97 protein-coding genes and 1 tRNA gene (1 of these 98 only partly in view) are annotated in these 114078 nt (G+C 68.4%); 45 read left to right on the top strand and 53 right to left on the bottom strand.

What is annotated here, in order from left to right; all coding sequences use genetic code 11:
* Positions 1-2984, bottom strand: a 2984-nt coding sequence (locus tag FB600_RS03100) for an efflux RND transporter permease subunit (RefSeq protein WP_145756244.1), incomplete at its 3' end; no start/stop codon positions are given.
* A gap of 18 nt (positions 2985-3002) precedes the next feature.
* On the bottom strand, positions 3003-4307 hold the full coding sequence (locus FB600_RS03105; protein WP_013699230.1) for an efflux RND transporter periplasmic adaptor subunit: 1305 nt from the start codon (positions 4305-4307) through the stop codon (positions 3003-3005).
* 440 nt (positions 4308-4747) lie between these two features.
* Between FB600_RS03105 and FB600_RS03110 the strand changes: the two genes are divergently transcribed.
* Positions 4748-5389, top strand: a complete 642-nt coding sequence (locus FB600_RS03110) for a TetR family transcriptional regulator (protein ID WP_013699231.1) — start codon at positions 4748-4750, stop codon at positions 5387-5389.
* A gap of 85 nt (positions 5390-5474) precedes the next feature.
* On the opposite strand, the gene FB600_RS03115 is transcribed toward FB600_RS03110, so the two are convergent.
* The 5 genes from FB600_RS03115 to FB600_RS03135 form a co-directional block, all read right to left on the bottom strand.
* Positions 5475-6182: a CoxG family protein gene (locus tag FB600_RS03115; protein WP_098153640.1), complete on the bottom strand. Its 708-nt coding sequence runs from the start codon at positions 6180-6182 to the stop codon at positions 5475-5477.
* Between the two features lie 171 nt (positions 6183-6353).
* Positions 6354-6773 (bottom strand): carboxypeptidase-like regulatory domain-containing protein, encoded by a 420-nt coding sequence (locus tag FB600_RS03120; protein WP_013699233.1) that lies wholly within the window; start codon positions 6771-6773, stop codon positions 6354-6356.
* Positions 6774-6908: 135 nt separating this feature from the next.
* Entirely contained in the window at positions 6909-8408 is a 1500-nt protein-coding gene (locus FB600_RS03125) for a DegQ family serine endoprotease (protein WP_096750280.1), read from the bottom strand.
* A gap of 110 nt (positions 8409-8518) precedes the next feature.
* Complete coding sequence (locus FB600_RS03130; protein WP_096750279.1) at positions 8519-9832, bottom strand: ATP-binding protein; 1314 nt, start codon at positions 9830-9832, stop codon at positions 8519-8521.
* Between the two features lie 3 nt (positions 9833-9835).
* The gene (locus tag FB600_RS03135; protein ID WP_025096971.1) at positions 9836-10498 is read right to left on the bottom strand and encodes a response regulator; all 663 of its coding nucleotides are present in this window, start codon (positions 10496-10498) and stop codon (positions 9836-9838) included.
* Positions 10499-10644: 146 nt separating this feature from the next.
* On the opposite strand from FB600_RS03135, the gene dacB reads away from it, so the two are divergent.
* The 3 genes from dacB (at position 10645) to FB600_RS03150 (ending at position 14638) form a co-directional block, all read left to right on the top strand.
* On the top strand, positions 10645-12207 hold the full coding sequence (dacB, locus tag FB600_RS03140) for a D-alanyl-D-alanine carboxypeptidase/D-alanyl-D-alanine-endopeptidase (protein WP_096750278.1): 1563 nt from the start codon (positions 10645-10647) through the stop codon (positions 12205-12207).
* 292 nt (positions 12208-12499) lie between these two features.
* Positions 12500-13465: a sterol desaturase family protein gene (locus tag FB600_RS03145; protein ID WP_145756245.1), complete on the top strand. Its 966-nt coding sequence runs from the start codon at positions 12500-12502 to the stop codon at positions 13463-13465.
* Positions 13466-13498: 33 nt separating this feature from the next.
* On the top strand, positions 13499-14638 hold the full coding sequence (locus tag FB600_RS03150) for an SGNH/GDSL hydrolase family protein (protein ID WP_017918737.1): 1140 nt from the start codon (positions 13499-13501) through the stop codon (positions 14636-14638).
* A gap of 106 nt (positions 14639-14744) precedes the next feature.
* Here FB600_RS03150 and FB600_RS03155 read toward each other — a convergent pair whose 3' ends face one another.
* From FB600_RS03155 to FB600_RS03200, 10 genes are all read right to left on the bottom strand, one after another.
* On the bottom strand, positions 14745-15638 hold the full coding sequence (locus FB600_RS03155) for an NAD(P)H-binding protein (protein WP_145756246.1): 894 nt from the start codon (positions 15636-15638) through the stop codon (positions 14745-14747).
* Between the two features lie 313 nt (positions 15639-15951).
* The gene (locus tag FB600_RS03160; protein WP_164467555.1) at positions 15952-17007 is read right to left on the bottom strand and encodes an L-threonylcarbamoyladenylate synthase; all 1056 of its coding nucleotides are present in this window, start codon (positions 17005-17007) and stop codon (positions 15952-15954) included.
* 13 nt (positions 17008-17020) lie between these two features.
* A complete protein-coding gene (locus FB600_RS03165) occupies positions 17021-18220 on the bottom strand; it encodes a 5-(carboxyamino)imidazole ribonucleotide synthase (protein ID WP_145756247.1) in 1200 nt (399 codons plus the stop codon).
* An 83-nt stretch (positions 18221-18303) separates the two neighbouring features.
* Positions 18304-18822: a 5-(carboxyamino)imidazole ribonucleotide mutase gene (gene purE, locus FB600_RS03170; RefSeq protein ID WP_145756248.1), complete on the bottom strand. Its 519-nt coding sequence runs from the start codon at positions 18820-18822 to the stop codon at positions 18304-18306.
* A gap of 46 nt (positions 18823-18868) precedes the next feature.
* Positions 18869-19759 carry a phosphoribosylaminoimidazolesuccinocarboxamide synthase gene (locus tag FB600_RS03175; RefSeq protein ID WP_096750274.1) on the bottom strand — a complete coding sequence of 297 codons (891 nt, stop codon included), beginning with the start codon at positions 19757-19759 and terminating at the stop codon, positions 18869-18871.
* A gap of 122 nt (positions 19760-19881) precedes the next feature.
* Positions 19882-20946: a class II fructose-bisphosphate aldolase gene (fba, locus tag FB600_RS03180; protein ID WP_145756249.1), complete on the bottom strand. Its 1065-nt coding sequence runs from the start codon at positions 20944-20946 to the stop codon at positions 19882-19884.
* A gap of 285 nt (positions 20947-21231) precedes the next feature.
* Positions 21232-22668, bottom strand: a complete 1437-nt coding sequence (pyk, locus tag FB600_RS03185) for a pyruvate kinase (protein WP_036049356.1) — start codon at positions 22666-22668, stop codon at positions 21232-21234.
* Between the two features lie 254 nt (positions 22669-22922).
* On the bottom strand, positions 22923-24119 hold the full coding sequence (locus FB600_RS03190; RefSeq protein ID WP_098153636.1) for a phosphoglycerate kinase: 1197 nt from the start codon (positions 24117-24119) through the stop codon (positions 22923-22925).
* A gap of 230 nt (positions 24120-24349) precedes the next feature.
* Positions 24350-24676 (bottom strand): AzlD domain-containing protein, encoded by a 327-nt coding sequence (locus FB600_RS03195; protein WP_013699248.1) that lies wholly within the window; start codon positions 24674-24676, stop codon positions 24350-24352.
* The gene (locus FB600_RS03200) at positions 24673-25467 is read right to left on the bottom strand and encodes an AzlC family ABC transporter permease (protein ID WP_098153635.1); all 795 of its coding nucleotides are present in this window, start codon (positions 25465-25467) and stop codon (positions 24673-24675) included. The genes FB600_RS03195 and FB600_RS03200 overlap by 4 nt, the downstream gene beginning before the upstream one ends.
* A 71-nt stretch (positions 25468-25538) precedes the next feature.
* Between FB600_RS03200 and FB600_RS03205 the strand changes: the two genes are divergently transcribed.
* From FB600_RS03205 to FB600_RS03230, 6 genes are all read left to right on the top strand, one after another.
* Complete coding sequence (locus FB600_RS03205; protein ID WP_124076505.1) at positions 25539-25754, top strand: hypothetical protein; 216 nt, start codon at positions 25539-25541, stop codon at positions 25752-25754.
* Positions 25751-25945, top strand: a complete 195-nt coding sequence (locus FB600_RS03210) for a zinc-finger domain-containing protein (protein WP_013699250.1) — start codon at positions 25751-25753, stop codon at positions 25943-25945. The genes FB600_RS03205 and FB600_RS03210 overlap by 4 nt, the downstream gene beginning before the upstream one ends.
* A gap of 192 nt (positions 25946-26137) precedes the next feature.
* A complete protein-coding gene (gene waaF, locus FB600_RS03215; protein ID WP_013699251.1) occupies positions 26138-27178 on the top strand; it encodes a lipopolysaccharide heptosyltransferase II in 1041 nt (346 codons plus the stop codon).
* Between the two features lie 118 nt (positions 27179-27296).
* A complete protein-coding gene (locus FB600_RS03220; RefSeq protein ID WP_013699252.1) occupies positions 27297-27743 on the top strand; it encodes a nuclear transport factor 2 family protein in 447 nt (148 codons plus the stop codon).
* Between the two features lie 16 nt (positions 27744-27759).
* Positions 27760-28806: a YheT family hydrolase gene (locus FB600_RS03225; RefSeq protein WP_145756250.1), complete on the top strand. Its 1047-nt coding sequence runs from the start codon at positions 27760-27762 to the stop codon at positions 28804-28806.
* Entirely contained in the window at positions 28799-29377 is a 579-nt protein-coding gene (locus FB600_RS03230; protein WP_098153633.1) for a DUF2946 family protein, read from the top strand. The genes FB600_RS03225 and FB600_RS03230 overlap by 8 nt, the downstream gene beginning before the upstream one ends.
* 28 nt (positions 29378-29405) lie before the next feature.
* On the opposite strand, the gene FB600_RS03235 is transcribed toward FB600_RS03230, so the two are convergent.
* Entirely contained in the window at positions 29406-31148 is a 1743-nt protein-coding gene (locus FB600_RS03235) for a M48 family metalloprotease (RefSeq protein ID WP_096750269.1), read from the bottom strand.
* A gap of 144 nt (positions 31149-31292) precedes the next feature.
* On the opposite strand from FB600_RS03235, the gene moaC reads away from it, so the two are divergent.
* Positions 31293-31772: a cyclic pyranopterin monophosphate synthase MoaC gene (gene moaC, locus FB600_RS03240; protein ID WP_145756251.1), complete on the top strand. Its 480-nt coding sequence runs from the start codon at positions 31293-31295 to the stop codon at positions 31770-31772.
* A gap of 60 nt (positions 31773-31832) precedes the next feature.
* Here the strand turns inward: moaC and FB600_RS03245 are convergent, their stop codons facing one another.
* From FB600_RS03245 to recA, 11 genes are all read right to left on the bottom strand, one after another.
* Positions 31833-32927: a porin gene (locus FB600_RS03245; protein WP_145756252.1), complete on the bottom strand. Its 1095-nt coding sequence runs from the start codon at positions 32925-32927 to the stop codon at positions 31833-31835.
* Positions 32928-33227: 300 nt separating this feature from the next.
* Entirely contained in the window at positions 33228-33590 is a 363-nt protein-coding gene (locus FB600_RS03250; protein WP_145756253.1) for a TonB family protein, read from the bottom strand.
* Between the two features lie 160 nt (positions 33591-33750).
* A complete protein-coding gene (locus FB600_RS03255; protein ID WP_013699259.1) occupies positions 33751-34215 on the bottom strand; it encodes a DUF2501 domain-containing protein in 465 nt (154 codons plus the stop codon).
* A 309-nt stretch (positions 34216-34524) separates the two neighbouring features.
* Positions 34525-36309, bottom strand: coding sequence for a PglL family O-oligosaccharyltransferase (locus tag FB600_RS03260; RefSeq protein ID WP_096750265.1), 1785 nt, complete (start codon positions 36307-36309; stop codon positions 34525-34527).
* A gap of 180 nt (positions 36310-36489) precedes the next feature.
* Positions 36490-37107, bottom strand: coding sequence for a pilin (locus FB600_RS03265; protein ID WP_025096951.1), 618 nt, complete (start codon positions 37105-37107; stop codon positions 36490-36492).
* Positions 37108-37251: 144 nt separating this feature from the next.
* A complete protein-coding gene (locus FB600_RS03270; protein ID WP_096750264.1) occupies positions 37252-37953 on the bottom strand; it encodes a TerC family protein in 702 nt (233 codons plus the stop codon).
* A gap of 210 nt (positions 37954-38163) precedes the next feature.
* On the bottom strand, positions 38164-39045 hold the full coding sequence (gene sucD / locus FB600_RS03275; protein WP_013699263.1) for a succinate--CoA ligase subunit alpha: 882 nt from the start codon (positions 39043-39045) through the stop codon (positions 38164-38166).
* 67 nt (positions 39046-39112) lie between these two features.
* Positions 39113-40294 carry an ADP-forming succinate--CoA ligase subunit beta gene (gene sucC, locus FB600_RS03280; RefSeq protein WP_308015976.1) on the bottom strand — a complete coding sequence of 394 codons (1182 nt, stop codon included), beginning with the start codon at positions 40292-40294 and terminating at the stop codon, positions 39113-39115.
* A 57-nt stretch (positions 40295-40351) separates the two neighbouring features.
* The gene (locus FB600_RS37080) at positions 40352-40984 is read right to left on the bottom strand and encodes a hypothetical protein (protein ID WP_186021359.1); all 633 of its coding nucleotides are present in this window, start codon (positions 40982-40984) and stop codon (positions 40352-40354) included.
* A 40-nt stretch (positions 40985-41024) separates the two neighbouring features.
* Entirely contained in the window at positions 41025-42149 is a 1125-nt protein-coding gene (recX, locus tag FB600_RS03290; protein WP_145756254.1) for a recombination regulator RecX, read from the bottom strand.
* Positions 42149-43228 (bottom strand): recombinase RecA, encoded by a 1080-nt coding sequence (gene recA / locus FB600_RS03295; protein WP_013699267.1) that lies wholly within the window; start codon positions 43226-43228, stop codon positions 42149-42151. Before recA ends, recX begins: the two co-directional genes overlap by 1 nt.
* A 205-nt stretch (positions 43229-43433) precedes the next feature.
* Here recA and FB600_RS03300 point away from each other — a divergent pair, with 205 nt between their 5' ends.
* From FB600_RS03300 to FB600_RS03315, 4 genes are all read left to right on the top strand, one after another.
* Positions 43434-44177 (top strand): response regulator transcription factor, encoded by a 744-nt coding sequence (locus tag FB600_RS03300; RefSeq protein ID WP_096750262.1) that lies wholly within the window; start codon positions 43434-43436, stop codon positions 44175-44177.
* 22 nt (positions 44178-44199) lie between these two features.
* Entirely contained in the window at positions 44200-45831 is a 1632-nt protein-coding gene (locus tag FB600_RS03305; protein ID WP_096750261.1) for a sensor histidine kinase, read from the top strand.
* Between the two features lie 232 nt (positions 45832-46063).
* A complete protein-coding gene (locus FB600_RS03310; protein WP_013699270.1) occupies positions 46064-47722 on the top strand; it encodes an MFS transporter in 1659 nt (552 codons plus the stop codon).
* Positions 47723-47831: 109 nt separating this feature from the next.
* Positions 47832-47908 (top strand) — tRNA-Met (locus FB600_RS03315).
* A 622-nt stretch (positions 47909-48530) separates the two neighbouring features.
* Here FB600_RS03315 and FB600_RS03330 read toward each other — a convergent pair.
* Genes FB600_RS03330 through FB600_RS03340 form a run of 3 tightly spaced genes read right to left on the bottom strand, consistent with a single transcriptional unit; the run spans position 48531 to position 53844 of the window.
* Positions 48531-49607: an Imm72 family immunity protein gene (locus FB600_RS03330; RefSeq protein ID WP_096750254.1), complete on the bottom strand. Its 1077-nt coding sequence runs from the start codon at positions 49605-49607 to the stop codon at positions 48531-48533.
* On the bottom strand, positions 49604-51076 hold the full coding sequence (locus FB600_RS03335) for a hypothetical protein (RefSeq protein ID WP_145756255.1): 1473 nt from the start codon (positions 51074-51076) through the stop codon (positions 49604-49606). The genes FB600_RS03330 and FB600_RS03335 overlap by 4 nt, the downstream gene beginning before the upstream one ends.
* Complete coding sequence (locus tag FB600_RS03340) at positions 51073-53844, bottom strand: type VI secretion system Vgr family protein (protein ID WP_145756256.1); 2772 nt, start codon at positions 53842-53844, stop codon at positions 51073-51075. The genes FB600_RS03335 and FB600_RS03340 overlap by 4 nt, the downstream gene beginning before the upstream one ends.
* Positions 53845-54788: 944 nt before the next feature.
* Between FB600_RS03340 and FB600_RS03345 the strand changes: the two genes are divergently transcribed.
* The 3 genes from FB600_RS03345 to FB600_RS03355 all read left to right on the top strand — a co-directional run bounded on the left by FB600_RS03345 (position 54789) and on the right by FB600_RS03355 (position 57175).
* A complete protein-coding gene (locus FB600_RS03345) occupies positions 54789-55328 on the top strand; it encodes a PAAR domain-containing protein (RefSeq protein ID WP_080959563.1) in 540 nt (179 codons plus the stop codon).
* Positions 55329-55546: 218 nt separating this feature from the next.
* Complete coding sequence (locus tag FB600_RS03350; protein ID WP_315898279.1) at positions 55547-56059, top strand: VRR-NUC domain-containing protein; 513 nt, start codon at positions 55547-55549, stop codon at positions 56057-56059.
* Between the two features lie 21 nt (positions 56060-56080).
* On the top strand, positions 56081-57175 hold the full coding sequence (locus FB600_RS03355; RefSeq protein ID WP_145756258.1) for a type VI immunity family protein: 1095 nt from the start codon (positions 56081-56083) through the stop codon (positions 57173-57175).
* 46 nt (positions 57176-57221) lie between these two features.
* Here FB600_RS03355 and FB600_RS38035 read toward each other — a convergent pair whose 3' ends face one another.
* A complete protein-coding gene (locus FB600_RS38035; protein WP_145756259.1) occupies positions 57222-58271 on the bottom strand; it encodes a methyl-accepting chemotaxis protein in 1050 nt (349 codons plus the stop codon).
* Positions 58272-58622: 351 nt separating this feature from the next.
* Between FB600_RS38035 and FB600_RS03365 the strand changes: the two genes are divergently transcribed.
* Complete coding sequence (locus tag FB600_RS03365; RefSeq protein ID WP_145756260.1) at positions 58623-59585, top strand: quinone oxidoreductase family protein; 963 nt, start codon at positions 58623-58625, stop codon at positions 59583-59585.
* Positions 59586-59619: 34 nt separating this feature from the next.
* Here the strand turns inward: FB600_RS03365 and FB600_RS03370 are convergent, their stop codons facing one another.
* Positions 59620-60774 (bottom strand): methionine aminotransferase, encoded by a 1155-nt coding sequence (locus FB600_RS03370; RefSeq protein ID WP_145756261.1) that lies wholly within the window; start codon positions 60772-60774, stop codon positions 59620-59622.
* 249 nt (positions 60775-61023) lie between these two features.
* Here FB600_RS03370 and FB600_RS03375 point away from each other — a divergent pair, with 249 nt between their 5' ends.
* Positions 61024-61749, top strand: coding sequence for an NAD-dependent epimerase/dehydratase family protein (locus tag FB600_RS03375; protein WP_145756262.1), 726 nt, complete (start codon positions 61024-61026; stop codon positions 61747-61749).
* 18 nt (positions 61750-61767) lie between these two features.
* Here FB600_RS03375 and FB600_RS03380 read toward each other — a convergent pair whose 3' ends face one another.
* The 7 genes from FB600_RS03380 to FB600_RS03410 form a co-directional block, all read right to left on the bottom strand.
* Positions 61768-62565 carry a hypothetical protein gene (locus tag FB600_RS03380; RefSeq protein WP_145756263.1) on the bottom strand — a complete coding sequence of 266 codons (798 nt, stop codon included), beginning with the start codon at positions 62563-62565 and terminating at the stop codon, positions 61768-61770.
* A gap of 99 nt (positions 62566-62664) precedes the next feature.
* Positions 62665-62940: a hypothetical protein gene (locus FB600_RS03385; protein ID WP_044273984.1), complete on the bottom strand. Its 276-nt coding sequence runs from the start codon at positions 62938-62940 to the stop codon at positions 62665-62667.
* Between the two features lie 151 nt (positions 62941-63091).
* Positions 63092-64453 (bottom strand): sensor histidine kinase, encoded by a 1362-nt coding sequence (locus tag FB600_RS03390; protein WP_145756264.1) that lies wholly within the window; start codon positions 64451-64453, stop codon positions 63092-63094.
* Complete coding sequence (locus tag FB600_RS03395) at positions 64446-65123, bottom strand: response regulator (protein ID WP_025096935.1); 678 nt, start codon at positions 65121-65123, stop codon at positions 64446-64448. The genes FB600_RS03390 and FB600_RS03395 overlap by 8 nt, the downstream gene beginning before the upstream one ends.
* A 21-nt stretch (positions 65124-65144) precedes the next feature.
* A complete protein-coding gene (locus FB600_RS03400; protein WP_046577486.1) occupies positions 65145-66440 on the bottom strand; it encodes an MFS transporter in 1296 nt (431 codons plus the stop codon).
* Between the two features lie 149 nt (positions 66441-66589).
* Positions 66590-67579 carry a quinone oxidoreductase family protein gene (locus FB600_RS03405; protein WP_098153628.1) on the bottom strand — a complete coding sequence of 330 codons (990 nt, stop codon included), beginning with the start codon at positions 67577-67579 and terminating at the stop codon, positions 66590-66592.
* A 50-nt stretch (positions 67580-67629) separates the two neighbouring features.
* Positions 67630-68667, bottom strand: a complete 1038-nt coding sequence (locus FB600_RS03410; protein ID WP_145756265.1) for an ABC transporter substrate-binding protein — start codon at positions 68665-68667, stop codon at positions 67630-67632.
* Positions 68668-69237: 570 nt separating this feature from the next.
* Here FB600_RS03410 and FB600_RS03415 point away from each other — a divergent pair.
* From FB600_RS03415 to FB600_RS03435, 5 genes are all read left to right on the top strand, one after another.
* Positions 69238-70092 (top strand): helix-turn-helix domain-containing protein, encoded by an 855-nt coding sequence (locus FB600_RS03415; RefSeq protein WP_145756266.1) that lies wholly within the window; start codon positions 69238-69240, stop codon positions 70090-70092.
* Between the two features lie 60 nt (positions 70093-70152).
* Complete coding sequence (locus tag FB600_RS03420) at positions 70153-70680, top strand: GNAT family N-acetyltransferase (protein ID WP_096750241.1); 528 nt, start codon at positions 70153-70155, stop codon at positions 70678-70680.
* A 357-nt stretch (positions 70681-71037) separates the two neighbouring features.
* On the top strand, positions 71038-72273 hold the full coding sequence (locus FB600_RS03425) for an MFS transporter (protein ID WP_105819336.1): 1236 nt from the start codon (positions 71038-71040) through the stop codon (positions 72271-72273).
* A 58-nt stretch (positions 72274-72331) separates the two neighbouring features.
* Positions 72332-72745: a GlcG/HbpS family heme-binding protein gene (locus FB600_RS03430; RefSeq protein ID WP_186011020.1), complete on the top strand. Its 414-nt coding sequence runs from the start codon at positions 72332-72334 to the stop codon at positions 72743-72745.
* Positions 72746-73064: 319 nt separating this feature from the next.
* Entirely contained in the window at positions 73065-73991 is a 927-nt protein-coding gene (locus FB600_RS03435; RefSeq protein WP_025096922.1) for a LysR family transcriptional regulator, read from the top strand.
* A 231-nt stretch (positions 73992-74222) separates the two neighbouring features.
* Here FB600_RS03435 and FB600_RS03440 read toward each other — a convergent pair whose 3' ends face one another.
* A complete protein-coding gene (locus FB600_RS03440; RefSeq protein WP_098153622.1) occupies positions 74223-75047 on the bottom strand; it encodes a phosphate/phosphite/phosphonate ABC transporter substrate-binding protein in 825 nt (274 codons plus the stop codon).
* 18 nt (positions 75048-75065) lie between these two features.
* Complete coding sequence (locus tag FB600_RS03445; RefSeq protein ID WP_098153621.1) at positions 75066-76166, bottom strand: porin; 1101 nt, start codon at positions 76164-76166, stop codon at positions 75066-75068.
* A gap of 356 nt (positions 76167-76522) precedes the next feature.
* Between FB600_RS03445 and FB600_RS03450 the strand changes: the two genes are divergently transcribed.
* Positions 76523-77455 carry an ABC transporter substrate-binding protein gene (locus FB600_RS03450; protein WP_098153620.1) on the top strand — a complete coding sequence of 311 codons (933 nt, stop codon included), beginning with the start codon at positions 76523-76525 and terminating at the stop codon, positions 77453-77455.
* Positions 77456-77537: 82 nt separating this feature from the next.
* Complete coding sequence (locus FB600_RS03455) at positions 77538-78560, top strand: fatty acid desaturase (RefSeq protein WP_145756267.1); 1023 nt, start codon at positions 77538-77540, stop codon at positions 78558-78560.
* Positions 78561-78590: 30 nt separating this feature from the next.
* Here FB600_RS03455 and FB600_RS03460 read toward each other — a convergent pair whose 3' ends face one another.
* Both FB600_RS03460 and FB600_RS03465 read right to left on the bottom strand, forming a co-directional pair.
* A complete protein-coding gene (locus tag FB600_RS03460; RefSeq protein WP_145756268.1) occupies positions 78591-79220 on the bottom strand; it encodes a hypothetical protein in 630 nt (209 codons plus the stop codon).
* Positions 79221-79447: 227 nt separating this feature from the next.
* A complete protein-coding gene (locus FB600_RS03465) occupies positions 79448-81064 on the bottom strand; it encodes an MFS transporter (RefSeq protein WP_098153618.1) in 1617 nt (538 codons plus the stop codon).
* Between the two features lie 107 nt (positions 81065-81171).
* Here FB600_RS03465 and FB600_RS03470 point away from each other — a divergent pair, with 107 nt between their 5' ends.
* The 3 genes from FB600_RS03470 (at position 81172) to FB600_RS03480 (ending at position 86629) form a co-directional block, all read left to right on the top strand.
* Positions 81172-82047: a LysR family transcriptional regulator gene (locus FB600_RS03470; RefSeq protein ID WP_096750233.1), complete on the top strand. Its 876-nt coding sequence runs from the start codon at positions 81172-81174 to the stop codon at positions 82045-82047.
* Between the two features lie 179 nt (positions 82048-82226).
* Positions 82227-83198: a hypothetical protein gene (locus tag FB600_RS03475; RefSeq protein ID WP_098153617.1), complete on the top strand. Its 972-nt coding sequence runs from the start codon at positions 82227-82229 to the stop codon at positions 83196-83198.
* Between the two features lie 281 nt (positions 83199-83479).
* On the top strand, positions 83480-86629 hold the full coding sequence (locus FB600_RS03480) for a transglycosylase domain-containing protein (protein ID WP_098153616.1): 3150 nt from the start codon (positions 83480-83482) through the stop codon (positions 86627-86629).
* Positions 86630-86715: 86 nt separating this feature from the next.
* Here FB600_RS03480 and FB600_RS03485 read toward each other — a convergent pair whose 3' ends face one another.
* Both FB600_RS03485 and FB600_RS03490 read right to left on the bottom strand, forming a co-directional pair.
* Positions 86716-88413, bottom strand: coding sequence for a purple acid phosphatase family protein (locus tag FB600_RS03485; protein WP_098153615.1), 1698 nt, complete (start codon positions 88411-88413; stop codon positions 86716-86718).
* Between the two features lie 289 nt (positions 88414-88702).
* Positions 88703-89605 (bottom strand): CerR family C-terminal domain-containing protein, encoded by a 903-nt coding sequence (locus tag FB600_RS03490; protein WP_096750229.1) that lies wholly within the window; start codon positions 89603-89605, stop codon positions 88703-88705.
* A 91-nt stretch (positions 89606-89696) separates the two neighbouring features.
* On the opposite strand from FB600_RS03490, the gene FB600_RS03495 reads away from it, so the two are divergent.
* From FB600_RS03495 to FB600_RS03505, 3 genes are read left to right on the top strand one after another with little or no spacing between them, the layout of a single operon-like run.
* A complete protein-coding gene (locus FB600_RS03495) occupies positions 89697-90812 on the top strand; it encodes an HlyD family secretion protein (RefSeq protein ID WP_145756269.1) in 1116 nt (371 codons plus the stop codon).
* Positions 90805-92394, top strand: coding sequence for a DHA2 family efflux MFS transporter permease subunit (locus tag FB600_RS03500; RefSeq protein WP_013699306.1), 1590 nt, complete (start codon positions 90805-90807; stop codon positions 92392-92394). The genes FB600_RS03495 and FB600_RS03500 overlap by 8 nt, the downstream gene beginning before the upstream one ends.
* Positions 92395-92422: 28 nt before the next feature.
* Positions 92423-93970, top strand: a complete 1548-nt coding sequence (locus FB600_RS03505) for an efflux transporter outer membrane subunit (RefSeq protein ID WP_096750721.1) — start codon at positions 92423-92425, stop codon at positions 93968-93970.
* Positions 93971-94076: 106 nt separating this feature from the next.
* Here the strand turns inward: FB600_RS03505 and FB600_RS03510 are convergent, their stop codons facing one another.
* Positions 94077-94757 (bottom strand): FadR/GntR family transcriptional regulator, encoded by a 681-nt coding sequence (locus tag FB600_RS03510; RefSeq protein ID WP_013699308.1) that lies wholly within the window; start codon positions 94755-94757, stop codon positions 94077-94079.
* A 163-nt stretch (positions 94758-94920) separates the two neighbouring features.
* Here FB600_RS03510 and dgoD point away from each other — a divergent pair, with 163 nt between their 5' ends.
* Positions 94921-96069: a galactonate dehydratase gene (gene dgoD / locus FB600_RS03515; RefSeq protein WP_047836962.1), complete on the top strand. Its 1149-nt coding sequence runs from the start codon at positions 94921-94923 to the stop codon at positions 96067-96069.
* 160 nt (positions 96070-96229) lie between these two features.
* Here the strand turns inward: dgoD and FB600_RS03520 are convergent, their stop codons facing one another.
* Positions 96230-97165, bottom strand: coding sequence for a CopD family protein (locus FB600_RS03520; RefSeq protein WP_145756375.1), 936 nt, complete (start codon positions 97163-97165; stop codon positions 96230-96232).
* 428 nt (positions 97166-97593) lie between these two features.
* Here FB600_RS03520 and FB600_RS03525 point away from each other — a divergent pair, with 428 nt between their 5' ends.
* The 3 genes from FB600_RS03525 (at position 97594) to FB600_RS03535 (ending at position 101332) form a co-directional block, all read left to right on the top strand.
* Complete coding sequence (locus tag FB600_RS03525; protein WP_063617726.1) at positions 97594-98355, top strand: c-type cytochrome; 762 nt, start codon at positions 97594-97596, stop codon at positions 98353-98355.
* Positions 98356-98374: 19 nt separating this feature from the next.
* Positions 98375-99691, top strand: coding sequence for a c-type cytochrome (locus FB600_RS03530; RefSeq protein ID WP_145756270.1), 1317 nt, complete (start codon positions 98375-98377; stop codon positions 99689-99691).
* A gap of 141 nt (positions 99692-99832) precedes the next feature.
* Complete coding sequence (locus FB600_RS03535) at positions 99833-101332, top strand: DEAD/DEAH box helicase (protein ID WP_025096905.1); 1500 nt, start codon at positions 99833-99835, stop codon at positions 101330-101332.
* A gap of 150 nt (positions 101333-101482) precedes the next feature.
* Here the strand turns inward: FB600_RS03535 and FB600_RS03540 are convergent, their stop codons facing one another.
* Positions 101483-102031 carry a hypothetical protein gene (locus FB600_RS03540; protein WP_164467593.1) on the bottom strand — a complete coding sequence of 183 codons (549 nt, stop codon included), beginning with the start codon at positions 102029-102031 and terminating at the stop codon, positions 101483-101485.
* A gap of 45 nt (positions 102032-102076) precedes the next feature.
* Positions 102077-102904 carry a ferritin-like domain-containing protein gene (locus FB600_RS03545; RefSeq protein ID WP_036033260.1) on the bottom strand — a complete coding sequence of 276 codons (828 nt, stop codon included), beginning with the start codon at positions 102902-102904 and terminating at the stop codon, positions 102077-102079.
* 551 nt (positions 102905-103455) lie between these two features.
* Here FB600_RS03545 and FB600_RS03550 point away from each other — a divergent pair.
* Both FB600_RS03550 and FB600_RS03560 read left to right on the top strand, forming a co-directional pair.
* Positions 103456-104238, top strand: a complete 783-nt coding sequence (locus FB600_RS03550; protein WP_145756271.1) for a DeoR/GlpR family DNA-binding transcription regulator — start codon at positions 103456-103458, stop codon at positions 104236-104238.
* Between the two features lie 304 nt (positions 104239-104542).
* Complete coding sequence (locus tag FB600_RS03560; RefSeq protein ID WP_013699317.1) at positions 104543-104740, top strand: phage tail assembly chaperone; 198 nt, start codon at positions 104543-104545, stop codon at positions 104738-104740.
* A 167-nt stretch (positions 104741-104907) separates the two neighbouring features.
* Here FB600_RS03560 and FB600_RS03565 read toward each other — a convergent pair whose 3' ends face one another.
* Positions 104908-105279, bottom strand: coding sequence for a hypothetical protein (locus FB600_RS03565; RefSeq protein ID WP_013699318.1), 372 nt, complete (start codon positions 105277-105279; stop codon positions 104908-104910).
* 149 nt (positions 105280-105428) lie between these two features.
* Here FB600_RS03565 and glpD point away from each other — a divergent pair, with 149 nt between their 5' ends.
* From glpD to FB600_RS03585, 4 genes are all read left to right on the top strand, one after another.
* Positions 105429-106985, top strand: a complete 1557-nt coding sequence (glpD, locus tag FB600_RS03570) for a glycerol-3-phosphate dehydrogenase (RefSeq protein ID WP_145756272.1) — start codon at positions 105429-105431, stop codon at positions 106983-106985.
* Positions 106986-107128: 143 nt separating this feature from the next.
* Complete coding sequence (glpK, locus tag FB600_RS03575) at positions 107129-108631, top strand: glycerol kinase GlpK (RefSeq protein WP_013699320.1); 1503 nt, start codon at positions 107129-107131, stop codon at positions 108629-108631.
* 134 nt (positions 108632-108765) lie between these two features.
* Positions 108766-109482, top strand: a complete 717-nt coding sequence (locus tag FB600_RS03580; protein ID WP_013699321.1) for an MIP/aquaporin family protein — start codon at positions 108766-108768, stop codon at positions 109480-109482.
* A gap of 227 nt (positions 109483-109709) precedes the next feature.
* The gene (locus FB600_RS03585) at positions 109710-110396 is read left to right on the top strand and encodes an HAD family hydrolase (protein ID WP_145756273.1); all 687 of its coding nucleotides are present in this window, start codon (positions 109710-109712) and stop codon (positions 110394-110396) included.
* Positions 110397-110547: 151 nt separating this feature from the next.
* Here FB600_RS03585 and FB600_RS03590 read toward each other — a convergent pair whose 3' ends face one another.
* Entirely contained in the window at positions 110548-111225 is a 678-nt protein-coding gene (locus tag FB600_RS03590) for a helix-turn-helix domain-containing protein (RefSeq protein WP_096750222.1), read from the bottom strand.
* Positions 111226-111638: 413 nt separating this feature from the next.
* Between FB600_RS03590 and miaB the strand changes: the two genes are divergently transcribed.
* Both miaB and FB600_RS03600 read left to right on the top strand, forming a co-directional pair.
* On the top strand, positions 111639-113012 hold the full coding sequence (gene miaB, locus FB600_RS03595) for a tRNA (N6-isopentenyl adenosine(37)-C2)-methylthiotransferase MiaB (protein WP_096750221.1): 1374 nt from the start codon (positions 111639-111641) through the stop codon (positions 113010-113012).
* A gap of 34 nt (positions 113013-113046) precedes the next feature.
* Positions 113047-114078, top strand: the 5' portion of a protein-coding gene (locus FB600_RS03600) for a PhoH family protein (RefSeq protein ID WP_145756274.1). It continues 33 nt past the right edge of the window; the window shows 1032 of its 1065 coding nt (coding positions 1-1032); it begins with the start codon at positions 113047-113049; its stop codon lies off the right edge, out of view.

Genomic DNA, 114078 nt, shown 5'->3' on the forward strand with positions numbered 1-114078 from the left:
CCCGCGCCGTTGCTGATCGCCAGCGGCAGCACGCCGAGAATGAAGGCGAGCGAGGTCATCAGGATCGGGCGCAGCCGCAGCCGTGCCGCCTCCAGTGCCGCCTCGACCGGCCCCATCTTCTCCCCGACCTGCAGCTCACGCGCGAATTCCACGATCAGGATCGCGTTCTTCGCCGACAGGCCCACCGTGGTCAGCAGGCCGACCTGGAAGAACACGTCGTTCTCGAGACCGCGCAGCGTCGCCGCCAGCAGTGCGCCGATCACGCCGAGCGGCACCACCATGATCACCGAGAACGGGATCGACCAGCTTTCGTACAGCGCCGCCAGACACAGGAACACCACCAGGATCGAGATCGCGTAGAGGATCGGCGCCTGCGAACCCGACTGGATTTCCTGGTACGACAGGCCCGTCCAGGAGTAGCCGATACCGACCGGCAGCTTCTGCGCGAGCGCCTGCATGGCCGTCATCGCCTGGCCGGTACTCTTGCCCGGTGCCGCCTGGCCCTGGATTTCCACCGCCGAGATACCGTTGTAGCGCTCCAGCTTCGGCGAACCGTAGGTCCAGTGGCCGGTGGCAAAGGCGCTGAACGGCACCATCCCGCCCGCGCCGTTGCGCACGTACCAGATGTTCAGGTCTTCCGGCGTGGCGCGGAACGGCGCATCGGCCATCACGTACACCTTCTTGATACGACCGTCCGTATCGAGGAAGTTGTTGACGTACTGCGAGGCCCAGGCGATCGAGAAGGTCTGGTCGATCGCGGATGCCGTCACGCCGAGCGCGTTGGCCTTCTCGCGGTCGATATCGACCTTGTACTGCGGCGTGTCGTTCAGGCCGTTCGGACGCACGCCCTGCAGCGTGGGATCCTTGGCGGCCAGGCCGAGCAGCTGGTTACGTGCCGCCATCAGCGCGTCGTGGCCGAGGCCCGCGTTGTCGGTCAGCTCGAAGTCGAAGCCCGCGGCGGTACCCAGCTCGGGAATCGACGGCGGGTTGAACGGAATCACGATCGCGTCCTTGTAGCCCGCGTAGCGTCCGAACATCCGCCCGATCAGCGCCTGCACCTTCTGGTTGGCATGCTGACGCGAGGCGTAGTCCTTCAGCTTCACGAACACCAGGCCCGAGTTCTGACCGCGGCCGGCGAAGCTGAAGCCGTTCACGGTGAACGCGGATTCGACGATGTCCTTCTCGTCCTTCAGCACGTAGTCCGAAATGTCCTTCAGCGTGCGCGCGGTGGTCTCCTGGGTGGAGCCCGACGGCGTCTGCACGATCACGAACATCAGGCCCTGGTCCTCATCAGGCAGGAAGGACTTCGGCAGGCGCACGAACAGCAGCCCGACCGCGACGATCACCACCAGATAGATGATCAGCCAGCGGCCCGAGCGCTTGATCACGTGGTGCACGCCCTTGTGATAGTTGTCGCGGCTGCGGTTGAAGTTCCGGTTGAACCAGCCGAAGAAGCCCTTCTTTTCCTCGTGGTGACCTTGCGGGATCGGCTTGAGGATGGTCGCGCAAAGCGCCGGCGTGAGGATCAGCGCCACCAGCACCGACAGCACCATCGCCGAGACGATGGTCAGCGAGAACTGGCGATAGATCGCGCCCACCGAGCCGCCCGAGAAGGCCACCGGCACGAACACCGCCGACAGCACCAGGGCCACGCCCACCAGCGCGCCGGTGATCTGGCCCATCGCCTTCTTGGTCGCTTCCTTCGGCGAGAGCCCCTCCTCCGACATCACCCGCTCGACGTTCTCCACCACCACGATCGCATCGTCCACCAGCAGGCCGATCGCCAGCACCAGGCCGAACATGGACAAGGTGTTGATCGAGAAACCCACCGCCGACATGATCGCGAAGGTGCCCAGCAGCACCACCGGCACCGCGATGGTCGGGATGATGGTCGCCCGCAGGTTCTGCAGGAACAGGTACATCACCAGGAACACCAGCACGATGCCTTCCAGCAGCGTCTTGACCACTTCCTCGATCGACAGGCGCACGAACGGCGTCGTGTCATACGGGTACTTGACGGTCAGGCCGTGCGGGAAGTACTTCGACAGCTCGTCGATCTTGGCGCGCACCGCGTTCGCCGTCTGCAGCGCATTGGCGTTGGTGGCGAGCTGGATGCCGAGGCCGGCCGTCGGCTGGCCGTTGTACTTGGTGTCGAAGTTGTAGTTTTCGCCACCCAGGCTCAGCTTCGCGACGTCCTTCAGCCGCACCTGCGAACCATCCTGGTTGACCTTCAGCAGGATGTTGCCGAACTCCTCGGGCGTCTGCAGCAGGGTCTGCTCGGTGATGGTCGCCTGCAGCACCGTGCCCGGCACCGCCGGGGTGCCGCCGATCTGGCCGCCCGCGATCTGCACGTTCTGCGAGGTGATCGCGCTGGTCACATCGACCGGCGTCAGCGAGTAGTTGGTCAGCTTGTTCGGATCGAGCCAGATCCGCATCGCATACTGCGAGCCGAACAGCGTGACGGTACCGACGCCGTTCAGACGGCTGATCGGATCCTCCACGTGCGAGGCGACGTAGTTCGCGAGGTCGTACTTGTTCATGCTGCCGTCTTCCGACACGAAGGCGAGCACCAGCAGGAAGCTGCTGCTCGACTTGGTGACCTTCAGACCCAGCTGCTGCACGACCTGCGGCAGGATCGGCGTCGCCAGCGACAGCTTGTTCTGCACCTGCACCTGCGCGATGTCCGGATTGGTACCGGCTGCGAACGTCAGCGTGATGGTCGACGTACCCGAGTCGTCACTGGTGGACGACATGTACAGGAAGTTGTCGAGGCCGCTCATCTGCTGCTCGACCACCTGGGTGACCGTGTCCTCGACCGTCTTCGCCGACGCACCCGGATAGGTGGCGGAAATCTGGATCGACGGCGGCGCGATGGTCGGATACTGGGCGATCGGCAGCGTGAAAATCGACGCGATACCGGCCAGCATCAGAATGATGGCGATCACCCACGCGAAGATCGGGCGATCGATAAAAAACTTTGCCATGAAACAGGCCCCCTGTGATTACGCGCCCGAAGCTGCCGTCGCACTCGCCGCCGAACCGGCCGCCGCCCCGCTGGCCGGCGCCGCGGACGACGCGCCCGAGGCACCGGCTGCGCCGGAAGCGCCCGAGTTCATGTCGCTCGCCGCGCTCGGCAGGCTGCTCGGATCCTTGCCCGCGTTCTGGTCAGGCGGCAGTTGCGCCGCCACCGGCTTGACCGTCATGCCCGGCTGGACCTTGCCCACGCCCTGCACGATCACGCGGTCGCCCGGCTGCAGGCCACCCTCGACGATCCAGTTCTGGCCGTAGGTGCCCGAGGTCTGCAGCACGCGCGGCGCGATCTTGTTGTCCTGGCCGACCACCAGCGCGGTCGCCTGGCCCTTCGGATCGTGCTGCACGCCGATCTGCGGCACCAGGAAGGCGTTGTCGTTGCTGCCTTCGTCGATGCGCGCGCGCACGAACATGCCCGGCAGCAGCACGTGGTTCGGGTTCGGGAACAGTGCGCGGATCGTCACCGAGCCGGTGGTCTGGTCGACCGTCACGTCGGTGAACTGCAGCTTGCCCTCGAGCGGGTAGGTCTTGCCGTCCTCCAGCACCAGCTTGACCTTGGCCGCGTTCGGCCCGCTCGTCTTGATGCGCCCGCTCTGGATGTCCTGGCGCAGCTTGAGGCCGTCCAGGCTCGATTGCGTGAGGTCGACGTACATCGGGTCGAGCTGCTGCAGGGTCGCCATCAGCGTCGCCTGGCTGGCCTGCACGTAGGCGCCCGGCGTGACCTGCGAGATGCCGATGCGGCCCGTGATGGGCGAGAGCACGTCGGTGTAGCCGAGGTTGATCTGCGCGGTGTCGACCGCGGCCTTGCCCGAGGCCACGTCGGCCGCGGCCTGGCCGGCCGAGGCCACGGCGTTGTCGTAGTCCTGCTTGCTGACCGCGTTCGCGGCCACCAGCACCTTGAAGCGCGCCGCCTGCGCGTTGGTGGAGGCGAGGTTCGCCTGGGCCCGCGCGAGCGTGGCCTTGGCGCTGTTCAGCGCGGCGATGTAGGGCGCCGGGTCGATCTTGTACAGGCGCTGGCCCGCCTTGACGTCGGTGCCTTCGGTGAATTCGCGACGCAGCACGATGCCGTCCACCCGTGCCCGCACCTGGGCGACCAGGAAGGCACTGGTGCGGCCCGGCAGTTCGGTGACGACCGGCACCGATTGCGGCTGGACCGTCACGACGCCGACTTCCGGCGCCTGCTGTTGCGGTGCCGATTCTTTTTTTCCACAGGCAGCAAGGAAGACTGCTGCCGCGGCGACACTGATTAAGCGGTATGGAACCCGTTCGACGCGCATGGAACGACCTCGTTCGTAACAAAAGAAGTAAGTGCTTGGCCTGGGGCCGCGACACGAATGCGCCTTGCGGCGCCGATCGAACACACCAGAAATGCAGGACTGCGAATACGACAACGGCACGCATGCCGCCGTGCCGGGGGATGTCGCGCGACAACCGCGACGCAATACGGGAGGGAAATCAGCAGAGGTGGATATTAACTGATTGCCGCAGGGGTATTCGATCTACTGCTTGGGCCCTTCGATCGTGGGTGGTATTGTATATACGTTCATGTATGTATGTAAAAGCCGTTCATGAACGATACAAATTCTTACAAATTACCGACGGTTACGCACGTAAGTTCACGCGCGGATCCCTTCTCCGGATCAAGCAATCATCGGTTTTCCAGGCTCATCATCAACGTCGCCGATCTCATCAATACCGGCGCAGCACAGGCACAGCAATGGTCAGACGTACCAAAGAGGAAGCGCTCGCGACCCGCAACGGCATCCTCGACGCCGCCGAGCACGTCTTTTTCGAGAAGGGCGTCTCGCACACCACGCTCGCAGACATCGCCCAGCACGCGGGCGTCACGCGCGGCGCGATCTACTGGCATTTCGCGAACAAGGGCGAGCTGTTCGATGCCATGTTCGACCGCGTGTTCCTGCCGATCGACGAGCTGAAGGCGACCTCCGACAAGCCCCGCGCCGACCCGCTCGGGCGCATCCGCAAGATCCTCGTCTGGTGCCTGCTGGGCGTCGCGCGCGATTCGCAGCTGCGGCGCGTGTTCAGCATCCTGTTCCTGAAATGTGAATATGTCGCGGACCTCGAGCCGCTGCTGCAGCGCAATCGCGCCGGCATGTCCGAGGCGCTGCACAACATCGAGGGCGACATGAAGCAGGCGGTCGCCGACGGCGAACTGCCGGCCGATCTCGACACCTGGCGCGCCACCCTGATGCTGCACACGCTGGTCAGCGGCTTCGTGCGCGACATGCTGATGCTGCCCGACGAGATCGACGCCGAGCAGCATGCCGAGCCGCTGGTCGACGCGGTGTTCGACATGCTGCGGCTGAGCCCCGCGCTGCGACGCAAGCCGGCGGCCTGAAAGATTCGGCAAGGAGAGAAAAGACGGCGGCGCCCGCCGCCGGGTACCGAGCCGGAAAGTCCGGTCGGTCGCGTCTCACATGGCGTCACATGCCGAGCCAGCGCGCCACGCCGAGCCCGACCACCACCAGCGCCACCACCGTCAGCCAGACCCAGGCCGGCACGGCCATGCCCGAGGCGCGGCCATCGGGCATGGCGCCGCCGGCCCGCCCCGCCAGCGCGCCGCCGAACGCGGAGCGCTCGCGCGCGCGGCGCAGCGCGGCCGACAGGCCGTCGGGACGCAGGAACACATGGCGGTGACGCGGCTCGGCCGTGGCGAGATTCGGCGCGAGGCCGAATTTGGCCAGCAGGCTGGCGGCGAACTCGGAGAAGAAATCGTCGGCCAGGCGCCGCAGGCCCTGCTCGACCTGACGCGGCGGCAGTTCGGCGAGCGGCCCCGCGGCGGTGGCGCGGATCGTGTAGTGGATACGTGTGACGAGCCCGTCGGCGACGCGATGGCCGGACAGGCGCACGTCGAGCTGCCCGCGCAACAGGCCGCCGCCCTCGGTGCGCGCGATGAACACGAGGCTGCGGCGCGGCCGCCCGCCCGAGGTCGGCTGGAGATGGACGCGGACTTCGTAGCGCGCGCGCAGCGGCCCGAGCGGCACCGTCAGCACCAGCGTGTAGTCGTCCTGGGACAGCCGGGTCAATGCTTCGCAGTGCTCGACGCTCGCGCGCAGCAGTGCGAGATCGTGCAAGGCCGCCCAGACCTTCGACGGCGCAAGCGCAACCCGCAGCGCGTCGTTCAGCTCCATGCCTCTCCCCGAAATCCGCGGTCGCCGCCGCGCCATCCTGCGATGCCGTCGCGCCGCCAGAAGGCCGACGGTCGAAAAAAACCACGGCCTGAGCCGTGGTTTTCATTATCTAGGAAATGCCGCGATCGCGTGCGGGATCGGGCACCGCCGGCCGGCGAGCCGACAAAAAGCTTACTGCGCGGCCCAGGAAAAGGCGAGCTTCGCGTCGCCCTTGGCCGGCACCGTCACATTGCGCATCTCGGTCTTGCCGTTGTAATTCGCGCTCACCTTGTAGGCGCCCGGCGCGAGCCGCACCAGCATGTAGGGGCCGCGCGTATCGGCCTTCAGCACCTCGCCGTCGTGGCCCATGATCGAGACGTGCACGCCCGAGAGGTATTCGCCGCCCGCGCCGGTGAAGCGGATCGACAGCGGCCACTGGTGCTCGGCGCGCTGGAAGGCATTCGACTCGTCGAGGCCGACGCCGCCCGACACGTAGCTCACGTCGCCCTGCTGCTTGACGTCGGGCAGCCCGGACTGCGCATAGGCACCGCCCGCCAGGCCCAAGGCCAGCGCGGCCGCAAGCAGGAATTTCGAAACGTGTTGTTGTTGCATGGTTCGTCTCCTTACTGGGTCGGAAAACGGAAGGCGGCACTGGGATGCCGCCACGAAACCAGGCTTGCCGCCCGGCCGGGGATCCAAGCTGCAAAGCCAAGCAAGATGCGATCCCGGCCGGCCGGATGGTTCGGATCAGCTCAGATCGACCGGCACGAAGATCTGTGCGTCGTCACGCTGGATCAGCAGCGCCAGGCTGTTGCCGGCGTTCTTGACCGCGTCGCGCAACTGCTCGGGGCTGGTGACCGGGCGGCCGTTCACCGCCAGGATCACGTCGCCCGGCTGGATGCCGGCATTGGCGGCAGGCCCGGTGGCCTGCTGCACCACCAGCCCGTGCGTGAGCGAGCTGCCGGCGCGCTCCTGCGGGCTCAACTGGCGCACCGCGACGCCCAGGCGCCCCTGCTCGGCCGGCTCGTCGTTGCCGGCGACCTGCTGGCTGTCCGCCAACGAGGTGAGGGTCACCGTCACGTCCTTGCGTGCCTTGTCGCGCCAGATCTGCAGGTCGGCCTTGGTGCCCGGCTTGAGGCTGGCGATCTGGCCCGGCAGCATGGTCGAATCCTGCACCGGCGTGCCGTTCACCGACAGGATCACGTCGCCCGGCTGCAGGCCGGCCTTGGCGGCCGGGCCCTTCGGATCGACCGAACTGACCAGCGCGCCGTCGGGCTTCTGCAGTCCGAACGAACTCGCCAGCGTCTGGTCGAGGCCCTGCACCGCCACGCCGAGCCGGCCGCGGCTCACGTGGCCGGTCTTCACCAGTTCGTCCTTGACCTTGATCGCCTCGTTGATCGGGATCGCGAAGGACAGGCCCTGGAAGCCGCCCGTCTGCGAGTAGATCATCGAGTTGATGCCGATCACCTCGCCCTGCAGGTTAAACAGCGGGCCGCCGGAATTGCCGGGGTTGACCGGCACGTCGGTCTGGATGAACGGCGTGTAGTTCTCGTCAGGCAGCGCACGCGACTTCGCGCTGATGATGCCCGAGGTCACGGTGTTGTCGAAGCCGTAGGGCGAGCCGATCGCCACCACCCACTGGCCGACCTTGCTCTGCTGCGGATCGCCGATCTTCACGGTCGGCAGGCCGCTCGCGTCGATCTTGAGCACCGCCACGTCGGACTGCTTGTCGGCGCCGATCACCTTGGCGCGGTACTCGCGCTTGTCGGTCAGCTTGACGGTGACCACGTTGGCGCCGTCGATCACGTGCGCGTTGGTCAGGATGTAGCCGTCAGGACTCACGATGAAGCCCGAGCCGAGGCTGGTGCTCGGCGTGTCGTCGGCCTGGCCGCCTCCGCCTCCGCCGCCCATGCCCGGCACCTGGCCGTAGAAATGCTTGAAGAACTGGTAGAACGGATCGCTCGGATCGATCGGCAGTTGCTGCGCGCCGCCGCCGCGACGGGCCGAAGCCTTCACCACGTGCTTGGCGCTGATGTTGACCACCGCCGGGCCATAGGTTTCGACCAGCCCCGAGAAATCGGGAATCCCCGTCTTCGCGGCGGCCTCGGCCGGCATCAGCGCGGCGGCCTGCGCCGGCGAGATGATCTCCGGCGGTTCGGCATGACGCGTGCCGGCCACATAACCGGCGGACAAAGCGGCCGCGACGGCCACGACGACGGCGCTGCGCGCCAGGAAACGGGTGTTCATGGTTCTACCTCCTCGTTGTTGGTTCGCAGCGTAAAGGCACTGTCTTAAAGGAGGCTTAACAGAATCGGGGGCGGATCGCAAACCCTGGCCACACGGCCTTCAAATGGCTTTCAGGCGAGACGCGCGCCGGGAAACGCGATCTCCACCAGCAAGCCCCCCGCAGGCGATTCGCCGAGCGTGACGATGGCGCGCTGCTGGGCGGCCACGCGCTTGACGATCGCCAGGCCCAGGCCGCTGCCCGACACGTCGGTGCGCATGCGCGCCGAGGAGTCCCGGTAGAAGCGGTCGAACACGCGCTCGCGCTCCTCGGGCGGAATGCCGGGGCCGCTGTCGGCCACCCGCACCAGCGCGCGGCCCTCGTCGAAGCTCAGCGAGACGTCGATGCGCCCGCCTTCCGGCGTGTACTTCACGGCATTGTCGAGCACGTTGTTGAGCATCACGCGCAGCGCGCCGATATCGGCGTCGACGATGGCCGGCTGGGCCTCCTCGATGCCGAGGTCGATGTTGCGCTTCTGCGCGACCACCGCCTGCGCGCTCACGCAATGCGCGAGCACGTCGGCCAGCGCGACCGGCTCGCGCACCGTGGCGCCGTCGGGCTCGGAGCGCGCCAGCGCGAGCAGTTGCTCGGCCAGGCGCGTGGCGCGCGTGACGCCGCTCTGCAGGTCGGCCAGCGCCTCGCGGCGGGTCTCGTCGTCTTGCGCGCGCGCCACCAGCTGCGCCTGGATCTGCACCGCGGCCAGCGGCGTGCGCAGCTCGTGCGCGGCATCGGCAACGAAGGCCTTCTGCGTGTCGAGCGCCGCTGCCAGGCGCGCCAGCAAGCCGTTGAGCGCATGCACGAGCGGCTGCACTTCCTGCGGCAGGCGGTTGTCGGGCAACGGGTCGAGCGCCTCGGGCCGACGCGATTCGACCGCGCGCGTGACGCGCCGCAAGGGCCGCATGCCGCGCCCGACGATCATCCAGACCGCCGCGCCGAGAAACGGCAGCAGCAGGATCAGCGGCCACACGGTGCGCAGCGCGACGCTGGCGGCCAGCCGATTGCGCACCGACAGCGGCTGCGCGAGCTGCACCACGTTGTCGCCGACGATCGCGCCGTACACGCGCCATTCGCCGCGATCGGTGCGTTCGGTGGAGAAGCCCAGCTCGGCGCGCGGCGCGATCGGCGCACGCGGATGCGAGAAGTACATCAGGCCGCCGTTGCGGTTCCAGATCTGGATCACGATGCCCTCGTCACCGTTGGTGCGCGAGCCGAACACCTGCGAGAAGGGCTCCGAGGGCAGCGCCGCGGCGATCGCCTGGAGCTGGTAGTCGAACAGTTCGTTGGCCTCGGCCAGCGCCTGGCGATAGATCAGCCAGCCCGCGGCGCCCACGCCCGCGACCACGATCGCGAGCAGCCAGATCAGCAATTGATGGCGAATCGACCTCACGCGCTACGATTCCTTGACGACCATGTAGCCGAGCCCGCGCACGTTGCGGATCAGGTCCGAGCCGAGCTTCTTGCGCAGCGCGTGGATGTAGACCTCGACCGTGTTGCTGCCGATCTCCTCGCCCCAGCCGTACATCTTCTCCTCCAGCTGGCTCTTCGAGAGCACCGCGCCGGGCCGCGCCAGCAGCGCCTCGAGCAGGGCGAACTCGCGCGCCGAGAGGGCCACCGCCGCGCCGTCGAGCGTGACCTGGTGCGAGGCCGGGTCGAGCGTGAGCGCGCCGTGGCGGATCACCGATTCGCTGCGCCCCGACTGGCGGCGGATCAGCGCGCGCATGCGGGCGCCCAGTTCGTCGAGATCGAAGGGCTTGACGAGGTAGTCGTCGGCGCCGGCGTCGAGCCCCTTGACGCGGTCCGAGACGGCGTCGCGCGCGGTGATGATCAGCACCGGCAGCGCGTGGCCGCGCGAGCGCAGGGTGCGCAGCACGTCGACGCCGTCGCGCTTGGGCAGGCCCAGGTCGAGCAGCATCAGGTCATAGGTTTCGCCGCCGATGGCGGTCAGCGCGGCCTCGCCGTCCTGGACCCAGTCCACCGCGAAACCGTCGGCCTTGAGCGCCTTGCGCACGCCCTCGGCAATCATCTTGTCGTCTTCGACCAGCAGGATACGCATCGTGCCAACCCTGGATGCAGTAGATTCGATGCCGGCCATTGTAGCCCCAGCCGCGACGCATTTCGTCATCCCGGCGACGATGCTTGTCTCTACAATGTGCACACTCCGGCACCACCGAGCCGGCACCGCACTACCCCTGCACGTCGATGACCCACACCATCCGCCCGACCGATTTCCTTCCCCGTTCCGCCCGCGCCGCGCGCGCGGCCCTGGTCCTCGCCGCCTGCGCGGCCCTCGCGGTCGCCACGCCGGCCGAGGCCCGCAAGAAGCCGCGCGCCGGCAAGCACGCGGCCGCGGCCGCCGCGGCGCCGGCCGCCACCGTGGCAGCCGCGCGCGGCATCCTGCCGGCCTCGGTGCTGGCCGGCCTGCAGCGCGCCCACGTGCCGGCCTCCAGCATCAGCGTGGTGGTCGAGAAGATCGGCGCGCGCGCGCCGGTGGTGGCCTGGAACGCCGAGCGGCCGATGCTGCCGGCCTCCACCATGAAGCTGGTCACCACCTACTCGGGCCTGTCGCTGCTGGGTGCGGACTACCGCTACCGCACCAGCGCCTATGCCGACGGCACGCTCGATCCGTCCGGCACGCTGCACGGCAACCTCTACATCAAGGGCACCGGCGACCCGAAGCTGGTGCCCGAGGAACTGATCGACCTGGTCAACCGGATCCGGCGCGCCGGCATCGTCAACGTGGACGGCTCGCTGGTGCTCGACAAGAGCTTCTTCGCCAGCTCCACGCGTGACCTGCCCGCCTTCGACGACGAGACCCAGGCGCCCTACAACGTCGGCCCCGACCCGCTGCTCTACGCCTTCAAGGCGCTGTCCTTCACGGTCACGCCGACCGACAGCGGCAACGTCGCGATCGACGTGCTGCCGCCGCTGGCCAACCTGAGCATCGACAACGAGGTGAGCGAGGCCGGCGGCTCCTGCGCGATGGCCTCGGCGGCGGCGCGCCCGCGCCTGTCGACCGACGCCGGCGGCATGCTGAGGGCCAGCTTCGTGGGCCGTTTCCCGCCGCAATGCGGGCCGGTCACCAGCAACATCGCCGTGCTCGATCATTCGCAGTTCTTCTCGCAGGGCTTCCTGGCGCTGTGGCGCTCGACGGGCGGCAGCTTCGCGGGACCGATCGTCGAGGGCAAGGTGCCGACCACCGCGCGCCCGGTCGCGACCCATCACGGCCCGGTGCTGTCGAGCATCGTCTACGACATCAACAAGAACAGCAACAACGTGATGGCGCGCAACCTGTTCCTGTCGCTCGGCGCGATCGTCGGCAAGCCGCCGGCCACGCCCGAGCAATCCGCGCAGGTGATCCAGTCCTTCCTCCACAAGAGCGGCATCGCCGCGCCCGAGCTGCAGCTCGACAACGGCTCGGGCCTGTCGCGCGACGAGCACGTCAGCGCGCGCACGCTCGCCGCGCTGCTGCAGGCCGCCAATGCCAGCCCGGTAGCCCAGCCCTTCGTCGAATCGCTGCCGATCGTCGGGGTGGACGGCACCATGGCGCGGCGCCTGACCAACCAGCCCGTGCTCGGCAATGCCCACATCAAGACCGGCACGCTGCGCGACGTGCGCGCCATCGCCGGCTACGTGGCCTCGGCCGACGGCAACAGCTACGTGGTGGTCAGCTTCATCAACGATCCGCGCGCGAGCGCGGCGCGCGCCGCGCACGACGCGCTGCTCGAATGGGTCTACTCGGGCCCGGGGCAAGCCGCCGAGTAAGCCGCCGAATTAGCCTGCCCGCCAAGCCGCCCTTGCGGACCACTCCCGCAAGCCGCGGCGAATCCGGGCCGGGCGGCCCAGGCAGCCCCCCGCGCCGCGCCGCCCGATCCCGCCGCCCGGCCCGCGAGCCCGGCCCGGCGGGGCTTGCGGGCAAACCCTCCCCCGAACACTCCCTCTACTGAACTTGTCGCGCCGGGCGCGGCGATTGCGTACTCTTTTCCTCTCATCCCACCCGGCCGGACCGTGACGAGCCGGGGCGATGGCCGACCAGACTCGAAAGGGGGAGACGCCCATGCAATTCAATGTCGAATTGCTGCTGCTCGCGCTGGCGCCCGTGTTCCTGCTCTGCATCGGTTGGGAAGCGTGGCACCTGGCCCGCACGCGACCGAACGATCACATCTACGCCTGGCGCGACACGCTCTGCAACGCCGCGCTCGCGTTGATGCACCAGGGCGCCGACAAGCTCGCCTGGCTGGTGGTGATCCCGATCTACGCATTCTGTTACGCGCACTACCGGCTGCTGGACTGGCAGGCCGGCTGGCTTTCCTTCGCGGTCCTGTTCATCGCGCAGGACCTGCTCTACTACGTGTTCCACCGCGCCAGCCACCACGTGCGCTGGCTGTGGGCCGCGCACGTGGTGCACCACTCCTCCGAGCGCCTGAACTTCTCGACCGCGTTCCGCCAGAGCCTGATGTACCCGATCGCCGGCATGTGGCTGTTCTGGCTGCCGCTGGCCTTCCTGGGCTTCCCGCCGCAGCAGATCGTCGGCATCGTGCTGATCAACCTGGCCTTCCAGTTCTTCGTCCACACCCAGGCGATCCCCAAGCTAGGCTGGCTCGAGACCTTCCTCAACACGCCCTCGATCCATCGCTCGCACCACGCGCGCAACCCGCGCTATATCGACCGCAACTACGCCGGCGTGCTGGTGATCTGGGACCGCCTGTTCGGCAGCTACGTCGAGGAGGATCCGCGCGATCCGCCCGTCTACGGCATCGTCGAGCCGCTGAATTCGAACAATCCGCTGGTCGCGACCTTCCACGAATGGCGCTCGATGGCGGCCGACGCGATCCGCGTCGACGGCCCGCGCAACAAGTGGCGCGCGATTTTCGGGCCGCCCGAGTGGGCGAGCGCTTATCATGCGCAGGTTACCGGCACGTTGCGACCCGCGACGGCCGCGGCCCGAAGGGGGCCGGACGACATGGGGCGACCTGCCGCCGTGCCGCCGGACATCGGGCACCACGCGTCCGACGACGCATAAACAAACTGGCCATATCTACGAGGAGATGCATGCATGAAGCCGAACCACACCGCCACGCCCCGCCTGCCGAGCCGCCTGAAGCGCAGCGCGCAGCTCGCGATCGCGAGCGCGGCGTTCGCGCTGCTCGCCGCCTGCGGCGGCGGTGACGACAACGCCGCGCCCGCCGCCCCGCCGGCCGGCGTGCAGAAGCAGATCGTCTCGTTCGGCGACAGCCTGTCCGACGCTGGCACCTATTCGCCGCAGATCCTGCTCGGCTTCGGCGGCGGGCGCTTCACCACCAATCCGGGCGAGGTCTGGACCCAGAAGGTGGCCGAATACTTCGGCGACACGCTCAAGCCCGCCTACGAAGGCGGCTTCGGGGTCCCGCTGCAGGCCACCGGCGGCCTGGGCTACGCCCAGGGCGGCTCGCGCGTGACGCTGCAGCCGGGCCTCGGCCACGCCGACGCCTCGGTGCCGAACGCCGACTTCGCCCAGGCCACCACCACGCCGATCGCCACCCAGGTGCAGCAGTACCTGCAGGCGCACGGCAGCTTCAACGCCAACCAGATCGTGCTGATCAACGGCGGCGCCAACGACATCCTGTTCCAGGCGCAGGTCGCGGCGGCGGCCGGCAATACCCCGGCCGCCCAAGTCGCGGCCGCGCAGGCGGTCGGCCTGGCGGCCCAGCAGTTCGGCCAGATCATCGCGCAGATCGCCAACGCCGGCGCCAGCCACGTGTTCGTCGCCAACATGCCCGACATCGGCACCACGCCGCTGGCGGTGGCCGGCGGCGCCGCCACCCAGGCCGCGCTGACCCAGCTCTCGGGCCTGTTCAACCAGACGTTGAACGCCACGCTCGCCGCGCTGCAGGTCGACACCAGCAAGGTCAAGGTGATGGACGTGTACACCTGGCAGGACGGCATCGGCGCGAACTTCCAGGCCAACGGCTTCACGGTCGGCAATACCGGCACGGCCTGCAACCTGACCGCCATGGCGGCGGCCGCCGCGAAGGCCGGTGTGGCCAATCCGAGCGGCTTCGCCTCCTCGCTGTTCTGCTCGCCGCAGACCTACACGGTGGCCAACGCCGACCAGACCTACATGTTCGCCGACACGGTGCACCCGACTACGCGCCTGCATGCGCTGGTCGCGCAGTTCGTCGAGCAGCAGATCGCGGCGGCCGGCGTCACCAAGTAAGGCCAGACCGCCCCGGCCGGCCGCTCGATGCATTTGGGCGGTCCGGCAGCGGAAAAAGAACGCCCGGCGCGCGACGCGCCGGGCGTTTTTCCTTGATGCGCCGGAATCAGGCCGCCGGCCGGCGGAAGCGATCCAGGTTCTCGCGCAGCCAATCCGTCAGCGAACGCGGCGGACGTCCCGTCAATTCCTCCACCGTGCGCGTGGTCTCGCCGATGCCCGAGGCGCGCATCAGCCGGTCGAGCCCGACCAGCAGGTCCGCGACGAAGGGCGGCAGGCCGCCGGCCAGCAGCAGCGCGTGCTGCTCGGCCAGCGAGCGCTGCGCATAGGCGACCGGGCGATCGAGCAAGCCGGAGAGCTCCCGCGCGATCTCGTCGACAGTCCAGGCGCGCGGCCCCGTCAGGTGATAGGCGAGCTGCGACTCGCCATCGACTTCCTCGAACAGCGCCGCGCGCGCGGCCGCGGCCACGTCGCGGGTATCGACGAAATTGGTGCGCCCACTACCCACCGCGCCGCCCCACCCGCCCGCCGCCACCAGCGGGCCGGCGCGCAACAGCAGCGAGGTGAAGGCGGACGGCCGCAGCACTGTCGAGGCGATCGGCTGGCGCGCCAGGTGCGCCTCGATCGGCATGTGCCAGGCCATCGGATACAGGCGCGTGGCCGGCCCCATCGCCGAGAGCTTCACCACATGGCGCACGCCGGCCGCCACCGCGGCGTCGATCAGCGCGATCTCGTTGGCGACCTGGTTCGGCGAGCTGCCTTGCGCGATGAACAGGCGCTCGACGCCCTGCAAGGTCGTGGGCAGGCTGGCCGGTCGCTCGAAATCGACGCCCACGGCACGCACGCCGGCCGGCAGCACGGCGGCTTCGGGACAGCGCGTGAGCGCGAGCAGCTCGACCGGATCCTCGGCCAGCAGGCGCGTCAGCTCGGCGCCGACGCGCCCGGTGGCGCCGGCGATGGCGAAGCTCGGCCGGACGGCGCCGGAATCGGAACGGATGGACATGACGACTCCTTTCGAAATGATGGGGAAAGATCGATCCGGGATCTCGCACATCATTATTCGGAACGATCGTTCCACAAATCATGGAATGATCGTTCCGACGTGTCAAGCATGGCATCGCCGAACCGTGTCAGGCGGCGCGCTGGCATCCGCGAAGGCGGCGGTGGATCGAGAGGAAAGAATCGACGAGGCGGCTCGGAGCGAGCCGCATCCGGGCAACGCGGGGAAGAAACTGAAGACCTGCCGGCGCGGCGGGCGAAACCCGCGCGCAACGGCAGCAGCGAGACGAGGCGCTGACGTGCCCCGGGGCGAAAACTCAGTGCGCCTCGTCGGCGCCCTGCTCGAATGCCGCGGCGGCACGCCCGAGCCGGTCGTTGACGGCGACCCATTCAGCCGTATCCGGCAACTGCTCGATCAGGATGCGCGTGACCTGCGCCCGATCGAGCGCGCGCAGCAGGCTGTACAACTCGCGCGCATAGGCCTGGGGATCCTCGGGCGCGGCGACGAAGTGCACGCCGATCGCGGTGGACCAATCGCGCGCGCTCGACGCCCGCGCGACCAGCGCGACCGGCTCGCTCGCCTCGGCGGCCGCATCGAGCAGCAGTTCCAGGCGATCGAACGGCAGCAGCGCCAGCGGCGTGCGCGGCGCGTAATGCGCCTTCAGCGTGCCGGAAGCGCGCGGCGCCGTGGCATCGCTGCCGTCGGGCAAGCGCGGCACGGTACCGAGCACGGCGGCGATCTGCTGCGGCGTGACATGGCCGGGCCGCAGCAGCGCCGGAAAACCGCGCGACAGGTCGAGAATCGTCGATTCGATGCCGACCTCGGCCGCGCCGCCGTCGAGCACGTGCACGCTGTCGCCGAACTCCTCGCGCACGTGCTGCGCGGTGGTCGGGCTGACATGGCCGAAGCGGTTCGCCGAGGGGCCGGCCACGCCGCCGTGGCCGCCGCGCAGCGCGCTGAAGGCGGCCAGCAGCCGCTGCGCGACCGGATGCGAGGGGCAGCGCAGCGCGACCGAATCCTGCCCGCCGCTGACCGCGTCGGGGATATGCGCGGCGCGTTTGAGGATCAGCGTGAGCGGCCCCGGCCAGAACGCGTCGATCAGCTTTTGCGCGTCGGCGGGCAGCGATTCGACCCAGTAGCCCGGATCGCCGCCGGGTGGCAGATGCACGATCACCGGATGATTCGAGGGCCGGCCCTTGGCCGCGTAGATCCGCGCCACCGCCTCGGGGCTTTCGGCATCGGCGCCGAGTCCATAGACGGTTTCGGTCGGGAACGCGACCAGTTGGCCGGCCGCGAGCTTGGCGGCGGCTTCCTCGATCGCGGCGTCAGGCGGCATCGGCCAGGCGGCGGTCGAACGGACGTCCGGGCTCATGATGGCGGGCTCCTCAGTCGAGCGGGATGCGCAGCAGGCTCGCGCAAGCCTGCGCGGCCTCGAGCGCCTCGTCGAGCGTGGCGGCCGTGAAGTTCACATGGCCCATCTTGCGGCCCACGCGCGCTTCTTCCTTGCCATACAGGTGCAGATGGGCAGCCGGCATGGCGGCAACCTGGTCCCAGGGCGGCGTGAGCGCCTCGCTCTCGCCCGCGGCATCGGCGAACCAGATGTCGCCGAGCACGTTGAGCATGACGGCCGGCGAATGCTGGCGCGGGTTGCCCAGCGGCAGCCGCGCCATGGCGCGCACCTGCTGCTCGAACTGGCTGGCCGAGCAGGCGTCGACGGTGTAATGCCCCGAGTTGTGCGGACGCGGCGCCATCTCGTTGGCGACCATCGAGCCGTCCTCGAGGATGAAGAACTCCACGCACAGCACGCCCACGTAGTCGAGCGAATCGGCGATGCGCACCGCCGCCTGCCGGGCCGCGGCCGCGAGCACGGCATCGGCGGCCGGCGCCGGCACCACGGTGAGCGACAGGATGCCGTGATGATGGGTGTTCTGCGCGAGCGGGAACACGGCCGAGCGGCCGTCGGCGCCGCGCGCGATCAGCGCCGACACCTCGTACTTGAGCGGCAGGCGTTTTTCCAGCACGCAGGGCACGCCGCGCAGCGAGGCAAACGCGGCGCGTGCCTCAGCGGCGTTCGCCACGCGCACCTGGCCCTTGCCGTCGTAGCCCATGCGCGCCGTCTTGAGGATGCCGGGCAGCACCGCGTCCAGCTCGGCATCGGCCAGCGCGGCGAGCGCCTCGGCCGATTCGATCACCACGTGCGGCGCGACCGGCACGCCCGAGGCGGCGATGAAGCGCTTCTCCGCGATCCGGTCCTGCGCGATCGCCACGCAGCGGCCGGCCGGCGCGACGAAGGTGCTGCGGGCCAGGAAATCGAGGCTGGCGGCAGGCACGTTCTCGAATTCGGTCGACACCGCCTCGCAGAGTTCGGCGAGCTCGGTGAGCGCGGCCTCGTCGTCGTAGGCGGCGCGCAGGTGGCGATCGGCCACCGCGCCGGCGGGGCTGCTCGCGTCGGGGTCGAGCACGGCGACGCGATAGCCCATTGATTGGGCCGCGAAGCAGAACATGCGGCCGAGCTGGCCGCCGCCGACCATGCCGAGCCAGGCGCCGGGCAGGATCGGTGAAACCGGAGTGGAGTGTGCAGTCATGTCAGTGATCGGTCGCGGCGGACATCGTGGGGTTCGCTGCCCGCCGCCGGGGTGATGCCGGAAAGTCTTCGGGGCCGCGCCGCTTACAGCGGCGGCAGCACCATCGCGTGCGCGGCTTCGTTCTGGCGCACGCGGAACGCGGCGAGGCGGTTGGCGTAGTCGGTCGAGGTGCCGGCCAGCAGCGAGACCGCGAACAGGCCCGCGTTGGCCGCGCCGGCCTCGCCGATCGCGAAGGTCGCCACCGGCACGCCCTTGGGCATCTGTACGATCGAGTGCAGCGAATCGACGCCCTTCAGGTACTTGCTGGCGACCGGCACGCCCAGCACCGGCACGGTGGTCTTGGCGGCCAGCATGCCCGGCAGGTGGGCGGCACCGCCGGCGCCGGCGATGATCGCGCGCAGGCCGCGCTCGCGCGCCTTCTTCGCGTAGTCGAACATCTCGTCGGGCATGCGGTGCGCGGACACGACCTTGGCCTCGTAGGGCACCTCGAATTCCTGCAGGATCGCGACGGCATGCTTCATCACGTCCCAATCGGAACTGGAACCCATCAGCACGCCGATCAGCGGCGCGCTGTGCGTGTGGGCGGTCTTGACTTCACTCATCGTGGGACGTTTCCTTCGTTATCGGCGAACGGCGCGCGCGGCGCGCTCAGGCCAGCGTCTGGCCGGTGATGCGCTCGAGCGCTTCCTGGTACTTGGCGCTGGTGCGGGCGACCACGTCGTCGGGCAGCTTCGGCGCGGGCGGCTCCTTCTTCCAGTCCTGCGTCTCGAGCCAGTCGCGCACGAACTGCTTGTCGAAGGACGGCGGGTTGGTGCCGACCTGGTATTCGTCGGCCGGCCAGAAGCGCGAGGAATCGGCGGTCAGCGCCTCGTCCATCAGGTAGAGCTTGCCGTGCTCGTCGAGGCCGAACTCGAACTTGGTGTCGGCAATGATGATGCCGCGCGTGGCGGCGTAGTCGGCCGCTTCCTTGTACAGGCGAATCGAGATGTCGCGGAGGGTGGCGGTCAGCTCGGTGCCGATGCGGCGCTCGCATTCCTCGTAGCTGATGTTCTCGTCGTGGTGGCCCATCTCGGCCTTGGCGGCCGGCGTGAAGATTGGCTCGGGCAGCTTCTGCGCATTCTGCAGGCCCGCCGGCAGCTCCACGCCGCACACCGCGCCGCTCGCCTGGTAGTCCTTCCAGCCGCTGCCGGCCAGGTAGCCGCGCACCACCGCCTCGACCAGGATCGGCTCCAGGCGCTTGACCACCACGCCGCGGCCGGCCACCTGCTCGACCTCGTCGGCCGCCACCACCGATTCCGGGGCGTCGCCCGTCAGGTGGTTCGGGACGATGTGCGAGAGCTTGTCGAACCAGAAATTGGCCATCTGGTTCAGCACCCGCCCCTTGTTCGGAATCGGCTCGCCCATGATCACGTCGAACGCCGACAGACGGTCGGTGGTGACGATCAGCAGCTTGTCGGTGCCGACCGCGTAGTTGTCGCGGACCTTGCCGCGACCGAGGAGCGGCAGCGAACGGAGCGTGGATTCGTAAAGGGTAGACATCGTCGTTTCGCAGAAAATGGGGCCAAACAAAAAGGGAAACGCCGTTCCCCGTCGACAGGCGGGAACGGCGGCTGGACTTCCGGCCGGCACCGCCCGGCACCACCGGGCGGCAAACCGATATGTTAGCGCACGAGCTGGGCGAGTTCGCCGGCCTTGTAGCGCTCGGCGATCTTGTCGAGCGGAACCGGCTTGATCTTGCCGGCCTGGCCTTCGCAGCCGAAGGCCTGGTAGCGGGCGATACACACCTTCTTGGCGGCTTCGCGCGCGGGCTTCAGGTAGTCGCGCGGATCGAACTTCGACGGGTTCTCGAACAGGTAGCGACGGATCGCGCCGGTGATCGCCAGGCGCAGGTCGGTGTCGATGTTGATCTTGCGCACGCCGTGCTTGATGCCTTCCTGGATCTCCTCGACCGGCACGCCGTAGGTTTCCTTCATGTCGCCGCCGAATTCGCGGATTTCCGCCAGCAGCTCCTGCGGCACCGACGACGAGCCGTGCATCACCAGGTGCGTGTTCGGGATGCGCGCGTGGATTTCCTTGATGCGCTCGATCGACAGGATGTCGCCGGTGGGCTTCTTGGAGAACTTGTAGGCGCCGTGCGAGGTGCCGATCGCGATCGCCAGCGCATCGCACTGGGTCTGCTTGACGAAGTCGGCGGCCTGCTCCGGATCGGTCAGCAGTTGCTCGCGCGTCATGGTGCCCTCGGCGCCGTGGCCGTCTTCCTTGTCGCCCTTCATGGTCTCGAGCGAACCGAGCACGCCCAGTTCGGCCTCGACCGTCACGCCGATCGAGTGCGCCATCTCGACGACCTTGCGCGACACGTCCACGTTGTACTCGTAGGAGGCGACCGTCTTGCCGTCGGCCTGCAGCGAGCCGTCCATCATCACGCTGGTGAAGCCGCTGCGGATCGCCGCCAGGCAGACCGCCGGCGACTGGCCGTGATCCTGGTGCATCACCACCGGGATGTGGGGATAGGACTCGACCGCCGATTCGATCAGGTGGCGCAGAAAGGCCTCGCCCGCGTACTTCCGGGCGCCGGCCGAGGCCTGCATGATCACCGGCGCGTTGACCTCGTCGGCCGCCGCCATGATCGCCTGCACCTGCTCCAGGTTGTTCACGTTGAATGCCGGCAGGCCATAACCGTGTTCCGCTGCGTGGTCCAGCAGTTGACGCATTGATACGAGAGGCATTGTGGTACTCCATGAATGAAAACCGGTGCGCCCTGGTTGGCGGCGGCTGCCTGTCCCGGGCGAATTCACGGGGCGGCGCCTGCGGCCGAGCGTCGAGTGGGCGACATTTTATCGCGAAGCGCCCTGCGTTTAGTTCCGTTTCCGGGCGGATTCCGCAATTTGTTACGACTTCCGTTTCATGTACCACGAAAAAATGCAAAAAAAAGCCGCGCGGGGGCATCGAGCCCGCCGCGCGGCATTTCCCGTGCCCGGCCAGCCGGGCATTCATACAGGGTCGGGGACGAATCAGAAGGTTTCGCCGACCCGCACGATCTTCAGCGTGTTGGTACCGCCGGCCTGCCCCATCGGCTCGCCGACGGTCAGCACCACCATGTCGCCGCGCACCACGTAACCCTGGCGGATCACGATCTCCACGGCGGCCTGCATGGCCGAGTCGCGGTCGCTGTTGAAGTCGACGTGCAGCGGCGTGACGTTGCGGAACAGCGCCATCGCGCGCTCGCTGCCGACCCGCGGCGTGAGCGCGAAGATCGGCACGTGGGTAATGTGGCGCGACATCCACAGCGCCGTCGAACCCGATTCGGTCAGCGCGATGATCGCCTTGGCGCCCAGGTGGTGGGCCGTGAACAGCGCGCCCATCGCGATCGACTGGTCGATGCGGGTGAAGGTGCGGTCGAGGAAGTCCTTGTCGAGCTCGACGGTTTCCGACTTCTCGGCCTCGACGCAGATCGCGGCCATGGCCTCGATGGTCACCACCGGGTACTTGCCGGCCGCCGATTCGGCCGACAGCATCACCGCGTCGGTGCCGTCCAGCACGGCGTTGGCCACGTCCGAGACCTCGGCGCGGGTAGGCACCGGCGCGTGGATCATCGACTCCATCATCTGGGTGGCGGTGATCACCAGCTTGTTCGACTCGCGCGCCATGCGGATCATGCGCTTTTGCAGCGCCGGCACGGCCGCGTTGCCGACTTCCACGGCCAGGTCGCCGCGCGCCACCATGATGCCGTCCGAGGCGTCGAGGATGTCCTGCAGGGCGGGAATCGCCTCGGCGCGCTCGATCTTGGCGATCATCTTCGGCTTGATGCCGTAGGGCGCGCCGGCGATGTTGGCGAGCTGGCGCGCCATTTCCATGTCGGTGGCGTTCTTCGGGAAGGACACGGCCACCATGTCCGCGCCCAGCGACATGGCGGTGCGGATGTCCTCCATGTCCTTGGCGGTCAGCGCCGGCGCCGACAGCCCGCCGCCCTGGCGGTTGATGCCCTTGTTGTTCGACAGCTCACCGCCCACCTTGACGATGGTGTGGATCTCGTCGCCGAGCACGCGCTCGACGGTCAGCACGATCAGGCCGTCGTTGAGCAGCAGCACGTCGCCGGTCTTCAGGTCGCGCGGCAGGTCCTTGTAGTCGAGGCCGACGCGCTCGTCGTTGCCGAGTTCGCAGGTGGCGTCGAGGATGAAGGGCTGGCCCGGGTTCAGCGTGGTCTTGCCGTTCTCGAACTTGCCGACGCGGATCTTCGGACCCTGCAGGTCGGCCATGATCGCGATCTCGCGGCCGACCTTGCGCGCGGCCTCGCGCACCATCTCGGCGCGCTGGCGGTGATCGTCGGCCGTGCCGTGCGAGAAATTGAGGCGCACGACGTCGAGGCCGGCCTGCATCATCTGCAGCAGAATCTCGGGCGAACTGGAAGCCGGGCCGATCGTGGCGACTATCTTGGTGGCGCGAAGCATGAAACTCCTCTTGATGGTCTGGGTGGATGCGCTGGAGATACTGCTGCGAGAGCCGGAGCCGCCGGGCCCAGCGGCCGGTGCTCCGGTATGGGCGCCGGCTTCTTCGGCCGGCGTCGCCTTGTTCTGCATGTCCTGTTCCATCGCGGCCGGGCGGCCAGCCTCGGGGCCTTGCCGCCCGCCAGCGTGGGAGCCGGGGCGTGCCCGCGCCGCCCCACCCGCCTGCCGGCGCGTCTTCGCGCGACCGTGCGCCGCCATCAGGCCGCGCGCGTTTCGAGCACTTCCACCGCCGGCAGCGTCTTCCCTTCCAGGAACTCGAGGAAGGCGCCGCCGCCCGTCGAGATGTAGCTGACCTTGTCGTGGATGCCGTACTTGGCGATGGCCGCCAGGGTGTCGCCGCCGCCCGCGATCGAGAACGCGGGGGAGTTGGCGATCGCCTCGGCGAGCGTCCTGGTGCCGTTGCCGAACTGGTCGAACTCGAACACGCCCACCGGGCCGTTCCAGACCACCGTGCCGGCCTTCTCGAGCTGGCCGGCCAGCGCGCGAGCGGTGTCCGGGCCGATGTCGAGGATCAGGTCGTCGGCCTCGATCTCGTTGACCTTCTTGACGGTGGCCTTCGCGGTGGGCGCGAATTCCTTGGCCGTCACCACGTCCGAGGGGATCGGCACCGAGGCGCCGCGCTCGCGCGCCGCGTCGATGATGGCCTTGGCCTCGGCCACCAGGTCCGGCTCGGCCAGCGACTTGCCGATCGCCAGGCCGGCGGCCAGCATGAAGGTGTTGGCGATGCCGCCGCCGACGATCAACTGGTCGACCTTCTCGGCCAGCGACTTCAGGATGGTCAGCTTGGTCGATACCTTGGAGCCGGCCACGATCGCCACCAGCGGACGCTTCGGGTTGCCCAGCGCCTTGCCCAGCGCGTCGAGCTCGGCGGCCAGCAGCGGGCCCGCGCAGGCGATGCCGGCGTACTTGGCGATGCCGTGGGTGGTGGCTTCCGCGCGATGCGCAGTGCCGAACGCGTCGTTGACGTAGATATCGCAGAGCGCGGCCATCTTCTGCGCCAGCGCGTCGTCGTTCTTCTTCTCGCCCTTGTTGACGCGGCAGTTCTCGAGCAGCACCACCTCGCCCGGCGCGACCTTCACGCCGTTCTCGACCCAGTTCGCCACCAGCGGCACCTCGCGGCCGAGCAGCTCGCCCAGGCGCTTGGCGACCGGCGCCAGCGAATCCTCGGGCTTGAACTCGCCCTCGGTCGGCCGGCCCAGGTGCGAGGTGACCATCACCGCGGCGCCCGCGTCGAGCGCGGCCCGGATCGCCGGCACCGAGGCGCGCACGCGCGTGTCCTCGGTGATGTTGCCGTGGTCGTCCTGGGGCACGTTCAGATCGGCGCGGATGAAGACGCGTTGGCCGGAGACCTTGCCCTCGGCGATCAGGTCGGTAAGACGCTTAACTTGGCTCATGGGACTGATTGAAGGTTGATGAGGAAGGCGTTGCTGAAAAATCGCGCGCGGGCTGCCGTCGACAGGCGCCTGACGGCCGGGCTGGGCCGTGCGACACGCTCGAGATTTCCGGAAAGGGCCATTCTAGCCGATCCATCCCGCGGCCTGCCCCGCCGCGCGGCGAATTCCCCCTATTTGGCCAAAGCCTTTCGATGTTGCTGTGCAGCATCGAAAGGCTTCGAGGCGAAGGGTCAAATGATCAGGCGCAGCGCGGTCGACACCAGCATGCCGACCACGATCGTGCCGATCATGCTGCGCCGCCACAGGAACCAGGCCAGGCCCGCGGCGGCCGCGTAGAAGTCGTGATTGGCCAGCGAGAAGGAAATGCCGGCCGGCGTCTCCAGCACGTCGGGCAGCACCACCGCCACCAGCGCCGCGGCCGGCGCGTAGCGCAGCGCGCGCTGGGCACGCTCGGGCAGCATGGTGCGCTCGCCGCCGATCAGGAACAGCGCGCGGGTGAGCGCGGTGACCACGGTCATGCCGGCGATGGTCCACCAGACCAGGGCGGTGTCGCTCATCGCGCGCCTCCCTCGCCGTCGCGGCCGGCCTCGCTCGCGTCGAGCGCATCGCGGGGCCGCACCTCGGCGCGCAGGCGGCGCCAGTCGGCCCGCTCGATGAAGACGTCGGCCAGCGTGCCGGCGGCCAGCGCGGCCAGCACCGCGAGCGGCAGGCCGAGCCGGTAGGGCAGCTCGATCGCCAGCAGCGCGACGAGGCCGGCCACCACCACGGCGGCCAGCGTCGAGCGGTTGGCCACCGCCGAGACCATGATCGGGATCAGCGCGAGCGTGCCGGCCAGCCCCAGCCCCCATTGGTCGGGCACCACGCTGGCCAGCGCGATGCCGGCCAGCGAGGAGGCCTGCCAGGACAGCCAGCTGACGATCGCCATGCCCCAGAAATAGGCTTCCTTGCCCGGCACATGCCCGCTCGCGAAACCCTGCCGGATGAACAGCAGGTAGATGACGTCGCCGTTGAAATAGCCGATCAGTGCGCGCCGCCACATCGGCAGGTAGGAGAAATGCGGGGCCATGCCGGCGCTGAAGATCACGAAGCGCAGGTTGACCATCGCGGCGGTCAAGAGGAGCGTCCAGAGCGGCAGCTTGGCGGCCAGCAGCGGCAGCACCGCCAGTTGCGAGGAGCCGCCGTAGACCAGCAGCGACATCCAGACCGCCTGGTTGGTGGTCAGCACCGACTTGCTCATCGCAATACCGGTAACGAGACCCCAGGACAACATCGCGGTGAGCGTCGGCGCGTAGTCGCGCGCCCCCTGGACGAAGGAGAAGCGATCGGAGGCGGACAGGCGAGCGAGCATGGGACGGCGCCGGGCGGCGCGAGGAACCGGGGGGCGCGCGGCCGCGCTGCCTCCCGTGTTGCAGGTGTTGAATGGTGCCGATGATTATAGCGCCGGACCCCGCCGAGCAGACCGTTGCCGATGCAAAAGACGTTAAAATGCCGGTCCTGCGCGGCCCGCCACGGCCGGCGATCGACCCGGCTTGCGCACGAACGCGCCGCGCCGCCGGTTTTTTCGCTATCGTGTCGGGCAACGGCGAGATGCGCGCCGCGCTCGCCCCCTTATTGCAACAAGAGACCGCCCCATGAGTGAAATCAAGGAACGACCGCTCGTCGAACTGTCGGCCAAGGATCTGCCGGCCTACTGCCCGAACCCGGCAATGACGCGCTGGAGCGCGCATCCGCGCGTGTTCATCGACATCACGCACGGCGAGGCACGCTGCCCCTATTGCGGCACGCGCTACAAGCTGCGCGACGGCGAAGTCGTCCACGGCCACTGAGCGGCCCGCCCGGCGCGGCCAAGCTCGCGGCTGCCGCTCGCGGTACGCGCGGCAGCATCGCGCCCGCGCCGCCTGCGTGCCTGGCGCGTCGCTGCCTTGCAGTTCGCGCCGCCCCGCCGCCACCGTTTCCCCCCGCAACCCGAGCGCGGCGCCCCGGCGCCGCGCTTCAACAAGACACCGGATATCGACCTGATGCGTCGCGCGTTGGTAATCGCACCGAACTGGATCGGTGACGCATTGATGGCGCAGCCGCTTTTCGCGCTGCTGAAGAAACTGCACCCCCGCATCGTGATCGACGCGCTCGCGCCGAGCTGGGTCGCGCCCGTGCTCGAGCGCATGCCCGAGATCCACGAGGTGCACGCCACCGACCTGGCCCACGGCAAGCTGCAGATGCTGCGCCGCTGGCAACTGGCCAGCGACCTGCGCGAGGTCGGCTACGACGCTGCCTACGTGCTGCCGAATTCGCTGAAATCGGCGCTGATCCCCTGGCTGGCCGGGATCCCGCTGCGCATCGGCTACACCGGCGAGTCGCGCTACGCGCTGCTCAACGTGCGCCACGCGAACCCGCCCAAGGCGCGCGATTCGCGTCCGCCGATGGTGCCGTTCTACGCCGCGCTGGCCTACGCGCCCGGCGCGAAGCTCGACGAGGCGCTCAAGTCCCTGCCGATGCCGCGCCTGGAGGCCGACCTCAACGAGACCGCGCGCGTCTCGACGCGCTTCCACCTGGACACACGCAAGCCGCTGATCGTGTTCTGCCCCGGCGCCGAGTACGGCCCGGCCAAGCGCTGGCCGCCCGAGCATTTCGCGGCGCTGGCGAGGATCGTCGGCCAATCCTTCCCCTATACGCAGATGATCGCGCTGGGCTCGCCCAAGGATGCGCCGGCCGCGCAGGCGATCGCCGATCAGGCCCCCGGCGTGCGCAACCTGTGCGGGCAGACCTCGCTGTCCGAGGCCTGCGCGCTGATCGCGCGCGCCAACGCGGTGGTCACCAACGATTCGGGCCTGATGCACGTGGCCGCCGCGCTGCGACGCCCGCTGGTCGCGCTTTATGGCTCGACCGATCCGCGCCACACTCCGCCGCTCTCGGATCTGGCAAAGGTACAATGGCTGCAGCTCGAATGCAGCCCCTGCTTCCAGCGCGAATGCCCGCTCGGCCACCTGAACTGCCTGCGCGAGCTGAGCCCGGAGCAGGTCTTCGCCGACCTGCGCGGCATGCTGGTCGGCCAGCGCTGAGGAGAGCCGGGCCGCGGCCCGGCCCGGCGCGCGTTCGAGACAGTCATTGCGGTACTTGCGAAGGCGGCCTCTCGGCCGCTGCCTTGTAATAGCGCGCCTTGCGCGAGAGATAAACCCGATGCCACGTTTTGCCCGCCTCTTCGAAGCCGCCGCCGACACGCTGAACGCCTACTACCAGTCGGTCGCCGACGCGAACCTCGACGCCCTGATGGTCCTGTGGATCGACGAGGATTTCGCGAGCTGCATCTGGTCCGACGGCGCGCACCTGCACGGCCTCGAGCAGATCCGCAGCGGCTTCGCGCAGCGCATGACGGCGCGCCCGGTGACCATCGAGCCGCTCGACATCCGCGTCTACGACAGCCTCGGCACGGTGGTCTACACGGTCGCGGAAGCCCATCAGTACGCCGACGGCGGCAGCGAGCCCGACATGGTGTTCGCCACCTACGTGATGATCCACGAGCGCGGCGAATGGCGGATCGCCCATATCCACGCCAGCCCGATCCCGGACCAGGCCGCCAGCCAGTTCGCCGCCAAGATTCGCCACGGCCAGGGCCCGCTGCACTGAGGCCGGCACGCGCGCGATGAGTACCGATACACCGCCGTCGCCGCTCACCGGGCTCGCGCAGCCCGCCGCCGAGCTGCTGCGCTACGTGGCCCCGCGCTGGCTGCCCTCCAATCACGCCCAGACGATCTTCCCGGCGCTGTTCGGCCGCCGCCCCGAGGTGAGCTACCGGCGCGAGCGCTGGGACACGCCCGACGGCGACTTCATCGATCTCGACTGGGTCACCCACCCGCTCGGCGGCGTCGCCGGCGGCGAGCCCTCGCCCGAGGCGCCGCTGGTGGTGGTATTCCACGGACTCGAGGGCAATTCCGATTCCCGCTACGCGCGCCTGCTGATGGCGGCCGCGCGCGACCTCGGCTGGCACGGCGTGGTGCCGCATTTCCGCAGTTGCAGCGGCGAGCTGAACCGGCTGCCGCGCTTCTACCACCTGGCCGACGCCGACGAGGTCGACTGGATCCTGCGCCGGCTCGCCGCCCGGCATCGCGGCCCGCTGTTCGCGGTGGGCGTCTCGCTCGGCGGCAACGTGCTGCTGCACTGGCTCGGCGAGCGGCGCGGCAACCGCTCGCTGGTGGCGGCCGCCGCCGCGGTGTCGACCCCGCTGGACGTTCACGCCGGCGGCCGGGCCATCTCGCAGGGCTTCTCGATGGTCTACACGCGCTCCTTCCTGAAGACGCTGAAGCTCAAGGGGCTCGCCAAGCTCGCCCAGCATCCCGGCATCTTCGACCGGCGCGCGATGCTGGCCGCGCGCACCATGCACGAGTTCGACGACATCGTCACCGCGCCGCTGCACGGCTTCGCGGGCGCCGACGACTACTGGACGCGCGCCACGGTGCGGCCCAAGCTGCCCGGCATCGAGATTCCCACCCTGATCCTCAACGCCCGCAACGACCCGTTCCTGCCGGCCACCGCGCTGCCCGGCCCGGCCGACGTGTCGCGCGCGGTCGAGCTGGACCAGCCCGAGCACGGCGGCCACGTCGGCTTCATGACCGGGCCCTTCCCGGGCCAGGCCGACTGGCTGCCGCTGCGCGTATTCGGCTTCGTTTCCCGCTTCCTCGACCATGGATGAGATCGTTCGCCAGGCACTGGCCAAATGGCCCAACGTCCCGCATTGCACGGGCTGGCTGCTGCTCGACCGCCGCGGCGACTGGCGCATGCGCGACGAGGCCACCCAGGCCGCCGGCGCGCCCGGCACCGCGATCCGCCATGCCGCGCTGATCGCCTTCATCGCGCGCAACTACGAGCGTGATGAAGCAGGGCAATGGTTCTTCCAGAACGGGCCGCAGCGCGTCTACGTCGAGCTGGCCTACACGCCCTGGATCGTGCGCCTGGCGATCGACGAGCATGGCGTGCCGAGCCTGACCGACCAGACCGGCCAGGCCTTCGAGCCGGCCGACGCCTGGCTCGACGACCAGGGCGGCGTGCTGTTCTCCGACGCGTCGACGCCGCCGCGCGTGGCTGCCCTGCACGACCACGACCTCGGCCTGTTCGCCGATCACGCCACGCTCGACGAGCAGGGCACGGGCGGCCGCTTCCATTGGCGGCCCGGCGTCGATCTCGCGCTGGCCCCGATCGGCCGCGACGAGGTGCCGGCCCGCTTCGCCTTCGTCGCGAGCCCGGCCGCGCGCGCCGCCGGCTGAGCCGGAATCCGCCTCGGGCGCGGCACGTCTAGCCGCGCTCGTCCTCCTTGTCGTTCTGCTCTTCCTTGTAGCGCTGCTCGAAGTCGTGCAGCCGCGCCGTGATGATCGACTGCTCGTAGAAGCTCACCGCCTTGTCGTCGCGCGCCTCGCGCAGCTGGCGGATCGCCGAGGGCCAGGCGCCGTCGAGCGCGAGCTTTTCCGCCAGCGCGCGCCGCCGCGTGATCGCGTCGCCGCTGCCCTGCGCCGCCTGGGCCAGGTAGCGCCACCAGTCGGGCTGGCGCGGATCCGATTCGGCCTGCGTGCGCGCCATGAGCTGCGCCTCGCGGAATCGCCCGGCGGCCAGCAGCGCCTGCAGATGCGCGATGATCGCCGCGTGCGAACCCGGCCAGCGCTGCTGCGCCAGTTGCGCGAGCCGCAGCGCCTCGTCGGTGCGGCCGGCGCGGCGCGCGATCTCGGCGCCCAGCACGTCCAGGCTCGGCGTGCTCAGCACGGTCGCGCCCTCGTCCTGCTGGATGTGGACGAAACGCTCGCGCGCGCTCGCCAGCGCCGTGTCCGCCTCGCCGAAGTTGCCGAGTTGCATCTGCCCCAGCGCGATGCCGTACCAGTTCGCCGCCACGCTCGGCGCGACCCGGTCGTCGATCTCGCTGCGCATGCGGCGCACCTCGTTGGCAACGTCGGACGGCGAGCGGTTCTGCAGGATCCGCAGCCGCGCCCGCGCGAACACGTATTCCGGCGCCTGGCGCGGCTGGCGATAGGGCACGCGGCGCGCGCGGTCGTCCATGTCGGCGAGCCGGTCGATGGTGAGCGGGTGGGTGCGCACGTACTCGGGCACGCCGGCGTCGCCCAGGGTCGAGCGATCGAGGCGCTCGAAGAAGCCCGGCATGCCGTAGGGATCGTAGCCGGCCGCCGTCAGCAACTGGAAGCCGACGCGATCGGCCTCGCGTTCGGCGCCGCGCGAGAAGCGCAGCTGGTTGTCGACCACGTAGGCCTGGCCGCCCAGCGCGATCGCGCTGCCGAGATCGCCGCTGCGTGCCAGCACGCCGGCCAGCACGCCGATCAGCATCGAGGCCAGCGCCGCGTAGCCGGTCTTCTCGCTGGCGCCGAGCATGCGCGCGATATGCCGTTGCAGCACGTGGCCCATTTCATGGCCCAGCACCGAGGCGAGTTCGGATTCGGTGCGCGTCATGATCACCAATCCGCTGTTCACGCCGATGAAACCGCCGGGCAGCGAGAACGCGTTGATCTGCGCATCGCGCATCGGGAACAGGTCGAAGTCGGGACGATCGCCGCCGATGAACTGGGCCGCGGCGGCGGCCGAGAGCCGGGCCGCGACCGAGTTCAGGTAGTCGCGCACCAGCCAGTCGTCGAGATAGTCGGGATCGCGCCGCACCTCGCGCATCACGCGCTCGCCGAGCCGGCGTTCGGCCTGCGGGGTCAGCGCGCCGCCGGAGCCGTCGCCGAGGTTGGGCAGTTGCTGGCTCTGCAGCGGGCTGCGCAGGCTGGGCGCCGGCGCGCCGGGCGTGCCCGCCAGCCGCGCGCGCTCGCCGCCGTAGGTGCCGAATACGCCCGGCGCGATTTCGTCAGGGATGGCGGGCGCCGTGGAGATGCCGTCGAGCACGCCCGGCAGGCGCGCGGCGCCGGCCGCGGGCGAAGTGGCCACGACCGGCGACGAAGCCGCTTGGGCCGGCCGCGACGATTGCGCGTGACTGCCCGGCGGCAGGGCGAGCACGGCCGACAACGAGACGGCGAGCAGGGAGCGGACACGCGGCATGGACGGCATCGAACGCGGCGGACTCGGGCGTGGGTTCGGGTCTGAATCCCGGAATCTGGGTTGGCGATATCGGCTGACATTGTACTGGCGCCCAGGCCTGGCGGCGCGCGCTGCTATGATGGGCGCCCAGCTCAGGAGCGACTCATGCCAGGACTCACCCACTTCGACGCGGCCGGCCATGCGCACATGGTCGATGTCGGCGACAAACAGGAAACGCGACGCATCGCGATCGCGCGCGGCGCGATCCGGATGCTGCCCGACACGCTCGCGCTGATCCGCGACGGCCGCGCGAAAAAAGGCGACGTGATCGGCGTGGCGCGCATCGCGGCGATCCAGGGCGCCAAGCGCACCTCGGACCTGATTCCGCTGTGCCACCCGCTGGCGCTCACGCGCGTGGCGGTCGACTTCGAATTCGACGAGGCGCTGCCCGGCGTGCGCTGCACGGCCCGGGTCGAGACGCTCGGGCGCACCGGCGTGGAGATGGAAGCGCTGACCGCCGTGCAGGTCGGCCTGCTCACCGTCTACGACATGTGCAAGGCGGTCGATCGCGGGATGGTGATCGGCGAGGTGGGGGTGGTCGAAAAGAAAGGCGGGAAGTCGGGGGATTGGAAGGTGGAGGGCTGACAGGCCGTTGATGGACGAATCGCGCCGCGAGCGGCGCGATTCGTTCGTCCTGCCCGGCGATCAGAACGCCGTGCGGATGCCCACGCGCGCCACCGTCTGGTTGCGCGAGGAAGAGTCGGTGAGGTCGGCAATCGACGCGAACTGGTTCCCCGAGGTGTGTTGATACAGCCCCTGCACATAGACCTCGGTGCGCCGCGAGAGGTGATACCCCGCCGTCGCACCGATCTCGTTGAAGTGCGGATGGCTGTTGCTGCGCAGCACCTCGATCGATGCATTCGTGTAAAGGTACATCATTGCCACGTACCAGGCCGAGCTGAAGTCATACTTCGCGTTGAATTCCACGTTGTCGAACCTGATGTCGCGCAGCAGGCCGTCGCGCGGCGCCGCGTACAGATTCGTGTGCGTATACACCAGGCCCAGCGTGGCAGCGCCGAACACATAGCTGGCGCCCGCGGCGGCCACCCGCTGCGTGCCCGCGTGGTAGATCGAGCCCACCACCGCGCCCGACGCATTCAGGTCTTCCCCGTCGACGTTCATGTAGGCCGCCGCCGCCGTGAGCGGGCCGCCGCGATAGCGCGCGCCGACGCTCCAGGCGCGATTGCCGGCGAACTGGCCGGCCTGGTTGCTGAAGCCGTACAGGCCGCCGAACTGCACGCCCGAGTACTCGGCGCTGGTGTACTTGACCGCGTTGTTGATGCTGAAGCTCTGGTCGAGGTTGTCGGCGTCGAAGGGATGCCCGAACAGGCCACCGCCCCAACTGCCGGCCGCGCTCAGCGGCGCGACGTAATCGACCACGGAATCGTATTGCCTGCCCAGCGCGATCGTGCCGAGTCGATCCGACGAAAGACCGACATAGGCCTGCCGGCCGAATATCACGCCGCTCTGGACCAGGGCGCCATTATTGAGACCGAAGTCGTTCTCGAGCCTAAACACCGCATGCAGGCCGCCACCGAGATCCTCGCTGCCCTTCAAGCCCCAGCGATTGCCGAGTTGCCGGATATTGCTCGACAGCGTGTAATTCGAATGACCCGCTTCGTTGCTGATGTAATCGAAGCCCTCGTCGATCGTGCCATACAGCGTGACACTGCTCTGTGCATACGCCGCGCCGGCCGACATGGCCAGCAATGCCGGGACGAGCGTCCTTGCTATTTTCATGTATTCCCCGAATGGAGCGCTGATGCTTGGTGGAGTGGTAATGCGCTTCTCTTTCTGCTTCGGGGGCGATTTTAAAGATTGGAACTTTCGAGGCGATTACCGATGTCGCCGTGATACAACGCATTCACGGCGTCATCGATCCGACTTGATTACAGGTTTAATAATCGGCGGCAACGATCTTCGAATTTCCATGCAGTCGCTTTCCGGCGACCTTCAGGAATGCGATCGTGTATTTCATTTTCCTGATTCGACTTCGAGAGTGATCGTCGAAATCGTGATGCTTGCCCGGGCCGCCTCGCCCTACTTCGGCTGCCCCACGCCGGGCTCGAATACGAACGGCTGCGTCAGCGTGAACGGCGAGGGCTTGCCGCCATAGGCGGCCTTCTGCGTGCAACGCGCGTGCGACATGGCCGCCACGGCGGCGCGATCGGCGGCGGCATTGCGGCTGCTGGTGGTGATGGTGACGTTCTCGGGCTCGCCCGAGGCGGTGATCAGCGCGCGCACCAGCACCGTCATCTCGCGGTCGATGGGACGCGCGTCGTCGGGATAGACGGCGACGGGAATCGTGCAGGACAGCGTATTGTCGTGCGGCAGGAACATCGCGCAGCCGGCCAGTTGCAGGGCAACGAGCGGCACGGCGAGCGTCTTCGCGTGGCGGATCATGGCGTGGCTTCCCCGGGGTATTTGCGTCGCGTTGGTCGGTCGCGATCGGCAGAGCGGCGCCGGTGCACGCGAGGCCGCCCAGGTTGCCGGGCCGCCTCGCGCGCATCGGCGCCGCGTGGTCTGTTCGTGGCGGCGTGATGCCTTGCCGCGCCTGTCGAGCTTACAGCATCGACTTGGCTTGCGTCAGCACCTTGTCGCAGATCTGCTTGGTCAGCTGCTGCTTGAGGCCGCCGCCGCTCAGGTCCAGCGTCTTGCCGTTGCCGCCGTCGAGGATGCCGTTGCTGCCGCTGGTGAAGCCGCTATCCGATTGCGGATTGCCGCCGAGCTTGCCCAGCAACTGGTCCTTCACCGAGCTCGCGCCGCCGCTGCCCAGATACTGGTTCTGGATGCAGAACTGCAGCACGCCGGCCACGTTGCCGAGGCTGGACGGCATCAGCGACGAACCACCGCCGCCGAGTGCCCCGCCCAGGCCACCGAGATTGCCGGCCAGGCCGCCGGAGTTCTGCGTGGCCGAACCGCCGGCCTGCTTGAGCATGTCGCCCAGTTGCGCGTCAGCGCCCGTCGCCGTCAGCGACAGGCCGATCAGGATGCCGGCTGCCACGGCACGGCCAGTACGAATCTTCATCGTGATCCTCCCAGGTTATGAATGTCGGCGCTGCGGATTGCCGATCGTCAGCATAACCGAAGCGAAGCGACAGCTTCGGCCGAGGGGACCGAATCGGCGGCCAAGTTGACGATGTTTGTAGGAATCGTGCCGGAAAGCGGTGCAATGCGCTTCGATATCTCGGCAACGGAAGGTTTCGCGATGGCGCTCGCTGCCGGAAACGAAGCGGCCCGCACCTGCCACCGCCGGGGGGTGATGGGTGCGGGCCGCTTGGGCTTGCCGTGGGTCGATTGGCGCGTCGCGCGCCATTTTCGACCGCGAGCCATGGACTCAGTCGTCGGAATCGTCGCTGTCGTCCTCGTCCTCGCTGGCCGCGCCGGCCGGCTTGCCGTAGCGCGACACCAGCGATTGCCGGAACCCGGTGAGCGACGGCTGCGCGTCGACGAGCTTGTAGAGCGCCGCCAGTTGCGTCGGCCAGTCGTGCAATTCCTCCGCGAAGATCTTCAGGCGCGCGACGGTGTCGAGCGCATCGCCCTCGCGGCCGTCCAGCGCCTCGAGCACCGCGTAGCGACGCAGCACCGTCTCGCCCGGCAACAGCGCGAGCGCACGCTGATGCGCGGCCAGCTTCGCGGGCAGGTCGTCGCGCGAGATCGGCATCAGCGTGGCCGCGCCGTATTCGCCCCAGGCGCCGAACAGGAAGGACGGCGCGGCGCGATACTGCTCGGCCGGGTTCGAGCCGTAGTACAGCACCTCGGCACGCTGGTAATCGCGCAGCACCGGGTACAGCGCCAGCAAGGCAGCCACCGACACGATCGCGAACACGCCATGCGCGATGCGCCCCGGCAGCATGCGCAGCGGCTGTGTCTCGAGCAGCCCGATCACGAACATCGCGGGCAGCGTGAAGAAGGTGTATTGCTGCGGATACTCGACCAGCGCATGCATCAGCAGCACGCCGATCAGGGCGAGCCCGTAGATACGCTCGACCGTGTGCGGCACGCGCAGCGCGCGCGCCAGCCACAGCAGCAGCGCGACCAGCAGCACGCCGAGCCCGAGCACGCCCGACTTGGCCAGCAGGTCGATGAAGATGTCGTGCGAATTGTTCGCGATCTCGACGCCGCCGAGCGTGCGCACCAGCTCGAACTGGTGCAGCGGGAACTCGCCCCAGCCCACGCCGAGCCAGGGATGCTCGCGGAACATGGTCAGCCCGTATTTCCACAGCGCCAGGCGCGGCGCGATCTGCCCGGCATCGCGCATGCGCTCGGCCGCCGATTCGGCGAGCCCGAGGTGATAGTGGACGTTGGCCCAGCGCACCACGATATTGACGATCACGAACACGGCCGCCAGCGCGAGCGGATAAAGCCAGGCCGCGCCGCGCCCCTGCCCGCGCCGGGCGGCGGCGAACGCCGCCCACAGCCCCGCCACCACCATCACCGCCACCTGCAGCCAGGGCCCGCGCGAGACGGTGAAGGCCAACCCCGCCGACAGCAGGATCGACAGCGGCAGCCAGCCCCAGGCCGGCAGCCGCCGCGACTGCGCGAGGTAGAGCGTGCTGGCCAGCGCGAACGCGATATAGGTGGCCAGATGGTTCGCCTGGGCCATGTTGCCGTAGGGCCGGCGATCGACCAGCACGCCGTAGCTGACCACGAAGGGCGAGAACGTGTGCTCGAGGTGCAGCAACTGGACCACCTGGCAGCCGACCGCGAACACGCCACCCACGATCAGCGCGCCGGCCATCATGCGCGTGACGGTCTCGACCGAATGGATCCGGCCGAGCAGGTAACCCGATTGCATCGCGACCAGCGCGGCCAGCAGGTAACCGAGCGCGAGCCAGTTCATCGACGGCTGCGACAGCGGCAGCAGCACGGTCTGCGCGATCAGCACCGCGCCGAACGCGAGCGGCGCGGTCCACGCGCGCGGCGCGGCGAACGGCCGAACCGCTCGCTCGCCGCGCAGCATCAGCGTGACGATCACGCCGAGCAGCGCGTACAGGCCGAACGCCGTGAACTCGGAATAGAACGTCGGGATCGGATAGGTATGGTTGGTGACCGCGTACGGCAGGATCAGGGCAACGGCTAGCGCAATCAGCGATAAAGAACGCAGGACGGAAGAAGGCATGAGCGAACCGGATGTCAGCAACCGGCGCACTATACAAAAAATTTCCCCCGCTGAGTCGCCCGCGTGCGGATCTGTCGGCACATCGACAGCCGGCGGCAGGCGGAACGCAGGTCCGCCCCCATTTACCGACCGCCGGCGCGCTCAGGGCAAGCCGCTCAAACAACCCCTCAGGCCAGCCATTCAAGCACGACACTCGGGCGGCGCGAACTTGCCGGCCAGCGTCGGCGCCTCGGCCGGTACCGGCCCCGAACCCGGCGCCGGCAGGGACGAAGCGCCCTTGCCCGCGGCGAAACACTCCCAGGTGATCGAGCCGGCCTGTACCGTGCCCTGCGCGAGTTCCACGCGTCCCGTGGGCGCCTCGGCGTTGTCGGGCGCCGAAGGCACCAGCACCAGCGTATTCGAGCCGGCCGGGGCCACGCGCGTGGAGTAGGCGATGCGGATCTGGCCGGACGTGTCGTCCACCTCGATCGATTCGACATTGCGCGTGGCGGGCGGCGAGGCGTAACCGCCCGAGAAGGCCGTGCCGCTCGCCGCGTTCTCGGCCACCGCCAGCCGCGCCGAGGCGGCCAGCGCAATGCCCTCGCCCACGCGGCTGCGGGCCAGGTAATCCTGGTACGCGGGAATCGCGTAGGCGGCCACCACGCCGACGATGGCCAGCACGATCATCAATTCGATCAGCGTGAAGCCGCCCGGGCCCTCCCGCGTTCGTGCAAGGCCGCGCGAGCGCGGGCGGATCCGCCTGGCGCAGAGGCGCCGCGACAACTGCTGGAACAGGGCAAGGGACAAGGCTTCGAACATGAAAGGCTCCGGATACGAAACAGGCCTGCCGCTTGGGCAGACCTGTCGATCCTAGCCAGCACGTCGCGCGCCGGGCAGTCGGCCGGAAGGCCTATGCCGGATGGCTGCGGCAGCGCCGCGCATGCGGGGCGCGAGGGCTCGCGCTCAGTGCGCCTTGGCGGCGCGGCGCCGCTTCCACCAGAGCCCGATCGCCACCACCAGCAGCGCGCCGGCGATGCTCGCGCCATGCACCAGGGCCGGCGCGTCGAGCTGCGGCCAGCGGTCGAGCACCGGATCGCCGATGATGAGCCCGCCGCCGATCCAGCCGAGCAGCGCGGCGCCGAGGATCACGATGACGGGGAAACGATCGAGCAACTTCAGTACCAGGGTGCTGCCCCAGACGATCACCGGGATGCTGACCACCAGCCCGAAGATCACCAGCGCGAGCCGGTGCTGCGGATCGGCGCGTTCGGCCGCGCCGGCGATCGCGATCACGTTGTCGATGCTCATCACCGCGTCGGCCACGATGATGGTGCGCACCGCCGCCCACAGCCGGTCGGCGCCCTGGATGCCGTCGTGCCCTTCCTCGGCCGGCGCGATCAGCTTGGCGCCGATCCAGAGCAGCAGCAGGCCGCCCGCGAGCTTCAGGAACGGGATGTCGAGCAGCAGCACCGCGAAGCTGATCAGCACCACGCGCAGCACGATCGCGCCGACGGTGCCCCAGATCACGCCGCGCAGGCGCTGGTTGTCGGGCAGGTTGCGGCAGGCGAGCGCGATCACGACCGCGTTGTCGCCGCCGAGCAGCAGATCGATGATGACGATCTGCACGACGGCGGCCCAGTTGAGCGTGGTGAGGAATTCGATCATGGATGAAGGCTGGAGACAGAGGGCCCGCGAGGGCGAGGAGCGTACCGGGTGCGAGCCGGCGGTACGCGCGACGACGCGGGCCATCGCCGGGCCGGTCATGCGAGGGCCCCACGCGCCGCGTCCAAATTACACAAGCCTTGCAGACTAACAAAAAAAACGCCGGCGCGAGGCCGGCGTTTCGACACGGCGGGACGAATCCCGCGTGCTCGCTCAGATCGCTGCCTTGAGCAGGCGACCCATTTCCGACGGATTGCGCGTGACCTTGATGCCGCACGCGTCCATGATTTCCAGCTTGGCTTCGGCCGTATCGGCGCCGCCCGAGATCAGCGCGCCGGCGTGGCCCATGCGCTTGCCCGGAGGCGCCGTGACGCCGGCGATGAAGCCGACCACCGGCTTCTTCATGTTGTCCTTGATCCACTCGGCTGCCGTCGCTTCGTCCGGGCCGCCGATTTCGCCGATCATGACGACCGCATCCGTGTCCGGATCGTCGTTGAACATGCGCATCACGTCGATGTGCTTCAGGCCGTTGATCGGATCGCCGCCGATACCGACCGCCGACGACTGGCCGAGGCCCAGTGCCGTGAGCTGGGCAACCGCTTCATAGGTCAGCGTGCCCGAACGCGACACGACGCCGATGCGGCCCTTGCGGTGGATGTGACCCGGCATGATGCCGATCTTCAGTTCGTCCGGCGTGATCGTGCCCGGGCAGTTCGGCCCGAGCAGCAGCGTCTTGCGGCCTTCGCGACGCATGCGGTCCTTCACTTCGATCATGTCGCGAACCGGAATGCCTTCGGTGATGCAGATCGCCAGGTCGAGGTCGGCCTCGACGGCTTCCCAGATCGCGGCGGCCGCGCCTGCCGGCGGCACGTAGATGACCGAGACGGTCGCGCCGGTTTCCTGCTTCGCTTCCTTGACGCTCGCGTAAATCGGAATGCCTTCGAAATCCTCGCCGGCCTTCTTCGGGTTCACGCCCGCGACGAACGCCTCACGGCCGTTCGCGTACTCGCGGCAGGCGCGCGTGTGGAACTGGCCAGTCTTGCCGGTAATGCCCTGCGTGATGACCTTGGTGTCTTTGTTGATCAGAATCGACATGTATTGACCTCTGTTCGATAGGCGTCGCGTTTGATCGCGCCGCCATGCGTGTTCAATGCAACGATGCTTACTTGCCGGCGGCTGCCGCGACGACCTTCTGCGCGGCTTCTTCCATGCTGTCCGCCGAGATGATCGGCAGGCCCGACTCGGCCAGCATCTTCTTGCCCAGGTCTTCGTTGGTGCCCTTCATGCGCACCACCAGCGGCACGCCGAGGTTCACGGCCTTCGAGCCGGCGATCACGCCTTCGGCGATCACGTCGCAGCGCATGATGCCGCCGAAGATGTTGACCAGGATTGCCTTCAGGTCCGGGTTCTTCAGCATCAGCTTGAACGCTTCCGTGACCTTCTCGGTCGTCGCGCCACCGCCGACGTCCAGGAAGTTCGCCGGTTCGCCGCCGAACAGCTTGATGGTGTCCATGGTGGCCATCGCCAGGCCGGCGCCGTTCACCAGGCAGCCGATGTTGCCGTCCAGCGAGATGTAGGCGAGATCGAACTTCGAGGCCTCGATTTCAGCCGGATCTTCTTCGTCCAGATCGCGGTAGGCGACGATTTCCGGGTGACGGAACAGCGCGTTCGAGTCGAAGTTGAACTTCGCGTCGAGGGCGGTGACCTTGCCGTCGCTGGAGACGTTCAGCGGATTGATTTCGGCCAGCGACGCGTCGGTTTCCCAGAACGCCTTGTACAGGCCTTGCAGGATCGCGCGCGCTTGCGGAATCGAGGCAGCCGGCACGCCGATCTTCGCGGCGAGGTCGTCGGCCTGGGCATCGAGCAGGCCGGTCGACGGCTCGACGATGACCTGGTGGATCAGTTCCGGATGCTTCTCGGCCACTTCCTCGATGTCCATGCCGCCTTCGCTCGAACCCATCAGGACGATCTTTTGCGACACGCGATCGACGACGAGGCTGACATACAGTTCCTGCTTGATGTCGGCGCCTTCCTCGACCATCAGGCGGTTGACCTTCTGGCCTTCCGGGCCGGTCTGGTGCGTGACGAGCTGCATGCCGAGGATCTGGCTCGCGTACTCGCGAACCTGCTCGATCGACTTCGCCACCTTCACGCCGCCGCCCTTGCCACGGCCACCCGCGTGAATCTGAGCCTTCACGACCCACACCGGGCCGCCCAGCTCTTCTGCCACCTTGACGGCATCTTCAACCGAGAACGCCGGCTTGCCGCGCGGGACCGCGACTCCGAATTTCCGCAGGATTTCCTTACCCTGGTACTCGTGAATCTTCATGCGTGATTCCTTCAGTCTGAGAGTTGGATTAAAAGTCGATTGACAGTCGCTTCTTTCTACTGATGTTTCCGATCATTCGTGCGCGCTACCCGCGCCGTCGGGCACGGGTGGGCTCGCGCCGAGCCATGTCGGGATGAACGGCCGGCCCGCCGTGCGTCGCGCGCCGCCTCGTGACCACCGCGCCACGCCGCTTCGCGCCGCATCACGGCCGCCCGCCCGCGCAGCACGCGAGCCGACGGCGAGCACGCGATCCGGGGATCGGGGCGTGATGCGCGGGGAAAGGACGGGGGAGAGGTGAGCGACGTGGGCTCGGCAGGCGGGAATGGCGGCTTCGCTGCGACCGGAACAGAATGCCCGGCCGGACGACGCGGCGGCGTCGACGACATGGGGTTCGCGATCGGAGGTCATGCTGGGCCTGGGTTCATGGATCGGCTGTCCGCCCGGCTGCGTGACCTTCATCGAACCCGCCGCGCAATGCGGCCGACACGATGCAACGGTGACGACACCTCGCCGGCCGCCGCACTGGTCGGTGATCGCCGGGACTGCGCCTGGCTGGCGCAACTGGCGTGACACGGGCTCGAATGACGGCATGCGGAAGGTTGAAGCCGAGTTGGAAAACCGGGGGATTTTAGCATATTGGGTATTTGTCGCGATGCCACGAATATCCGGTGTGACCCGCATTGGCAAGCGGATGCAGTGCAGCATCACGGGTCGGACCCGCGTGAGCGCGGCGATCCGGCGAGCCTCAAAACTCGCCGAATTCGTCCTCGCCGCCCTTGAGCAGCTTGACGATGGTCGCGCTCGTGAAGCCGCGCGCGGCCAGGAAGCGCGCCTGTTTGGCGCGCTCGGCCGGCGTGCCCGGCAGGCTGCCGAACTTCTTGCGCCAGACCGCCTGGGCCCGGCCGAACTCGGTTTCGCGCAACTGCTCGCTGACCGATTCCACCAGTTCCGAATCGACGGCATGGCGCTTGAGCTCGCCGAGGATTCGCGCGGTACCGAGGCGCGAGGCACGCCGGTGCACCAGGCTTTCGGTGAAACGCGCGTCGGACAGCCAGCCCTCGCGCTCGAGCGCGTCGAGCAGCGCTTCGGGATCGTCGCCCTCCCCCACATAGGGAGCGAGCTTGCGCACGAGTTCGCTGCGGCTGTACTCGCGTCGCGACAGATAACCGAGCGCGCGACCCTTCAGTGAGCGGGTCGGGCGCTCCCGCTCGGTGCGGGGCGATTCGCCTGCCGGTTCGGTTGCCTGGCCGGAGGAGGCCGTCGGGGCATCGCGCTCGTCGAACGGGCCGCGTGTGCGGCGCCGGTTGCGGCGCGTGGCGTGTTCGCTGGTGCGGGAATACTGGTCGCCGTCGGCGTTTTCGAAGTGGGTAGGCGCGGCGGGCGCCTCGAAGGGATCGGGGGCGGCGCGGCGACGGCTCGACGATGCCGGGCGGCCGCCGGTAACGGGGGCTTGCGAAGCCGTGGGCCGCGGGCCGGCGACTGCGTCTACCCGGCTGGCCGTCGACTGTCGACGAGGCTGCGATGAGGGGCCAGCATCAGCCGGAAAAACAGCCGGCGCTGCCCTGCCCGCCTCCCCGCGCACAGCACGCACGCTGCGGGCACGGATGCCGCGGGCAACGTCATGCGCATCGAAGGATTCGTCGGCATCGCCCGAGTCGCTCGCGTACACGGGATCGGCCGCTGCCCGCCGCGGGCGCTGAAACGAAACGAGGGCATCGTCCGATGCCCTCGTTTCCGGGCGACCTGCCGGCCGCCCTTCGCGCGAAACCAGCGCCGGCCCGGGTCGATCGGCCGGCCCACCTTCGCCCGCGCGAGGCTCGCGCGGCGAGGAGGCTGGCGAATCGTCCGGGCAGCCCCGGCTCCGACGCATCACTCTTCTTCGTCCAGGATCTCGGCTTCGGACTGGCCGGCCGCGCCTTCCTGCGGCATGGCCGCCACGCCGAGCGATTCGCGAATGCGGTTCTCGATCTCGAGCGCGATGTCCGGATTCTCGCGCAGGAATTCACGCGCGTTGTCCTTGCCCTGGCCGATCTTGTCGCCGTTGTAGCTGTACCAGGCGCCAGCCTTGTCGACGATCTTGGCTTGCACGCCCAGATCGATGATTTCGCCCTGGCGCGAGATGCCTTCGCCGTAGAGGATGTCGAAGATCGATTCGCGGAACGGCGGCGAGACCTTGTTCTTGACGACCTTGACGCGGGTTTCGTTGCCGATCACCTCGTCGTTCTTCTTGATCGAGCCGATCCGGCGGATATCGAGGCGCACCGAGGCGTAGAACTTCAGCGCATTGCCGCCCGTGGTGGTTTCCGGGTTGCCGAACATGACGCCGATCTTCATGCGGATCTGGTTGATGAAGATCACCAGGCAGTTCGTGCGCTTGATCGTGCCCGTCAGCTTGCGCAGCGCCTGCGACATCAGGCGAGCCTGCAGGCCCGGCAGCGAATCGCCCATTTCGCCTTCGATTTCGGCCTTCGGCACCAGGGCCGCGACCGAGTCGATCACGATCATGTCGATCGAGCCCGAGCGCACCAGCGCGTCGGTGATTTCGAGCGCCTGCTCGCCCGTGTCCGGCTGCGAGATCAGCAGTTCCGGCACGTTCACGCCGAGCTTGGATGCATATTGGACGTCGAGCGCGTGTTCCGCGTCGATGAAGGCCGCCGTGCCGCCGAGCTTCTGCATCTCGGCGATCACCTGCAGCGTGAGGGTGGTCTTGCCCGACGATTCCGGACCGTAGATTTCGACGACACGGCCGCGCGGCAGGCCGCCGACGCCGAGCGCGATATCGAGGCCGAGCGAGCCGGTGGAGACCACTTGGATGTCTTCCTTGGCCTCGGCATCGCCGAGCTTCATGATCGAGCCCTTGCCGAACTGCTTCTCGATCTGGGCAAGCGCTGCCGCCAGCGCCTTGCTCTTTTCCGCGGTCATCCCGGCGCCTTTCTTGCTATCTTCCATGAATCGTCCTTTGCTATGATGAGCAGCGTCTGATTGGGGGGCACCGGGCCTAACTAGCCGTTAGGTGCACGAATGCAGACACTGTATAAAAAAACAGTGGTTTGTGCAAGCCCGAGTTGCGGGTTCCGCACAAGTCCACCCAGACCTTCCGGAGACACCCGCGCCGGCGCCTCTCCAGCGCGCCGCCGGCCGATGGCCACGCACCATGCGAATCCTGATTGCCGAAGATGACAGCATACTCGCGGACGGCCTGACCCGATCACTCCGCCAATCGGGCTATGCCGTCGATCACGTCAAGAGCGGCGTCGAGGCCGACACCGCCTTGTCGATGCAGACTTTCGACCTGCTGATCCTCGATCTCGGCCTGCCGAAGATGCCCGGTCTCGACGTGCTGCGGCGCCTGCGCGCACGCAACTCGGTGCTGCCGGTGCTGATCCTGACCGCCGCCGACAGCGTCGACGAGCGCGTCAAGGGGCTCGACCTGGGCGCCGACGACTACATGGCCAAGCCCTTCGCCCTGAACGAACTCGAGGCGCGCGTGCGGGCGCTCACCCGGCGCGGCGCCGGCGGCGGCCCGACCGTGATCCGCCACGGCTCGCTGAGCTTCGACCAGGTCGGCCGGCTCGCCTACGCCAACGAGCGCGTGCTGGACCTGTCGGCGCGCGAGCTCGGCCTGCTCGAGGTGCTGCTGCAGCGCGTCGGCCGACTGGTCTCGAAGGAGCAACTGGTCGACCATCTCTGCGAATGGGGCGAGGAAGTCAGCAACAACGCGATCGAGGTCTACGTGCACCGGCTGCGCAAGAAGATCGAGCCGAGCGGCGTGCGGATCCTGACCGTGCGCGGCCTCGGCTACTGCCTGGAGAAGGCCGTGGCCGAATCGGGCGCCGCAGTCGCGCCCGAGGTGCCGGCCGCGCCGGAGCATCCGGCGCCCTCCTCGCCGCTGCGCTGAAGGGCCGCGCGAGCGCGCCGCCATGGCCACGCCGCTTCGTTCCGCCCGCACCAGCAAGCACGCCACGCGCCGCCCGGCCGACGTGCGCGACGCGGAACGCGACGCCCGCTACGAAAACCCGTTTGCCCCGCCCGACGAGGGCGAGTCCGCCGACGCGGCGCGCCCGCGTTCGCTGTTCGGCGAGATCCTCGACTGGATGCTCGCGCCGCTGCTGCTGCTCTGGCCGATGAGCATCGCCGTCACTTACCTGGTCGCCAAGACCATCGCCAACGGCCCCTTCGACCGTGCGCTGGAAACCGATGCCTACGTGCTCGCGCGGCAGATCACGCCCGTCAACGGGGTGGCCGAGCTGGTGCTGCCCAAGGCCACGCTCGACCTGCTGCGCGCCGACAATGTCGACAGCGTCTATTACCAGGTGCTCGGCACGCGCGGCGAGCTGGTGGCCGGCGAGGCCGACCTGCCGCTGCCGCGCGACGACGACCGGCCGCCGCCCGGCGTGGTGCTGTTCCGCGACGACCTCCTTCGCGGCAACGACATCCGTGTCGCCTACACCACCGTCGCGCTGGGCGGCTCGAGCGGCTCGCAGCCGGCGCTGGTACAGGTCGGCGAAACGCTGGACAAGCGCAACGCGCTGGCCAACGACATCATCAAGGGCGTGATCCTGCCGCAGTTCGTGATCCTGCCGCTGGCCATCGTGCTGGTCTGGTTCGGGCTGTCGCGCGGGCTCGCGCCGCTGACCGCGCTGCAGGCCCATATCCGCAACCGCCGCCCCGACGATCTCTCGCCCGTCGATCCGCAGCGCGCGCCGCCCGAGATCGAGCCGCTGGTCACCTCGTTCAACGACCTGCTCGGCCGGCTCGAACAGAACATCGCGCTGCAGAAGCGCTTCATCGCCGATGCCGCGCACCAGATGAAGACGCCGCTGGCCGGGCTGCGCACCCAGGCCGAATTCGCGCTGCGCCACGAGGTGCCGGACGAAGTCGCGCGCTCGCTGGAGCAGATCGCCACCAGCTCCGGGCAGGCTGCGCGCCTGGTCACCCAGTTGCTGGCGCTGGCGCGCGCCGAGAACCGCGCGAGCGGCCTGAGCTTCGAGCCGGTCGATCTCGCCGCGCTGGCACGCGTGACCGTGCGCGACTGGGTGCAGGCCGCCTTCGCCAGGCGCATGGACCTCGGCTACGAGGGGCCGGACGACCAGGACGTTCAAGCGCTGGCGCCCATCATCGACGGCCATGCCGTGATGCTGCGCGAGATGCTCGGCAACCTGATCGACAACGCGATCCGCTACACGCCCGAGGGCGGCCGGATCACCGTGCGCCTGCATGTCGAGCCCGGCGTGCGGCTCGACGCGACGGGCGCCGTGGTGCGCGCCTTCGACAATGCCGGCGCCGGCCTGCCGGGCGTCGCGCACATCGAGGTGGAAGACACCGGCCCCGGCATTCCGGCCCACGAGCGCGGCCGCGTGCTCGAACGCTTCTACCGGATCCTCGGCCGCGACGGCGAGGGCAGCGGGCTGGGCCTGGCCATCGTGCGCGAGATCGTCACCCAGCACGGTGGCGCGCTGGCGATCGACGACCACGTCTACCAGGACACGCCGCGCCTGGCCGGCACGCTGGTGCGCGTCAGCTTCGCGCTGCGCGAGGCCGCCCCGGAATAACCCTGAGGCGAGCGCCGCCGGCCAGGCCCACAAGGCGCCGTCAGCGATGTTGCCGGAACATCGGCCACCGATCGCCGACGTTCACCCAACGATCGCCGAACAAGCGAGAAGCACTCCCGACAAACCCTGATCCCCGCTCCAGTCAGACCTCCGTAAGTTTGCCCGCCAATAATCGACGCCAGTTCGTCAGGATGGCGAACCGACACCGATATCAAGATTCAGGAGACGACTCATGGCGACTGTAGGCGGACACATCTCGCACTCGCCGATGACGAGCGACGAAAAACGCGTGATCTTCGCGTCCTCGCTCGGCACCGTGTTCGAGTGGTACGACTTCTATCTGGCCGGCTCGCTCGCGGCCTACATCAGCAAGAGCTTCTTCTCCGGCGTCAATCCGACCGCCGCCTTCATCTTCACCCTGCTCGGCTTCGCCGCCGGTTTCGCGGTGCGCCCGTTCGGCGCGATCGTGTTCGGCCGGCTCGGCGACATGGTGGGCCGCAAGTACACCTTCCTGATGACGATCGTGATCATGGGCATCTCGACCTTCGTGGTCGGGTTCCTGCCCGGCTACGCCACCATCGGCATCGCCGCGCCGGTGATCTTCATCGCCATGCGGCTGCTGCAGGGGCTCGCGCTGGGCGGCGAATACGGCGGCGCGGCCACCTACGTGGCCGAGCATGCGCCGGCCAACCGCCGCGGCTTCTACACCGCCTGGATCCAGACCACCGCGACGCTCGGCCTGTTCCTGTCGCTGCTGGTGATCGTCGGCGTGCGCACCCTGGTGGGCGAGGAGAGCTTTGGCGCCTGGGCCTGGCGCATCCCGTTCATCGCCTCGATCCTGCTGCTGGCCGTGTCGGTCTGGATTCGCATGCAGCTGAACGAATCGCCGGTGTTCATGCGCATCAAGGCCGAGGGCAAGACCTCGAAGGCGCCGCTCACCGAAGCCTTCGGCCAATGGCGCAATCTGAAGATCGTGATCCTCGCGCTGGTCGGGCTGACCGCTGGCCAGGCGGTGGTCTGGTACACGGGCCAGTTCTACGCGCTGTTCTTCCTGACGCAGACGCTGAAGGTGGACGGCACCACGGCCAATATCCTGATCGCCGTGGCGCTCTTGATCGGCACGCCCTTCTTCCTGTTCTTCGGCTCGCTGTCGGACCGGATCGGCCGCAAGCCGATCATCCTGGCCGGCTGCCTGATCGCCGCGCTGACCTACTTCCCGCTGTTCAAGGCGCTCACGCACTACACGAATCCGGCGCTGGAAACGGCCACGCAGAAGGCGCCGATCACCGTGATCGCGAACCCGGACGAATGCTCGTTCCAGTTCAACCCGGTCGGCACGGCGAAGTTCACGACTTCCTGCGACATCGCCAAGGCGGCCCTCTCGAAGGCCGGCCTGAACTACGAGAACGTGGCCGCGCCGGCGGGCACGCTCGCGCAGATCAAGGTGGGCGACGTCGCGGTGGACACCTACGACGGCAAGGCTGCGGACGCCAAGGCGAAGGCCGGCGCGTTCGACAAGACGCTGGCCGCGACGCTCAAGGGCGCCGGCTACCCGGCCAAGGCCGATCCCTCGCAGATCAACTGGCCGATGGCGATCGTGGTGCTGACCATCCTGGTGATCTTCGTGACCATGGTGTATGGGCCGATCGCGGCGATGCTGGTGGAGATGTTCCCGACACGGATCCGCTATACGTCGATGTCCCTGCCCTATCACATCGGCAACGGCTGGTTCGGCGGCTTCCTGCCGGCCACCGCGTTCGCGATCGTGGCGGCCAAGGGCAACATCTACTCGGGGCTCTGGTATCCGATCGTGATCGCGCTGGTGACCTTCGTGATCGGGCTGCTGTTCGTCAAGGAGACGAAGGGCTCCAACATCTACTCGCAGGACTGAGACAGGACCAGGAGAAGCCGGGCCGGGGGCGTCCCGGCCGCTTCGTGAAAATTCTTCGACAAAAGTTGTTGACAGGGTTCTGAGCCTTCTGCATAATCTTTCTTCTGTTGGCGAATTAGCTCAGTCGGTTAGAGCGACGGAATCATAATCCGCAGGTCCGGGGTTCGAATCCCTGATTCGCCACCATCATTACGCGAAGGCCCGCTCTCGAAAGAGACGCGGGCCTTTGTCTTTGCGCGCGCGGTGAGCCATCTTGTGAGCCGCCGCCCGCATGCACAAGCTGCCCCACCTGTTCAAGTCGCGCCACGGCGTGTTTTACCTCCGGCTCGTCCGAGCCGGCAAAACGTCTCTTTCCCCAGATCTAGAGCATCCGCGACTCGGATCTGCGTGTAGCCGGCAGCCTTGCGCTGCTTCTCTATCGCCGATCCTACCCTCTTCGCAAGCTCTTCCCCGATCCCATCGCCCTTCCTGTCGCCTCCTCGCGTCTACGCGCGGCAAAAAAACGACCCATTTGCGCAACTGTTTTGTGTTCACTCCGGCCTTGAAGGCAAGCCCGGCAGCGATGCATCGGGTTGGAGGCACGCCTCGACCAGGCGACGTTTGCCGTCTGGGTCAAATAATCGTTCGCCGTTCGGGGAGACATGCGTCACCGTCAGAAGCAGGAGGTTGAGGTCAATCGCGTCTAGTGTCATCGCGGTTGCGTCCGCAAGTGTGGAGGTTGCGGACCCAAGCGGTGACGTTTCTCAGGCTGGGCGCTATGTGCGTAGAATTCTGCGGTTACTGCCATACTCCGACCATCCGGAGAGATTCAGGCCTGCGGTTGCGGATCCACATAGTGCCAAATGACCATGCCCCATGAGGTGTGCTGAGGGCCTGGCATCGGCTCTCCCGCTTCGACATGAACCGAATCCTTCACAGCCGGACTTTGCCAACGACCAGTACGCGGACACGCTTCCCCGGGCAAGGCGCGCAAACTCGTCTGCGCGACGGATTGGGGGAAGTAGGTCGACTCTTCCTCAGGGATGCTACCGTCCCGATAGCGGGTATCTTCCCATAGCAAGCGCCAGCGTACCTTGTACTCGTCGTTCGTGCCTTCCAATAAATACGTGTGGGCGACACTGCCCTTGAGGAAGTAATTCGGGCAGCCAACCTTGCCAGCCGGCAACCATGGCTCCCAGATTCCCTCGATGGGGATTTCCTCGCCGCTCGCGACTTCGCCGACCCGGGATTCGTTCTTGGCGGGGCATGCGGGAAGATCGGCTGGATACTTACGCCCCGGCGGCCAATACTTCCAAGCTGGAAGCGGTACATCCTGAAACAGGGATTCATAGGTCCAATACTCGAACACGCGAGTTCCGGTATCCGTGTCTGTTTCGTAGGCCATCAGCCCTTCAAAACCAAATGCGATCGAGCAATCCAGTGCGTAGCACATCAATTGCTGGATCCAGACACCGTGTACCAACCCTTTGGCAAATTCTGGGTCGCTGTAGGTGTTGTTCTTCAAGCCCAAGGCCAGAAAAAACGGATCGTATTTTCTGCCAACTTCATCTGCAGTTCGCCCAAACAAGACATCGCCGACTTCCGCGCTCCCGGCAATCAACGCGCCGTAGGCCGATCGCTTGTCCAAGCCTCGGCGCAAGATATCAATACCTTGATCCATCTGCACCAACGCGCCGAGAAAGTCATATGTGTAAGCTTTCTCGAGTTCGTCCTGATTGGGGCTCGGCGAGTCCATCCGTTTGGCGTAGGCGTCGAGAAAATCCCGATACAACTGGACGGCGTGCTCCAGGTAGGTGAGGCTCGTCCACTTCTTGATCAGATAGAACGCCTTGGCGCGCGCGTCCTGCTCTTGTGCCTCGGTCATCGTTAACGTGTTCAGCATCATTGCGCTCGTCCATCCATTGATTGTTTGCCCGTGACGGCGGCCGCGCGACGGGCGTAGCCCTCTTGCCTGATCTTGGCCGATCGCTCGCGCTCTTCCAGCATCAGCGCGTGGGCCTCGGCCTCACCGGGCAGCGTGACGTCATTCCAGTTCGTTTTACGAGCCTTGAGCAAGCCGGCCGCCAATTGCTTCTCTATCCATTCTTTTACGGGCGCGTTGTGCGAGTGACTGAAATCCACGAAATACTGGAGATCGCCGCCAACCAGCAGGCGCATGGTGCCCACCTCTTTATCGATGTCTACCTGTTCGGCGATTGCCCCCTTCCACAACCGCATCCCGTCCCATCCGGCCGGAATCGCAATACCAAGCTTTTCCATTTCTTCAAGTGTAGGGACTGGCATGCTGACATAGCTGCCATTCATGCTCCACGCATGTTTGATGGCGCTCTGCGTGCGCCACACGGTTCCATTGGGAGCGAGTTTATCTGTCCAGAATTTTCCAGGAATGGTCCAGGGTTTATCCAGGTAACGCGTGTCGACGACACGAATCATCGCCTGGCCGGGCACTAACGTTATTGCTTCGAGCGGCGCCTTCACGCTGAACGTCTCGATGGCAGTGCCCTTAGGATGCTCACGAAGGTTGGGCCAACCTTCTATGTGTTTGTATTGTTTTTGGGTCATCGGTTTATGCCCCAGACTCTTCGTCTCCTTAGCAAGATAAGCCAGACGCGCCTCCTTCGTCATCGCACGCGTCGTCCCGCTTCCGACCCTGATGTCCGCCCAAGTCCCTGTGACCAGATGGCTGCGCACCTCGTCCAGCAACTGCGTCAACTTCTTGATACTCTGCACGATCCGAGTGTCGCCCAACTTGCGCAACTCATCCAGCTTCGGCAGCAAGGCCCGGAGATATTGCGCTACCCGTGTCGGGATGACGGAACCCAAGCGGTTCAGGATGAAGTTGAGCGACTTGCCGATGCGGTCGAGCAAGGTCCCGAACGCCTTGAGCACGAGGCCCTGATACTGAGCGAAATCCAGCTTCCTGAACCATTGCACCGCGTCGCCGAAACCAGCCTTGCGAATCAACGCGAGGATTTCCTGGCATAGCTTGACCAGATCCTCCGACTTCTCGGCGGCCCGCATCAACAGCTTGCCGACGCCCTTGAGCAAACCGCCGGCCACGGGCACGACGGCGAGCAGACACAACACCAACGATACCCATTCCCACTCGTTGTCGCGGTCCTTCGAGTCGCCGCACAGGCGCAGCGTAATGGCGATCGCATCGCGTGCGGCCGTGACTTCGCCCGCAACGGGGAACATGCTGACAACGGCATCGACGATGATCGCGCCGGTATTACGCTTTTGCAAAAACTCTCCGGCCACGGCGCCCGTCACGGTATCGCTCACTGCGGTCGCGCCGCGCCAGAGATAGTCGCCGACCTGGGACGCGGCCTGGCTGATCCAGCTCGAACTCATGCCTGGCCTCCCTGCATCCGCTCCAGCGAAGCCTGCATGTCGTAGTCGTCCCAATCCGACTTGAAGGCCGGATTTTTCTCCGTCGCCTTGAGTTCGTAAGGGCGGCTATCCTCGCCCAATTCGATGCGGCCGGTTCCGGACGGCGCGTTGCTGAGATCGGCCATTCCCTGGTTGTCCACGGTGCCCGAGTAGGTGCCGCCGTCGTCGTAGTGAATGGTGAACTTGGCGCCCTGCACAGGCAATTCATCGTGGTACTGGTAAAGCAGGGCGGCCTTGTCGCGCGACGTCGGTGCGAGCGATAGCGGATAGTCGATTTGCGTCGGCCCAGCAAACGTATGCTGCGTCCCCTTGATATCGATCGCCCCGGGCGCATGAATCTCGATGTCGCCGCCCTTGAGCCGGATGTAAGCCCCGCCCGACGTCAGCAAAATCTCCTGCTGCGCCGCCACCTCGATCGTCTGTGTCGCAGACAGGACTTTGGCTGTTCTCTGCGCAGTAATTTCGATATTGTCTGAATGCGCCTGGATCTCGACTTTGCCCTTTCCCGCGAACAGCTTCATCCCCGCGTTCTGCACGAACAAGCTGATCTTCTCCGCGACGCTCGCCACCAGTGACTTCCCGCTCGCGACGAAGGTACTCTGCCCGCTCACCAGATTCGTTTGCCCATCGCTCGACAGATGCAGGGAATCCTGCGTCGAAAGCGCAATACTGGCCGGACTCGCCATCAGCATCATCGGCTTCTTGAACGCGTTCGCGCTTCCAGTGCCACCGCCCGCGGTCCGCCCGCCCGATTGCGCTCCCTGGACGCTGTCCTGCGTCGCATCAGTGAACGCTTTCAGCGCATCGTGCCCCTCGTCGAGGCTTTCGGCCTGATGCGTCTGGCTGGCCTGCGACATGGCCTCGACCAGGCTCTCCGCGTTGACCAGTTGCTGTTGCGCCTCGCGGACGTCGAGCGGCTGGCTATTGGCCGGCTTCGGATAGGTCGTGACGAACAGCCCCTGCGAGGCTCGCACCGCGCCGTACGTATCCGTCCTCAAATCAAAACCCGATCCTAGATACGAACTGCGCGTATTGCCACTTTGATCGATCAGATAACCCAGATGCAACATACTGTTCGCGCTGCTGCTCATCAACTGCACGCGATTCTGACCGGTCGCGTCGTCCATCACCATCTGGTTGTAGCCGCTGCCGCCGTATTCCTTCGAGCGATGGCCCGACAGGATGCCGTTGCTGTGCCACTGCGGCTTTACCGAGCCGTTGTAGACGCGGTGGAGCACGATCGGTCGATCACAATCTCCGCCAACATAGCCGATCAAGACCTCCTCACCAACTCGAGGAATATGGACGCCGCCGTAGCCACCGCCCGTGTCTGACTGCGCAACGCGGACCCAACACGACGCCCCCGCATCGCCTGGATTCTGGCGGTCCCAGACAAACATCACCTTCACCCGGTTCAGTTCGTCCGTGTACACCTCCTCCCCTTGAGGCCCGACGACGATCGCTGTCTCCATGTGCATCTTGGGCTTCTTGTGTTCGAACGGGCTGCGGTACGGCACCGTGGTGCGCTGCGCCTCGACTTCCGTTAGATAGAATCCCGCCGAGCCGTCGTCGTGCGTAATCGACGCGCCTGAGTACCCGGCCTTCGCTTGTGCCAGCTCGGTTTGCAAACTATGCGGGAAGCTGGCTTCGTGATCCGATAACGGTAGGTTGTTCTCGATGTAGCGCCAAACCTTTATCGCCGCGAACTCGCGTTGACCGGCAGGATCGCGATCGTGCTCCGGATGACCGCTCAATTCAAACCGCAATCCTGCATCAATGCCGCGCACGCCGCCTGCCGCAAAGAACCGCTTCGCGCGTGACTCCCATTCTTCCATGCGAATCTTGGAGAGATGTTCGCCGCGATCCTGGCGGTCATACGTGTAGGCGCCTGTGTATTCGTAGACCTCCGTCTGCTCCGGCAGATTGCCCTGCCCCGCCATGGTGGGCAGGGTGGTGCCTTTGGGGTTGGCGATGGAAGACGGTGCTTTGTAATCGAACGTACGTGTCGTATGTACCGAGCTCTGCAATGTCCGCGAACCCGACCATTGCGTGAACGCATCCGCCTCACTGCCCGTGCCGGATCTGTAAAACTCGACAGGATTGACCGATATCTCGTCGAGCGAATGAACGTCGTCGGTCACGACCAGCGTGTGCGACTTGCCGTCCTTGCCCTGCCTCCAGAAGCCGAAGAGCCCTTCTTCTTCCATCAGGCGATGGACAAAATCCCAGTCAGATTCGCTCTGGCGGCAATAAGAACGAGACGGCAACGGCTTCGACAGCGCAAACTGGAACTGCCCGCTCGCCTGCGGATGAGCATTGAACACATCCGTCATGATGGCGTCGACACTTTGATCCTGCCAATACCGCATGTCGCGACGGAACCTCAGGAAGTGCATCCACGAGGCGAAAGCCAATTGATAGCTTGCTTGGCTGCCCTCCGCGCCGAGTCGGCGGGCCGTATGAATGTAGCCGTTGATCGGCAGGTAGGACTTGTCCGCTTGCTGAATCCACAGCGTCATCGGCTGCGCAATCAGGGTTTTCAGTTCAATGTCGCTTGCCGTCGACACCATGTCGAGCGTGACGCCGAAGTCTCGCCCAAGCTCCGAATAGGTCACGGCGCGGCGTGGCACGAGCGCGTTGTCGGGCAATGACGGAACATCCGTCCTCAGTAGACGATCTTGCTGGATCAGCCCGCCCCGAAGCGCCTGAATCAAATCGGTCAAGTTCATGTGCTACCTAGTTCTTGTTCATGTCGTGCCCCGGGGGGCGTTCTCTCAAAGGGACGGCTGCCCTTTACATGTGTTGGCGAGGATAGCGACTAGGGCCGATCGTGGCTATCCTCTGGGCGTCGAAAGCTGTCACGGTCCGCTGCCAGCGATGACAACAACGAACCAGCCACCGAAACTTGCCGCCATGATATTTCAGTCAGGGGCGATTTGAGCGCGCGCCGTCAGTGTTGAGACGTATTCAAGGGAAATTTCTGACAAAACAGACACTCACTCTCCAACGAGAACCGCCAGCAAGGATTGATGGCGGCAAACCGAGTTTTCTTGAGACCGAGTGAATTGCGCTCATGAACGCTCTTTCGAGCGCAGGATTTGCATATAGGCCCAGACAGAGAAATTCTGACGAAATATCAAGATATTCTTCGAAATACTTTGAAGAGTGGGCCATCCGATGGCGGATTTTTCAAACATCGACTCAGGTTTTAAGCAACATAAAATCACAAATCTAGTTCCCACAATTCAAATACGTAATGTTCGATTGACATATATCGCCAAGATCATCTTAAAATCAACGAGTTAAATCATTATAGCTTTCAATTCCGCTCAATGAAGAGCGTAAGACTTTCCCCTCGATCCCAGTCAATAATTCGCGTGCCATGCCATATTTTTCTTCAACATTTACCTCATGATCGTCATCGTTTTTTCGCACGAAAATAGCACAGAGAGATTCGGCGCAGGCAGACGGCTAACAACGATGTGCGATTAGGCCACATCAGTGTGCGGAAGGGATATTGAGTCAGAAAAATCCGCACATTTATCATCGCACCTTGCCCACCCCACTTCACTCACCTCCACCAACTTGCGGCATTTCCCCGCGCCCGTCCCTATCTCGCTATTAATCAAACAATCGAGCGTAGAGTTGCGGCGTTCCATAACCGGAAAATGCCATGAGCGCTTTTATTCGAGAGGGCGACACCACCGATCACGGCGGCCGGGTCCTTGACTGTTCCCAAGCTCAACTCATTGACGGCAAGCCCGTGGCGAGGCTTGGCGACATGGTGTTCTGTCCCATGTGCGATGGCGTCTATCCCATCGTCCACATTCTGCCGCGCGGCATGGACATGGACGGGAAACCGCCCGCCTTCGAAGGCGACAGGACCGCTTGCGGCGCGCGTTTGATCGCATCCCAGGCAAGCGCCACGGCGGAGCCCACGCAAAAGCCGTGGCGCGTCAAAAGCCCGGCGGTGAGCCACCAAACGGTGAACGACAACCCCGGGCTATACCAGGGCCGATTCCATGTCATGGACGAGGCAACCGGCCGATCGATTGCAAACCATCCATACACACTGTACGCATCCGATGGCAGCGTGATCTCGGGACGAACAGACGAAAACGGTTATACCCAATGGCATGAAGCAGAATCGCCGGCCTCGTTACGTTTCGCGTCCCCATCGACACAAGTCAGAGGAGGAGCAGGCGACCAATGAGCGGAAGCGCATATGGAATCGGGTCCGCCTCAGGATCGACAGCGCAAGGCGGTCGAACAACATTGGTCCAGCTTCGCACGGTGGGACTCGATCCGATAGACAAGAAAGTGGTATGCAAAGCGATCTGTGTCTGTTCGCGCGAGCCAGACAGAGGCGCATCCGGTCAACACCTCAAACAGCAATGCGTGTCTCGCAATCTCCGCGATGTCGATCGAAGCATGGACTGGCAAAGTCCGTATAAGGCCGAGGTCAATTACGACATGTCGCGGGTACCGCCCGCTCCCATCATGCGCTCCCACCCTTCTCTCGAAGCTCATCCCTACCTTCCCGGCTGGATCGCGAAATACTGGCTCGGCGGGCAGAAGGCTTATCGGGCAGGCTTCGGTGCCATCCGTCGACCGGACGTCGTGATCGTGAAGAATGGCTCATTGCCGCCTACGCAGGACAATATAAAAAGCCTCGTCGAAGTAAAGTTTCCACCACAGGCTCCCGATCTCGGGCAGGCCGAAGATTACGCCACGATCGCCGGATCACCAGACAAGCTTGTCGTCCTAGGGCCACAAAACTGCGACTGCTCCAACGACGACAAAGGCGAAAATCCGATCAGGGCAGTCGTGTCAGACGCACTTTCCGAACTTGGACGCTCACTTCGGGCGCTCCTCAATTCGAGGCCGCCAACGCAGAGGTTCGGCATGCCGCCGGTAACTCCGCCACTTCCCGCGCCTCTATAACCGGATTCGAGCCCTTTCCCCATGGCAAACCCGACACAGGATTTTCTGAAATGGGCCAGGGCGAACCAATCCCGCGCATTGGTCGCCAACGCCCTCCTCGAACCTCGCTATCCGCAAGACGGCATTGGCGCAGCCTTCGTAGTCCGCGCATGCCTCTATTTCGAACACGCATTCGACCCGGTCATCCGCGAAGCGCTCGCCCGAACATTCGACGAGTTCGTGATATCGATGGGCAGCGAGAAGCTCAGCTACATGTGGAGCAATGGCAAAGCCGCCCAGCCGATGTCGAAGGTGAAATCCCTGCGCGCCGCCGCGACGCGCCTCGGCCCTGAAGATCGATTCGACTTCGATTTCATGAGCGGCAAACTCCCGACCGACGCAAGCTTGTGGGAATTCCATATCGGCGGCCAGCGCCGATGGCAAGAAGCGCTCGGCAATCGCGGCCTCAATGTCCTGTGGTTCTCGTGGCCAGTGTTCGCCGTACAGGAGCGCCCCGATGCGTTCGCGAAGCTTTTCCACGAAGCCGCGACATGGCTCGAGGCGTCGCACGGCCATGCCGGCATCGCCGCCAATCTCTCGCCCACCACGCGCGAGGAAAACGAGGCCACGGAGTATTGGGCGAGTCAGACAATGCCCGGCCTCGATGTCGGTTTCCCCGCGGACTTATCGGTCCGAGCGCTCAAGGGACAACTGAAAACGATCGACTGGCTCACCGCAATCAGCAAGCCGATGCTCGAAGCCGCCGGCGGCCTGAAAGCGCTTCGCGCTCATCTGCCTCCGAACTGGTTTTCGATCGGCGACTACGGTTCAGGCGTCGTCATCCGGGGTGGCGTCTTGCCGGAAAGCGGCATCTCGAACGACGAGAGCACACCACCGTCCAATCCACCCGCCTACGTCATCCTCGACGCTGCCCTGCGGCCAATCCGCAGCAGCGCGATGGCAAACCTGCAACGCGGCACCATCAACGGCGACGCCCCCGTCTACAACACCCCGGCAGCCACGAACAGTTGGCTACGCCGCTTCGAAACCGACGAAGCCGGCCTGCTCGCCGCCAAGGCCGCGCTACTCGACACGCCCCCGCTCTGCGCGGCCAACGCCTTGCCCAATCCACTCTGAATCCAGGCATCGCCCAGCCCAGCAACCCCGGCAAGCCACCTCGCACTCAAATCAACTCAGCCGACCCTGCCTCCCACCGCCCGCTGACACACCACCCCAACCCCCGATACGTCTCATACCCCGGCGTCGCCGCGAACGACGCCGTGCCGCCATCCGCCTCACGATAAAACCCCGTCGCCGCGCCATGGGTCTTCAGGCGGAACGTCTCCTGCATCACCCCTTCCCCATCCGAACTCGCGATCACCCGAAACGACGAATCCACGATCAGGCAGCGCGTCCTCGCCCACTCCTCCTCGCTCGGCCTCACGCCCTTGACCACCGCCGCGGCCTGCGGCGCCCAATCGAAGAAGATCACCAACGCCCCGAGCACCTGCCCGTTCGCCTCGCCGCCCTCGCGGATCGCGGTGGCATAGGTCGCCACCTGCGCATGCCTCAACTGCGGCAGGCCCCCCACATCGAACGCCACGTAATCGGCTCCGCTGCCGGTGGCCAGCGCCGCCTCGAACCACTTCGCGCCGCCCACCTGCTGCCCGATCACCGGATACGTCTCGCCGCGCCCGCTCGTGATCACCGTGCCTTGCGCGTCCACCACCCACAGATCCTTGTAGACCGTATAACTGTCGAGGATCACCGACAGCCGCTCGCTCGCGTGTCGGCTCATTTCCTCGCTGTCGTAGGTCACGCAATCCACCACCGCCGAATCGGTGGCCCACCAGCGCACGTCGCAGGAGCGTTCATAGAGGTTGCGGTCGACGATATCGATCATGTTCAGCGCGAGGTCCGCGTAGCGCTGCCCGTCGTGCGCGTGCATGCGATCGATCATGCTGTCGCCGAGCTCGGTCAGCCGCGTCAGCGAACCGGCCAGTTCCTTGTTGAGGATGTCGGTGATCTCGCCAATCCGCTTCGAGACATGCTTCACCTGGTTGGCCACCACGGCGAACCCCTTGCCGGCCTCGCCGGCGCGCGCCGCCTCGATCAGCGCGTTGAGCGCGAGAAAAGTGGTTTCGCGATTGATGTCGTTGATGTCGCCAATCTTGCCCGTGGCGAGGCGCCTGACTTCGTGCGTCAGGTCGACGATTGCGCGTGGATTGGCCATGGTGGTGTCGCCCGCAGGTCATGCGGTTGCCTTGCTTGTTGTTTCTGCTGTTTCCGTCGTTTCCAAGCAAACACCAGACCAATTTACCCAGATGGTGAACATGGTCATCATCAGGTTCTTGTATCCAAAAAGGAAATTGCCAAGCCGCCTATCCAGCGACCCGCCCGCCAGGCGCGAGCACGCAAGCGCCGCCGCATCGGGCCGCTCCCGCGATGGTGCGCATGCACACCGTCGCGGTGCCGCGCGCATCGACGCTACCGTGCCGATGCGCTACGCTTCCGCAGCCGCACGACGGCACCCGTTTCCATCCAGCCGGGCACGCAGCCCGTCCATCGTCCACGAGGCGTATCCATGCACGCATTGTTTTTCGACCGATTCGGCGGCCCCGAAGTCCTGCAATGGGGCGAGCGTCCCGATCCCGTGCCGGGGCCGGGCCAGGCGCTGGTGCGCATCGAGAGCGTCGGCCTGAACTTCGCCGACGTCTATCGCCGCAACGGCAACTACCACCTGAGCGGCAGCGCGCCCTGGATCCTCGGCTACGAAGGCGCGGGCGTGATCGAAGCGGCCGCCGCGGGCGATACGCGTTTCCCGCGCGGCACGCGCGTCGGTTTCGCCGACATGCCGTACGCCAACGCCGAATGGGTGGCGGTCGATGTGGATCGCCTGATCCCGCTGCCCGAGGACATCGGCGCCGAGATCGCGGCGGCCACGCTGCTGCAGGGCCTGACCGCGCAATACCTGGTGCGCGACAGCTTTCGCGTCGCGCGCGGCCACCTGGCCGTGGTCCACGCGGCGGCGGGCGGCGTGGGCCTGTTGCTGACGCAGATGCTGAAGCGCCTGGGCGCCACGGTGCTCGGCATCGCCTCGAGCGGCGCGCGACGCCAGGCCGTGCTCGAGGCCGGCGCCGACGTGGTGGCCGGCTACGACGACTGGCCGGCCGCGCTCGCCACGCTGGGCGGCGGGCGCGGTGCCGACGTGGTCTACGACTCGGTCGGCCGCACGCTGGGCGCGAGCCTGGCGGCCGCGCGCCTCGGCGGCACGGTGGTGTTCTACGGGATGGCGGCCGGCGACCCCGATCCGGTCGATCCGCGCCTGCTGATGGACCGCTCGCTGACACTGACGGGCGGCGATCTATGGAACGTGCTGACCAGCGCCGAGATCCGTCGCGAGCGCGCCGCCGAGCTGTTCGCGCAGATACGCGCGGGCGAGGTGCGCCCGGTGATCGCCGCGCGCTACGCCTTGTCGGAAGGCGCCGAGGCGCATCGCTTCCTGGAAAGCCGCAACGCGATCGGCAAGATCGTGATGAACTGCTGACGCAGCGCCGGGCGGCGCGTCGCCATGATGGGGGCTAGACCGACGCGAGCCGGCGCCCGCCCTCGTCGAGCGTGGCGTCGTCCTTGCAGAAGCTCAGGCGGATGATGCCGGTATCGCGCCGGTCCTGGTAGAAGCTGGCCAGCGGAATCGCGCCCACGCCGTGCTTCTGCAGCAGTTCGAACACGAAGTCCTGGTCGCCGAGTTCGGCGAAGTGATCGAAGCGCGCCAGCATGAAGAAGCTGCCGCCGCAAGGCAACAGCGCCAGCCGCGAGCCGGCCATCGCGGCCGCCAGCCGATCGCGCTTGGCCTGGTAGAAGGCAGCCAGGTCGAGATAGCTGCGCGGCACGGCCAGCCGCTCGGCCAGCGCGGCCTGCAACGGCGCCGGTGCCGAGAACACCACGTACTGGTGCACCTTGCGGATCTCGGTGCTCAGCTCGGCGGGCGCCAGGCAATAACCGACGCGCCAGCCCGTGGCGTGATAGGTCTTGCCCAGCGAGAGCGCGATCACGCTGCGCTCGGCCAGCTCCGGGTAGCGCGCCAGGCTCAGGTGCTCGCGTCCGTCATACACCATGTGCTCGTACACCTCGTCCGACAGGATCACGATGTCGGTGTCGCGCGTGAGCGCGATCAGCCGTGCGATGTCCTCGGCGCCGAACAGCGCGCCGGTCGGGTTGTGCGGCGTGTTCACGATGATCATCCGCGTGCGCGGCGTGATCGCGGCGGCCACCTCGTCCCAGTCGATCGCGAGCGTATCCAGGTGGATGCCGATCGCCACCGGCGTGGCGCCCTGCAGGCGAATCGAAGGCTCGTAGACCTCGAAGGCGGGCTCGAAGAAGATCACCTCGTCGCCGGCATGCACCAGCGCCGTGATCGCGGCATAGATCGCCTCGCTCGCGCCGGCGGTCACGGTGATCTCGCTGTCGGCCCGATAACGCGCGCCGTGCAGCTGCTCGGTCTTCTCGGCCAGCGCCGCCTTGAGCGGCGGATAGCCGGCCATCGGCGCGTACTGGTTGAAGCCGGCCCGCATGGCGCGCTCGGCCATGGCGAGCAGCGCCGGGTCGGTCGGGAACGAGGGCGCGCCCTGCCAGAGGTTCACGGCATCGTGTTTCGCGGCCAGCTCCGCGATGCTGGAAAAGACGGAAATGCCGCTTTGCGGCAGCTTGGTCTCGATCCGGCATGAATTGCGCATTCGGTGCACTCCTGAGGGGCGGCGCCGGGCGCCGCGTGATCCGGCCGTCAAGGTTGGCACATCGCTCCCGCGCATGCAACGAAGCACGAAGGCGGGTTTCGTGTCATGGACAATGTCCTGCCCATTTCGATCGAAATTGGCTCTATCGCGCAGGCCATGCGCACCCTTACGCTAGCCCCAATGGTTCGCCGCCTCGCGCGCTTCGCGCCCGATCCCGGCGGCGGCCGGCAACCGTTCGGGAGTCCCCTCATGAGTGAAAGACTGTTCGTCGCCGGCGCCTCCGGCGTAATCGGCCGTGTGCTGGTGCCGCTGCTGGTCGAGGCCGGCTACGAGGTGCATGGCGCCACCCGCCGGGCCGAGCGCGCGGCGCAACTGGAAAGCCTCGGCGCGCGGTCGGTGGTGGTCGACGTGTTCGACGTCGACGCGCTCACGCGCGAACTCGGCCGCATCGCCCCCGACGCGGTGATCCACCAGCTGACCGACCTGCCGTGCGATCTCGATCCGGCGCGCATGGCGCAGGCGGTGGTCGACAACGCGCGGATCCGCAGCCAGGGCAGCTTCAACCTGGTGCTGGCCGCGCTGACCGCCGGCTGCCGCCGCATGGTGGCGCAGAGCATCGCCTGGGCCTACGCACCGGGCGAGCAGCCGTATCGCGAGGAGCAGCCGCTCGACACCGATGCCGAAGACGCGCGACGCATCTCGGTGGGCGGCGTGGTCGCCCTGGAACATGCGGTGCTGGCCACCCCGCCGCTGCGCGGCACGGTGCTGCGCTACGGGCGCCTGTACGGCCCCGATACCGGCAGCGACACGCCGCCGGCCGCGCCGGCCGTGCATGTCGAGGATGCGGCGCGCGCCGCGCTGCTGGCGCTGCGCGGCAACGCGACGGGCATCTTCAACATCGTCGACGACAACGACCAGGTCTCCAACCGGAAAGCCCGGCGCGAGCTGGGCTGGGCACCGCGCGCGAGCGCCTGAGCGGGCGCGTGCGGCCGTTCACACCATCTCGTCGGGGGTCGCGGCACGGCGCCGCACCGCCGCGCCGACCTGCCGCTCGCGCGCGGCAGCCCCGCCGGCCAGCGTCGCCCCCAGCAGCCACAGCGCGCCCGCGGCGATCGTATAGACGGCCGCGCGTTGGCCGTCGCCGGCCGCCTGCGCCTGGGTCGCCAGCTCCGAGAGCGCCGCGGCCGTGCCGTTGGCGAGCGCGCCGCCGCCCTGCAGGATCCGCGCGAAGCTGTCCTGCAGCCGCGTGACGGTGGCCGCCGAGGCCAGCGCGCCGCCCGTCCAGGCCGAGGCCGAGGCGAAGCCGGTCGGGATGCCGTCGCGTCCCGGCGCCAGCGCGGCGGTCGCGCTCAAGGCACCGGCGATCACGCCCAGCGCATTCGCCGCCGCAGCCGCCGCATTGTGCGGCGCCGAGCCGAGCCAATTGTCGAGTTCAGCGGCGAGATCGGCGGCAGCCCAGGCCGCGCCGCTGGTGGCGCCGGTCGCGTGCAGGGTGGCGGTGGTCGCGCTGCCCCGCGACAGCGCGCCGGTCGCCAGCGAGAGCGCCGCGGCCGAAGCCTGCAAGGCGGGGGGGCCATACGCGGCGGCAACGCCGATCGCGCGCTCGCGCGTCGAAGGCTCGACCTCCGCCGGCGCGGGAGACCGCGTGCGCTGCGCACGCCCTTGCGCGGCGAGATCGGCGAGCGGCATCAGCGCCGCGCCGCCTTGCCGTGTCGGCGGACGCTGCCGGGCCGGCGTGTGGACCGGCGGCGGCGTCGACACGCGCGGCGGGGACATCGAAGGCGGGGACATCGAAGGCGGATCGGACGCGACCGACCCGAGCTTGCCCGGTTTGCCGAAGCTCATGATGAAGAGGGATATCGAAGGAAGCAGACGAGGAAGCGGCCGCGCCTAGACCAGGCGCCGGATCCGCAGCGAGCAGCGCGCGGGCGGCGGCCGGCGCGCGCGCAGGTTGCGCGGGCAGGCACGCGCGGCGCGGCGCCCGACCAGCACGAAGGGCAGCAGCGCGACGACGAACAGCAACAGCCCAAGGCCGGTCCAGCCTTGCGCGATCGCGACGACGGCGGCCGCCGCGCCGCCCAGGGCAAGCGAGCGCTGGCCGAGCGCGCGCGCACGGAACGAGGCGAATGCCGCCGACGCGGGCGGCCAGGAAGCGATGCGAGACATGACGACGATCTCCCGGAATCCAGTGGAGGATTCTGGTCGGATCGCCATCAAGGGCGCGTAAAGAGTGAGGACCGGCGCGAACAGACCGTATAAAGAAGCGGCACGAAGCGCGCGGACGAACGCGGGCGCCCGGAAGGCACCCTCGACCCGCTCAGGCGAGCGGAAACTCCGCCACCACCACCAGCCCGCGCCCGGGCTCGCCGTCCTCGAGCCGCAGCGTGGCGCGATGCGCGCGCGCGATCTCGCGCACGATCGCCAGCCCCAGCCCGCTGCCCGGTTGCGGCGAGGCACGGAAGAACGGCTCGAACACCTTCTCGCGCAGGGCGGGCTCGATGCCGGCGCCCTCGTCGCGCACGCGCAGGCGCACCGCGCCCGGCAGCGGTTCGAGCGAGACCGTCACCGTGCCGCCTTCCGGCGAATAGCGGATCGCGTTGTCCACCAGGTTGAACACCAGCACCGACAGCAGTTGCTCGTTGCCGGACACGGCCACTTCGCCCCCCTCGCCCAGCGTCGCGACGAGCTCGACCCGGCGGCGCTGCGCCAGCAGCGCCAGTTGCTCGATGGTGGCGGTCGCCACCTCGCGCAGGTCGACCTCGACGCCCGGGTATTGCGCGTAATCGGCGGCCTCGGCCTGGGCCAGCGTCAGCAGCTGGTTGGTCAGCGCGACCAGCGAGCGGTTGCTGCGGTGCATCGCCTTGAGGGTGTCCTGCACCTGGGCCGGATCGCTCTGCCGCCGCGCGTACTGCAGCTGGGTGCCGAGCAGGGTGAGCGGCGTGCGCAACTGGTGCGCGGCATCGGCGATGAAGCGCCGCTGCATGGCGGTCTGCTTCTCGATGATCTCCAGGCACTGGTTGAAGGCGCCGACGATCGGCCGCAACTCGCTGCGCAGCGGCTCGAGCTGGATGCGCACCGAGGAGGTCAGCACGCGCTCGGGCATGCGCCGCGCGAGCCGCGCCAGCGGCCGCAGCTCGAGCGTGAGCCCGAGGCAGACCAGCACCACGGCGATCGTCAGGATGGCGGAGAAGTAGAACATCTGCGGCCGCCACAGCGCCTGCACCAACGCATCGCGCTCGTGCAGGGTGCGTCCCACCGAGATCACCACGCGCCGCGTGACGCCGGCGTCGTACATCGGCCGGATCACCGACACGGCGCGCACCGGCTCGCCGTTCATCACCGCGTCGTACCACTTGGGCGACACGTCGGGCACGGTCTGCGGGAAGTCCGAGGTGCCGGCGATCATCGGCCCGTCCACCTCCTGCACGCGGAAGAACACCTGGTCCTCGCGCGCGGTGCTGAGGATCTCGATCGCGCTCGGCGAGATCGAGGCGCTCAGGTCCTTGCCGTCCCAGCCGACGTTGCCGGCCATCACGCGCGCGGCCGACAGCAGCACCTCGTCCTGCAGCAGGTTGGCGGTGCGCCAGGCATTGCTGCGCGTGATCAGCCCGGCCGCGACGATGAACACCGTCATCGGCAGCGCCAGCCACAGCAGCAGCCTGACGCGCAGGCTATTCATCGGCGGCGCCGTCCTCGAGCAGGTAGCCCAGCCCGCGCAGCGTGATGATGGTGGCGCTGCTGGCCTCCAGCTTCTTGCGCAGCCGCGACACGTAGATCTCGATCGCGTCCTCGCTGGTCGGCGCGTCGGCGGCGCTGACCGATTCGGCCAGGGTGGTCTTGGAGACGGTCTTCTTGGCGCGCAGGATCAGCGCCTCGAGCACCGCGTGCTCGCGCGGCGTGAGCACCAGCGGCGCGTCGTCGACGGCGAACTGCAGGCGGTCCATGTCGTAGACCAGGTTGCCGCAGCGCAGCCGGTTCGAGCGCGAGGGCGCCTGGCGCCGCGCCAGCACCTTGATGCGCGCCACCAGCTCGCGCGCGTCGAAGGGCTTGACGATGTAGTCGTCGGCGCCGGCGCCGAGGCAGACCACCTTCTCGTCCACCGCGCCGGTGGCCGTCAGGATCAGCACCGGGGTGGCGTCGCCGCGCTCGCGCATGCGGCGCAGCACGGTCTTGCCCGACATGCCGGGCAGGTTCAGGTCGAGCAGCACCACGTCGTAGGCCGAGGCGCGCAGCGCGTCCTCGGCCGCCTCGCCGCTCGACACGCGGTCGAGCATGAAGCCGTCGTCCGTCAGCGTCATCGCCAGCCAGTGCGCCAGCTCTTCATTGTCCTCGACGAGCAGCAGCCTCACGCCTTCTCCTTGTCACTCCGCTCACGCGAGCTTGTACTGCTCCCGGGCGCCCTTGGTCCGGTACAGCAGCAGCGTCGCAATCATGCCGCACACGGCGGCCACGCCCATCCAGGCGCCCGGCGCGGCCTTGTCGCCGGTGGCATGGATCAGCCAGGTCGAGATCGCCGGCGTGAAGCCGCCGATCATGGTGGCCAGACTATAGGCCATCGAGAAGCCGGTGGTGCGCACCTTCACCGGCATCAGCTCGGTCAGCGCCACCACCATCGCGCCGTTGTACCACGCATAGAGCAGGGAGAGCCACAGCTCGACGGCCAGCAGCTTGCCGAACGAGGGGCCGGCCACCAGCCACTGCATGGCCGGATAGGCGGTGAACACGGTCAGCAGCGTGAAGGCGAGCATCACCGGGCGGCGGCCGAAGCGGTCCGACACGGCGCCCGAGATCGGCAGCCAGACGAAGTTCGAGATGCCCACGCAGGCCGTCACCAGCAGCGCGTCGAACGAGGACATCTTCAGCACCACCTTGCCGAAGGTCGGCGTGTAGGCGGTGATCAGGTAGAACGAGGTGGTGGTCATGATCACCAGGCCCATGCCGGCGAGGATCAGCCCGAAGTTGGCGAAGATCGCGCGGGTGATCTCGCCGATGCCCGGATGGTGCTTGCGCGCCACGAACTCGTCGGATTCCTGCAGGGTGCGGCGGATGTAGAACAGGAACGGCACGATCAGGCAGCCGATCACGAAGGGCACGCGCCAGCCCCAGCTGGTCATCTCCTGGGCCGGCACCACCGAGTTCAGCAGCACGCCGAGCGAGGCCGCGAACACCACCGCCACCTGCTGGCTGGCCGACTGCCAGGAGCAGTAGAAGCCGCGGTTGCCCTTGGTGGCGATCTCGGCCAGGTAGACCGACACGCCGCCGAGCTCGGCGCCGGCCGAGAAGCCCTGCAGCAGCCGCCCGAACAGCACGATGGCCGGCGCGACCAGGCCGATGGCGTGATAGCTCGGCACGAAGGCCACGCACATGGTGCCGATCGCCATCAGCGCGAGCGACAGGATCAGCCCCTTGCGGCGGCCGTGGCGGTCCATGTAGGCGCCCAGCACGATGGCGCCGATCGGGCGCATCAGGAAGCCCGCGCCGAACACCGAGAAGGCCAGCATCAGCGAGACGAACTCGTTGCCGGCCGGGAAGAAGGTGGCGGCGATGGCGGCCGCGTAGTAGCCGTAGACCGTGAAGTCGTACATCTCCAGGAAGTTGCCGCTGACCGCGCGGAACACCGAACGCGCCCTGGATTCGCGACGCTCGACGGAACTGACTGCTGACATGGTGGGGACTTCCTCGCGACTCGCGCATGGTGCCGCGGCGGCCCGGCGGGCTGCGGTTGCGGCGGAAAACGGTTGAAACGGTTGAAACGGTTGAAACGGTTGAAACGGTTGAAACGGAACGACAACGAAAACCCGGGGCGGGCAGCGGCTCAGCCGATCCGCATCACCGCCTTGCCGAGCTGGCGACGCTCCTCGAGCGCCGCGTGGGCCAGCTCGACGTCGTCGAGCGTGTAGCGGCCGTTGATCTCGATCGACAGCGCGCCCTCGGCCAGCGCGGCGAAGATTTCGTCGGCGCGGCGCTGCACGGTGTCGCCGTCGGCCAGGTGGTCGGCCAGGCGCGGGCGCGTCAGGAACAGCGAGCCGGCCTCGCCCAGTTCGTAGGGATCGAGATCGTTCAGCGAGCCGGCCACCGCGCCGTAGTTCACCACCAGCCCGCGCACGCGCGTGGCGCGGAAGCTGTCGCGCAGCGTCGGCCGGCCGACCGCGTCGAACACCACGTCCACGCCGCGGCCGTCGGTCAGTTCGCGCACGCGATCGGCGAAGCGGCCGTCCTCGTAGAGCATCACGTGGTGGGCGCCGTGCGCCTTCGCCACGGCGGCCTTCTCGGCACTGCTGGTGGTGGCGAACACGGTCGCGCCGCGGCGCCGCGCGAGCTGCACCAGCAACTGGCCGATCCCGCCCGAGGCCGCGTGGACCAGGCAGGTGCTGCCGGCGCGGATGTCGGCCACGTCGTCGAGCAGATAGTGCGCGGTCGAGCCCTGGAAGATCGCGGCGGCGGCCAGGTCGAGCGCGATCGCCTCGGGCACGTGAGCGAGGCGCACGGCCGGCACCACGGCGTACTCGGCATAGGCGCCCCAGGCGATGCACCAGGCCACCCGCTGGCCCGGCTCGAAACCGCTCGCGCCGGGGCCGGCCCGCACCACCTCGCCCGCGCCTTCCATGCCGAGCGTGCAGGGGATCCGCACCGGGTAGGTCCGCGAATCGCGGTACTTGCCCTGGCGCGTGTGCACGTCCATGAAATTGACGCCGGCATAGGCCAGCTTCACCAGCACCTCGCCGGGGCCCGGCTGGGGCACCGCCATCTCGACGCGCCGCAGGACCTCCGGTCCGCCGTACTGCTCGATACGAATCGCTTTCATGCTGCTTCTCATCCGCTTGCCTGCCGTCTTCGCGTCGCCCCTTGCAGGCCTCAGTGGAAGACGTCCCGCTGCGTGCCGTCGACGAAGGAATTCGTATAGGTACGCGACAAGTCGACGTGCCGGGCCATCAGCCCGGTCCCGTTCGACACCAGAACCTTGAGCACCGTCTGAGGCGCATCCTCGGGCATGCGCCCGTCGCTCGAGAACGAGGGCTTGGCCAGCGCCAGCGCGCGCGTGTAGCCGGCGCGGTCGGCGCCGGTCACGCTGTCGGGCAGGATCGACACGACCTGCTCGGCGCTGTGCGTATCGAGGTAGCGCAGCGCGCGCACCAGGGCCTGCACCAGGCGCTGGGTCTGGTCGCGATGCGCGAGCACCCAGCTGCGGCGCAGGTACAGGCAGGCGCCCACATAGGTGCCGCCGAGCTGGGCGCGCGTGCCCTCGACGCTGCGCAGGTCGACCAGCACGCGCGCGGCGCCGCTCGACAGCAGGCGCGTGGCGGTCGGCTCCTCGACCATGCCGGCGTCGATCGTGCCGTGTTCGAGCGCGTCGACGAAACGCGTGTCCGAGGCGAGCGGCACCACCGTGTACTCGCCCGGCGCGATGCCGGCGCGGGTGCTCAGGTAGCGCGTCAGCACCCAGGTGGAGGCGCCGAAGCCGGTCACGCCGAGCCGGCGGCCGCGCGCCTCGTCGATCGACTGCATCGGCGCGCCGCTGCGCGGCCGCGTGCTGGCCAGCTCGGCCAGGCCCGCGGCGCGCACGAACACGATCACCGACAGCACGTCCTGGCCACGGCTCTGCAGGTCGATGGTGTGATCGTAGAAACCGACCGCGCCGTGGATCGCCCCGGCGATCAGCTCGGTCGAGGTATCGATGCCGGCCGGCACCGACAGGATCCGCACCTCGAGCCCGGCATCGCGGAAATAACCGAGTTGCTGGGCCAGCACGGCGGGCAGGTAGACGATCTTCGACATCCCGCCCATCATCAGCTTGATGGGCTCCGCGCTCGCGCCGGCCGGCACCGCGGCGCACGCGAGGGCGAGCGCGCCGGGCAGCAGCAGGCGAACGAGGTGGCGGACCAGGGAATGCATGGGGATCTGTCTCCTTCTCGCGGCATGCGGGCCGCGCTTCGCGTCCGGTTCCTGAATGCGCCGGATCGTGGCGGGCAAGCCCGCGTCAACGGTGCCCAGTATAAAAATCCGACGCCTTCTGATTCCCTTCAGCGCTTGCGCAGTTTTCTCGGTATTTACCCTCGGCGCGGGTGGCGGCGGGTTCACCGGCAATCGACCCGTTTTTCGGCAGAGTTTATGTCGTTCCACGCCATTTATCCTGTAAATCAACGCCTTTACGGTCACGACCAGCCCGCCGCCGCGCCTGTTCGCGCCGGCGGCGCCTGGATGCCCGACCGGAAACCGACATGATCGACACTCGCCCCCTACGCCGGCCGGCGCACGCGACCGATCGCGGTGCTAGCGGCGCGCGGCGCGGCGGCCTGAAGGCGGAAGGCCGCGGTGCGGCTCGCCGTGCGCTGCCGGGGAAGCAACCGCCAGGGCAGCCAGCACCCGGCCCGGCGCCGCGCTAGAATGCGCCGCAGCGCGTGGCGCCCGCCGCGCGCCGCGGCCGGCGTTGCTCCGCCGCGCCCTGTCCCGGTGACCCCGTCCATGCCCGACTTCGCCCGCCCCGATGCCTCGCGCGACCGTGTCCGTTACGGCCGGCTGCAATCGGCCGGCATCGAGCTGATGCAAACCCACTTCGAGCAACACCGCTTCGTCGCGCATGCGCACGACACCTGGGCGGTGGCCGCCGTGCAGCTCGGCACCAAGGACATCTCGGCGAGCGCGCGCCGCCCGGTGATCGTCGCGCCCGGCGAACTCTATGCGCTGCCGCCGCAAGCCGCGCACGCGGGCCGCTGCATCGACGGCGGCGTGAGCGAATACACCATGTTCTACATCCCCGATGCCGAATGGCGCGCGCGTTGCGCGATGCACGGCGTCGCGCCCGAGCTGTTGCTCACGCCGCGTCGCCACCTCGGCGCGGCCGCGCAGTTCGCGGATTTCGCCGCGCGCCTGTTCACGCAGCCCGAGGCCGTCGCGAGCTGGGACGGGGAATGGTCGCTGTTCTGTGAACGCGTGCTGAAGGCGCTCGGCGCCGGCCAGACGACGGCGCCGCAAGCCGCGCCCGGCGCGCCCGACGTGCGGCTGCGCCGCGCCGCCGATTACCTGCGCAGCTTCCACGATCGCAACGTCTCGCTCGAACGGCTCGCAGGCGAGGCCTCGCTGTCCGTGGCCGAGCTCGGCCGGCGCTTCACGGCGGCCTACGGCCTGAGCCCGCATCGTTATCAACTGGTGCTGCGCCTGGTCGAGGCCAAGCGCCGGCTGCTGGCGGGCGAGCCCTTGCCCGAGGTGGCGGCCGCCACCGGCTTCGCGGACCAGAGCCATATGGGCCGCCATTTCAAGGCCATGTTCGGCATGACGCCCGGCACCCTGGCCGCGCGACGGCGCGCAGGAACGTTCTAGATCGCGAGGCCGCGCGGGCGCTAAGGTTCACGGCATTCTCCACCGTCGAACCAGGGCATCATGTCGTCTTCCGCCACACCGCTCCACCCCGCCGCGCCGCGCATCGTCGCCTTCGAACCCGCCCATGCCGAACCCGCCGTCGCGCTGATCCTGCACGTGCAGAACGTCGAGGGCGGGGTCGGCATCCCCATCGAGGACCAGCCCGACCTGCTCGACATCCCCGCTCACTACGCCGCGACCGGCGGCGGCTTCTGGGTCGCCCTCGATGAAGCCGACCGGGTGGTCGGCACCATCGCCCTGCAGTTGAAGGGCCAGGGCATCGCGGTGATGAAGAAGTTCTTCGTCGCGGCCGCCTGGCGCGGCGCCGATCGCGGCTGCGCCGCGCGCCTGTTCGGCACCCTGCTCGCGCACGCGCGGCAGGCCGGCGTCTCGACCATCGTGCTCGACACGCCGGCGGTCTCCACCCGCTCGCACGCCTTCTACCGGCGCGAGGGTTTCGTGCAGATCGCCGCTCACGACCTGCCCGTCAAATACGATTTCCCCGATCGCAACTCGCTGTTCTTCCGGCTCGATCTCGCGCCACGTTGAGACGAGGGCGGCTCGTCGATGGCGTGCGGCCTGAATCGGCCAGCGAAGAATTCCGGCCGACTCATGCCGATCGGCCCATTCCCGCGGCGACAGGCGGCGCCTTGCGCAGCGGCCAGCGTGATCAGGGCCACTCGGCCCACGTGGCCATCGTCATTGGACGATGGCACGAGCGCGCGCTCGACCTTACCGCCGGCTCGGGCAAGCGCGCATAGACGGCCCCACCATTCAGAATGAATTTTGCTCAACGTTACGTTGATCCGAATTCATTAATTCCAGCGCGTTTCGGCGCTACGATCCGCCGCTTGGGCCCCGCCTCGCGCGAGGCAGGTCCTCTCCACTCGCCGAACCCGCTGCCCCATGTCCTCCGCTTCCGCCATCGCCGACGGCCCGAGCCGCCCCGTCGTCGCGCCGCCCCCGGCGCAGACGCGCCGCGCCCTGTTCGCGCTCGGCGTGGGCGGCTTCGGTATCGGCACCGGCGAATTCGTGATCATGGGCCTGCTGCCTGACGCGGCGCGCGACCTGGCCATCACGATCCCGCAGGCCGGCCACCTGATCAGCATCTACGCGCTCGGCGTGGTGATCGGCGCGCCGCTGCTGGCGATCCTCGGCGCGCGCTGGCCGCGCCGCAGCCTGCTGGTCGGGCTGATGCTGGTGTTCGCGCTCGGCAACCTGGCCAGCGCGATCGCGCCCGGCTTCGGTTCGATGGCGCTGGCGCGGCTGCTGACCGGCTTTCCACATGGCACCTACTTCGGCGTGGCTGCGCTGGTCGCCGCCGGCCTGGTGCCGCGCGAGCGGCGCACCCAGGCAGTGGCGATGGTGCTGCTAGGCCTGACGCTGGCCACCCTGCTGGGCGTGCCGGTGGTGGCCGCGATCGGCCAATGGTTCGGCTGGCGCTGCGCGTTCGCGATCGTGGGCGCGATCGGCGCGCTGACGGCCCTGCTGGTCCGGCTGTGGGTGCCCTTCGTGCCGGGCGACGCGCAGGCCAGCCCGCTGCGCGAGCTGGGCGCGCTGCGCCGCCGGCAGGTGATCCTCACGCTCGGCATCGGCGCGATCGGCTCGGGCGGCCTGTTCTCGGTGTTCAGCTACGTGAAGCCGACCATGACCGAGCTGGCCCACCTGCCCGTCGCGCTGGTGCCGGCGGTGCTCGCGCTGTTCGGCTTCGGCATGGTGACCGGCAACCTGGCCGGCTCGCAGTTCGCCGACCGCGCGCTGGAGAAGACCATCCGCTGGACCCTGCTCTGGGGCGCGTTGGTGATGGGCGCCTATACCTTCACGGCGCACAGCATGCTGCTGGGGCCCGTCAACGTGCTGCTGGTCGGCACCCTGGTGGCGCTGTCGGCAACGCTGCAGACGCGCCTGATGGACGTGGCTGGCGACGCGCAGACGCTGGCCGCCGCGCTCAACCACGCGGCCTTCAATATCGCCAATGCGCTGGGCGCCTGGCTCGGCGGCCTGACCATCGCGGCGGGGCTCGGCTGGTCCTCGACCGGCTGGGTGGGCGCGCTGCTCGCGCTGGCCGGTATCGCCGTGCACGGCTGGGCGCTCGCCGACCAGCGGCGGCGGCCGGCGCCGCAGCCCGCCCCCCGGCACTGACCGCCAGCCCCGAGCCATCGCCGCCCGAACCGATTCCTACGTCATCCGAACCATCGCCATGCTGCCACTCGATCACGCCAACGCCCTCATCGCCGCCGCGACGCACCACGCCCGCGAACACGGCCTGCCGCCCGTCTCGGTGACGGTGGTCGACGCGACCGCCTACCCGGTCGCCTTCGCGCGCATGGACGATTGCTTGCTCGGCGCGATCGACGTGGCCTACCGCAAGGCCCGCACCGCGGCGCTGTTCCGCGCCGACAGCGTCGAGGTGGGCGCGAACTTCCAGCCCGGCGGCCCCGCCTACGCGCTCGAGAACACCAATGGCGGGCTGATCGGTTTCGGCGGCGGCGTGCTGCTGCGCGACGCGCAGGGCCGCGTGCTCGGCGCGATCGGCGTATCGGGGGCGAGCGCCGAGCAGGACCAGGCGATCGCCGAGGCCGCCGCGCGCTCGCTCGCGGCGCTCGCGTCATGAAGCCCGCCGCGGCCTGCGCGTCCCGCCCGCCCTGCGCGGCCGAGCGCGATCGCCACGGCGATCCGGCGCCGGCACGCCCGCCGCGCCCCGACCCGCGCCCGCGCCCGGCGGCGACCACCCCGCGTCGCGCGGCCGGCCACGCCGAAGTTGGTGCACGCCCACTGGGCATGGCCACGGCCGTCGCCGCGGCGTGCGAGGCGGGCGACGGCCATGCGCATTCCACCGCTCGTCGCGATTGACTTCCGATGAACGGCCCTCAAGAATCTGACGGGCAAGCGCGCGGCAACGCGCGCAACCGTCCGTCCCCGAGGACACCACCGTGCCCACCTATAGCCGCAACGACCTGGCCACGCTGAATGCGTTCAGCGTGATCTGCCGCCGCAAGAGTTTCCGGCTTGCCGCCGCGGAACTGGGCGTGACCGCCTCCGCCCTGAGCCACGCGCTGCGCGGCCTGGAGGAGAAGCTCGGCGTGAAGCTGCTGAACCGCACCACGCGCGCGATCTCGCCGACCGATGCCGGCGCCGCGCTGGTGCGCGGCCTCGATCTCGGCTTCGAGCATATCGAGGGCGCGCTGGCCGAGCTGTCCCAGTTCCGCAACACGCCTTCGGGCCTGATCCGCCTGAACGTGCCGCGCGATGCCTCGCAACTGCTGATCAGCCCGATTCTGGGCCGCTACCTGAACCGCTTTCCGAAGTCGCAGATCGAGGTGGTGGTCGACGACGGCATGGTCGACATCGTCAAGGGCGGCTTCGACGCCGGCATCCGCTACGGCCGCAGCGTGCCGCAGGACATGGTGGGGATTCCGCTCACGCCCGATCTCGAATGGGTGCTGGCCGCCTCGCCCGACTACCTGCGCCTGCACGGCACGCCGCGCGAGCCCACCGAACTGCTCGCCCATTCCTGCATCCGCATGCGGCTCGGCGACGAGTCGCTCTATCAATGGGAGCTCGGCACCGGCAAGCGGGCCTGCCGGATCGACGTGCCGGGCCGCGTGATCCTCAACGAGACCGATGCGGTGGTGGAGGCCGCGCTGGCGAGCGTGGGCATCGCCTACTGCCTGAAGCAGCGCATCTCGCGCCATCTCGAGAGCGGCCGGTTGTTGCTGGTGATGTCCGACTGGGCGCCGCCCGTCGAGCCGTTCGTGATGTACTACCCGAGCCGCCGGCAACTATCGGCGAGCCTGGTGCAGCTGGTGCAGATGATCCGCGAGGACCACGGCCTGCCCGAGTTCAAGCGGCCGGGCTGAGGCGCCCCGCGATAGCGACACGTCCTGGCAGTTCCCTTGGCCGCCGCCGCGAGTCGTCTCGCCGTGGCGGTTTTTTTATCGGCGGATCAAGCGACGATGGAAGTGCGAGCGCACAGCAAGACAAGGGCGTGCGCCCGTGGACAAACCTGCGATGACAGCAAACTCGTCGGCACATGCCGGCGCCAGCCGGCAAACGCTGTGGAAAACCACCGAACGCGCGCCTGTGCCGCTTCAGGCCAGCAACGGATAACCCAACGCCGTCGCCTCCTCGGCGAAGCGAGCGATGGTCTCGTAATCGGCGGGCGCGAGCCGTTCGAAGCGCAGCAGGCGCAGCTCGCGCGCGCGGGCCGGGTCCGCCGCCAGCGCCGTGTCGAGCGCCTCGCGCAGCTTCGCGGCCTGCTCCTCGTCGAGCCGGCGCGAAGCGATCAGCGGCAGGCCCGGCGCGCTCGCGGTGGCGCCGATCACGCGAATCGCATCGAGCCGCTCGGGCAGCGCGTCGCGCAGACAGGCAAACGTCACGCAATCGATCGCCGCGCAATCGGCCCGGCCCGCGGCCAGCGCCTCCAGCACCTGGCGATGCGAGCCGAAGGCGGTGGCCGAGGCGAAGAAACGCTCGCCGCGCGCGAGCGGCGCGACGGCATGACGAAATGCATTCATGCCGCTGTGCGAATCCTCGCCGTTATAGGCGGCGCGCAGGCCGCGGCAACCAGCCAGCGTGGTCGCGCCGCCGGCATGCGCGGTGGCCGACACCACCAGCCAGCTCGAATAACGCGCGCCCTCGCAGCCCTCGACGTCGAACACCGGCGTCGCCACCAGATGCGTCAGCGCATCGAGCCCGAGCATGCGGAACGGGTAACCGCAGGTCTGCGACAGCAGCAGGTCCTCGCGGTGCCACAGCGGCAGCAACTCGCCGAAGGGCTCGCCGAGCAGTTCGACCCCGCGCGGGCCACCCGCGCGCGCGAAGGCCGCCAGCGTGTCGGCCAGCAACGCGCGCCAGGCCGCGCCCAGGCGCGGCGTGACGTTGTACATCGGCAACCCGGCGACCCACTGGCTCATGCGTTTGCACTCCCGAGATCAGAAGACATGGCGGATGCCCGCGCGCCCCACCGCCTGCTTCTGGTTCGACGAGGGATTGAAGCCGGCGATCTGCGCCACCGCCGCGTCGCCCGCCGCCTTCTGGTAGGCACCCATCACATAGACCGTGGTGCGCTTGGACAGCGCATATTCTGCGCTCAGGTTGAACTGGTTGTATTTCGGCACGCCGTCCGTGGCGTGATCGCGGCCCGTGGTGTAGGTGTAGCCGGCCGACAGCGTCAGCGCCGGGGTGGGCGTGACGATGGTCGAGATCTCGTAGTTCTGGAAGGTGGCATCGTGGCCGGCGCTGCCCTGCTGGAAGTTGGTGTTGGTGAAGTCCACCAGCAGCTTGACGATCGGCAGCACCTGGTAGGACGCGCCCACCCCGAACACCTTCTGCGCGCGCGCCGCGTTCAGGTAGTCGCCGTAGATCGCGTTGGTGAAGCCGGGATAGTTCTGGTAGCCCTGGGTCGAGACGCCGGGATTGTTGATGCGCAGGTAGCCCACGCCGAAGCCGAACGGGCCGCCCGCGTAGCTGGCGCCGACGCTGAAGGTGGCGTTGTCGGAGAAGCGCCCCGGCTGGCCGCCGAACGCATAGAGCCCGCCGAAGGTGAAGCCGGCCAGGCTCGGGCTGCGGTACTTGACGGCGTTCGCGATCGGGAAGCCGTTGTCGGTGTTGTCCATGTCGTTCGGGTGAGCGAAATAATAACCCCCGACGTTGCCGTTCAGCGTGAAGGGCTCGACGAAGTCGACGATCGAATCCCATTGCCGGCCCAGCGTGAGCGTGCCGTAGCGGGTGTTGCTCAAGCCCACGTAGGCATTGCGCGAGAAACCGAGCCCGCTGCCCAGCCGCCCCGAGTTGATGTCGAAGCCGCTTTCCAGGCGGAAGATCGCCGAGGTGCCGCCGCCCAGGTCCTCGCCGCCGCGCACGCCCCAGCGGCTGCCGGCCGTCACGCCCGAGGCGAGCTGCTGCAGGTGGTGGCCCTGCACGTTGCTGACGAAGTCGACACCGTCCTCGACGATGCCGTAGAGCGTGATGCTGCTTTGCGCATGCGCGCCGGCGGCCGCGGCCAGCGGCAGCGCGAGCAGGATTCTCTTCATTGTGGATGACCCGTTGTTGGAGTGGATTGAAGGTCGTGTCGACGGACGGCCGACTATAAGGATGCCTTGGCATCGTGGCAACCAAGGAATTCCGGATTGGTTTTACGGTTTTGCCGCTGGACGCGCCGCCGGTTTCCTCGTCGATGCCGGCCCGGCGGGCCTCAGCCGGGTAAGGCATGCCGCCAACGAAATGCGGCCTTTCCAATCTGCGGGCCCGTGATAAGCAAATGCGAATCCGTTGATTGGCCGCATGGCGACGATTCGCTAGAGTTCCCATTTCGTCGTGATCACCGCGGACCGCGCCGCTCGACAGGCGCGGCCGATCATCGGGCATTGAGAAGGAATCCGAAACCAAGATGAACCCATCCCCCACGCCGCGCCTCGCCGCGTTCTCCCTGCTGGCCCTCGCCGCCTTCGGCCCCGTCCTGCCCGCGCAGGCCGCCGCGCCGATCGTGGTGTCCTCGAAGATCGACACCGAGGGCAGCCTGCTCGGCCAGTTGATCGCGCAGTCGCTGAAGGCGCACGGCCTGGCGGTGACCGACAAGATCTCGCTGGGCACCACGCCGATCGTGCGCAAGGCGCTGACCACCGGCGAGATCGACATCTATCCCGAGTACACCGGCAACGCCGCGTTCTTCTTCAACAAGGCCGACGACCCGCTCTGGCGCGATGCCGCCCGCGGCTACGCCGCCGCCCGGCAGCTCGACTACCAGGCCAACCACCTGGTATGGCTCACGCCGGCGCCGGCCAGCAATACCTGGGGCGTGGCGCTGCTGGCCGGGCTCGCGAAGGCCAACCATCTGCTCAGCTTCAGCGACTTCGGCAAGTGGGTGACGGCCGGCGGCAAGGTCAAGCTGGTCGCCTCGGCGGAGTTCGTGAACAGCGCCTCGGCCCTGCCCGCCTTCGAGAAGGCCTACGGCTTCAGGCTCAAGCCGGATCAGTTGCTGGTGCTTTCCGGCGGCGACACCGCCGTCACCATCAAGACCGCGGCCAGCCAGACCGACGGCGTGAACGCGGCGATGGTCTACAGCACCGACGGCGCGATCGAGTCGGCCGGCCTGGTGGTGCTCGACGACGACAGGAAGGTGCAGCCCGTCTATGCGCCCACGCCGGTGATCCGCGAGGCGGTGCTGAAGGCGCATCCCGAGATCGACGGCATCCTCAAGCCGGTGTTCGCCAGCCTCGATCTGAAGACGCTGCAGACGCTCAACAACCGGATCCAGCTCAACGGCGAGCCGGCCGCGGGCGTGGCCGCGCAGTACCTGAAGGCCAAGGGTTTCGTCAAATGAGTTCGGGCGCCGGCGAGCGGCGTGTCGTGATCCAAGCCGGCGTGCCGCGTCGCGGCCGCCCGTTCCACCATCTCGTCACGACATGGCCGAATACTTCGATGTAGACCACGCCAATGCCATCGGCCGGCTCGGCGCGCGCTTCACGGCGCGCAGCGAATGGCCCACCTGGCTGCTGATCGTCGCCGTCTATGGCGGCTGGCTCGCCGTGATGTTGCTGCTGCGCGCCGGCACCTTGTCGGTCGTCCTCGCCACGCCGCTGCTGATCCTGATCGCCGCCTGGCACATGTCGCTGCAGCACGAGCTGCTGCACGGCCACCCGACGCGGCGCGAATGGCTCAACCGCCTGCTCGGCTATCCGGCGCTGGCGATCTGGTATCCCTACACGCTCTATCGCGAGGCCCATCTCGCCCATCACCGCGACGACGACCTGACCGTGCCCGGCGTCGACCCGGAAGGCAACTACGTGCCGCGCGGCCAGTGGGCCGGGCTGCCGCGCTGGCTGAAGGCGCTGTGGGTGCTGCGCAAGACCTTTCTCGGCCGGCTGGTGGTGGGACCGCCGATGAGCGTCGGCACCATGCTGGCCAGGGAGTTCGCCAAGGTCCGTCGCGGCGAGCGCGGCACGATCCGGATGTGGGCGACCCATGGCGCCTGCGTGGCGCTGCTGCTGGCCTGGGTGCAATGGGCCGCCGGCATGCCCTGGTGGTGCTACCTGCTCGCCGTCAGTTGGCCCGCGCTGTCGGTGGCGATGATCCGCTCGCTCTACGAGCATCGCGCGGCGGCCCATCCGAAGGCGCGCATCGCGATCAACGAGGCCGGCTTCGCGATGCGCCTGCTCTACCTCAACAACAACTACCACCTGGTGCACCACGACCTGCCCGGCGTGGCATGGTTCGACCTGCCGGCCGCCTACCGGATGCGGCGCGAGGCCTATGTCGAGAAATGCGATGGTTTCCTGATCCGCGGCGGCTACCTGGAATTGCTGCGCCGCCATGCCTGGCGGCCCACCGACGCGCCAGAGCATCCGTTCCGTCATGCGACGGTGGCGATCTCGGGCAGCGGCGGCAGGATCGCGGTGATCGATGGTTGCCTGCAGATCAGCAGTTGAGGGCGCGGCTCACGCATCGCCGCGCCGCCTTCACGGCTTCGCGCAAGCGGTCTCGTCGCGGTTGACGATCTTCAGCATCGAGCGATCGGAGATCATCGCCGAGAAGCGATGCTGCCTGGCGTCGCGCGTGAGCGTGACCAGCAGGTCGCCGCGTCGATAGATGTCGAGCTGCTCGTCGGGCGAGCGCTTGCGGCCGATCAGGCCGGCATAGTCGGCATCGGGCAGGCGCGCGAAGCCGTCGGCGCGCAGCCGCCTGGCGACGCGCTGGGCAGCGTCGCCCGCGTCGGACAGGAAGTACAGCAGCGCGCCGTTGCCCATCAGGCTCTTGACCTGCGAATCCTCCATCCCGAACAGCGCCACGCCGAGCGCCTCGCCGTCGAAGATGCGGCAACTCGGGCCGGTTCGCGACATCTGCAGGTAGCTGCCGTAATGCGGCGTGCACACGCTCTGCGTGGCCGGGTTGGCATCCTCGACGTCGTGCGGGACGGCACGCAGCTCCGTCATCATCTCGCCGACGTTGTGGGTCGGCGTGAAGCGGTCGAGGCCGGGACATTCCGGCAGGCTGGCGGTGTTGTTGATCGAGAAGCCGTAGCCGGCCGCCGAGGCGGCCTGCGCGAGGCAGCCGAACGATACCGCGAGGATCCACTTGTCGAGTTTCATCTGCCTGGGCCGGGCCGGCGCGCGTGGGAAGGCGCGTATTGTCGGGGATCGGCGTGCTTCTGTCGATCGGCCGCCCGTCACGGCCCATTGCCGAAAGCCCTTCGAAATCCGTGCGTCGGCAGCCGCGATCCGACAATAAAAAGACCTCCGGCCCATCGCAGTCGCCACCGACCCGCGATGCCCGGAGGCAAAACACCCTCACCAGGGCGTGACCTCGATCGCCCGCCTCAGCGCGGCACCATCGAAGCCGCCTGCTCGGCGCGCCGCCCGCGCGCCGCGAGCACCCAGACCAGGGCCGCCACCGCGATCGCCAGGCATCCCGCCACCGTCAGCGCGGCTGCGAACCCGCTGGCGAACCCGCCCGGCGCGGCCGCGGCCACCAGCGCCCGCAGCGGCGCCGGCAAGCCGGCGATCGCATGCGCCGGGTCGCCCGCCAGCAGCCTCGACATGAAGGCCGCGTCGAGCTGCGGCCGAACCTGCGGATGGGCCCACAGCGCCGCCTCCAGCGCGCCGTGCGTGCGCGCGGCCAGCACCGCGCCGAGCACGCCGATCGAGGTGACGATGGCCGCGAAGCGCGTGGTGGTGCTGATCCCCGAAGCCATGCCGGTGCGCTCGGGCGGCACGCAGGCCATGATGGCCTTCTGCGTGTCGCCGTTCAGCACGCCGGCGCCGAGCCCCGTCACGACCATGCCGAGCGACACCAGCCCGTAGCCGCCGCCGGCCGCGACGGCCGCCGTCAGCAGGTTGCCGGCGCCCACCAGCAGCAGCCCGGCGGACAGCATCGCGCCGCCCGACAAGCGACGCGACAGGCGCGCGCCGAGGTAGGGCCCGGCCACCATCGCCACCGCGAACGGCAGCATGCCCAGGCCCGCCTGCACGGCGACCCAGCCGAAGGCGTTCTGCAGGTAGAGCGGCAGGAAGGTCATCATCACCTGGGCGCAGGCGGCATAACCGAACATGCCGAGCACGGCGGCCACGAAGCGCGCCTGCGAGAACAGCGCGAGATCGATCATGGCGTGCTCGCGGCGCCGCTCGACCTGCACGAAGGCGGCCAGCAGCAGCGCGCAGGCCGCGAAGCGCGAGAGCGTCGCGGCGCTGCCCCAGCCGGCGCCCTGGCTGCCGATCAGGGCCCAGATGCCGCTCGCCAGCCCGGTGCCGAACAGCGCGCTGCCGAGCACGTCGACACGCCTGGCGCCCACGTGGCGCGACTCGCCCACCGCCTTCCAGGCGCAGCCGAGCAGCACCGCGCAGACCGGCAGGTTCAGCAGGAAGATCCAGCGCCAGCCGATCCATTGCGTGATCACGCCGCCCACCAGCGGCGCCACCGTGGTGGCGATGCCCATCGTCATGCCCCAGATCGCCCAGGCGCGGGCCCGCGCGCGCGGCTCGGGAAAGGCATGGGCGATCACCGCCAGCGCGGCGGTCAGCAGCATCGCCGCGCCGATCCCCTTGGCGGCGCGCGCCAGGTTGAGGAACAGCACCGAGGGCGCCAGTCCGCAGGCCAGCGAGGCCGCCGCGAAGGCCAGCAGGCCCAGCAGCATCATGCGCTTGCGGCCGTAGCGGTCGGCCAGCGCGCCCATCGGCAGCAGGCAGGAAGCGAACGAGACCATGTAGGCGCTCACCACCCATTGCGCGGCGGCGAAACCGGCGTGGAAGGCCCGCGCGATCGAGGGCAGCGAGACCGCCACGATATTGGTGTCGAGCGTGATCAGCGCGCAGGTGGCCGAGGCCGTCGCCAGCAGGAAGGCCGGCGAGGCGCGTCGCGCGCCGGTGGCGGCCGGTGCCGGCCCATGTTCGTGTGCTTGCGCGGGGATCGCGTCCCCGCCTGCCTGCCGCGTCGTCATCGTGGTTCCTCTGGATTCCTTGTCGATCGGAGACGATGCTAAGCAACTGGCTATTTCCCGTCGATATCATAAAATCACAACTTCATTCACGAATCGATTAACACACCGTGAAGCTCGAACTGCGCCATGTCCGCTGCGTGCTGGCCGTCGCCGAGCACCTGCATTTCGCGCGCGCCGCCGAGGCGCTCGGCATCGCGCCGCCCTACCTCACCAAGCAGGTCCAGGAGGCCGAGCGCCTGCTGCAGTTCCGGCTGTTCCAGCGTACCCGGCGCTCGGTGGCGCTGACCCCGGCCGGCAGCGCCTACCTGCCCGAGGCGGCCGCCGCGCTGGCCGCGCTCGGGCGCGCCCACGAACTGGGCCAGCGCGCCGAGCGCGGCGAGATCGGCCGGATCCGGGTCGGCTACGTCGGCTCGGCCGCCTTCACCGGCGTGATGCAGCAGGCCGTGATCGGCTTTCGCCGGCTGCGCCCGCAGGTCGACGTGCAGGTGGCCGAGCTGCCGCTGGTCGAGATCCCGGAGATGCTGGACGAAGGCCGGCTCGACCTCGCCTACGTGCGCCCGCCGGTGGCCTGCCCGGAGGGCATCCAGGCGGTGCGCGTGCATGTCGACGAGTTCGTGGTGGCCCTGCCCGAAGGCTCGCCGCTGGCCGCCTGCGAGGCGATCCAGCCGCGCCAGTTGCGCGATGCGCGCTTCACGGTGCCCGAGCAGGAAGACGGCATGCTGGAGGTGGCGCGGCGCGGCCGCTTCGCGCCGCAGATCGAATCGCGCCCGGGCCGGCTGGTGGAGGTGATCGCGCGCGTCTCGCTGGGCGACACGGTGGCGATCGTGCCGCGCGCCGTGTTCGACTGCGTGACGCTGGCCGGCGTGGTGTGCCGCCCGCTGGCCGGCAAGCCGGTGCCGTCCGAGATCGCCCTGCTGTTTCGCCGGCACGAGCGCTCGCAGGCGGTGCGCGCCTTCCTGCGCCACGCGCGCGGGGACGGCTGAAAGGCGGCAGCCGCGGCCAGGCCGCGCCCGAGGAAGGCGAACGGGATGCAACCTGGACGCCCGGCGGCCGAAGCCGCCTCGCGCTTTCCCCGCTTGTTCGGCGAGGCGCGGCACGCTTATCATCGGACGATCGCCACGCGGCCCTCGCGGCCGCCGTTTCCTGGACCGGTTCGCTCGCCATGCTCGCGCTCCTGCTGCTGATTCCCCTGTTCGCCGGCCTGGTGGCCGGCACCCGACATGGCGTGCTGGCCGGCCTGGCGGCCGGCGCGGTGGCCGCCATCGCCGAGTTGCTGCTGCTGTCGATCGCCGGCGTGGCCGCGCGCCGGCGCGACGCGAAACAGGCCGCGGCCAGGCAGGCCGCGGCGGCCGATGCCGCCGACCTCGAAACGCCGGCTGCGCAAACCACCCAGGCAGCAACCGGCGCCGAGACAATCGATGCGGACGCATCGAAACCCTATGTGCCGCCACCGCCCGCCGCACGCAGTGCCGAGCTGCGTGCGCGCCGCCCCGAGGACCGCACGCGGGCGATCGACCTGCTGCCGAGCCCGCTCGGCAGCCGCCCGGCCTGGCTCGACGGCGACGACGGCCAGCGCCTGCCGGCCTACCTCGGCGCATACGCCAGCTACCAGCGGCTCTCGCTCGATCTCGACCCGCGCTCGACCTCGGCCGCCGCCGTCTACCGCCAGCTCTACGACGGCCTGCGCGAGGCCTGCGCGAAACACGTCGATCTCGAGCTCAACCGCGACGAATCCCAGCCCGACATTGCCCCGATCGACGACCTGCCCGAGCACTTCGACGCAAAGCGGCACGTCGACGACACGCTGTTCGTGGCGTTCCGCACGCGCGACGCGCGCTGGGCCGGCTTCCGGCTCGGCCGCGACAGCTTCCGCCTGCCGCTCGAGCGACTGTGCGGCTTCGCGCTGAACGTCGGGATCCCGGCCAAGGGACCGGGCGGCTACGAGATCGAGACGATCTTCGATCGCCCGCGCCGCGATACCGAGGCCGACGCGCAATGGCAATCGCACGGCAGCACCTTCCAGCCCTCGCTGCCCTATGCCGACCGCCACTCCTTCGCCCTGCTGCATGCGCTGAGCACCGCCGCGCAATTGTTCGACGTGCGGCTCGCCAGCTCGACCTTCTCGGACTGCTGAACAAGCGGCGCGCCCTGGCCTTGCATGCACGAACATGGGCGCCGTGAACCGCTTCCGGTGAGACGTCCCGAGCGCGTCGCGCCGCGCTCGAAATCCGCCCCCAATTCCCCGCCCAGGGCACCCGCCAGCGGCCCTCGCCGAGGTCAAGCCGCCCGCGAAACCACGGGGTTGCATCCGCGTCACAGTCCGGTATTTTCCGCAGCACGCGCCGCCTGATTCAGGTCTACACTGCTTGCAATGCGGCGCGAGGGTCGGACGATTTGCGCCGTCGGGGAGATGCCATGAATCGGCCCGTCATTCGGATCCCGCTGCGCGCCACCAGCCCCGTGCCGGTCTGGAAGCGCGTGAAATGGTTGCTCATCGCGGCCGTGCTGATCGCACTGGTCGTGGTGGTCAGGCTTTGCCAGATCGAATTCGCGACCTCGCGATGGCAGGCCCGCTATCTCTCCAGCCTGGCCGGCGACGTCGGCTACACGGTCGGCGCCGGCCCCAGCGACAGCATCCGCTATCCGCTCGACGGGCCCTACGACACCCGCCTCGGTTACTCCCAGCTACCCGCCTTCGAGCAGCGCCTCGCCGCGCGCGGCTACAGCATCGCGGCGCAGGCACGCGGCTCCGAGCGCCTGCTCTCGCTGGCCGACGAAGGCCTGTTCCTGCCATACGACGAGAAGGACCAGGCCGGCCTCACGCTGCGCGACGCGAGCGGCGCGCCGATCTACGACGCCACCTTCCCGCATCGCGTCTATGCCGATTTCGATGCCATCCCGCCGCTGGTGGTGCGCTCGCTGCTGTTCATCGAGGATCGCTACCTGCTCGACCCCGACGCGCCGAACCGCAACCCGGCGATCGACTGGCGCCGCTTCGGGCGCGCGCTGTCCGACCAGGCGCTGCGCTTGGTGAACCGTCATCAGTCGACGCCGGGCGGCAGCACGCTCGCCACCCAGATCGAGAAGTTCCGCCACTCGCCCGACGGACGCACCGCCACGCCGCCCGAGAAACTCCGGCAGATCGCCTCGGCCTCGATCCGCGCCTACCTGGACGGCCCGCAGACCATGCCGGCGCGCCGCCAGATCGTGGTGCGCTACCTGAACTCGGTGCCGCTCGCGGCGCGCGCCCACGTGGGCGAGGTGACCGGGCTCGGCGACGGCCTGGCCGCCTGGTACGGCCGCGACTTCCGCGAGGTGAACCGCATCCTGTCCGCGCCGCCGAGCGACGCGAACCGCGACGAGCAGGCGCTGGCCTATCGCGAGGTGCTGTCGCTGCTGATCGCGCAGCGCGCGCCGTCGTTCTTCCTCAACCGCGGTTACGCCGACCTGCAGAAGCTGACCGACAGCTACCTGCGCCTGCTCGCCTCCGAAGGCGCGATCTCGCCGGCGCTGCGCGACGCGGCGCTGGCCGCGCGAATCGAGCGCCACGCCGCGCCCATGCCGCCGGCCGAAGCCTCCTACGTGACGCGCAAGGCGGTGACCTCGACGCGCTCGCGACTGCTCGGCGCGCTCGGGCTGTCGAGCGTCTACCAGCTCGACCGGCTCGACCTCGACGCCACCGTCACGCTCGACAACGCCGTGCAGCAGGCCGTAGCCGACAAGCTGGCGGCCGTCACCACCCGCGACGGCGCCCGCGAGGCGGGCCTGGTCGGCTTCCAGATGCTGCGCCCCGGCGACGACCCCTCGAAGATCTCCTACAGCTTCACGCTCTACGAACGCCAGGGCGGCGCGAACCTGCTGCGGGTGCAGACCGACAGCGTCGACCAGCCCTTCGACGTCAATCGCGGCGCGCGCCTGAACCTCGGCTCGACCGCCAAGATGCGCACCGTGGTGACCTACCTGCAGATCGTCTCGCGCCTGCACCACGACTACGCGGGCATGTCGAACGAGGAACTCAAGCGCGTGCAGCCCGACCCGCAGGACGCGCTCACGCGCTGGGCGCTGGACTACCTGGCGAACACGCGCGAGCGCTCGCTCACGGCGATGCTCGACGCCGCGCTCGATCGCAAGTATTCGGCCTCGGCCGGCGAGACCTTCTACACCGGCGGCGGCGCGCAGACCTTCACCAATTTCGACAAGAGCGAGAATGGCCAGATCCTGACCATCCGCCTGGCCTTCCGCAATTCGGTGAACCTGGTGTTCGTGCGGATGATGCGCGACATCGTGCGTTACGAGATGATCCAGACCTCGGGCCTGTCCTCGCAGTGGCTCGGCGATCCGGCCTTGCGCGCGCAGTACCTCGGGCAGTTCGTCGACCAGGAGAGCCGCGTCTACGTGAAGCGCTTCTACACGAAGTACGCGGGCAAACCGGCCGACGACGCGCTCGCCCTGATGCTCAAGACCGTGCGCAAGACGCCGCCCAAGGTGGCCACCGTGCTACGCAGCGTGGCGCCCGAGGCGCCGCGGCCGTGGTTCGACGCGAACATGCGCGGCGCGCTGAAGAACACGCCGGCTGCGGGCCTCACCGACGAGGATCTCGGCAAGCTCTACGCGAAGTACGGCGCCGATCGCTTCAACCTCAACGATCGCGCCTATATCGCCAGCGTCCACCCGCTCGCGCTCTGGACCCTCGCCTACCTGCGCGAGCATCCCGACGCGACGCTCGACACCGTGCAGAACGCCAGCCACGACGTGCGCATCGCCGCCTACTCCTGGCTCTACAAGACCCGGTACCACGCCACCCAGGATCGCCGCATCCGCCGCATGGTCGAGCTGCGCGCCTACCAGGAGATCGGCCGGTCATGGCAGGCGCTCGGTTATCCGTTCGCGGCGCTCACGCCTTCCTACGCGGCCGCGATCGGCGCCTCGGGCGACCAGCCCGATTCGCTGGCGCGGCTGATCGGCCTGATCGGCAACGGCGGCGCGCAGATGCCGACCGAAAGCATCGCGCGGCTCGACTTCGCCAAGGACACGCCTTATGAGACGCGCTTCGTGCATGCGGGCACGCCGCCGCATCAGTTGATCTCGCCCGAGATCGCGGCGGCGGTGCAGCCGATGCTGCGCGACGTGGTGGCCAACGGCACCGGCAAGCGGCTCGCGCAGGGCCTGAGCTTCTCGGATGGCAAGACGCTGGAGGTCTATGGCAAGACCGGCACCGGCGACCAGCGCTTCAACGTCTACGCGCCGGGCGCGCGGCTGATCGAGTCGCGCAAGGTCAATCGCAGCGCGACCTTCGTGTTCGGGATCGGCGACCGCTTCTTCGGGGTCCTCACCGCCAACGCGCACGAGCCTTACGCGGCGCGCTACGAATACACCAGCGCGCTGGCGGTGCAACTGCTGAAGTCGCTCACGCCGGCCCTGCAGCCGCTGGTCGACGCGCCGCCGCGACCGATCGATGCCACCACCAAGGCCGACAAGGGCGCGCGTCCGGCGCAGCTCAGCGGCAACGGCGCTGGCGAGGCGGCACCGGCCATGGCCGCGGCGAAGGCAGCCGCGCAAGGCTGATCGCGCCGAAAAGAAGAACGGGGCGCCGGTCGTGATGCGACCGGCGCCCCGTTTCATTTCCCGCCTGTCTTCCCGCCCGCCTCGCCTCAGCCGCGGCGCGGCTTGCTCAGCACGATGGTCTCGAACAGCGAGTAATCGCTGGTCGGCGCGCTGTCGGCGCCGGCCGCGTGGTAGTAGTTCACCGTGATGCGGGTTTGGCCGCCCGCCTCGCCCGGCTCGTAGTCGAACACGGCGATCCCGTAGCCGTTGCCGGCATCGCGCCGCGCCGACCAGATCGCGTCCTCGCGCGCATCGGCGCCGGGCCGCGCGAAGGTGCCGGCGGTGGCGCCCGGCACCGGCCGGTTCGACTTGGTGAACACCATCGCTTGCGGCTGGCCGGTGGCCGGATCGTCGCCGTAGCTGTCGGTCGGCGCGCTGGTGCCGCCGCCGCCGAGGATCAGGTGGATGGTGCCGCGGCGCGTGTCGAAGGTGCGATCCTCGGGATCGACCGTGACCACCGGCTGCGGCTGCATGGTGTCGACCACCGAGCCGGTGGCCGCGTCGACGCCGGCGTGATGGCGGCAGCCGCGCACCGGGAAGCTGCGCTCGTAGTCGTGGTCGTGGCCGCACAGCACCAGGTCGACGCCGTAGCGGTCGAACAGCGGCAGCCAGGCCTCGCGGATGCCCTTGTCCGAGCCGTTGCCCGACTTCGACGAACTCAGCGCGTCCTGGTGCATCTGCACCACGATCCAGTCGATGCCGGGTTCGTGCGAGGCGCGGCGCAGCGTGTCCTCCAGCCAGCGCGTCTGCGTGCCGCCGCTGTAGCCGCGCACGTAGAACGAGGTGCCCGGCTCGATCGGCGCATTGCCGGTGCTGGCGGCCGGCACGAGCGGCGCGGGGCCGGCCACGAAGGCGGCCGCGTCCTGGTAGACCACGTCGTCGGCGTCGAGCGAGATGAACAGCACCGCGCCGACGCGGAAGCTGTACCAGCGTCCTGCGAAACGCGTGCCGTTGTCGGGCAGCACGTAGCGCGCGAGATAGGAATCGAGCCCTTGCGGGCCGTTGTGGAATTCGATCTCGTGATTGCCCGGGCAGGGCATCCAGGGGCGGTTCGCGGCCGAGCTCTGGTTGTTGTTGCCGAAGTCGCGCCAGACGTCGGGCTGGTGCGTCGGGTTCAGGTTCGCGTAGCAGAGGTCGCCGTTGAGCAGGTGGAACAGCGGCTGGAAGCGCTCGACAGCCTGCACCGCGTAGCGGCTTTGCGGCGAGGACAGCACCCAGCCCGTGTTCGGCGTGGCCAGGTCGCCGTAGCTGGTCCAGCGGAACGGCGCGCGCCCGCGCGGCGCGGTCTGGAAGCCGGCCGAGAACGGCTGCGAGGCATTCGCGTCGTTGTCGGCCGTCACCTCGTAGCGGAAGCTCGCGCCGGGGCGCAGCCCGTGCAGGCGCGCGTGATAGGTGAACACCACCGCGCCGTTCAGGCCGTCGGTATAGGTGCGCTGCACCGCATGCACCGTAAACGGCCGGCCATGGTCGCTCGACACGCGCACGCGCGGATTGGCGGCCGGCGCCAGCGACGCCCACGAGACCGTCACCTCGGAGCAGGGATCGTCGCCCCAGGTCAGGTGGATCTGCTCGGGCGTGCCGTCGGGCACGGCCGCGGCCGCGCGCGTGCCGGCCAGGCCGCTGGCGGTAGCCAAGCCCGACACGCCGGCCAGCTTCAGGAAGCCGCGGCGCGTGACGGGCGCGTATTCGTACGAGTCCGCGTGATGGTCCGCGCTGGACGTCTCGGGAAGATTCGGGTTCGACATCGGGTTCGCTCCGATTTTTCGTTTTGCTGACGCGCGGCGCCGATCGGGCGCCGCATCGCGATGGAAACACGGGGACAGGCGGCGAGGGCCCTCACCTTCGCCGATTTCGCCGCCTCGGACCACGACGATAGACCGGCGATCGTGACGTGCCGATGTCATCGACCGACGGCCTGTTCGCGCGAACCCGGCGGCGGCGCCCGGTGGCGCGCTCGACGGTAAGGATGTCGTAATGAACGAGGTCGCGCAACGCGGGGCGGCCGACGCTTACGCCGGGCGCCCGCGCGCGGATTCAGTGCGAGGAGTGCTTGGCGCCGCGCGAGGCGCGCGGCGCGGCGGGTTTGGCAGCGGCGGCCTTGGGCACCGGGGATTTCGCGGCGGCAGGCTTGGCGGCAGGTTTGGCGGCGACTTTCGACGCGGCGCCCTTGCGGCGCGCGGCAGGCGCTTCGCCCAGCGGGGAGGCGAGCGCGCGACGCGGCGCGCCGGCCCGCGCCTGGCCCTCGACATGCCACTGGCGCAGCAGCGCGCGCGTCTGCTCGGCCACCACCGAGCGCAGCAGATCGCCGTTCTCGCCTTCGTAGGATTCCCAGCCCAGCATCGCCAGCGCCGAGCGCTGCGCCATGTGGAACACCGACAATTGACCGAGCAGGCTGAAGGCGCGGATCCTGGTGGCGTTGCTGTCGGCCGGCTGGTTCGCGATGCGGCTCACCAGCGCGGTGCAGACGTCGTGCAGCGGCCGCCGGATCCGCTGCATCAGGATCTCGGTGGCGATCGCCGGCTCCAGGCCCGCCTGCTCGCGCGCGAAGAACATGCGCTGGTGCGCGTTCTTGGGCGTGGTGAACATCTTGGCCGAGATCGCATGCATGATGCCGAGGAAGGACTCGATCAGGGTCTCGACGTCGGCCTCGCGCGCCAGCATCTCGCGCGCATGGTCGAGCGCCGGCCCGAAGGCGGCGCAGCCGAGTTCGGCGATGGTGTCCGCGCAGGCGCGGAACACCCCTTCCTTGTTCTCGAAGTAGTACTGCAGCGCCGGCGCGTTCACTCCCGCGTGCGCGGCGATGTCCCGCGTCGACGCGCCGGCGAAGCCGCGCTCGCCGAACAATTCGATCGCGGCCTCGATGATCCGCTGCCGCGTCTCGTCGCCCCGCGCATATCCGCTTGCCGACGTGCGACGCAATTTCTTCGCTTCCGTCATAGACCCCTCACTGTCATCCGACCGATATTCTACTTGACACAAATTTTCCAACTGGAATAATTCTTCCGCTCGGAATAATTTGGATCCCGGAATGTCGTCGACCACTCAAGAACCACCGAAAGGCAATCGTCAGAAAACCTCGGAACCCGCGCCGAAGCGGCCTTCGCGCCGGCGCAACATCCTGATCCTCATCGCGATCGTCGCGGCGATCGCCGGCCTGGTCTGGCTGGTCCATTGGTGGACCGTCGGCCGCTTCATCGAATCGACCAACGATGCCTACCTGCAGGCCGACAGCATGACGGCCGCGCCGAAGGTGTCGGGCTACGTGACCGACGTCTACGTGCGCGACAACCAGAGCGTCAAGGCCGGCGACCCGCTGGTGAAGCTCGACGTCCGCCAGTATCAGGTTTCCCTGCAGAATTCGCTGGCAAGCGTCGATGCGCGGCGCGCCGACATCGCGCGCACCCAGGCCGACATCGCCCAGCAGCACGCCAATCTCGAACAGGCGCAGGCCCAGGCCCAGGTGTCGAGCATCAACCTGAAGCACGCCAGCGAGGAATATGCGCGCTACGCGCCGCTGGCGGCCACCGGCGCCGAAACGCACGAGCGCATCGCCGACCTGAAGAACACGCGCGACCAGGCGCAGGCCACGCTGGCGGCGAACAACGCCTCGATCGCGGCGGCCCGCGCCCAGATCAACTCCAGCACCGCGCAGCTGCAGCAGGCCCAGGCCCAGCTCGAGGCGGCCCAGGCCAGCGCCGCGCAATCGCAGCTCGACCTCGACAACACGGTGGTGCGCAGCACGCTGGACGGCCGCGTGGGCGATCGCACGGTGCGCGTCGGCCAGTACGTGCAGCCCGGCACGCGCCTCTTGACGGTGGTGCCGGTGCAGGACATCTACCTGGTCGCCAACTTCAAGGAAACCCAGGTGGGCCGCATGCGGGTGGGCCAGCCGGTCACGCTGCACGTGGACGCGCTGCCCGATCGCACGCTGCACGGCACGGTCGACAGCTTCTCGCCGGGCACCGGCTCGCAGTTCGCGCTGCTGCCGCCCGACAACGCCACCGGCAACTTCACCAAGATCGTGCAGCGCGTGCCGGTGCGCATCCACGTCGATACCGACGACGAGACCCGCCGCGTGCTGCTGCCGGGCCTGTCGGTGGACGTCGACGTCGATACCCGCGACGACGGGCAGCATCATGGCTGAGGCCGCCACGCCCGCCGCCGCGCCGCATCCCGAGCGCGCCAGCGCGACCGACTGGATCGCGGTGGCCGCCGGCTCGCTGGGCGCGCTGATGGCCACGCTCGACATCTCGATCACCAACTCGGCGCTGCCGCAGATCCAGGGCGAGATCGGCGCGACCGGCACCGAGGGCACCTGGATCTCCACCGGCTACCTGATGTCGGAGATCGTGATGATCCCGCTGGCCGCGTGGCTCACGCGCGTGTTCGGGCTGCGCAACTTCCTGCTGGTCTCGGCGGCGCTGTTCATCGCCTTCTCGATGATGTGCGGCTGGTCGAGCACGCTGGCGCTGATGATCGCCGGCCGGATCGGCCAGGGCTTCACCGGCGGCGCGATGATCCCCACCGCGCAGACCATCATCCGCACCCGGCTGCCGGTCTCGCAGTTGCCGGTGGGCATGACCCTGTTCGGCCTGATCGTGCTGCTCGGGCCACTGTTCGGCCCGGTGCTGGGCGGCTGGCTGGCCGAGAACGTGAGCTGGAGCTGGTGCTTCTTCATCAACCTGCCGGTCTGCCTGATCCTGATCGCGCTGCTGGTGCTCGGCCTGCCTTCCGACAAGCCGCAGTGGCCGCAGTTCTTCAGTGCCGACTGGGTCGGCATCGCGGGCCTGTCGATCGGGCTCTCGTCGCTGACGGTGGTGCTCGAGGAAGGCCAGCGCGAGCGCTGGTTCGAATCGTCGATGATCACCACGCTGAGCTGGATCACCTTCGCCGGCTTCGTGCTGATCGCGATCTCGCAGTTCACCGCCAAGCGGCCGATGCTGCGGCTCTCGCTGATGCGCAACCCGCGCTACGCCAGCGTGATCGTGATCGTCGCGGCGGTGGGCGCGGGCCTGTACGGCGTGTCCTACCTGCTGCCGCAGTTCCTCGCGATCGTCTCGGGCTACAACGCCGAGCAGGCCGGCGAGATCATGCTGCTCTCGGGCCTGCCCGCCTTCCTGATGATGCCGATCCTGCCGAAGCTGCTCGGCAAGGTGGACTACCGGATCCTGGTGATCTCGGGGCTGATGCTGTTCTTCCTGAGCTGCATGCTCGACATCTCGCTGACCGCGCAGAGCGTCGGCCACGACTTCGTCTGGTCGCAGCTGATCCGCGGCGTGGCGCAGATGCTGGCGATGATGCCGCTCAACCAGGCCTCGATGGCGGCCGTCTCGCGCGAGGAATCGGGCGACGCGGCGGGCCTCTACAACATGGCCCGCAACCTGGGCGGCTCGATCGGCCTGGCCATCATCGGCACCATCATCGACCGGCGCACCACCTATCACACCGCCACCATCCGGGAGTCGGTCACCGCCAACTCGCTGATCGGCCAGGACCGCATCTCGCAGTACGCGGCCAACTGGTTCTCGCATACCGGCGACCTGGCCTACTCGCAGATGCGCGCGCTCGGCCAACTGGCCCAGCAGATCAACGTGCAGGCGACCGTGATGACCTATTCCGAAACCTTCTACCTGCTCGGACTGGCGCTGATCGCCTGCGTGCCGCTGGCCCTGTTGCTGCGCACGCCGCCGCGCAACGCGCCGCCGCCGTCCTCGTCCGGCCACTGACACGATGAAGTCCTCGATGATGTCCTCCATGAAGTCCCCGAGCCTGGCGCCCCGTCACGCGCTGACGCTGGTCGCCGCCGCGCTCGCGCTCGCCGGCTGCACGGTCGGCCCGAACTACAAGGGCGCGCCGCCCGCGCCGAGCGCGGCCACCTTCGTGCGCGCCCCGCAGACCGGCGTGGCCGTCGCGACGCCGACGCCCGCCGCCTGGTGGCAAAGCCTGAACGACCCTCAGCTCGACGAACTGATCGCCGCGGCGCTGGCCCACAACCCCGACCTGCACGCGGCCCAGGCGCGGCTGCGCGAAGCGCGCGCGCAACTGAGCCAGCAGCGCGCCAACGCCTTGCCCAAGACCTCGGCGGACCTGGCCGCGATCCGCACCCGCGCGCCCGACATGAACGCGCTGTCGGCGCTCACCGGCGCGAACAACGCGAACGGCGGCAACAGCCAGGCCGGCACCGGCCCGATCCAGCTCTACACGGCCAGCTTCGACGCCACCTGGGAGATCGACCTGTTCGGCGGCACGCGCCGCGCGATCGAGGCGGCCTCGGCGCAGGCCGAGGCGGTCGACGCGGACCTGGCCGACACGCAGGTCTCGATCGCGGCCGAGGTCGCCAATGCCTACGTGGACCTGCGCGACCAGCAGCAGCGCCTGGCGCTCTCGCGGCGCACCGCCGATCTCCAGCAGCAGCAGCTCGACCTGACCCGGCAGCGGCGCGGACGCGGCGTGGCCGCCGATGCGGACATCGAGCGGCTGACCACCCAGGTGGAAAACACGCGCGCCTCGCTGATCCCGCTCGATGCCCAGGTGACCGAATCGCTGGACCGCCTCGCGACCCTCACCGGGCGCGCGCCGGGCGCGCTCGATGCGCAGCTCTCGGGCGCCAACCCGGCGCTGCCGAGCCTGCCCGCATCGGTGCCGATCGGAGACCCGGCCGCTATGCTCAAGCAGCGCCCCGACGTGCGCGCGGCCGAGCGGCGCCTGGCCTCGAGCAATGCGCAGATCGGCGAGCACATCGCCGACTACTTCCCCAAGGTCACCCTGCTCGGCGATCTGGGCTTCAGCGCGGGCGACCCGGGCCACCTGTTCCGCAAGCAGAACTGGACCTGGGTGGGCGCGCCCTACCTGCAATGGAACCTGTTCGACTTCGGCCGCACGCGCGGCGCCGTGCGCGCCGCCGAAGCCTCGCGCGACGAGGCCGAGGCCAACTACACCAAGGCCGTGCTCGGCGCGCTGCAGGACGCCAATACCGCCCTGTCGCGCTACGGTCACCAGCGCGATCACGTGGTCGCGCTCGACAAGGTGCAGACCTCGGCGGTGCATTCGGCGACGCTGATGGACCAGCGCTACCGCGCCGGCGTGTCCTCGCTGATCGACCTGCTCGACACGCAGCGCGATGCGCTGTCGGCGCAGCAGAACGTGATCGCGGGGCAGGCCGAGCTGATCAAGGACTATGTGTCCCTGCAGAAGAGCCTCGGCCTCGGCTGGCAGAGCGGGCAGGCCGACGCGGCGGCGACTTCGGCCCCGGGCGCGGCCACCGCCCCGACGGCTTCCGTCGAGACGAAACCGGCAGGCTGACGCCTCGCGCACCGCAAACGCAACGGGCCGGCGCTTCACACGCCGGCCCGTTTTTTCATGTCGGTGGTTCTCGCTCGCCGCATCGCACGGCGGGCGCCCTGGTGTCCTAGCGCTCGATGCGCGCGCGCGTGGTGCCGAGCAGCGCCGCCATCGCCGCGCGCGCGGCGTTCGCGTCGCGCGCGCGGATCGCCTCGAACACGCGCGTGTGCTCGGCCAGCGAGGCATTGAAGATCTCGGCGCGCTTCGCGTTGAGCCGCAGTTGCGCCTCCAGCGTGCGCTCGATCAGCGCGCCCAGCGGCATCAGCAACTCGTTGCCGCCGGCGGCCAGCACCTCCAGGTGGAAGCGCAGGTCCGCCCTCACCCACTCGTCGACATGGCGCGCCGCGCGCATCGCCTCGTGCGCGGCCTCGATCGCGGCGAACGCGGCCGGCGTCTGCGCGCGCGCGGCCAGCCCCGCCGCGTACGGCTCGACCATCTCGCGCATCTCCTGCAGCTTCATCGCGAAGGCCAGCGGCGGCGCCACCTGCGAATACCAGTCGAGCAGCTCGGCGTCGAGCAGGTTCCAGGCATCGCGCGGCCGCACCCGCGTGCCGACCTTGGGCCGCGACTCGATCAGCCCCTTCGAGGTCAGCGTGCGCAGCGCCTCGCGCAGCACGGTGCGGCTCACGCCGAAGGAGAGCATCAGCTCGGCCTCGCGCGGCAGGATCGTGTCCGGCGTGTAGTCGCCGCGCAGGATCGCCGTGGCGAGCCGGTACGCGGTTTGTCCATGCAGATCGCGTTGAATCACGTTTCTCCCTGTGGGCCGGCGCCGCCCGCGGGCGGCCGACCACTATGTGCACAATAGTGCTATTAATACTACTTTTTCGCGGAATCGTGTAGGATCGTCGCCATCGACTTTCCGGCGGGGCCTCGATGCGTCCCCCGTTCGCCCAACCTCAGGAGACAGACCCATGAAGATCACCCGCCTCGAAACCTTCGTCGTGCCGCCGCGCTGGCTGTTCCTGAAGATCGAGACCGACGAGGGCATCGTCGGTTGGGGCGAGCCGATCGTCGAGGGCCGCGCGCATACCGTGGAAGCCGCCGTGCAGGAGCTGGCCGACTACCTGGTGGGCAAGGACCCGCTGCTGATCGAGGATCACTGGCAGGTGATGTACCGCGCCGGATTCTATCGCGGCGGCCCGGTCACGATGAGCGCGATCGCCGGCGTCGACCAGGCGCTGTGGGACATCAAGGGCAAGTTCCATGGCGCGCCGGTCCATGCGCTGCTGGGCGGCCAGGTGCGCGATCGCATCAAGGTCTATTCGTGGATCGGCGGCGACCGCCCCAGCGACGTGGCCAACAACGCGCGCGCGGTGGTCGAGCGCGGCTTCAAGGCGGTCAAGATGAACGGCTCGGAGGAGCTCCAGATCGTCGATACCTACGACAAGGTCGAGAAGGTGATCGCCAACGTGGCGGCGGTGCGCGAGGCGGTGGGCCCGCACGTGGGGATCGGCGTGGACTTCCACGGCCGCGTCCACAAGCCGATGGCCAAGGTGCTGGCCAAGGAGCTCGATCCCTATCGCCTGATGTTCATCGAGGAGCCGGTGCTCTCGGAGAACGCCGAGGCGCTGCGCGACATCGTCAACCAGACCGACACGCCGATCGCGCTGGGCGAACGGCTCTACTCGCGCTGGGACTTCAAGCACGTGATCGCGGGCGGCTACGTCGACATCATCCAGCCCGACGCCTCGCACGCGGGCGGCATCACCGAGTGCCGCAAGATCGCCTCGCTGGCCGAGGCCTACGACGTGGCGCTGGCGCTGCACTGCCCGCTCGGGCCGATCGCGCTGGCCGCCTGCCTGCAGCTCGACGCGGTCAGCTACAACGCCTTCATCCAGGAACAGAGCCTGGGCATCCACTACAACCAGGGCAACGATCTGCTCGACTACATCCGCAACCCGGAAGTATTCCGCTACGAGGATGGTTTCGTCGGCATTCCGCAAGGGCCGGGCCTGGGCATCGAGGTCAACGAGGAGAAGGTGCGCGAGATGGCCAAGCTCGGCCATCGCTGGCGCAATCCGGTGTGGCGCCACGCCGACGGCAGCGTCGCCGAGTGGTGATCGCGCGCGGCGCGCGCGAGCCGCGCCGTGGAAGATGATGCGGTGCAAGGCGGGGGCGTCCTGATCGGGGCGCCCCCGCTTCGCGTTCGGGGTTCGGCTCAGGGCCCGGCAGCGAGGCCGCGCGCTCCGGCCAGGCAGCGGCGCGCGGCGCCGGCCCCCGTCATTGCGCGAGCGAGGCGAAGCCGGGCACGCTGGCTGCGAGCACGGCCGCCGCGACGAACACGCCGATCATCGCGACCGCCTCCAGGTACAGCACGTTGACGAAGGTCCGTGCGTCCTCGGTGGCCGCGGTGCGCCGCAGCCGCGGCAGGGCCGAGAAGCGGTTCAGCCCGCCCAGCAGCAGCGCCAGCGCGACCAGCACCAGCTTGAGCAGCAGCACGCGGCCCCAGGTGCTGGCGTCGAGCACGGCGATGTCGCCGCCGGTGCCGCGGATCGCGTTGTAGACGCCGGTGGCGATCACCACCAGCACCGCCGCCATCGACACGCGCGAGACGAGCTGCGCGACGCGAATCAGCACGCCGCGCGCGATCGAGGCGCCCAGCGCCGGCAGCACCGCCATGCCGCCCGCCAGCACGATGCCGCCCCACACGGCGACCGACAGCAGGTGCAGCAACTGCACGCCGACCGCTGGCGACCAGGGGCCCGCGTCGGCCGCGTGGCCGATCGAGGCATTGCCGGCCTCCACCACCAGGATCGCGAGCCAGAACAGCAGCTTGCCGGCCACGCCGCCGGGCCGCAGCAGGGCCAGCACCAGCAAGGCCAGCGCGCCGCCGAACAGCAGGCTCCAGGCATGGCCGACATGGGTGTCGCCCAGCACCGCCGGCAACGCGCCGAACGCCTCGCCCAGGCCCGTGCCGCTCATGGTGGCGGCCTCGTAGACGATCCAGCCGAACTCGGCCAGCACGAACACCAGGGCCGCCGTCGCCAGCGAGCGCTGCGCGCGCCGCCAGGCGCCATGCGCGGGAGACACGGTGGCGCGCGCGCCCTCGGCGGCGAGCCAGGCGCCGAACAGCAGCGAGCCCAGCGCGACGGCGAAGGCGATCTGCGCGAGCGCGGCCATCGCGACCTGGCCGCTCCAGAGGCTGTCGAATTTCATCATCGCGCACCGCCTTGCGCCGACGCGCGGCGGCACGACGGCAAGGCCGCGCAGGAGGGAATCGGGGAAAACGCGTAACGGCAATCGTCTGAGGCTGGAGAGGTCGGCAACATCGTGGCGGGGATCAGTATTTCGGAGTGGCAACGAATCGGCGGCGCGGCCCGGGGCAGGCCGACCACGCGCGAGTGGCGAGTGTACGGCCTTCGATCGAGAACGCCCACACGGGTTCACCAAAAAGCGTAGGATTTCCGCATCCGCCTGTTGTTGCCGCATCGAATCGCGAGGCGCGAGCGGGTCCTGCCCAAATAGCCGTGGCCAGGCATCGATGCTAAACTTCGCAGCGCAGCCGACAGGAGAGGGCTGCCGAAACACGTGTAGTCAAAGCCCGAGCCGACACAGAGCCGGCCAGGTCCCCGACGAATAAAAAATTGGAGCCTCGCGTGTCTTCAATACGTGTATTCCGTCCCCTGCTCGCCGCGCTGTGCATCAGCGCCGCCTGCCTGCCGGTCGGCTCGCAAGCCCAGTCAGCTCCCGCCTCCGGCGCCGCCGCGGCGGCCCCGTTGAAGGCACCCGACACGATGGCCGAACGCGTGCGCGGCTGCACCGCCTGCCACGGCACCCACGGCCAGGGCACCGACAACGACTACTTCCCGCGCCTGGCCGGCAAGCCCGCCGAATATCTCTACAACCAGCTGATCAACTTCCGCGACGGGCGACGCAAGTACCCGCCGATGAACTACCTGCTCACCTACCTGAGCGACGATTACCTGCACGCGATCGCGGTGCACTTCTCCAACGAGCGTCCGCCCTATCCGCCGCCGGCCAAGCCGAGCGTGTCGGACGAGGTGATGGCGCGCGGCCAGGCACTGGCCACGCGCGGCGATGCGGCGCGCAAGATCCCGGCCTGCATCGCCTGCCACGGCGCGCAGCTCACGGGCATGCAGCCTGCGATCCCGGGCCTGGTGGGCCTGCACAGCGACTACCTCAGCGCGCAGATCGGCGCCTGGCGCTCGGGCAACCGGCGCGCCAAGGCGCCCGACTGCATGCACGAGATCGCCTCGCGGCTCACCGACGAGGACGTCACCGCCGTGACCGCCTGGCTCGCCGCGCAGGCGGCGCCGGCCAATCCGGTCCCGGCGGCGGCCGGCTCGCTGAAGCTGCCGCTCGCCTGCGGCAGCGAACCGCAATGACCTCCAGGAGACAGACGCCATGAAACGCCAGTCCCTGTATGCCTTCGGCGCCCTCGCGATCGCCGCCGCCGCGACGCTCGCGCCCGCCGTCTGGCCCGGCGCCGCCAAGTGGGCGGGCAGCCTGATCGACACCGCGCGCGCCGCCGCGCCGGCCGCCGACACGAGCCAGGCCGCGCTGATCAAGAAGGGCGAGTATCTGTCGCGGGTGGGCGACTGCGTGGCCTGCCACACGGTGCGCGGCGGCCAGCCCTTCGCCGGCGGCCTGCCGATGCCCACCCCGTTCGGCACCATGTACACGCCGAACATCACGCCCGACAACCAGTACGGCATCGGCAAGTGGAGCGCCGACGACTTCTATCGCGCGATGCACACGGGCCGCTCGAAGGACGGCAGCCTGCTCTACCCGGGCTTCCCCTTCACCAGCTACACCAAGGTCACGCGCGCCGATTCGGACGCGATCTACGCGTACCTGCGCTCGGTGCCGGCGGTCAACACGGCGAGCCGCCCGCACGAGCTGAAATTCCCGTTCAACAACCGCAACCTGCTGATCGGCTGGCGCACGCTGTTCTTCAAGGAGGGAGAATTCAAGCCGGACCCGACCAAGTCGGTGGAATGGAACCGCGGCGCCTACCTGGTCGAGGGCCTGGGCCACTGCAGCATGTGCCATACCTCGATCAACCTGATGGGCGCGCCGCGCAGTTCCTCGGCCTTCGCCGGCGGGCTGATCCCGCTGCAGAACTGGTACGCGCCCTCGCTGACCAACGATACCGAGTTCGGCCTGGGCGACTGGCACGTGCAGGAGCTGACCGACCTGCTGCAGGCCGGCGTGTCGATGCGCGGCGCGGTATTCGGGCCGATGGCCGACGTGGTGCACAATAGCCTGCAGTACATGTCGGACGACGACGCGCGCGCGATGTCGGTCTATCTGAAGTCGATTCCGCAGAAGGGCAGCGCGCCGACCAACCTGCAATACGAGCCCTCGCAGAAGTTCGGCGATCAGCTGCTGGAACAGGGCCGCAAGCTCTATGCGGACAACTGCGCGACCTGTCACGGTGCCTCCGGCCAGGGCAAGCCGCCCTCGTATCCGCCGCTCGCCGGAAACCATTCGATTATGATGGAGTCTGCAGTGAACCCGATCCGGATGGTGCTCAACGGCGGTTACCCGCCCAGCACGTTCCGGAATCCGCGTCCATACGGGATGCCGCCGTTCGCGCAAGCCCTGTCGAATCAAGAGGTTGCAGCCGTCGTGTCGTATATCCGATCGGCCTGGGGCAACAACGGTTCGCCGATCTCGCCGCAGCAGGTGAGCGATCTGCGTTCCGCACCGCTCGACTGACGAACGGTTCACATCACACGGGGCGTGGCTGCGGGCAACCGCGGCCACGCCCTATTTGTTTTTTGTATGAAGATGACGCCGCCCGACCGGTCGCGTATCGGCCAGTCGGGCGGCGTCATTTTTCGAACACCAAGAGAGTTTATGTCTTTTGCTTCCCTCGGCCTCGCCGAACCCCTCGTGCGGGCCGTCAACGAACTCGGCTATACCGAACCGACCCCGATCCAGACCCAGGCGATCCCCGCCGTGCTCGGCGGCGGCGACCTGCTCGCCGGCGCGCAAACCGGCACCGGCAAGACCGCCGGCTTCACCCTGCCGATCCTGCAGCGCCTCAATGCGAATACCGCCGCTCAGGCCGGCGGCAAGCGCGCCGTGCGCGCGCTGATCCTCACGCCGACGCGCGAACTGGCCGCCCAGGTCGAGGAGAGCGTGCGCGCCTACGGCAAGTACCTGAAGCTGCGCTCGACCGTGATGTTCGGCGGCGTGAGCATCAATCCGCAGATCGACGCGCTCAAGCGCGGCGTGGACATCGTGGTGGCAACGCCAGGCCGCCTGCTCGACCACATGCAGCAGAAGACCATCGATGTCTCGCAGCTCGACATCCTGGTGCTCGACGAAGCCGATCGCATGCTCGACATGGGCTTCATCCACGACATCAAGCGGGTGCTCGCGCGCCTGCCCGCCAAGCGCCAGAACCTGCTGTTCTCGGCCACCTTCTCCGACGAGATCAAGGCGCTGGCCGACAGCCTGCTCGACTCGCCGGCCCTGATCGAGGTGGCGCGCCGCAACACCACGGCCGAGACCATCGCGCAGAAGATCTACCCGGTCGACCGTGACCGCAAGCGCGAGCTGCTCACCCACCTGATCCGCGAGCACAACTGGTTCCAGGTGCTGGTGTTCACGCGCACCAAGCACGGCGCCAACCGCCTGGCCGAGCAGCTCGGCAAGGACGGCATCAGCGCGCTGGCGATCCACGGCAACAAGAGCCAGTCGGCCCGCACGCGCGCGCTGACCGAGTTCAAGGCCGGCACGCTGCAGGTGCTGGTGGCCACCGATATCGCCGCGCGCGGCATCGATATCGACCAGTTGCCGCACGTGGTCAACTACGAGCTGCCGAACGTGCCGGAAGACTACGTGCACCGCATCGGCCGAACCGGCCGCGCGGGCGCCAACGGCGAGGCGGTCTCGCTGGTCTGCGTCGACGAGAAGCAACTGCTGCGCGACATCGAGAAGCTGATCAAGCGCGAGATCCCGCAGGAAGTGATCGCCGGCTTCGAGCCCGATCCGAACGCCAAGCCGGAACCGATCCAGCGCCGTGGCCAGCAACAGCAGCGCGGCGGCGGTGGCGGCGGCGGCGCTCGCCAGCCGCAAGGCCAGGGGCGGGGGCAAGGCGCGGCGCGCCGTGACGGCGCCCAGCCGGGCGGCGCGAAGCCGGCCGCCAAGCCGGCGGCGAAAGCGGCGCCCAAGCCTGCCGCGAAGCCGGTCAAGGCCGGTGGTGGCGGCGGCGCCGCGACCGCGGCCAAGCCCCGTCCGGCAGGCGGCGGCCGACCGGGCGGTGGCCAGGGCGGCAACGGCGGCGGCAATGCCAATGCGGGACACGCGAACCGCAACCGCTCCTCGCGCAGCGGCCAGCGCGGCCACTGAACGAAAAACGGGCGGTCCCCGCATGCGTCATGCAGGGACCGCCCGTTCTCGACCGGATTCGCTTCACCGGCGCGGCGGCGCGCGTCACCGCGCCCTCACCCGCCATCGCGCGTTCGCGCGGTGCGTCTCAGCCCACTCTCACCAAACCGTTCAGCCCGGCAAGGCGGCCGCGATCAGGCGGATCTGCTCGATCTGGCGCGTCCAGCGCGCGAGCACGGCCTCGCGCCGGTCGTCCAGCTCGAACTCGATGCCCGAGGTGAGCCGCGCATAACCGACGCGCTGCGCGTCGCCACCGGCCAGGCGCGCACGGAAGCAGGCCAGCCCGGCCGCCGCGGTGCCGTCATCGGCAGGGCGATCACCCGTCACGCCGGCCGGCTCGACACGCAGCCGCACCTGGTGGAAGGCGCCATCGGCCACGAAGCTCAGCACCGCGGCGCGCTCCCTGGCCAGCAGTTGCGCGCCGCGCGAACGCGGCCACAACGCGAGGAACAGCGTCTCGCCATCGGGCGCGTACAGTTCGCCGACGCTGAGCAGGGTGGTACGCGCGTCGACGGGCTCCACCTCGCGATCGACCACGATCAGCGAAGCCGTGAAGCGCAGCTTGTCGCCGAGCGCCTCGCCGTCGAACAGCGCGCGGCAGGCCGGCGACCAGCTATCGAAATGCCAGCGCTCGAGCGCGGCGCGATCGGTCGCGGTCATCATGGACTCCCCGGGAATGGAAAAGGCGCGCGCAGGACATGCGGATCAACGGAAGAACACGTGCTGGGTCAGCTTGGTCAGCGGATACTGCACGCCGGGCTGGATCCGCGAAGGCAGGTCGAGCGGCTTGAGCAGCATCTTGATGCACATGTCGGCCGACAGGTTGCGGCGCACCAGCGCGTTGACGCGGGCCGCGCGCTCGCGGTTGTAGGCCGAGTCGCGCACCTTGTCGGGATAGCGGATCGCGAACACGTGGCGCAGCGCGATCTCCGAATCCTCGTTGCGGATCTCGAGCACGCGGCGCATCAGCGCGCCGAGCACGGCCCAGCGGCCATTGCCCTCGACCTCGTTGTACTTCTTGAAATACTTGAAGAAGTGCTTGTAGTGGCGCACCTCGTCGGTGCGGATGTTGTTGGTGATTTCCTTGAGCACCGGCTCGTCCGAGCACTCGTTGATCGCGCGGTAGAGCGTGGCGGTGCCGGTCTCGACCACGCAGCGCGCCACCATCTCGAGCGCGCGCGTCTTCTCGAAGGCTTCCAGCGAGCAGGTCTTCGAGTATTCGTCGAAGAAGTTGTGGAAGGCGAGGTCCCAGTCGAACTCGGGCCACACGTGGCCGATATAGGCCTTCAGCGCCCGGCCGTGCTGCAGTTCCTCGTGTTCCCACTGCTCGTTGAGCCAGCCCGCCACCTCGGGATCGTCGCCGAAGAACTGGCTCAGGTTGCTGGTGTAGAGATCGGAGCCGCTCTCGATGAACGAGGCCGCGCACAGCAGCAGCAGCAAGTCTTCGTTGGCGGCGGCCTTCGCGCGGTCGATCCGCGAGAGGTCGATGTCTTCGATGCGCCAGGGCATCACATGCTTGGTTTCAGCCAGCATCGTCGTGCTCCCAAGCGCTTCGTTCCGGCGGCGCGGCTTGCCCCAGGCCCAGCGGCAGGTGCCTGGCGGCCTCGCGGCCCGCTCGGACGAAGCGGATATGAATGAAATTCGATCTGGATCCGCTTATGTTAGCCGGAAGTTCCCGAGCGTGCTTCAGTCACTGACCGCCCCGCACACGCGCAGTTCCTCGAAGTCTATTGCGCAATGTTAGACCGGTAATTCGAAAGTCGGCTGCAATTCAATTCGAATCTGCGAAGGCGCAAGACATCGGCATGGCTTCGCGCGGCTCGATGATCCGGCGGCCGCGCGAAGATGCGCCCGCGCTGCCCGCCCGGCACCATGATGCGCGCATCATCGATACCCGCGCCGGCGCCGTGCGCAGGGCCCGGGAAGCCCGCCGCCAGGAGCGGCATCCTCGTGCGACGGCACCCTCGCCCGGGATGGATGGAAGGCCGCGGAGCCGGCGCACCGATCGATGTCGCGAAAACGAAATGTTCGTTCGCGCACATTGCTTACAATGGGAGCCCGTTTCCCCCGCTTTCGAACGAACCATGACGACACGAGACCCCCGCCTCTCGCTCAACGCGCGCCAGCAGGAACTGCTCGACTGGGTGCAACGGGACGGCTTCGTGACCGTGGAAGACCTGGCCGCCCACTTCGACGTGACGCCGCAGACGATCCGCCGCGACGTCAACTGGCTGGCCGACCTGAACCTGCTGCGCCGCTACCACGGCGGCGCGAGCCTGCCGACCAGCTCGGAGAACGTGTCCTACAGCGCCCGCCAGCGCATGTTCCACGACGAGAAGCGGCGCATCGCGGCGCTCGCCGCCACGCACATCCCCGACCAGGCCTCGCTGTTCATCAACCTCGGCACCACCACCGAGGAAGTCGCGCGAGCCCTGAACCGCCATCGCGGCCTGCGCGTGATCACCAACAACCTCAACGTGGCCAGCATGATGAGCGGCTACCCCGAGTGCGAGGTGCTCATCACGGGCGGCATCGTGCGGCCCTGGGACAAGGGCATCGTCGGCGAGCTGGCGATCGACTTCATCCGCCAGTTCAAGGTCGACTACGCGATCATCGGCACCTCGGCGATCGAGACCGACGGCACCCTGCGCGACTTCGACACGCGCGAGGTGCGGGTGGCCGAGGCGATCATCCAGCACGCGCGCACCGTCTACCTGGTCACCGACCATTCCAAGTTCGGCCGCCCGGCCCTGGTGCGGCAGGGGCACCTGTCGCAGGTCCACGCGCTGTTCACCGACAAGGCGCCGCCCGAGGAAATGGGCGAGACCATCACCGCCGCCGGCACCCAGGTCTACCTGGCCGACTGAACGACATTGCGCGTCCGGCCGCGACTGCCTCGCAGCCCCGCCCCTTGCTGCGTCGCAGCGCGAACTTCAAGTGAAATCAAGAAGTTGCCGCGTCGCCTCGGCCGCTTGAATTGTGACCAATTGTCAATGGGAAAATTTTCGGGGTCGTATTTGGCGTTCCTTGCCCCGTTGACTACACTCCGAATCCCCGGCGCCCGTGTGCCGCGTGCGCCATGGTAAGCATGTCCCCCCACGCCTTCCTTGCTGGGTAACGCGTCCCGGACGTCGTCCGGCCGTGAGGCGTCTGGTTTGTCTGGAGAGAACGATGCTGAGTCCGCATGAATTCGCCACCCTGCTGCTCGTCAAGGACGCGCCGGATCAGGCCGAGATGGAACGCGACGAACTGGATGCGCTGCTCGAGCAGCAACTGGTTCGCCTGGAAGCCCTCGGTTCGGGCCGTCGCTACTGCGTCACCGAAAGCGGTGACGCGGCGCTCCGATCGATCAAGGTTCGTTATTCCTGAAACGAACGACGGGCCCCGCCGGCTCGCGGCCGCCGTCCCCAACGGCGGTCGTTTTCGTTTACGGGCACGAATCGAGGAACGCGGGTAATGGGCACGATACGGCCGCCCAGCGGCGCCCGGCCTGACTGCAGCCCGTCCCTGAACCCCTCGCTCGCCCCAGCCCCGCCTCAACCGCCCCGCAAGGTCGGATCGACCTTCGAGCGCCAGCTGATCGCCTGCGCGCGCGCCGTGTTCAGGTAATCGATCCAGCCGGCCCGCGCCGCCGCGTCGGGCTGCGCGCCGAGCCCGGCATGGCGCGCGGCGATCTGTTTCGAAAACGCGCAGAACTGCGCATCGTCGAGCTTGCCGTGCCGCTTCGCGACCCAGGCGTCGTAGAGCGCGGCATAGACCGAGGCGCCGTCGGCGCCGTAATCCTGCACCTCGCCGCAGGCGCGCTGCAGCGTGTCGAACGTCGGCTCGCCGCTCCAGCCGCCCGGCAGCGGCACGGTCGAACAGCCCGCCAGCAGCGCCAGCGCGCCCGCCACCATGACCTGACGCATGTTTCCTCCTCGTTGAAGACAATGCGCCAGTATCGTCCCGCTCGGCGACGCGCGCTACCGACCCTCTTAAACGAACTTTACTTTTTCGGTTTTGTTCATTAAATTTCGAATTCGAAAAATTTGAGTTCGACTAGAGACAGAGGGCAGCAGTGAGCGAACAGACTCGGTACGATGTGCTCGTGATCGGCGGCGGCATCAACGGCGCGGGCATCGCGCGCGACGCGGCCGGACGCGGCCTGTCCGTGCTCCTTTGCGAGCAGGACGACCTGGCCTCGCATACCTCCTCGTCCAGCACCAAGCTGATCCACGGCGGGCTGCGCTATCTCGAGTACAAGGAATTCGGGCTGGTCCGCAAGGCCCTGCAGGAGCGCGAGACGCTGCTGCGCGCCGCGCCCCACATCATCTGGCCGCTGCGCTTCGTCATGCCGCACATGCCGAACCTGCGCCCGGCCTGGCTGATCCGCATCGGCCTGTTCCTCTACGACCACCTCGCCAAGCGCGAACTGCTGCCCGGCTCGCGCGGCATCACCATGGCCCGCCATGCGGCCGGCGCGCCGCTGGTCGATTCGATCCGGCGCGGCTTCGTCTACTCGGACGGCTGGGTCGACGACGCGCGCCTGGTGGTGCTCAACGCGCTGGACGCGCACGAACGCGGCGCCGAGATCCTGACGCGCACGCGCCTCGTGGCCGCGCGTCGCGAGAACGGCGAATGGATCGCCACCCTGCAGCGCGCCGACGGCTCGAGCCGCGAAGTGCGCGCCCGCGCGATCGCCAACGCGGCCGGCCCCTGGGTCGGCTCGGTGCTGCACGGCGCGCTGGGCCGCGACGCACGCCACAGCGTGCGGCTGGTGAAGGGCAGCCATATCGTCACGCGCCGCCTGTTCGATCACGACCACGCCTACATCTTCCAGAATCCCGACAAGCGGATCATCTTCGCGATCCCCTACGAGCAGGATTTCACGCTGATCGGCACCACCGACGTCGAGTATCACGACGATCCCTCGAAGGTGGCGATCGACCGCGACGAAACGCAATATCTCTGCGACTCGATCAACCGCTACTTCAAGCAGAAGATCTCGCCGGCCGACGTGCGCTGGACCTATTCCGGCGTGCGCCCGCTGCTCGAGGACGAGAACGCCGACAACCCCTCGGCCGTCACGCGCGACTACAAGCTCGAGATGGACGACGGCCAGGGCGCGCCGCTGCTGTCGGTGTTCGGCGGCAAGATCACCACCTTCCGCAAGCTGGCCGAGGACGCCGCCGGCATGCTGGTCGAGGCGCTCGGCTCGGGCCGCGCTGCCTGGACCGCCGGCCAGCCGCTGCCGGGCGGCGATATCGCCAACGCGCGCTTCGCGCCGTTCGCCGAAGCCTTCGCGAAACGCCATGCCTGGCTGCCGGCCGCGCTGGCGCGCCGTTACGCGCGCGCCTACGGCACCCGCGCCGAACGCATCGTGGCCGGCGCCAGCTCGCTGGCCGGGCTCGGCGCCGAAATCGCACCGGGCATCCACGAAGCCGAACTGCGCCACCTGCGCGACAGCGAGTGGGCGACCCGCGCCGACGACGTGCTGTGGCGCCGCTCGAAGCTGGGCCTGCATGTCGCGCCCGGCACGCTGGAGACGGTCACCGCCGCGCTCGACGCCTGGTTCGCGCACGGCGGCGAGGCAGCCCCGGCGGCCGAGCCCGCCGCGCGACGCGTCGCGCACTGACGGCCCGAACGGTAACCAGACGAAGAAGTTGCACCGAAGGTAGAAACGCGCGGCAGGCCGCAAGCCGCGCGGGATCGAGAGCAGCACGCGCCGCCGCGAAGGCCGCGCGAATCACAATTACGTACCGAATGGAGATGAGACAGATGCAGGGTCAATACATCCTCGCACTCGACCAGGGCACGACGAGCTCGCGCGCGATGCTGTTCGATCGCCAGGGCAACATCGTATCGATCGCCCAGAAGGAGTTCGAGCAGATCTATCCTCGCCCGGGCTGGGTGGAGCACGATCCCCAGGAAATCTGGTCGACCCAGGCCGGCGTCGCCGCCGAGGCGGTCACGCGCGTGGGCCTGAACGGCACCGCGATCGCCGCGATCGGCATCACCAACCAGCGCGAGACCACCATCGTCTGGGATCGCGAGACCGGCCAGCCGATCTACAACGCGATCGTGTGGCAGGACCGCCGCACCGCCGACTTCTGCGACTCGCTCAAGGCCGATGGCCTGGAAGCGATGGTGCGCGCCAAGACCGGCCTGCCGATCGACTCCTACTTCTCCGGTACCAAGATCCGCTGGATCCTCGACAATGTCGAGGGCGCGCGAGAGAAGGCGCGCCAGGGCCGGCTCGCGTTCGGCACGGTCGATAGCTGGCTGGTCTGGAACTTCACCAAGCACGAGCTGCACGTCACCGACGTGACCAACGCCTCGCGCAGCATGCTGTTCAACATCCATACGCGCCAGTGGGACGACGAGCTGCTGGCCGCGCTCGACATCCCGCGCAGCATGCTGCCCGAGGTGCGCGCCTCATCCGAGATCTACGGCCACACCAAGACCACCGTGTTCGCCTCCAAGCTGCCGCTGGCCGGCATCGCGGGCGACCAGCAGGCGGCCCTGTTCGGCCAGATGTGCACCAGCTCGGGGATGGTGAAGAACACCTACGGCACCGGCTGCTTCCTGATGATGAACACCGGCGACAAGCCGATCGAGTCGAAGAACAACCTGGTGACCACCATCGCCTGGCAGGTCGGCGACCAGGTGAACTACGCGCTGGAAGGCAGCATCTTCATCGCCGGCGCGGTGGTGCAATGGCTGCGCGACGGCCTGGGCATCATCAAGTCGGCCAGCGAGATCGAGAAGCTGGCGGCCAGCGTGCCGCATACCGACGGCGTCTACCTGGTGCCGGCCTTCGCCGGCCTGGGCGCGCCGCACTGGAACGCCCGCGCGCGCGGCTCGCTGTTCGGCGTCACGCGCGGCACCAGCGACGCCCACCTGGCGCGCGCGGCGCTCGACTCGATCGCCTACCAGTCGCTCGACGTGCTGGCGGCGATGGAAGCCGATTCGGGCATCAGCATCGGCGAGCTGCGGGTGGACGGCGGCGCCAGCGCCAACAACCTGCTGATGCAGTTCCAGGCGGACCTGCTCGGCGTGGACGCGGTGCGCCCGCAGATCACCGAGACCACGGCGCTCGGCGCGGCCTACCTGGCGGGCCTGGCGATCGGCTACTGGCAGAACCTCGACGAGGTGCGCAGCCAATGGCAGCTCGACACGCGCTTCTCGCCGTCGATGCCGGCCGAGCAGGTCAGCACGGCGCTGGCCGGCTGGCAGCGCGCGGTACGCGCCGCCAAGGCCTGGGCCGACGACACGCGCTAAACGACGCGCCGCGGCGCCGTGTGACGAGGCAGCCGCCTCGCGCGCGGCGGCCGGCAACAACAAGACCCTATTCATAACGAGCAGGCGGACCGTGCAACGCGCGAGTCCGCCGCACTGGTAGAGAGACACCCAAAATGTCACCTTATATTGCGGAGTTCATCGGCACGGCCATCCTCGTGCTGCTCGGCAACGGCGCGGTCGCCAACGTGCTCCTCGCGAAAACCAAGGGCCGCGGCGCGGACCTGATCGTGATCGTGATGGGCTGGGCGATGGCCGTGTTCGTGGCCGTCTACGTCACCGCGAAGTTCAGCGGCGCGCACCTCAACCCGATCGTCACCATCAGCCTCGCGCTGGCGGGCAAGTTCGCCTGGGCCAAGGTGGGCGGCTACATCGCCGCGCAGATGCTGGGCGGCATGGCCGGCGCGCTGCTGGTCTGGCTCGCCTATCGACAGCATTTCGCCAAGGAGGTCGACCCCGATCTCAAGCTCGCCGTGTTCTGCACCGCGCCCGCGATCCGCAGCGTCACGCACAACGTGTTGACCGAGGCGATCTGCACCTTCGTGCTGATCCTCGGCGTGCTCTACCTGGCCGCGCCGCAGGTCGGGCTCGGCGCGCTCGACGCACTGCCGGTGGGGCTGCTGGTGCTCGGCATCGGCATCTCGCTGGGCGGGCCGACCGGTTACGCGATGAGCCCGGCGCGCGATCTGTCGCCGCGCATCATGCACGCGCTGCTGCCGATCCCGGGCAAGCGCGACAGCGACTGGCGCTATGCCTGGATCCCCGTGCTGGGGCCGCTGGCGGGGGGCGCCGCGGCGGCCTGGCTGTACCTGTTCCTGCACCAGGCGCATTGAGGCCAGGGCATGACGGAGCGTGCGGCTCGCGCGCTCCGTCATCGCCTCGGGCATCGATCGCGAGCCGGTTTCCACGCCTCGCGATGCGAGCCGCTGACTCGTCCGGCGCAACAATCCCATAACAAAAAGTCGACGGCGTGATGAATCGCGCCTGACGTCCTGCCGGCGATTCGAAAGCACGTATGATGGCGAGTCGTCACCCTAGCGTAGGCTTCGTGCCGATTTCCATGCTCGACCACCTGATCTGCGACTGCGACGGCGTGCTCGTCGACAGCGAAGTGATTGCCGACCGCGTGCTGCTGCAGGTGCTCGGCGCCGCGTTCCCGTCGATCGACTTCGCCGCCGACGCGGCGGCCGCCTTCGGCCAGCGCACCTCCCTGTTCCTCGCCTCGCTCGAGGCCCGTCACGGCATCACCCTGCCCGAGAATTTCGTCGCCACCGTCGATCACGCCGTCGAGGCCGAGCTGGCACGCGCGCTCGCGCCGATCACCGGCGTGCGCGAGGCGCTGCTGCAGGTGCCGCTGCCGGCGGCGGTGGTCTCGAACGCGCGCGGCGAACGCGTGCGCAATTCGCTCAAGCGCGCCGCGCTGAGCGAAGTGTTCAGCGAGCGCGTGTATTGCGCCGAGCAGGTCGCGCGGCCCAAGCCCTATCCCGATGTCTACCTGCACGCGGCGCGCGCGCTCGGCGTCGAGCCCTCGCGCTGCCTGGTGGTGGAGGACAGCGTCTCTGGGTTGACCGCCGCGCGCGCGGCCGGCATGAAGACGATCGCCTTCGTCGGCGCGAGCCATATCCCCGACGGTTACGAAGGCGTGCTGCGCAAGATGGGCGTCACGCGCATCCTGCGCTCGATGCGGGAGCTGCCGGCGCTGGTCGCGGCCGGCATGCGCGGCGAATTCGGCGACGTGCAGTCCTAGGCGCGATACCTATCGGCCGGAATGCAAAACGGCGCGATACGACAGGAATCAGCTGTCGTATCGCGCCGTTTTCGTTGGCAGGCCCAGGGAGCCGGCGAGCGCCGATGGTTGCGCGTGCAACCGCTCGTGGCGGCTCGACGGCCGAAGCCGCTCACTGCGTCGGCAGATCCCAGCGCGGCGGCACCTCGGCGTTGACGGTCACCCGGAACGCGCGCGCTTCCGAATCGCCGGGATTGCGCAGCGTGTAGGGCTGGTCGGCATCGAACACGATCGCGTCGCCGGTGGCCAGCAATTGGCGGCGGTCGTGCACCGACAGCTCGAGCGTGCCTTCGCTGACCACCAGGTTGATGGTGGTGCCCGGCGCGCGGCGCACGCCGGTTTCGGTATGCAGCGGCGCGACGCGCAACTCGTGGAACTCGGCCGTGGCGGGCTCGCCTTCCGGATACAGCGCGCGCGACGAGAAGCGGCCGTTGGAGGCCACCACGCGCACCGCGCGCTCGGCCGGCAGGTGCTCGAAGCCGAGCACCGCGTGGCGCCGCAGGAAGGCGGCCACCGAGACCTTCAGCGCCGCCGCGACCTTGCAGAGCACCTTGATCGAAGGCACGCTGCGCGCCGATTCGATCTGCGCGAGCATCGCGCGCGATACGCCGGACAGGCGCGCCAGCGCGTCCAGCGAGAGCTGGCGCTCGGCGCGCAGCCGGGCCAGGTTGACGCCGACCAGACGCTCCAGCGCGTCGAAGGATTCGTGCGGCGCCGCGGCCAGCGCCGCGACGGCAGCGGCGGAATCCGCGGCTTCGCGGTCGCGCACCAGCGCGAGGGATGTGTGCATGGGTAGCCTCCAGCGCGCCGGATGCGCGCAGCGAACTCGATTGCAGGCAAGACTAGCATCGGGGTCCGGGGCAGCAAACGAAGTTATCTTCACACTGTTATCAGCATCGCAGAGGAATCTTCAGCGATCTTCATGACAGCGCCGCGCCGCGAACCGCCGTGTCGTCAAAGGGTCGAATCCGATGCTTTCCCATGTCGCGACGGCGCAACCGCAAGGCGCGAGCCGGCTCGCCGCCGCCGGCGATCCGGAATTCGAAAAGCTATAATGGAAAGCTTTCCCCGACGGTCCCCATCCCGCCCCGCTGCCGCACCCGGCAGACGCCGGCGACGCAAGGCGCGACGCGCCCCGGGCCGACCGTCCCGATTCACCCGCAATGACGCCCCCAGGTCAACCACTGCGAACGGCGAACCCAGATGACGAAAAAAATCTACATCAAGACCTTCGGCTGCCAGATGAACGAGTACGACTCGGACAAGATGGTGGACGTGCTCAATGCCTCCGAAGGCCTCGTGAAGACGGACCGGCCCGAGGACGCGGACGTGATCCTGTTCAATACCTGCTCGGTGCGCGAGAAGGCGCAGGAGAAGGTGTTCTCCGATCTCGGCCGGGTGCGCGAACTGAAGGAAGCGAATCCGAACCTGATCGTCGGCGTGGGCGGTTGCGTGGCGAGCCAGGAAGGCGCGGCGATCGTCGCGCGCGCGCCCTACGTGGACGTGGTGTTCGGCCCGCAGACGCTGCACCGCCTGCCGCAGATGATCGACGCGCGCCGCGCCAGCGGCCGCTCGCAGGTCGACATCAGCTTCCCCGAGATCGAGAAGTTCGACCACCTGCCGCCAGCGCGCGTCGAGGGCCCGAGCGCCTTCGTGTCGATCATGGAAGGCTGCAGCAAGTACTGCAGCTACTGCGTGGTGCCCTACACGCGCGGCGACGAGGTCTCGCGCCCGCTCGACGACGTGCTCACCGAGATCGCCGGCCTGGCCGACCAGGGCGTGCGCGAGGTGACCCTGCTGGGCCAGAACGTCAACGCCTATCGCGGCGCGCTGACCCAGGGCTCGGAGGAAATCGCCGACTTCGCCACCCTGATCGAATACGTGGCCGAGCTGCCCGGCATCGAGCGGATCCGCTACACCACCTCGCATCCGAAGGAATTCACCCAGCGCCTGCTCGACGTCTACGCGCGCGTGCCCAAGCTGGTGAACCACCTGCACCTGCCGGTCCAGCACGGCTCGGACCGCATCCTGATGGCCATGAAGCGCGGCTACACGGTGCTCGAGTACAAGTCGCTGATCCGCAAGCTGCGCGCGATCCGCCCCGATCTGTCGCTGTCGACCGACATCATCATCGGATTCCCGGGCGAGACCGAGGCCGATTTCGACAAGACCATGCAACTGGTGCACGAGATGAGCTACGACACCAGCTTCTCGTTCATCTACAGCCCGCGCCCCGGCACGCCGGCGGCCAACCTGCACGACGACACGCCGCGCGAGGTCAAGCTCAAACGCCTGCAACATCTGCAGGCCACCATCGAGGAGAACGTCGCGCGCATCAGCGCGTCGATGCTCGGCCGGATCGAGCGGATCCTGGTGGAAGGCCCGTCGCGCAAGGATCCGAACGAGCTGGCGGGACGCACCGAGAACAACCGCGTGGTCAACTTCCCGGCACCGCTCGCCTCGCATGCGCGCCTGATCGGCCAGATGATCGACGTGCGGATCAACCATGCCTACCCGCATTCGCTGCGCGGCGAGCTGGTGCTCGCGCACGACGAAGCCAGCACCGCCACCCACTGACACCGAGCGCCCAGCGCAGGAAGCCCACGCCACCTTGAAAACCACCCAAGCCCTGGAATTCACCGCGCCGCGCGACGACAACGCGCGCCTCGCCAACCTCTGCGGACCGCTGGACGAGAACCTGCGGCAGATCGAGCAGGCGCTCGACGTGACGCTGCAGCGCCGCGGCCACCGGATTGCGATCCGCGGCCGCGGCGCCAAGCTCGCGCTGGCCGCGCTGGAGAACTTCTACAACCGCGCGCGCGATCCGCTCTCGCTCGACGACATCCAGCTCGCCCTGGTCGAGACGCGCCAGCTCGGCAACGGCGCGCGGGGCGCATCGGCCGAGCCGACGCTCGACGTGCGCTTTCGCGGCGACCCCGATCATCCCTTCGACCAGCCGAGCGCGGCCGAGGGCGAGGCCGGCGCGGCACTCGACGAGGAGCCGGCGCCCAAGCTCTACACGCGCCGCTCGGACCTGCGCGGGCGCACCCCGGCGCAGCGCGAGTACCTCAAGCAGATCCTCTCGCACGACGTGACCTTCGGCATCGGGCCGGCCGGCACCGGCAAGACCTACCTGGCGGTGGCCTGCGCGGTGGACGCGCTGGAGCGCGACCAGGTCAAGCGCATCGTGCTGACGCGCCCGGCCGTGGAAGCCGGCGAGCGGCTCGGCTTCCTGCCGGGCGACCTGTCGCAGAAGGTGGACCCCTACCTGCGCCCGCTCTACGACGCGCTCTACGACCTGCTCGGCTTCGACAAGACCGCCAAGATGTTCGAGCGCCAGATGATCGAGATCGCGCCGCTCGCCTACATGCGCGGCCGCACCCTGAACCACGCCTTCATCATCCTCGACGAGGCGCAGAACACCACGCCCGAGCAGATGAAGATGTTCCTGACCCGGATCGGCTTCGGCTCGAAGGCCGTGGTCACCGGCGACACCACCCAGGTCGACCTGCCGCGCGGCCACAAGAGCGGGCTGATCGAGGCACAGCAGGTGCTCGGCCAGGTGCGCGGCATCGCGCTCACGCGCTTCACCAGCGCCGACGTGGTGCGGCACCCGCTGGTCGCGCGGATCGTCGAGGCCTAC

The sequence above is a fragment of the Burkholderia sp. SJZ089 genome (assembly GCF_007828315.1).
Classification (GTDB): domain Bacteria; phylum Pseudomonadota; class Gammaproteobacteria; order Burkholderiales; family Burkholderiaceae; genus Burkholderia; species Burkholderia gladioli.

Excerpts from the sequence above, each read along its gene's own strand:
- FB600_RS38035 (WP_145756259.1), bottom strand. The coding sequence starts at position 58,271 with ATGGCCAATCCACGCGCAATCGTCGACCTGACGCACGAAGTCAGGCGC.
- FB600_RS03150 (WP_017918737.1), top strand. The coding sequence starts at position 13,499 with ATGAAGCCGAACCACACCGCCACGCCCCGCCTGCCGAGCCGCCTGAAG.
- FB600_RS03455 (WP_145756267.1), top strand. The coding sequence starts at position 77,538 with ATGGCCGAATACTTCGATGTAGACCACGCCAATGCCATCGGCCGGCTC.
- FB600_RS03370 (WP_145756261.1), bottom strand. The coding sequence starts at position 60,774 with ATGCGCAATTCATGCCGGATCGAGACCAAGCTGCCGCAAAGCGGCATT.
- FB600_RS03255 (WP_013699259.1), bottom strand. The coding sequence starts at position 34,215 with ATGAAGATTCGTACTGGCCGTGCCGTGGCAGCCGGCATCCTGATCGGC.
- FB600_RS03265 (WP_025096951.1), bottom strand. The coding sequence starts at position 37,107 with ATGTTCGAAGCCTTGTCCCTTGCCCTGTTCCAGCAGTTGTCGCGGCGC.
- FB600_RS03445 (WP_098153621.1), bottom strand. The coding sequence starts at position 76,166 with ATGAAGAGAATCCTGCTCGCGCTGCCGCTGGCCGCGGCCGCCGGCGCG.
- FB600_RS03175 (WP_096750274.1), bottom strand. The coding sequence starts at position 19,759 with ATGTCTACCCTTTACGAATCCACGCTCCGTTCGCTGCCGCTCCTCGGT.
- FB600_RS03305 (WP_096750261.1), top strand. The coding sequence starts at position 44,200 with ATGGCCACGCCGCTTCGTTCCGCCCGCACCAGCAAGCACGCCACGCGC.
- FB600_RS03420 (WP_096750241.1), top strand. The coding sequence starts at position 70,153 with ATGTCGTCTTCCGCCACACCGCTCCACCCCGCCGCGCCGCGCATCGTC.
- FB600_RS03300 (WP_096750262.1), top strand. The coding sequence starts at position 43,434 with ATGCGAATCCTGATTGCCGAAGATGACAGCATACTCGCGGACGGCCTG.
- FB600_RS03205 (WP_124076505.1), top strand. The coding sequence starts at position 25,539 with ATGGTGCCGATGATTATAGCGCCGGACCCCGCCGAGCAGACCGTTGCC.
- FB600_RS03210 (WP_013699250.1), top strand. The coding sequence starts at position 25,751 with ATGAGTGAAATCAAGGAACGACCGCTCGTCGAACTGTCGGCCAAGGAT.
- FB600_RS03495 (WP_145756269.1), top strand. The coding sequence starts at position 89,697 with ATGTCGTCGACCACTCAAGAACCACCGAAAGGCAATCGTCAGAAAACC.
- FB600_RS03355 (WP_145756258.1), top strand. The coding sequence starts at position 56,081 with ATGGCAAACCCGACACAGGATTTTCTGAAATGGGCCAGGGCGAACCAA.
- FB600_RS03340 (WP_145756256.1), bottom strand. The coding sequence starts at position 53,844 with ATGAACTTGACCGATTTGATTCAGGCGCTTCGGGGCGGGCTGATCCAG.
- FB600_RS03225 (WP_145756250.1), top strand. The coding sequence starts at position 27,760 with ATGAGTACCGATACACCGCCGTCGCCGCTCACCGGGCTCGCGCAGCCC.
- FB600_RS03190 (WP_098153636.1), bottom strand. The coding sequence starts at position 24,119 with ATGAGCCAAGTTAAGCGTCTTACCGACCTGATCGCCGAGGGCAAGGTC.
- FB600_RS03400 (WP_046577486.1), bottom strand. The coding sequence starts at position 66,440 with ATGTCAGCAGTCAGTTCCGTCGAGCGTCGCGAATCCAGGGCGCGTTCG.
- dacB (WP_096750278.1), top strand. The coding sequence starts at position 10,645 with ATGACCCACACCATCCGCCCGACCGATTTCCTTCCCCGTTCCGCCCGC.
- FB600_RS37080 (WP_186021359.1), bottom strand. The coding sequence starts at position 40,984 with ATGCTGCACTGCATCCGCTTGCCAATGCGGGTCACACCGGATATTCGT.
- pyk (WP_036049356.1), bottom strand. The coding sequence starts at position 22,668 with ATGCTTCGCGCCACCAAGATAGTCGCCACGATCGGCCCGGCTTCCAGT.
- FB600_RS03125 (WP_096750280.1), bottom strand. The coding sequence starts at position 8,408 with ATGAACACCCGTTTCCTGGCGCGCAGCGCCGTCGTCGTGGCCGTCGCG.
- FB600_RS03565 (WP_013699318.1), bottom strand. The coding sequence starts at position 105,279 with ATGCGTCAGGTCATGGTGGCGGGCGCGCTGGCGCTGCTGGCGGGCTGT.
- FB600_RS03350 (WP_315898279.1), top strand. The coding sequence starts at position 55,547 with ATGGACTGGCAAAGTCCGTATAAGGCCGAGGTCAATTACGACATGTCG.
- FB600_RS03500 (WP_013699306.1), top strand. The coding sequence starts at position 90,805 with ATGGCTGAGGCCGCCACGCCCGCCGCCGCGCCGCATCCCGAGCGCGCC.
- FB600_RS03345 (WP_080959563.1), top strand. The coding sequence starts at position 54,789 with ATGAGCGCTTTTATTCGAGAGGGCGACACCACCGATCACGGCGGCCGG.
- FB600_RS03580 (WP_013699321.1), top strand. The coding sequence starts at position 108,766 with ATGTCACCTTATATTGCGGAGTTCATCGGCACGGCCATCCTCGTGCTG.
- FB600_RS03155 (WP_145756246.1), bottom strand. The coding sequence starts at position 15,638 with ATGTCCATCCGTTCCGATTCCGGCGCCGTCCGGCCGAGCTTCGCCATC.
- recA (WP_013699267.1), bottom strand. The coding sequence starts at position 43,228 with ATGGAAGATAGCAAGAAAGGCGCCGGGATGACCGCGGAAAAGAGCAAG.
- FB600_RS03335 (WP_145756255.1), bottom strand. The coding sequence starts at position 51,076 with ATGAGTTCGAGCTGGATCAGCCAGGCCGCGTCCCAGGTCGGCGACTAT.
- FB600_RS03540 (WP_164467593.1), bottom strand. The coding sequence starts at position 102,031 with ATGACCGCGACCGATCGCGCCGCGCTCGAGCGCTGGCATTTCGATAGC.
- glpK (WP_013699320.1), top strand. The coding sequence starts at position 107,129 with ATGCAGGGTCAATACATCCTCGCACTCGACCAGGGCACGACGAGCTCG.
- waaF (WP_013699251.1), top strand. The coding sequence starts at position 26,138 with ATGCGTCGCGCGTTGGTAATCGCACCGAACTGGATCGGTGACGCATTG.
- FB600_RS03330 (WP_096750254.1), bottom strand. The coding sequence starts at position 49,607 with ATGATGCTGAACACGTTAACGATGACCGAGGCACAAGAGCAGGACGCG.
- dgoD (WP_047836962.1), top strand. The coding sequence starts at position 94,921 with ATGAAGATCACCCGCCTCGAAACCTTCGTCGTGCCGCCGCGCTGGCTG.
- FB600_RS03490 (WP_096750229.1), bottom strand. The coding sequence starts at position 89,605 with ATGACGGAAGCGAAGAAATTGCGTCGCACGTCGGCAAGCGGATATGCG.
- moaC (WP_145756251.1), top strand. The coding sequence starts at position 31,293 with ATGCCAGGACTCACCCACTTCGACGCGGCCGGCCATGCGCACATGGTC.
- FB600_RS03440 (WP_098153622.1), bottom strand. The coding sequence starts at position 75,047 with ATGAGCCAGTGGGTCGCCGGGTTGCCGATGTACAACGTCACGCCGCGC.
- FB600_RS03560 (WP_013699317.1), top strand. The coding sequence starts at position 104,543 with ATGCTGAGTCCGCATGAATTCGCCACCCTGCTGCTCGTCAAGGACGCG.
- FB600_RS03230 (WP_098153633.1), top strand. The coding sequence starts at position 28,799 with ATGGATGAGATCGTTCGCCAGGCACTGGCCAAATGGCCCAACGTCCCG.
- FB600_RS03110 (WP_013699231.1), top strand. The coding sequence starts at position 4,748 with ATGGTCAGACGTACCAAAGAGGAAGCGCTCGCGACCCGCAACGGCATC.
- purE (WP_145756248.1), bottom strand. The coding sequence starts at position 18,822 with ATGAGTGAAGTCAAGACCGCCCACACGCACAGCGCGCCGCTGATCGGC.
- FB600_RS03245 (WP_145756252.1), bottom strand. The coding sequence starts at position 32,927 with ATGAAAATAGCAAGGACGCTCGTCCCGGCATTGCTGGCCATGTCGGCC.
- FB600_RS03415 (WP_145756266.1), top strand. The coding sequence starts at position 69,238 with ATGCCCGACTTCGCCCGCCCCGATGCCTCGCGCGACCGTGTCCGTTAC.
- FB600_RS03475 (WP_098153617.1), top strand. The coding sequence starts at position 82,227 with ATGCTCGCGCTCCTGCTGCTGATTCCCCTGTTCGCCGGCCTGGTGGCC.
- FB600_RS03450 (WP_098153620.1), top strand. The coding sequence starts at position 76,523 with ATGAACCCATCCCCCACGCCGCGCCTCGCCGCGTTCTCCCTGCTGGCC.
- FB600_RS03200 (WP_098153635.1), bottom strand. The coding sequence starts at position 25,467 with ATGCTCGCTCGCCTGTCCGCCTCCGATCGCTTCTCCTTCGTCCAGGGG.
- FB600_RS03405 (WP_098153628.1), bottom strand. The coding sequence starts at position 67,579 with ATGAAAGCGATTCGTATCGAGCAGTACGGCGGACCGGAGGTCCTGCGG.
- FB600_RS03380 (WP_145756263.1), bottom strand. The coding sequence starts at position 62,565 with ATGTCCCCGCCTTCGATGTCCCCGCCGCGCGTGTCGACGCCGCCGCCG.
- FB600_RS03105 (WP_013699230.1), bottom strand. The coding sequence starts at position 4,307 with ATGCGCGTCGAACGGGTTCCATACCGCTTAATCAGTGTCGCCGCGGCA.
- sucD (WP_013699263.1), bottom strand. The coding sequence starts at position 39,045 with ATGTCGATTCTGATCAACAAAGACACCAAGGTCATCACGCAGGGCATT.
- FB600_RS03530 (WP_145756270.1), top strand. The coding sequence starts at position 98,375 with ATGAAACGCCAGTCCCTGTATGCCTTCGGCGCCCTCGCGATCGCCGCC.
- FB600_RS03135 (WP_025096971.1), bottom strand. The coding sequence starts at position 10,498 with ATGCGTATCCTGCTGGTCGAAGACGACAAGATGATTGCCGAGGGCGTG.
- miaB (WP_096750221.1), top strand. The coding sequence starts at position 111,639 with ATGACGAAAAAAATCTACATCAAGACCTTCGGCTGCCAGATGAACGAG.
- FB600_RS03260 (WP_096750265.1), bottom strand. The coding sequence starts at position 36,309 with ATGCCTTCTTCCGTCCTGCGTTCTTTATCGCTGATTGCGCTAGCCGTT.
- FB600_RS03375 (WP_145756262.1), top strand. The coding sequence starts at position 61,024 with ATGAGTGAAAGACTGTTCGTCGCCGGCGCCTCCGGCGTAATCGGCCGT.
- FB600_RS03535 (WP_025096905.1), top strand. The coding sequence starts at position 99,833 with ATGTCTTTTGCTTCCCTCGGCCTCGCCGAACCCCTCGTGCGGGCCGTC.
- FB600_RS03165 (WP_145756247.1), bottom strand. The coding sequence starts at position 18,220 with ATGACTGCACACTCCACTCCGGTTTCACCGATCCTGCCCGGCGCCTGG.
- FB600_RS03485 (WP_098153615.1), bottom strand. The coding sequence starts at position 88,413 with ATGTCGAACCCGAATCTTCCCGAGACGTCCAGCGCGGACCATCACGCG.
- FB600_RS03545 (WP_036033260.1), bottom strand. The coding sequence starts at position 102,904 with ATGCTGGCTGAAACCAAGCATGTGATGCCCTGGCGCATCGAAGACATC.
- FB600_RS03120 (WP_013699233.1), bottom strand. The coding sequence starts at position 6,773 with ATGCAACAACAACACGTTTCGAAATTCCTGCTTGCGGCCGCGCTGGCC.
- FB600_RS03390 (WP_145756264.1), bottom strand. The coding sequence starts at position 64,453 with ATGAATAGCCTGCGCGTCAGGCTGCTGCTGTGGCTGGCGCTGCCGATG.
- FB600_RS03460 (WP_145756268.1), bottom strand. The coding sequence starts at position 79,220 with ATGAAACTCGACAAGTGGATCCTCGCGGTATCGTTCGGCTGCCTCGCG.
- FB600_RS03250 (WP_145756253.1), bottom strand. The coding sequence starts at position 33,590 with ATGATCCGCCACGCGAAGACGCTCGCCGTGCCGCTCGTTGCCCTGCAA.
- FB600_RS03160 (WP_164467555.1), bottom strand. The coding sequence starts at position 17,007 with ATGAGCCCGGACGTCCGTTCGACCGCCGCCTGGCCGATGCCGCCTGAC.
- FB600_RS03550 (WP_145756271.1), top strand. The coding sequence starts at position 103,456 with ATGACGACACGAGACCCCCGCCTCTCGCTCAACGCGCGCCAGCAGGAA.
- FB600_RS03115 (WP_098153640.1), bottom strand. The coding sequence starts at position 6,182 with ATGGAGCTGAACGACGCGCTGCGGGTTGCGCTTGCGCCGTCGAAGGTC.
- FB600_RS03585 (WP_145756273.1), top strand. The coding sequence starts at position 109,710 with ATGCTCGACCACCTGATCTGCGACTGCGACGGCGTGCTCGTCGACAGC.
- FB600_RS03480 (WP_098153616.1), top strand. The coding sequence starts at position 83,480 with ATGAATCGGCCCGTCATTCGGATCCCGCTGCGCGCCACCAGCCCCGTG.
- FB600_RS03410 (WP_145756265.1), bottom strand. The coding sequence starts at position 68,667 with ATGCATTCCCTGGTCCGCCACCTCGTTCGCCTGCTGCTGCCCGGCGCG.
- FB600_RS03270 (WP_096750264.1), bottom strand. The coding sequence starts at position 37,953 with ATGATCGAATTCCTCACCACGCTCAACTGGGCCGCCGTCGTGCAGATC.
- FB600_RS03520 (WP_145756375.1), bottom strand. The coding sequence starts at position 97,165 with ATGAAATTCGACAGCCTCTGGAGCGGCCAGGTCGCGATGGCCGCGCTC.
- FB600_RS03425 (WP_105819336.1), top strand. The coding sequence starts at position 71,038 with ATGTCCTCCGCTTCCGCCATCGCCGACGGCCCGAGCCGCCCCGTCGTC.
- FB600_RS03465 (WP_098153618.1), bottom strand. The coding sequence starts at position 81,064 with ATGACGACGCGGCAGGCAGGCGGGGACGCGATCCCCGCGCAAGCACAC.
- FB600_RS03365 (WP_145756260.1), top strand. The coding sequence starts at position 58,623 with ATGCACGCATTGTTTTTCGACCGATTCGGCGGCCCCGAAGTCCTGCAA.
- FB600_RS03590 (WP_096750222.1), bottom strand. The coding sequence starts at position 111,225 with ATGCACACATCCCTCGCGCTGGTGCGCGACCGCGAAGCCGCGGATTCC.
- FB600_RS03145 (WP_145756245.1), top strand. The coding sequence starts at position 12,500 with ATGCAATTCAATGTCGAATTGCTGCTGCTCGCGCTGGCGCCCGTGTTC.
- FB600_RS03195 (WP_013699248.1), bottom strand. The coding sequence starts at position 24,676 with ATGAGCGACACCGCCCTGGTCTGGTGGACCATCGCCGGCATGACCGTG.
- FB600_RS03220 (WP_013699252.1), top strand. The coding sequence starts at position 27,297 with ATGCCACGTTTTGCCCGCCTCTTCGAAGCCGCCGCCGACACGCTGAAC.
- FB600_RS03385 (WP_044273984.1), bottom strand. The coding sequence starts at position 62,940 with ATGTCTCGCATCGCTTCCTGGCCGCCCGCGTCGGCGGCATTCGCCTCG.
- FB600_RS03505 (WP_096750721.1), top strand. The coding sequence starts at position 92,423 with ATGAAGTCCCCGAGCCTGGCGCCCCGTCACGCGCTGACGCTGGTCGCC.
- fba (WP_145756249.1), bottom strand. The coding sequence starts at position 20,946 with ATGCCTCTCGTATCAATGCGTCAACTGCTGGACCACGCAGCGGAACAC.
- FB600_RS03430 (WP_186011020.1), top strand. The coding sequence starts at position 72,332 with ATGCTGCCACTCGATCACGCCAACGCCCTCATCGCCGCCGCGACGCAC.
- FB600_RS03235 (WP_096750269.1), bottom strand. The coding sequence starts at position 31,148 with ATGCCGCGTGTCCGCTCCCTGCTCGCCGTCTCGTTGTCGGCCGTGCTC.
- FB600_RS03310 (WP_013699270.1), top strand. The coding sequence starts at position 46,064 with ATGGCGACTGTAGGCGGACACATCTCGCACTCGCCGATGACGAGCGAC.
- recX (WP_145756254.1), bottom strand. The coding sequence starts at position 42,149 with ATGCGTCGGAGCCGGGGCTGCCCGGACGATTCGCCAGCCTCCTCGCCG.